The sequence below is a fragment of the Microbacterium amylolyticum genome, assembly GCF_011046975.1.
GTDB lineage: Bacteria > Actinomycetota > Actinomycetes > Actinomycetales > Microbacteriaceae > Microbacterium > Microbacterium amylolyticum.
This window is the reverse complement of sequence record NZ_CP049253.1, coordinates 1,311,952-1,424,149: the sequence shown is the minus strand read 5'-3', so window position 1 is coordinate 1,424,149 and position 112,198 is coordinate 1,311,952. Positions and strand designations below refer to the sequence as shown.

At 63.9% G+C, this 112,198-nt stretch carries 109 protein-coding genes, 4 tRNA genes, 9 pseudogenes and 1 riboswitch (2 of these 123 running past the window's edge); of the genes and pseudogenes, 82 read left to right on the top strand and 40 right to left on the bottom strand.

Features of this window, described 5'->3' with window-relative positions; genetic code table 11:
* Positions 1-142: the 5' end (the start) of a hypothetical protein gene (locus G6N81_RS07010; protein ID WP_165134885.1), read on the bottom strand. It extends 236 nt beyond the left edge of the window; the window shows 142 of its 378 coding nt (coding positions 1-142); its start codon is at positions 140-142; its stop codon lies beyond the left edge, outside the window.
* 278 nt (positions 143-420) lie between these two features.
* Between G6N81_RS07010 and G6N81_RS12960 the strand changes: the two are divergent.
* Both G6N81_RS12960 and G6N81_RS07005 read left to right on the top strand, forming a co-directional pair.
* Positions 421-601: pseudogene (locus G6N81_RS12960) on the top strand (helix-turn-helix domain-containing protein); the annotation flags it as partial.
* 304 nt (positions 602-905) lie between these two features.
* A pseudogene (locus G6N81_RS07005) lies at positions 906-1,650 on the top strand (IS5 family transposase); the annotation flags it as partial.
* 13 nt (positions 1,651-1,663) lie between these two features.
* On the opposite strand, the pseudogene G6N81_RS07000 reads toward G6N81_RS07005, so the two are convergent.
* Positions 1,664-2,824 (bottom strand): annotated as a pseudogene (locus G6N81_RS07000) (IS3 family transposase).
* Positions 2,825-3,012: 188 nt separating this feature from the next.
* Entirely contained in the window at positions 3,013-4,827 is a 1,815-nt protein-coding gene (locus G6N81_RS06995) for a DUF4012 domain-containing protein (protein ID WP_165134882.1), read from the bottom strand.
* A 165-nt stretch (positions 4,828-4,992) separates the two neighbouring features.
* On the opposite strand from G6N81_RS06995, the gene G6N81_RS06990 reads away from it, so the two are divergent.
* The 3 genes from G6N81_RS06990 to G6N81_RS06980 are packed head-to-tail and all read left to right on the top strand — an operon-like array spanning position 4,993 to position 8,271.
* On the top strand, positions 4,993-6,000 hold the full coding sequence (locus G6N81_RS06990; RefSeq protein ID WP_165134879.1) for a glycosyltransferase: 1,008 nt from the start codon (positions 4,993-4,995) through the stop codon (positions 5,998-6,000).
* Positions 5,990-6,964: a glycosyltransferase family protein gene (locus G6N81_RS06985; RefSeq protein WP_165134876.1), complete on the top strand. Its 975-nt coding sequence runs from the start codon at positions 5,990-5,992 to the stop codon at positions 6,962-6,964. The genes G6N81_RS06990 and G6N81_RS06985 overlap by 11 nt, the downstream gene beginning before the upstream one ends.
* Before the next feature lie 2 nt (positions 6,965-6,966).
* Positions 6,967-8,271: an O-antigen ligase family protein gene (locus G6N81_RS06980; protein ID WP_165134873.1), complete on the top strand. Its 1,305-nt coding sequence runs from the start codon at positions 6,967-6,969 to the stop codon at positions 8,269-8,271.
* Positions 8,272-8,674: 403 nt separating this feature from the next.
* Here the strand turns inward: G6N81_RS06980 and G6N81_RS06975 are convergent, their stop codons facing one another.
* The 4 genes and pseudogenes from G6N81_RS06975 to G6N81_RS06955 all read right to left on the bottom strand — a co-directional run.
* The gene (locus G6N81_RS06975; RefSeq protein WP_165134858.1) at positions 8,675-10,069 is read right to left on the bottom strand and encodes an IS1380 family transposase; all 1,395 of its coding nucleotides are present in this window, start codon (positions 10,067-10,069) and stop codon (positions 8,675-8,677) included.
* A gap of 175 nt (positions 10,070-10,244) precedes the next feature.
* Positions 10,245-11,267: an acyltransferase family protein gene (locus G6N81_RS06970; RefSeq protein ID WP_165134870.1), complete on the bottom strand. Its 1,023-nt coding sequence runs from the start codon at positions 11,265-11,267 to the stop codon at positions 10,245-10,247.
* Positions 11,268-11,480: 213 nt separating this feature from the next.
* Positions 11,481-12,551 (bottom strand): IS110 family RNA-guided transposase, encoded by a 1,071-nt coding sequence (locus tag G6N81_RS06960; protein WP_165134867.1) that lies wholly within the window; start codon positions 12,549-12,551, stop codon positions 11,481-11,483.
* Between the two features lie 301 nt (positions 12,552-12,852).
* Positions 12,853-12,972: pseudogene (locus G6N81_RS06955) on the bottom strand (transposase); the annotation flags it as partial.
* A 159-nt stretch (positions 12,973-13,131) separates the two neighbouring features.
* Here G6N81_RS06955 and G6N81_RS06950 point away from each other — a divergent pair.
* Positions 13,132-14,442 carry an ISL3 family transposase gene (locus tag G6N81_RS06950; RefSeq protein ID WP_165134864.1) on the top strand — a complete coding sequence of 437 codons (1,311 nt, stop codon included), beginning with the start codon at positions 13,132-13,134 and terminating at the stop codon, positions 14,440-14,442.
* 126 nt (positions 14,443-14,568) lie between these two features.
* On the opposite strand, the gene G6N81_RS06945 is transcribed toward G6N81_RS06950, so the two are convergent.
* The 3 genes from G6N81_RS06945 to G6N81_RS06935 form a co-directional block, all read right to left on the bottom strand.
* Positions 14,569-15,456 (bottom strand): glycosyltransferase family 2 protein, encoded by an 888-nt coding sequence (locus G6N81_RS06945; protein ID WP_165134861.1) that lies wholly within the window; start codon positions 15,454-15,456, stop codon positions 14,569-14,571.
* Positions 15,457-15,679: 223 nt separating this feature from the next.
* Complete coding sequence (locus tag G6N81_RS06940; RefSeq protein ID WP_165134858.1) at positions 15,680-17,074, bottom strand: IS1380 family transposase; 1,395 nt, start codon at positions 17,072-17,074, stop codon at positions 15,680-15,682.
* A 153-nt stretch (positions 17,075-17,227) separates the two neighbouring features.
* Positions 17,228-18,160 carry an acyltransferase family protein gene (locus G6N81_RS06935; protein WP_241245130.1) on the bottom strand — a complete coding sequence of 311 codons (933 nt, stop codon included), beginning with the start codon at positions 18,158-18,160 and terminating at the stop codon, positions 17,228-17,230.
* A gap of 115 nt (positions 18,161-18,275) precedes the next feature.
* On the opposite strand from G6N81_RS06935, the gene G6N81_RS06930 reads away from it, so the two are divergent.
* Both G6N81_RS06930 and G6N81_RS06925 read left to right on the top strand, forming a co-directional pair.
* Positions 18,276-19,424, top strand: a complete 1,149-nt coding sequence (locus G6N81_RS06930) for a polysaccharide pyruvyl transferase family protein (protein WP_165134852.1) — start codon at positions 18,276-18,278, stop codon at positions 19,422-19,424.
* Entirely contained in the window at positions 19,421-20,707 is a 1,287-nt protein-coding gene (locus tag G6N81_RS06925) for an oligosaccharide flippase family protein (RefSeq protein WP_165134849.1), read from the top strand. Before G6N81_RS06930 ends, G6N81_RS06925 begins: the two co-directional genes overlap by 4 nt.
* Positions 20,708-20,718: 11 nt before the next feature.
* Here the strand turns inward: G6N81_RS06925 and G6N81_RS12955 are convergent, their stop codons facing one another.
* Positions 20,719-21,852 carry a Coenzyme F420 hydrogenase/dehydrogenase, beta subunit C-terminal domain gene (locus tag G6N81_RS12955; protein WP_378732054.1) on the bottom strand — a complete coding sequence of 378 codons (1,134 nt, stop codon included), beginning with the start codon at positions 21,850-21,852 and terminating at the stop codon, positions 20,719-20,721.
* Between the two features lie 223 nt (positions 21,853-22,075).
* Positions 22,076-23,253 (bottom strand): IS3 family transposase gene (locus tag G6N81_RS06915; protein WP_378731765.1). Its coding sequence is split into 2 segments (ribosomal slippage): positions 22,076-22,984 and positions 22,987-23,253, totalling 1,176 coding nucleotides; the frame shifts between segments, so codons are not numbered across the junction.
* Between the two features lie 370 nt (positions 23,254-23,623).
* Here G6N81_RS06915 and G6N81_RS06910 point away from each other — a divergent pair.
* The 3 genes from G6N81_RS06910 (at position 23,624) to G6N81_RS06900 (ending at position 27,341) form a co-directional block, all read left to right on the top strand.
* The gene (locus G6N81_RS06910) at positions 23,624-24,412 is read left to right on the top strand and encodes an acyltransferase family protein (protein ID WP_165134844.1); all 789 of its coding nucleotides are present in this window, start codon (positions 23,624-23,626) and stop codon (positions 24,410-24,412) included.
* A 49-nt stretch (positions 24,413-24,461) separates the two neighbouring features.
* Positions 24,462-25,625, top strand: coding sequence for an acyltransferase family protein (locus G6N81_RS06905; RefSeq protein ID WP_165134842.1), 1,164 nt, complete (start codon positions 24,462-24,464; stop codon positions 25,623-25,625).
* A 120-nt stretch (positions 25,626-25,745) separates the two neighbouring features.
* Positions 25,746-27,341 (top strand): sugar transferase, encoded by a 1,596-nt coding sequence (locus G6N81_RS06900; protein ID WP_241244902.1) that lies wholly within the window; start codon positions 25,746-25,748, stop codon positions 27,339-27,341.
* A 24-nt stretch (positions 27,342-27,365) separates the two neighbouring features.
* Here G6N81_RS06900 and G6N81_RS06895 read toward each other — a convergent pair whose 3' ends face one another.
* The 4 genes from G6N81_RS06895 to rfbA are packed head-to-tail and all read right to left on the bottom strand — an operon-like array spanning position 27,366 to position 31,337.
* Positions 27,366-28,025 carry a hypothetical protein gene (locus tag G6N81_RS06895; RefSeq protein ID WP_165134840.1) on the bottom strand — a complete coding sequence of 220 codons (660 nt, stop codon included), beginning with the start codon at positions 28,023-28,025 and terminating at the stop codon, positions 27,366-27,368.
* Positions 28,026-28,076: 51 nt separating this feature from the next.
* Positions 28,077-29,420: a dTDP-4-dehydrorhamnose reductase gene (gene rfbD, locus G6N81_RS06890; protein WP_241245129.1), complete on the bottom strand. Its 1,344-nt coding sequence runs from the start codon at positions 29,418-29,420 to the stop codon at positions 28,077-28,079.
* A gap of 50 nt (positions 29,421-29,470) precedes the next feature.
* Positions 29,471-30,466 carry a dTDP-glucose 4,6-dehydratase gene (gene rfbB / locus G6N81_RS06885; protein WP_165134836.1) on the bottom strand — a complete coding sequence of 332 codons (996 nt, stop codon included), beginning with the start codon at positions 30,464-30,466 and terminating at the stop codon, positions 29,471-29,473.
* 1 nt (position 30,467) lies between these two features.
* Entirely contained in the window at positions 30,468-31,337 is an 870-nt protein-coding gene (gene rfbA / locus G6N81_RS06880; protein ID WP_165134834.1) for a glucose-1-phosphate thymidylyltransferase RfbA, read from the bottom strand.
* Positions 31,338-31,413: 76 nt separating this feature from the next.
* Here rfbA and G6N81_RS06875 point away from each other — a divergent pair, with 76 nt between their 5' ends.
* Positions 31,414-33,579, top strand: a complete 2,166-nt coding sequence (locus tag G6N81_RS06875) for a YfhO family protein (RefSeq protein WP_165134832.1) — start codon at positions 31,414-31,416, stop codon at positions 33,577-33,579.
* Positions 33,580-33,641: 62 nt separating this feature from the next.
* Here the strand turns inward: G6N81_RS06875 and G6N81_RS06870 are convergent, their stop codons facing one another.
* Positions 33,642-33,842 carry a hypothetical protein gene (locus G6N81_RS06870; protein WP_165134830.1) on the bottom strand — a complete coding sequence of 67 codons (201 nt, stop codon included), beginning with the start codon at positions 33,840-33,842 and terminating at the stop codon, positions 33,642-33,644.
* Between the two features lie 90 nt (positions 33,843-33,932).
* On the opposite strand from G6N81_RS06870, the gene G6N81_RS06865 reads away from it, so the two are divergent.
* The 33 genes from G6N81_RS06865 (at position 33,933) to rplQ (ending at position 52,866) form a co-directional block, all read left to right on the top strand.
* Positions 33,933-34,412, top strand: a complete 480-nt coding sequence (locus tag G6N81_RS06865) for a GtrA family protein (protein WP_165134827.1) — start codon at positions 33,933-33,935, stop codon at positions 34,410-34,412.
* Positions 34,409-35,245, top strand: coding sequence for a glycosyltransferase family 2 protein (locus G6N81_RS06860; protein ID WP_165134824.1), 837 nt, complete (start codon positions 34,409-34,411; stop codon positions 35,243-35,245). Before G6N81_RS06865 ends, G6N81_RS06860 begins: the two co-directional genes overlap by 4 nt.
* Positions 35,242-36,198 (top strand): glycosyltransferase family 2 protein, encoded by a 957-nt coding sequence (locus G6N81_RS06855; RefSeq protein ID WP_165134821.1) that lies wholly within the window; start codon positions 35,242-35,244, stop codon positions 36,196-36,198. The genes G6N81_RS06860 and G6N81_RS06855 overlap by 4 nt, the downstream gene beginning before the upstream one ends.
* 418 nt (positions 36,199-36,616) lie before the next feature.
* On the top strand, positions 36,617-36,925 hold the full coding sequence (rpsJ, locus tag G6N81_RS06850) for a 30S ribosomal protein S10 (RefSeq protein ID WP_165134818.1): 309 nt from the start codon (positions 36,617-36,619) through the stop codon (positions 36,923-36,925).
* 8 nt (positions 36,926-36,933) lie between these two features.
* A complete protein-coding gene (rplC, locus tag G6N81_RS06845; protein ID WP_165134815.1) occupies positions 36,934-37,593 on the top strand; it encodes a 50S ribosomal protein L3 in 660 nt (219 codons plus the stop codon).
* Between the two features lie 5 nt (positions 37,594-37,598).
* Positions 37,599-38,255 (top strand): 50S ribosomal protein L4, encoded by a 657-nt coding sequence (rplD, locus tag G6N81_RS06840; protein ID WP_165134812.1) that lies wholly within the window; start codon positions 37,599-37,601, stop codon positions 38,253-38,255.
* On the top strand, positions 38,252-38,551 hold the full coding sequence (gene rplW / locus G6N81_RS06835; RefSeq protein WP_165134809.1) for a 50S ribosomal protein L23: 300 nt from the start codon (positions 38,252-38,254) through the stop codon (positions 38,549-38,551). Before rplD ends, rplW begins: the two co-directional genes overlap by 4 nt.
* A gap of 27 nt (positions 38,552-38,578) precedes the next feature.
* Positions 38,579-39,418 carry a 50S ribosomal protein L2 gene (gene rplB, locus G6N81_RS06830; protein ID WP_165134806.1) on the top strand — a complete coding sequence of 280 codons (840 nt, stop codon included), beginning with the start codon at positions 38,579-38,581 and terminating at the stop codon, positions 39,416-39,418.
* Between the two features lie 12 nt (positions 39,419-39,430).
* Entirely contained in the window at positions 39,431-39,712 is a 282-nt protein-coding gene (rpsS, locus tag G6N81_RS06825) for a 30S ribosomal protein S19 (protein ID WP_165134803.1), read from the top strand.
* 24 nt (positions 39,713-39,736) lie between these two features.
* A complete protein-coding gene (gene rplV, locus G6N81_RS06820) occupies positions 39,737-40,135 on the top strand; it encodes a 50S ribosomal protein L22 (RefSeq protein WP_165134800.1) in 399 nt (132 codons plus the stop codon).
* Complete coding sequence (gene rpsC, locus G6N81_RS06815) at positions 40,135-40,893, top strand: 30S ribosomal protein S3 (RefSeq protein WP_165134797.1); 759 nt, start codon at positions 40,135-40,137, stop codon at positions 40,891-40,893. The genes rplV and rpsC overlap by 1 nt, the downstream gene beginning before the upstream one ends.
* The gene (rplP, locus tag G6N81_RS06810; protein WP_165134794.1) at positions 40,893-41,312 is read left to right on the top strand and encodes a 50S ribosomal protein L16; all 420 of its coding nucleotides are present in this window, start codon (positions 40,893-40,895) and stop codon (positions 41,310-41,312) included. Before rpsC ends, rplP begins: the two co-directional genes overlap by 1 nt.
* Positions 41,312-41,614: a 50S ribosomal protein L29 gene (gene rpmC, locus G6N81_RS06805; protein ID WP_165134791.1), complete on the top strand. Its 303-nt coding sequence runs from the start codon at positions 41,312-41,314 to the stop codon at positions 41,612-41,614. Before rplP ends, rpmC begins: the two co-directional genes overlap by 1 nt.
* The gene (gene rpsQ / locus G6N81_RS06800; RefSeq protein ID WP_165134788.1) at positions 41,614-41,898 is read left to right on the top strand and encodes a 30S ribosomal protein S17; all 285 of its coding nucleotides are present in this window, start codon (positions 41,614-41,616) and stop codon (positions 41,896-41,898) included. Before rpmC ends, rpsQ begins: the two co-directional genes overlap by 1 nt.
* A gap of 3 nt (positions 41,899-41,901) precedes the next feature.
* A complete protein-coding gene (rplN, locus tag G6N81_RS06795) occupies positions 41,902-42,270 on the top strand; it encodes a 50S ribosomal protein L14 (protein ID WP_165134785.1) in 369 nt (122 codons plus the stop codon).
* Between the two features lie 3 nt (positions 42,271-42,273).
* A complete protein-coding gene (rplX, locus tag G6N81_RS06790; RefSeq protein ID WP_165134782.1) occupies positions 42,274-42,645 on the top strand; it encodes a 50S ribosomal protein L24 in 372 nt (123 codons plus the stop codon).
* An 11-nt stretch (positions 42,646-42,656) separates the two neighbouring features.
* On the top strand, positions 42,657-43,238 hold the full coding sequence (gene rplE, locus G6N81_RS06785; protein WP_165134779.1) for a 50S ribosomal protein L5: 582 nt from the start codon (positions 42,657-42,659) through the stop codon (positions 43,236-43,238).
* 152 nt (positions 43,239-43,390) lie between these two features.
* Complete coding sequence (gene rpsH / locus G6N81_RS06780) at positions 43,391-43,789, top strand: 30S ribosomal protein S8 (RefSeq protein WP_165134776.1); 399 nt, start codon at positions 43,391-43,393, stop codon at positions 43,787-43,789.
* Positions 43,790-43,795: 6 nt separating this feature from the next.
* The gene (gene rplF, locus G6N81_RS06775; RefSeq protein WP_165134773.1) at positions 43,796-44,332 is read left to right on the top strand and encodes a 50S ribosomal protein L6; all 537 of its coding nucleotides are present in this window, start codon (positions 43,796-43,798) and stop codon (positions 44,330-44,332) included.
* A gap of 1 nt (position 44,333) precedes the next feature.
* Positions 44,334-44,693 (top strand): 50S ribosomal protein L18, encoded by a 360-nt coding sequence (gene rplR, locus G6N81_RS06770; RefSeq protein ID WP_165134770.1) that lies wholly within the window; start codon positions 44,334-44,336, stop codon positions 44,691-44,693.
* Complete coding sequence (gene rpsE / locus G6N81_RS06765) at positions 44,690-45,385, top strand: 30S ribosomal protein S5 (protein WP_206527850.1); 696 nt, start codon at positions 44,690-44,692, stop codon at positions 45,383-45,385. Before rplR ends, rpsE begins: the two co-directional genes overlap by 4 nt.
* A complete protein-coding gene (rpmD, locus tag G6N81_RS06760) occupies positions 45,385-45,570 on the top strand; it encodes a 50S ribosomal protein L30 (protein WP_029151044.1) in 186 nt (61 codons plus the stop codon). The genes rpsE and rpmD overlap by 1 nt, the downstream gene beginning before the upstream one ends.
* Positions 45,570-46,031 (top strand): 50S ribosomal protein L15, encoded by a 462-nt coding sequence (gene rplO / locus G6N81_RS06755; protein ID WP_165134767.1) that lies wholly within the window; start codon positions 45,570-45,572, stop codon positions 46,029-46,031. The genes rpmD and rplO overlap by 1 nt, the downstream gene beginning before the upstream one ends.
* Positions 46,032-46,150: 119 nt before the next feature.
* Positions 46,151-47,473: a preprotein translocase subunit SecY gene (gene secY, locus G6N81_RS06750; RefSeq protein WP_165134764.1), complete on the top strand. Its 1,323-nt coding sequence runs from the start codon at positions 46,151-46,153 to the stop codon at positions 47,471-47,473.
* Complete coding sequence (locus tag G6N81_RS06745) at positions 47,470-48,054, top strand: adenylate kinase (RefSeq protein ID WP_241244899.1); 585 nt, start codon at positions 47,470-47,472, stop codon at positions 48,052-48,054. The genes secY and G6N81_RS06745 overlap by 4 nt, the downstream gene beginning before the upstream one ends.
* A gap of 50 nt (positions 48,055-48,104) precedes the next feature.
* Positions 48,105-48,908: a type I methionyl aminopeptidase gene (gene map, locus G6N81_RS06740; RefSeq protein ID WP_241245127.1), complete on the top strand. Its 804-nt coding sequence runs from the start codon at positions 48,105-48,107 to the stop codon at positions 48,906-48,908.
* 25 nt (positions 48,909-48,933) lie between these two features.
* On the top strand, positions 48,934-49,593 hold the full coding sequence (locus G6N81_RS06735; protein WP_165134760.1) for a DsbA family protein: 660 nt from the start codon (positions 48,934-48,936) through the stop codon (positions 49,591-49,593).
* 234 nt (positions 49,594-49,827) lie between these two features.
* Positions 49,828-50,046 (top strand): translation initiation factor IF-1, encoded by a 219-nt coding sequence (gene infA, locus G6N81_RS06730; protein WP_165134758.1) that lies wholly within the window; start codon positions 49,828-49,830, stop codon positions 50,044-50,046.
* 68 nt (positions 50,047-50,114) lie between these two features.
* Positions 50,115-50,231 (top strand): 50S ribosomal protein L36, encoded by a 117-nt coding sequence (gene rpmJ, locus G6N81_RS06725; protein ID WP_105566322.1) that lies wholly within the window; start codon positions 50,115-50,117, stop codon positions 50,229-50,231.
* A 148-nt stretch (positions 50,232-50,379) separates the two neighbouring features.
* Positions 50,380-50,754, top strand: a complete 375-nt coding sequence (gene rpsM, locus G6N81_RS06720) for a 30S ribosomal protein S13 (protein WP_165134756.1) — start codon at positions 50,380-50,382, stop codon at positions 50,752-50,754.
* 19 nt (positions 50,755-50,773) lie between these two features.
* Positions 50,774-51,172, top strand: a complete 399-nt coding sequence (gene rpsK / locus G6N81_RS06715) for a 30S ribosomal protein S11 (RefSeq protein WP_165134753.1) — start codon at positions 50,774-50,776, stop codon at positions 51,170-51,172.
* 168 nt (positions 51,173-51,340) lie between these two features.
* Positions 51,341-52,330 carry a DNA-directed RNA polymerase subunit alpha gene (locus G6N81_RS06710; protein WP_165134751.1) on the top strand — a complete coding sequence of 330 codons (990 nt, stop codon included), beginning with the start codon at positions 51,341-51,343 and terminating at the stop codon, positions 52,328-52,330.
* A 35-nt stretch (positions 52,331-52,365) separates the two neighbouring features.
* Positions 52,366-52,866: a 50S ribosomal protein L17 gene (gene rplQ / locus G6N81_RS06705; RefSeq protein ID WP_165134749.1), complete on the top strand. Its 501-nt coding sequence runs from the start codon at positions 52,366-52,368 to the stop codon at positions 52,864-52,866.
* 313 nt (positions 52,867-53,179) lie between these two features.
* Here the strand turns inward: rplQ and G6N81_RS06700 are convergent.
* A tRNA-Tyr gene (locus G6N81_RS06700) sits at positions 53,180-53,261 on the bottom strand.
* A gap of 229 nt (positions 53,262-53,490) precedes the next feature.
* Between G6N81_RS06700 and G6N81_RS06695 the strand changes: the two genes are divergently transcribed.
* The 6 genes from G6N81_RS06695 to G6N81_RS06670 all read left to right on the top strand — a co-directional run bounded on the left by G6N81_RS06695 (position 53,491) and on the right by G6N81_RS06670 (position 58,448).
* Complete coding sequence (locus G6N81_RS06695) at positions 53,491-54,453, top strand: hypothetical protein (RefSeq protein ID WP_165134746.1); 963 nt, start codon at positions 53,491-53,493, stop codon at positions 54,451-54,453.
* A 131-nt stretch (positions 54,454-54,584) separates the two neighbouring features.
* Positions 54,585-55,403, top strand: a complete 819-nt coding sequence (locus G6N81_RS06690) for an inositol monophosphatase family protein (RefSeq protein ID WP_165134743.1) — start codon at positions 54,585-54,587, stop codon at positions 55,401-55,403.
* Between the two features lie 223 nt (positions 55,404-55,626).
* Positions 55,627-56,841, top strand: coding sequence for a M23 family metallopeptidase (locus G6N81_RS06685; RefSeq protein ID WP_165134740.1), 1,215 nt, complete (start codon positions 55,627-55,629; stop codon positions 56,839-56,841).
* Between the two features lie 90 nt (positions 56,842-56,931).
* Positions 56,932-57,003 (top strand) — tRNA-Thr (locus G6N81_RS06680).
* Positions 57,004-57,021: 18 nt separating this feature from the next.
* Positions 57,022-57,095, top strand: a tRNA-Met gene (locus tag G6N81_RS06675).
* A gap of 531 nt (positions 57,096-57,626) precedes the next feature.
* Positions 57,627-58,448, top strand: a complete 822-nt coding sequence (locus G6N81_RS06670) for an ornithine carbamoyltransferase (protein WP_241244891.1) — start codon at positions 57,627-57,629, stop codon at positions 58,446-58,448.
* 24 nt (positions 58,449-58,472) lie between these two features.
* Here G6N81_RS06670 and G6N81_RS06665 read toward each other — a convergent pair whose 3' ends face one another.
* The 3 genes from G6N81_RS06665 to G6N81_RS06655 form a co-directional block, all read right to left on the bottom strand.
* Entirely contained in the window at positions 58,473-59,093 is a 621-nt protein-coding gene (locus tag G6N81_RS06665; RefSeq protein WP_165134737.1) for a YdeI/OmpD-associated family protein, read from the bottom strand.
* Complete coding sequence (locus G6N81_RS12950) at positions 59,090-59,665, bottom strand: HTH domain-containing protein (RefSeq protein ID WP_165134734.1); 576 nt, start codon at positions 59,663-59,665, stop codon at positions 59,090-59,092. Before G6N81_RS12950 ends, G6N81_RS06665 begins: the two co-directional genes overlap by 4 nt.
* Positions 59,666-59,824: 159 nt before the next feature.
* Entirely contained in the window at positions 59,825-60,127 is a 303-nt protein-coding gene (locus G6N81_RS06655; RefSeq protein ID WP_165134732.1) for a hypothetical protein, read from the bottom strand.
* A gap of 124 nt (positions 60,128-60,251) precedes the next feature.
* Between G6N81_RS06655 and G6N81_RS06650 the strand changes: the two genes are divergently transcribed.
* The 3 genes from G6N81_RS06650 (at position 60,252) to G6N81_RS06640 (ending at position 62,267) form a co-directional block, all read left to right on the top strand.
* Positions 60,252-61,031 (top strand): siderophore-interacting protein, encoded by a 780-nt coding sequence (locus G6N81_RS06650; RefSeq protein ID WP_165134730.1) that lies wholly within the window; start codon positions 60,252-60,254, stop codon positions 61,029-61,031.
* Between the two features lie 96 nt (positions 61,032-61,127).
* Positions 61,128-61,820, top strand: coding sequence for an acyltransferase (locus G6N81_RS06645; RefSeq protein ID WP_165134728.1), 693 nt, complete (start codon positions 61,128-61,130; stop codon positions 61,818-61,820).
* A gap of 153 nt (positions 61,821-61,973) precedes the next feature.
* Entirely contained in the window at positions 61,974-62,267 is a 294-nt protein-coding gene (locus G6N81_RS06640) for a hypothetical protein (RefSeq protein WP_165131314.1), read from the top strand.
* Here G6N81_RS06640 and G6N81_RS06635 read toward each other — a convergent pair whose 3' ends face one another.
* The 7 genes from G6N81_RS06635 to G6N81_RS06605 all read right to left on the bottom strand — a co-directional run bounded on the left by G6N81_RS06635 (position 62,268) and on the right by G6N81_RS06605 (position 68,243).
* A complete protein-coding gene (locus G6N81_RS06635) occupies positions 62,268-62,585 on the bottom strand; it encodes a thioredoxin family protein (protein WP_165134726.1) in 318 nt (105 codons plus the stop codon).
* A gap of 12 nt (positions 62,586-62,597) precedes the next feature.
* Positions 62,598-64,595, bottom strand: a complete 1,998-nt coding sequence (locus tag G6N81_RS06630) for a heavy metal translocating P-type ATPase (RefSeq protein WP_241244889.1) — start codon at positions 64,593-64,595, stop codon at positions 62,598-62,600.
* Positions 64,553-64,912, bottom strand: a complete 360-nt coding sequence (gene cmtR, locus G6N81_RS06625) for a Cd(II)/Pb(II)-sensing metalloregulatory transcriptional regulator CmtR (protein ID WP_017884926.1) — start codon at positions 64,910-64,912, stop codon at positions 64,553-64,555. Before cmtR ends, G6N81_RS06630 begins: the two co-directional genes overlap by 43 nt.
* 83 nt (positions 64,913-64,995) lie before the next feature.
* Entirely contained in the window at positions 64,996-65,154 is a 159-nt protein-coding gene (locus tag G6N81_RS06620) for a hypothetical protein (RefSeq protein WP_165134724.1), read from the bottom strand.
* A 188-nt stretch (positions 65,155-65,342) separates the two neighbouring features.
* Positions 65,343-65,663, bottom strand: coding sequence for a metal-sensitive transcriptional regulator (locus G6N81_RS06615; protein ID WP_087055979.1), 321 nt, complete (start codon positions 65,661-65,663; stop codon positions 65,343-65,345).
* Positions 65,664-65,686: 23 nt separating this feature from the next.
* Positions 65,687-67,909 carry a heavy metal translocating P-type ATPase gene (locus tag G6N81_RS06610; protein ID WP_165134722.1) on the bottom strand — a complete coding sequence of 741 codons (2,223 nt, stop codon included), beginning with the start codon at positions 67,907-67,909 and terminating at the stop codon, positions 65,687-65,689.
* Positions 67,910-67,982: 73 nt separating this feature from the next.
* Positions 67,983-68,243, bottom strand: a complete 261-nt coding sequence (locus tag G6N81_RS06605) for a YHS domain-containing protein (RefSeq protein ID WP_165134720.1) — start codon at positions 68,241-68,243, stop codon at positions 67,983-67,985.
* A 182-nt stretch (positions 68,244-68,425) separates the two neighbouring features.
* On the opposite strand from G6N81_RS06605, the gene G6N81_RS06600 reads away from it, so the two are divergent.
* From G6N81_RS06600 to G6N81_RS06580, 5 genes are all read left to right on the top strand, one after another.
* Positions 68,426-68,920, top strand: a complete 495-nt coding sequence (locus G6N81_RS06600; RefSeq protein ID WP_165134718.1) for a DUF6153 family protein — start codon at positions 68,426-68,428, stop codon at positions 68,918-68,920.
* A gap of 97 nt (positions 68,921-69,017) precedes the next feature.
* A complete protein-coding gene (locus tag G6N81_RS06595; protein ID WP_165134716.1) occupies positions 69,018-69,863 on the top strand; it encodes a F510_1955 family glycosylhydrolase in 846 nt (281 codons plus the stop codon).
* Between the two features lie 431 nt (positions 69,864-70,294).
* Complete coding sequence (locus tag G6N81_RS06590) at positions 70,295-71,557, top strand: sensor histidine kinase (RefSeq protein WP_165134713.1); 1,263 nt, start codon at positions 70,295-70,297, stop codon at positions 71,555-71,557.
* The gene (locus G6N81_RS06585) at positions 71,545-72,240 is read left to right on the top strand and encodes a response regulator (protein ID WP_165134710.1); all 696 of its coding nucleotides are present in this window, start codon (positions 71,545-71,547) and stop codon (positions 72,238-72,240) included. Before G6N81_RS06590 ends, G6N81_RS06585 begins: the two co-directional genes overlap by 13 nt.
* On the top strand, positions 72,237-73,115 hold the full coding sequence (locus tag G6N81_RS06580; RefSeq protein WP_165134707.1) for a DUF4097 family beta strand repeat-containing protein: 879 nt from the start codon (positions 72,237-72,239) through the stop codon (positions 73,113-73,115). The genes G6N81_RS06585 and G6N81_RS06580 overlap by 4 nt, the downstream gene beginning before the upstream one ends.
* A 142-nt stretch (positions 73,116-73,257) precedes the next feature.
* Here G6N81_RS06580 and G6N81_RS06575 read toward each other — a convergent pair whose 3' ends face one another.
* The 6 genes from G6N81_RS06575 to G6N81_RS06550 form a co-directional block, all read right to left on the bottom strand.
* Positions 73,258-74,376: a UDP-N-acetylmuramate dehydrogenase gene (locus G6N81_RS06575; RefSeq protein WP_165137829.1), complete on the bottom strand. Its 1,119-nt coding sequence runs from the start codon at positions 74,374-74,376 to the stop codon at positions 73,258-73,260.
* Positions 74,377-74,402: 26 nt separating this feature from the next.
* Positions 74,403-74,822: a MaoC/PaaZ C-terminal domain-containing protein gene (locus G6N81_RS06570; protein ID WP_165134704.1), complete on the bottom strand. Its 420-nt coding sequence runs from the start codon at positions 74,820-74,822 to the stop codon at positions 74,403-74,405.
* Positions 74,822-75,271, bottom strand: a complete 450-nt coding sequence (locus G6N81_RS06565) for an FAS1-like dehydratase domain-containing protein (protein ID WP_165134701.1) — start codon at positions 75,269-75,271, stop codon at positions 74,822-74,824. Before G6N81_RS06565 ends, G6N81_RS06570 begins: the two co-directional genes overlap by 1 nt.
* Before the next feature lie 3 nt (positions 75,272-75,274).
* Positions 75,275-76,075 carry a sulfite exporter TauE/SafE family protein gene (locus G6N81_RS06560; RefSeq protein ID WP_165134698.1) on the bottom strand — a complete coding sequence of 267 codons (801 nt, stop codon included), beginning with the start codon at positions 76,073-76,075 and terminating at the stop codon, positions 75,275-75,277.
* A gap of 130 nt (positions 76,076-76,205) precedes the next feature.
* Positions 76,206-77,405, bottom strand: coding sequence for a pyridoxal phosphate-dependent aminotransferase (locus G6N81_RS06555; protein WP_165134695.1), 1,200 nt, complete (start codon positions 77,403-77,405; stop codon positions 76,206-76,208).
* Positions 77,402-77,632: a helix-turn-helix domain-containing protein gene (locus G6N81_RS06550; protein ID WP_165137828.1), complete on the bottom strand. Its 231-nt coding sequence runs from the start codon at positions 77,630-77,632 to the stop codon at positions 77,402-77,404. The genes G6N81_RS06555 and G6N81_RS06550 overlap by 4 nt, the downstream gene beginning before the upstream one ends.
* 27 nt (positions 77,633-77,659) lie before the next feature.
* Between G6N81_RS06550 and G6N81_RS06545 the strand changes: the two are divergent.
* A pseudogene (locus tag G6N81_RS06545) lies at positions 77,660-78,127 on the top strand (aminotransferase class III-fold pyridoxal phosphate-dependent enzyme); the annotation flags it as partial.
* 16 nt (positions 78,128-78,143) lie between these two features.
* Positions 78,144-79,607 (top strand): NAD-dependent succinate-semialdehyde dehydrogenase, encoded by a 1,464-nt coding sequence (locus G6N81_RS06540; protein ID WP_165137827.1) that lies wholly within the window; start codon positions 78,144-78,146, stop codon positions 79,605-79,607.
* 210 nt (positions 79,608-79,817) lie between these two features.
* On the opposite strand, the gene G6N81_RS06535 is transcribed toward G6N81_RS06540, so the two are convergent.
* Positions 79,818-80,594 (bottom strand): FadR/GntR family transcriptional regulator, encoded by a 777-nt coding sequence (locus G6N81_RS06535; RefSeq protein ID WP_165134689.1) that lies wholly within the window; start codon positions 80,592-80,594, stop codon positions 79,818-79,820.
* Between the two features lie 250 nt (positions 80,595-80,844).
* On the opposite strand from G6N81_RS06535, the gene G6N81_RS06530 reads away from it, so the two are divergent.
* From G6N81_RS06530 to G6N81_RS06490, 9 genes and pseudogenes are all read left to right on the top strand, one after another.
* Positions 80,845-80,917: transfer RNA gene (locus tag G6N81_RS06530), tRNA-Trp, on the top strand.
* A 37-nt stretch (positions 80,918-80,954) separates the two neighbouring features.
* Positions 80,955-81,215: a preprotein translocase subunit SecE gene (gene secE / locus G6N81_RS06525; RefSeq protein ID WP_165134686.1), complete on the top strand. Its 261-nt coding sequence runs from the start codon at positions 80,955-80,957 to the stop codon at positions 81,213-81,215.
* 11 nt (positions 81,216-81,226) lie between these two features.
* Entirely contained in the window at positions 81,227-82,183 is a 957-nt protein-coding gene (gene nusG, locus G6N81_RS06520) for a transcription termination/antitermination protein NusG (RefSeq protein WP_165134683.1), read from the top strand.
* Positions 82,184-82,329: 146 nt separating this feature from the next.
* Positions 82,330-82,761, top strand: a complete 432-nt coding sequence (gene rplK, locus G6N81_RS06515; protein WP_165134680.1) for a 50S ribosomal protein L11 — start codon at positions 82,330-82,332, stop codon at positions 82,759-82,761.
* Between the two features lie 13 nt (positions 82,762-82,774).
* Positions 82,775-83,473, top strand: a complete 699-nt coding sequence (gene rplA, locus G6N81_RS06510; protein WP_165134677.1) for a 50S ribosomal protein L1 — start codon at positions 82,775-82,777, stop codon at positions 83,471-83,473.
* 56 nt (positions 83,474-83,529) lie between these two features.
* Positions 83,530-83,919 (top strand): annotated as a pseudogene (locus G6N81_RS06505) (agmatine deiminase family protein); the annotation flags it as partial.
* Between the two features lie 52 nt (positions 83,920-83,971).
* Positions 83,972-84,725: pseudogene (locus tag G6N81_RS06500) on the top strand (amidase family protein); the annotation flags it as partial.
* A gap of 222 nt (positions 84,726-84,947) precedes the next feature.
* On the top strand, positions 84,948-91,292 hold the full coding sequence (locus tag G6N81_RS06495; protein ID WP_165134674.1) for a LamG-like jellyroll fold domain-containing protein: 6,345 nt from the start codon (positions 84,948-84,950) through the stop codon (positions 91,290-91,292).
* Between the two features lie 327 nt (positions 91,293-91,619).
* A pseudogene (locus tag G6N81_RS06490) lies at positions 91,620-91,826 on the top strand (SLC13 family permease); the annotation flags it as partial.
* Positions 91,827-91,856: 30 nt separating this feature from the next.
* Here the strand turns inward: G6N81_RS06490 and G6N81_RS06485 are convergent.
* Together G6N81_RS06485 and G6N81_RS06480 are read right to left on the bottom strand one after the other, a co-directional pair.
* Positions 91,857-92,292, bottom strand: a pseudogene (locus G6N81_RS06485) (M20/M25/M40 family metallo-hydrolase); the annotation flags it as partial.
* Positions 92,293-92,373: 81 nt separating this feature from the next.
* Positions 92,374-93,054, bottom strand: coding sequence for a YqaJ viral recombinase family protein (locus tag G6N81_RS06480; protein WP_165134671.1), 681 nt, complete (start codon positions 93,052-93,054; stop codon positions 92,374-92,376).
* 166 nt (positions 93,055-93,220) lie between these two features.
* Here G6N81_RS06480 and G6N81_RS06475 point away from each other — a divergent pair, with 166 nt between their 5' ends.
* The 9 genes from G6N81_RS06475 to G6N81_RS06435 all read left to right on the top strand — a co-directional run bounded on the left by G6N81_RS06475 (position 93,221) and on the right by G6N81_RS06435 (position 103,296).
* The gene (locus G6N81_RS06475) at positions 93,221-94,921 is read left to right on the top strand and encodes a DHA2 family efflux MFS transporter permease subunit (RefSeq protein WP_241244885.1); all 1,701 of its coding nucleotides are present in this window, start codon (positions 93,221-93,223) and stop codon (positions 94,919-94,921) included.
* Complete coding sequence (locus G6N81_RS06470) at positions 94,918-95,400, top strand: MarR family winged helix-turn-helix transcriptional regulator (RefSeq protein WP_165134668.1); 483 nt, start codon at positions 94,918-94,920, stop codon at positions 95,398-95,400. Before G6N81_RS06475 ends, G6N81_RS06470 begins: the two co-directional genes overlap by 4 nt.
* Before the next feature lie 86 nt (positions 95,401-95,486).
* Entirely contained in the window at positions 95,487-96,509 is a 1,023-nt protein-coding gene (locus tag G6N81_RS06465; RefSeq protein ID WP_241244884.1) for an NADP-dependent oxidoreductase, read from the top strand.
* A 467-nt stretch (positions 96,510-96,976) separates the two neighbouring features.
* Positions 96,977-97,492 (top strand): 50S ribosomal protein L10, encoded by a 516-nt coding sequence (gene rplJ, locus G6N81_RS06460; RefSeq protein ID WP_165134665.1) that lies wholly within the window; start codon positions 96,977-96,979, stop codon positions 97,490-97,492.
* Between the two features lie 60 nt (positions 97,493-97,552).
* Entirely contained in the window at positions 97,553-97,936 is a 384-nt protein-coding gene (gene rplL, locus G6N81_RS06455) for a 50S ribosomal protein L7/L12 (RefSeq protein WP_165134662.1), read from the top strand.
* Positions 97,937-98,133: 197 nt separating this feature from the next.
* Entirely contained in the window at positions 98,134-99,471 is a 1,338-nt protein-coding gene (locus G6N81_RS06450) for an ABC transporter substrate-binding protein (RefSeq protein ID WP_165134659.1), read from the top strand.
* Positions 99,472-99,476: 5 nt separating this feature from the next.
* Positions 99,477-100,610, top strand: coding sequence for a carbohydrate ABC transporter permease (locus G6N81_RS06445; RefSeq protein WP_165134656.1), 1,134 nt, complete (start codon positions 99,477-99,479; stop codon positions 100,608-100,610).
* Complete coding sequence (locus G6N81_RS06440) at positions 100,610-101,545, top strand: carbohydrate ABC transporter permease (RefSeq protein WP_165134653.1); 936 nt, start codon at positions 100,610-100,612, stop codon at positions 101,543-101,545. Before G6N81_RS06445 ends, G6N81_RS06440 begins: the two co-directional genes overlap by 1 nt.
* A gap of 107 nt (positions 101,546-101,652) precedes the next feature.
* The gene (locus tag G6N81_RS06435; protein ID WP_241244882.1) at positions 101,653-103,296 is read left to right on the top strand and encodes a glycoside hydrolase family 13 protein; all 1,644 of its coding nucleotides are present in this window, start codon (positions 101,653-101,655) and stop codon (positions 103,294-103,296) included.
* Here G6N81_RS06435 and G6N81_RS06430 read toward each other — a convergent pair.
* Together G6N81_RS06430 and G6N81_RS06425 are read right to left on the bottom strand one after the other, a co-directional pair.
* Positions 103,293-105,893 carry a sigma-70 family RNA polymerase sigma factor gene (locus G6N81_RS06430; protein WP_165134647.1) on the bottom strand — a complete coding sequence of 867 codons (2,601 nt, stop codon included), beginning with the start codon at positions 105,891-105,893 and terminating at the stop codon, positions 103,293-103,295. The two genes, G6N81_RS06435 and G6N81_RS06430, sit on opposite strands and share 4 nt — an antisense overlap.
* A 339-nt stretch (positions 105,894-106,232) precedes the next feature.
* Positions 106,233-106,622, bottom strand: a complete 390-nt coding sequence (locus G6N81_RS06425; RefSeq protein WP_165134644.1) for an META domain-containing protein — start codon at positions 106,620-106,622, stop codon at positions 106,233-106,235.
* Positions 106,623-106,923: 301 nt separating this feature from the next.
* On the opposite strand from G6N81_RS06425, the gene G6N81_RS06420 reads away from it, so the two are divergent.
* The 3 genes from G6N81_RS06420 (at position 106,924) to G6N81_RS06410 (ending at position 111,555) form a co-directional block, all read left to right on the top strand.
* Positions 106,924-109,086, top strand: a complete 2,163-nt coding sequence (locus G6N81_RS06420) for a hypothetical protein (protein ID WP_165134641.1) — start codon at positions 106,924-106,926, stop codon at positions 109,084-109,086.
* Positions 109,087-109,173: 87 nt separating this feature from the next.
* Positions 109,174-109,260, top strand: a riboswitch (ZMP/ZTP riboswitch).
* A gap of 35 nt (positions 109,261-109,295) precedes the next feature.
* Positions 109,296-110,594 carry a serine hydroxymethyltransferase gene (gene glyA, locus G6N81_RS06415; protein WP_165134638.1) on the top strand — a complete coding sequence of 433 codons (1,299 nt, stop codon included), beginning with the start codon at positions 109,296-109,298 and terminating at the stop codon, positions 110,592-110,594.
* A 79-nt stretch (positions 110,595-110,673) separates the two neighbouring features.
* Positions 110,674-111,555: a bifunctional methylenetetrahydrofolate dehydrogenase/methenyltetrahydrofolate cyclohydrolase gene (locus G6N81_RS06410; protein ID WP_165134635.1), complete on the top strand. Its 882-nt coding sequence runs from the start codon at positions 110,674-110,676 to the stop codon at positions 111,553-111,555.
* Positions 111,556-111,634: 79 nt separating this feature from the next.
* On the opposite strand, the gene G6N81_RS06405 is transcribed toward G6N81_RS06410, so the two are convergent.
* Positions 111,635-112,198, bottom strand: the end of a protein-coding gene (locus tag G6N81_RS06405; protein WP_165134632.1) for a helix-turn-helix domain-containing protein. Its footprint extends 903 nt past the window's final position; the window shows 564 of its 1,467 coding nt (coding positions 904-1,467); its start codon lies beyond the right edge, outside the window — the gene reads right to left on this strand; it ends in the stop codon at positions 111,635-111,637.

Sequence of the window (112,198 nt, the reverse complement as noted above, 5' to 3'; positions counted from 1 at the left end):
GATCATACGCGTACAACTCGGAGAACGACGACTCAATACCCAAGGCGCCCTTGATTGCCTCTTCCAAGTCCGCTGCGCGAGCGTCCTCGTCGACTTCGACAGGGGGCTCTTCGTCGATCGGTTCATCACCTGTCTCGTTCATCGGATCCTGTGTCGGAGCCGGCATCTCTGACGGGGCGACAGTGCCTGCGGATACCGAGGGTACTGGGTCTGCGGACGGGGTGGGCGTACCGCAGGCGGCCAGTGCTAGGGCTAGGAATCCGACAAGCGCGGCCGGGATGATGCGGGTCATGACAAGGGCCTCCAAAGGGCAGGTATACGCATAATCTACGCGGTGTCGGCGGCGCTCAATTTCTGAACACTTCCGGCGTGGTGGGTTCCAGTCATCGTCGCAACACCTCCTCGATCCTGGGAATTGTGTTGTCGTCGTCTCGTCGTGTGAAGAAGGGCCCCGGGGCGTCGCCCGCAGTCGGTCAAGCGTAGAAGGTTCATGGAGCTCCGCGAGAGGGGGTGGAGCATCGCTGCTGCGGCCCGGGAAGTGGGTGTCTCTCGCACCGCCGGCCATAACTGGTCACGCGGTTACAAGACCTACCGCGATGGCACCGTCGCCCGATCCCATGCCGCATGCAGACCAGTGCGGCACTTGTCTGACCCAACCTGCCGTTCGGCAGGGAAACGCGGTCGGGCGATTACGTTGTCGCAGTGCTAGCACGCCACCAAGTGACCGCCCAAGATTTTCCTGGTGGATCTGTCGTGCAGTGACAGCAAGGCGCAAGCCGGGCACGTCTGAAGAGGGCTCTCGGGTCATCTGATGCTGGCGCGAGCATGTGATTGCGGGTCGCATGCAACCAAGCAACTAGGGCATGTCTCATAAAGGTTGAGGTGTACGGGTGAGAGGCTGGGGGGTGTCTCGTTTCCAGCTTCTCTCTGATGATCAGTGGGCGTTGATCGCGCCGTTTCTTCCGTCTCGGACCGGCCGGCAGGGTCGCCCGTTCTCTGACGCACGGAGGATCGTGGAGGGCATCATCTACCGGTACCGGTGCGGGATCGCGTGGCGTGACCTGCCGCGGGAGTTCGGCCCCTGGCAAACGGTGTGGCGATGGCATCGTAATCTCGCGGCCGACGGCACCTGGGACCGGGTTCACCAGACCCTGCTCGCTGCGGCAGACAGGGACGGGAAGATCGGCTGGACGGTGTCGGTGGACTCCTCGATCGCTCGCGCGCATCAGCACGCGACCAACCTCACGCGCCTCACAGGGGGCTGGATCGAATTACAAGAATCCGGCCGTCGAGCCGGCTGATCACGCGATCGGCCGCTCCCGCGGCGGGCTGTCGACGAAGATCCACCAGCTTGTCGATGACCACGGTTTGCCGCTGGTGATCGCGGTCGCATCTGGCCAGTCTGGCGACGCGCCCGCGTTGTTGCCGCTGCTGTCCGGGCTTCGCGTCACGCGCCCGGTCGGGCGCCCCCGCACCCGTCCTGACGCGGTCCGTGGTGACAAGGCGTATTCCTCACGAGCGATCCGCAGTCACCTGCGTGACCGCGGCATCCGCGCCGTGATCCCGCAACCGCGCGACCAGCAGGCGCACCGGAAACGACGCGGGTCGCGCGGAGGGCGACCGCCCGGGTTCGACGCCATCGACTACAAGTGGGCCGCCCCCTTCATTCGGTCCGGACGCTCTGTGAGTCGTCGGTTTCCATTTGATGGGTGCACTGCCGAGCGTACTCGACTGGGGTAGGTAGCCGAGCGAGGAGTGCCGGCGGTGATGGTTGTACTCGTCCTTCCAGCCGCCGATCACGACCTGCGCGTGCAGCAGCGAGTAGTAGCTGTTGATGCCCAGGCACTCGTCGCGGAGCCGGCTGTTGAACGACTCGACGTATCCGTTGCGCCACGGCGATCCTGGTGGGATGTAGGACAGGCCGGTGCGGGTGCCTGCCCAGTCGGCCATCGCTTCGCTGATGAACTCCGGCCCGTTGTCCGACCTGAGCACCGCCGGGGCGCCGAGGGAGCGCCGCGGGCGGCGACGAGATCCTCGAGATGCGCGGTGAGCCGGGCGGCGGTGATCGACCGCTCGACAAGCCCGCCGATGCATTCCCGGGTGTGTTCGTCGACGATCGAGCAGATCTTGATCGGTCGGCCGTGCTCGTCGGCGTCGAACTGGAAGCCCACCGCCCACACCACGTTCGGCGCGTCCGCTGTCGGCGGGTCGACGGTCGAGGACCCGACGCGTTTGCGTCGACGCCGCTGCGGGACCCGGAGCCCTTCGTCACGCCAGAGGCGTTGGATCTTCTTGTGGTTCACCACCCACCCCTCGGCGCGCGCGTCGTGATACGCCCGCCGGTACCCGTAGCGGGGATGGCTCTTCGCCCAGACGCGCAGCCAGTCCCGCAACGCCCGGTCCGGGTCTGCGGTCGTGTCGCCCTTGAGCGGCCGCCGGTACGCGGAGCGACTCAGCCCGACCAGACGGCACGCCATCCGTTCACTCACCTGCAGTGTCCTGATCAGGTGAGCGACGGCGGCGCGGCGCCTGCCCGGGCCTAGAAGTTTCCCTCAGCCAGCTCCTTGAGCGCGGCCTTCTCCAGTTCCGCCTCGGCGAGCAGCCGCTTGAGCGTCGCGTTCTGCTTCTCGAGCTCCTTCAGGCGCTTCGCGTCGTCGGCTTTAAGGCCGCCGGACTGGTTCCGCCACCGGTAGTACGTCTGCTCGGAGACCCCGAGCTCCCGGCACACCGCCGCGACATCCGCGCCATCGGCGAGCATCCGGTCGGCCTGCCCGAGCTTGCGGATGACCTGTTCCGGGGTGTGACGCTTCCTGCTGTTCGACATGATCTGACCAGTCTCCCTGCCCGAACCCTCGGGCAACAGGACGACTCTCAGAACCACCGGACCTACGAAACGGGGTCAGCCCACCCCGTTCTGACGGAACGCCCCTGAAGAACGCGAGCTTGCAGGGTCCGTCCGGTCGCCACGCGCCCGCCGCATCTCCTGGTATAGGAACGAGCCTGCACTCGCGCTCAGTGACACCCTGCCGCATCCAGGTCTAGCGGGACGTCGTCTTCCAGCATTGGCGTGTGGGCGAGATTGATCGGACCATACTCTTGGCCTTCCCCGCCTGCGAAAATGACTTCGACATCGGTTGACGTCGACGGCTGTTGTTCGATGCGAATGCGCACAGCAGCACGCCCTAGGTCGTTTGTTCCGGCATGCGGGACATACTCTTGACCGTCAACTTTGGCCGAAACGAAGGTGCTACCGACAGGACCATAGAAGACGAGGTCAGTCGCCTTGACGCCCTTTGGATAGTAGCGCTCGGTTGAAATGTAGTGGGGCAAGCCAGAAACGTCGTTCGGATCGAGGTTGTAGTTGTACGTGGCTGTTGTTGTGAAGGTCGGAACGTCGTCCTCAGACACCGTGCACACGTCGCTCGCTATCGCTACTGACATGTCGGTGTAGTAGTCGAGCTTTCCCTCGGTCGTGTCGTTGATGAATACGCCAAGCAGGGTTTCAGCGCGGTTGGTTGATCGGTACAGCGGGCCCTGGAGCTTCGAACCCTTGATGGCCTTGTTTTCGCTCGCGTCAGTCGAGGCGTAGTACAGGCGACCCTCGCTGTAGGCCTTGACGATCGGCGACGCAAGGTCTGAGAACACTCCGTCAATTGAAGTCAGTTTCGCGAAGATCGAACCAGCGGCGAGGCCAAAGAACTCGTCCTGCAACTGCATCGACTCCATCGTGTCTCCGGGAAAACGGAAGTACACATCGTTCATGAGGATGCGTGCTGCGTTTTCCTCGGTCAGCACGACGTCTCCGCCGAGATCGATGGGGCCTGTAGCCTCGATGAAGTATCCCAGTGCGACAGGGTCGATCGAAAGTACCGCGTGTCCCGGATCGCCTAAGGTTTCCTCCCAAAACGCCCGAGCGAGATGCGCTGTTTGCGCGAAGTCGGGCGTCATGGTGATGTCTTGAAGCCACTTTCCGACGCGGTCGGTGTAAAGCTCTTCGGTCCAAGGGTTCAGCGGGACGATGCTCTCATCGCGGCCGGTGTTGACGTCGAACCGACCGGCTTCCTCTGTGACGTCCATTCGACCTTCGTCGAACGTAAGCCGGAGCATCACCGCCGGGTTCCCGCCGAGCGAACGAGCTTCGGCTGTGTTCTGTACAAGCACGAGATAATTGCGCGGCTCGTCCGCACCAATCATTGTCGGAAGATGTGGCCCGAGGACCGCGAACCGCGCGAGCAGATCGGAGACCAAGCTAATGGCATCGACAGCTTGTCCCGCCGGCCCCTGAAGCGGTTCCAAAAGTTTGTCGGTGTCGAGGCCTGCCGCAATCAGTCGGAGGTGAACTTGCTGCGCGGCCGGCCCTACCTCGGCGAGGACGTTTCCGACATCGCGCACGGCGTCGACGTTGAGCACGCCGTCGACAGGCCCGATGCTGGTGAGATCTGCTTGGAGAAGCGGGGCAGCGACATCGCCGACAAGATCGTCGGCAGAAGCGGAAAGGAGGCGTATCGCACGTGTGTTTTCACCAACTACGGGAATGACTTCGGTCGCTCTCCAGAGGGGGTGAGCCGTGGCGAAACGTGCTGCCCGCGTCGAACTTTTCATGCTGTCGACGTGTTCGTCCACAGCATCCGAGTCGCCGATGTCGCTGACGAGTTCTTTCGCTTCGTCGACCACTGACATCAGCGATGTGTAGGCCACGGCAGCGCTAGCTCCAAGGATCGTGGCAAACAAGCCCAGCGCGCCGACGATCGACCAGATGATGGTCTTCATCCGCCGACGTGGCTTGCGACCCGCCGGCGTGGACGGTGTGTCATGAGGTGTGGACATGTGCACTGCTCGCGCTTCTTCCAGTGGTGCTCGCCAGCCAGTCGGCTCGCAGCGGTGGGGCCCGACCAGTTTACGATCCGAGACTGCCGAATCGCGGTTGCGCGAACTCCAAGCTTCCATTGATCGCGTTTTCCGCAGGCTAGCGGGGTAACATGGCATGCGACTATGTCTGACAAACAGCTTCTGGTGGGCGATCCACGCTTCGCCGACGTTTTCGGAACCAGGCCGAAAATTCTCTGGGTCGCCTCATCTGGTGGGCACGTAGCGCAGGCGCATCGTATCGAGCGCCTACTTGGCGTGAACGAGCAATCGATGTGGATTACCTTCGACGTACCGCAGACGCGTTCGTTGCTCGCGGGCCGTCGTGTTGTGCACGTTGACTACGTTGCGCCCCGCGACATGCGCGCTGCCGTCCGTGCGGCCAAGCAGATCCGGCGCACGGCTAAGGCCGAACATTTCGACTTCGTGGTGTCGACGGGGGCCGCTATTGGCTTCTTCGGGCTGCCAATGGTCGCCTTGACTGGAAAAGTCCCGGTGGTTTATATCGAGAGTCTCGCACGCTCACAGGGGCCGAGTCTGACCGGGAAGATTATGCGTGCGGCTCCACGCATCCGCACTTATACGCAGTACCCCTCATGGGAAGGTGGGAGCTGGAGCTACACGGGCACGATCCTTGACAGTTTTGACTCCCGTGCCGCGGAATCCAAGCACGACGTTCGGAAGATCTTCGTCACACTGGGGACCATTCGCCCATACCGTTTCGACCGTCTTGTTGATGCCGTGTTGAAGGTGCTGGAGCCGACCGACGAAGTGACCTGGCAACTGGGTGTGACGGAGCGTTCGGACCTTCCGGGCGCGGTGCACGCGGAACTTCCGGGCGAAGAGATGAACCGGTTGATGGCAGAGTCGGACGTAATCGTCACTCACGCGGGAGTCGGGTCGATTCTTGCGTCGCTCGAGCTCGGGAAATCACCGATCGTCGCCGTGCGTCGGGGAGCGCATAGTGAGCATGTTGACGATCATCAGCAGTTCATCGCGGAGGTCGTTGCCGCTCGCGGTTTGGCGTTGAGCCTGGATCTTGATAACCCGTCGCGCCGGACGTTCGAGACGGCGGCATCAGTCGTTGTGTCGAGCACAGACGCCACCGATCAGGAGGATGATCGTGACCAGTGACGCGATTTTCATTAGTTGGATTCGGCACCACGGACGTAGTGCGGGCCTCGCTGATGCATTGGGGATTGATTCGTTCTATGTGACGGGTGGGAGCGGCCCGGCACCTCTCCGCTATTTGCGAGCCTGGCGCGAGACAGCTCGGATTCTCCGGGATTGCAAGCCGAACAGCGTCGTTGTTATGCAACCGCCCGTGGTTGCGTTGCTGAGCGTCGCAATGTCAGCTCCGCGTTCGACGCAGATTATTGGCGACCTGCACACCGGCGTCTTCACAGACCCGAAATGGAAATGGGCGCTGGGGCTCACGATGCGCATCCTGCGGAAGCGCGGTGCCGCAGTGGTGACGGGCGCGGATCTTGCGCAACGCACTCGTGAATATGGCGTTGAAGCCCTCGAGATGCATGACATGATCACGTCCGTTGCGGTCTCGGACGAGTCGCCCGATGATCCAGGGCTAGTTGACGTGATTAAAAACGATTTCGCGCTCGTACCCTTGGCCTACGCGTTCGATGAACCGGTCGATGAGATTCTTCAGGCTGCACGCGACTATCCAGACGTGACATGGGTTCTCACTGGGCGACCTCCGCATGCGGTGCGTGACGCCGCGCCAGACAACGTTGTGTTCCCGGGCTTCGTGACGAACGAGGACTATGGGCGACTCGTCGCCAATGCCACGGTCATGGTCGCCGTGACGACGCAGGAGAACACGATGCAGCGCGTCGGCTATGAAGCCATAGGCAGCGGAGTTGCCCTGGTGACATCAGGAACGAAGGTCCTCCGGGACTTCTTCGGAGATGCGGCGCTTTATATTGAACCAACTTCCGCTTCCATCGGCGCACAGGTGAACGAAGCGATTGCGGATGCGAAGGCGTTAGCTGCCAGGATTGTGACGAGGAGAGCAAGTATCGTTGCTCAGCAAGCCGCGCAACTGGAGCACCTAGGTGGAGTGATTAGAAAGGACACGTAAAAATGACCGCAGCACTGCAAAGGATTGCGTACCAGCACAGGCGTCTGCGGACAGTTTTCGCGGGTCCACTCGGAGCCTTACTTCCATTGCTGGTGTTGTTGCCTGCCCTCACCGGCTACGGCGCCATCCAGTCTTTGTTCGGCATCGACAACGGTGCGATGCTACAGAAGATATTTGTATTTATATGTGTCGCTGTGGCGGGAATTCTGGTCGGTTTTCGAATCCCACCCTGGCCAGTGCTTGTTCTTTTCGGTGTTTTTGCAACCGCTTTCTTCATAGCATCGTTGTTGGACCTGCGCGATGCAGGGCCAGGTGATCTAGTTCTCATTCGTGGAACTGCGGGTTACGTGTACGCCTGGTGTGTTTTCTTTGTGGATTGGCGTCAAGTGAATGTTCGATCGCGAGCTGTCTCGCTTGCATTTGCGCCAATTATTGCTGTGTTGATCAGTGTACCATTAAGCATTTCTGGTCACACGATCTTCATCATGCATGAATACACTGGAGCACTTCGACTTGCCGCTGGAATGCCGCCGGCGTATCTCGCGTCCCTGGCTCTATTCGGTGTCATCGGCGCAGCCTGGCTGTGGAGCTTGGGTAGTCCTTGGGGGCTTTGGGTTTCGGTAGCGAATGCGGGAATTTGTGCGCTTACCGGAACGCGTGGAGCGACGCTCGCTGCAGGTCTGGTATTCGTCGCAATGTTGATAGTCGCTGTCCTCTATCGCCTACGGCAGTGGCGAGTTGGAATCGGAGTTGGCGTTGTTGGTCTCGTTGCTGGTGCGATGCTTTTTATTCCTCTGTTCATGCAGAGGTCGACTGCTTCCGCACATGGCATTCTGGGCTTCTCCGGCCGAACTGAAGCCTGGTCTTACTTTATGCGTAGATTTCAGGAGCATCCCTGGACTGGGTTTGGACCCGGGGGTGCGACTGTCCTCGCTGAAGAGTCGGGAAATGCAACGATTATGCGATCGTTTGTTTCGCCTCATAGCGCATATGTAAGTTTGCTCGTAGATATTGGTGCGCCGCTATTTATCGTCTTTTTGGCGATGTTTGCATTTCTATTTTGGTTTGCGTTCCGGGGTGTGGCGCACGAATTCCGGGGTATGGTTTGCGTGATAGCCGTTGCGTGTGCATTTTACGGTGCGTTCGACAATCTCCTCAATGCTCCACAGTCTGCGGTGCCACTCGCGCTCGTGCTCGCGATGGCAACGGCGGGTGTGAATCAGGCCAACAGTTCTCACGGTGCCGACGACGGGTCGCGGGTATCCCCTCGCCGGGCTTGGCGTGAGGCGCAGGCCAGAAAGCAGTAGAGACCTTTTCTCTCTTTACCCGAGCGCCACTAGAATGATAGGGCCGTGCATAGTCCATTCGCATTCACCTGTCCGAGATGCGTTTCGCCAGGATAGAGATCCTGGCCGGAGTTTATGGCAGATGATTGCAGTCACGCCGGATTTTTCTCGGACGCGCGGTCGAAGCTCATGGGCGATCAGGCGTTGCCTGGGATCTGCCTTGCCGGACGGGGGTCGCCACCGGATAATCCAGCCGCCCTCCTTTTAGCCTCGATCTTTCGTCGGTCTCTTGAGTGTGGCCGGTTGGGCGTCGGTGCGCCCGCTTGGGCCTGATTCTGGCATGAGGGTGCGACAGAGCGCCGCGTGGCGCTGCGGGGCGGTTCTCCGGGCCCTCGGGTCGTGATGGTCAGCAAGGTCGGCGGTGTCAGCCGCTGGGTGCGGGGAGTGCGCGGATCCGGCGGATCGCTGTGAGGGCGATCTTTGCCCAGCGTGACCGGTTCGAGAGGTGCAGGATCGTGCGCCTCCCGTGGTGGGCGAGGGTCGCGGGGATTGTGAAGAGGCGGTGCCGGAGTCGTTTGGGTTCCCAGCGTCGGGCTTCGTGTCCGGGGTGAGCGAGGAGGCCTGTCCAGGCGGTGATCTCGCTGGCGAGGGCGACGACCTGGGTCCAGATCCGGTTCTGAGCGAATCCGTGGAGGGGGAGGTTGCGGAGGCCTTGGTCTTTCGTGTTGCGGATGCGGTCCTCGCAGCGTGCGCGGCGCCGGTGGCGGAGCTCAAGCTGTTGCAGCTGGCCCCGCTTGCTGTTGGTCGCGAATGCGGTGAGCCGGTAACCGTCGACGTCGTCGAAGCGGAGTTGCGCACCGGGGTGCGGACGTTCCCGCCGGACGATGACCCGCATCCCGGCGGGCCAGCCGGTCATGTCGAGTAGCCCGGTCAGCTCCGCGACGGCGGCCCCGTCACGGACGTCGCCGTCGGCGTCGAGCGCGGCCTCCCAGGCTTTGTGGTCGGTGATGAGTTTGTAGAGCTCGGGGGTATGGAACGGGAGGGTGTAACCGACCGAGTACGACAGGCGCTGTTTCGTCAGCCAGGACAGGAAGTCCTTTGTCCCGCCGGCACCATCGGCGCGGATCAGGACGCTCTTCCCGGGACGCGGGCTCCCGTCCGGGAGCTGCGCGAGCGCCGCCTTCGTGACGGCGATGTGGTCGGCCGCGGTGTTCGAGCCCGCATTCCCCGGGCGGAGCTTCACGGCCAGCATTTCCCCGGAACCTGCGGGGCCGTGGTCGGCGAACGCGATCAGCGGGTGGAACCCGAACCCGCGTTTGAAGGTCGCCGCGGCCTGCTCCTTCTCCGAGTGCGCGGTCAGCAGCGTAGCGTCCAGATCGATCACCAACGGCGCATCCGCGCTGATGCCGGCCTGGGGTGCGTGTCCGCCGGCCAGGGCCCACGCCTGCTCGCGCGCCGCTTGCCGGGCGGTGTCAATCGCGGCGAGCACCCGGTCAGCATCCGCGGCCAACGCGGTGACAGTGCGGGACACCGTCGGATCCGACGCGACCAGCCCGTAAACACCCGGCTCGGCACGAACGGTCGCGATATCAGAGAGCGCGTCACCGCCGAGAGCGAGCGTGACCGCGAGATCAAGCAGTACTTTCGCCGGGTCATGCGTCGACAGCGGCTTCCGCCACGGCCCAAGGCTCTCCGACAGGATCCGGTCCAGGCCCGTCGCGCGGATCGTTTCGGTCAGCAACACCCCGCCCGCATGACCGGCCGCGGACACCGCCGCAGTATCAACATGGGCGCGGGGATAGGCTCCGGTATTCTTCACCTTGAAGGTGCTTCTCGAACTGGACGAACAAGTGCTCTAGACAAGTCTTATTCTTCCAGATCAGGGGCACTTTTCACGTCCAGGACACGAGCTCAGAGCGCTTCAACGATGAAAGCCCGAGGGTAGGCCGAAACGGTCACCGGTTCGTTCCGGATGCCCGCTTATACGCAGCAAGTCAGCTACGACCGATGCTACCGAAAGGGAGCCGACCAAGCACGGGTGGCATCTCAAAAATGTACTTGAACGGACTATTGCGTACGACGCGCTCCAACCCCAGACTTCCTGCAATCGCAATGATCGCAACTCCGAACGGGAAAATTACCGGCATCCAGTCAATCACTTCGAAATTCAACTTCCAAAGCGCCCAAACGACCAGGATAATGATGGGAGTATGTGCAAGATAGATCGGCAGAGTGCTCTGCCCGACTTGGTGAATCATAGGAACTCGTGCAAGTTGCCCGGCGATGGCGATGCCCGCTACGACCCCAAGCACGCTCAGCAGACCAACCCATGGCGAATTGTTCGCAACGCGCCAGACTACGACAGCGAGTACAGCCCAGCTTCCAAACGCAACTGCGCCCCACGGGCCTGCCAGCTGTCCTTGCAAACGGAAGATCTTCTCGCGCAGATATATTCCTACCAGGAAGAAGAAGAAATACTTCGGCGCCCCGGACCAGCCAACGTTTATCACAGGCAAGACCCAGCCAACCACCCCAATCACGGACGCGAGGACTAGCTGAACGGCGATCGGAACTCGGCACATAAGTCTAACTGCGATGAAATACAATACGAGCGCCCAAATGAACCAAAGCTCTCCCGTAGGTCGCACCGGGGCAAGCACAAAAACTCCGATTCGTGATATCAGCGTCCGATCATTTCCTTGCACAGCTTCACCTAATGGAAGAACAAGAGCACCGATAGCAGCCCAGATTAAAAATATCCAGATAAAGAATTGCACTTTCTTGGTGAGTAATGAATGCCACGGCGCGGCCACCCACTTGATTGCAAAAATCCCTGATACTGTGAAGAGAAGCGGCATGCGCATCGAGGTAAATAGGTGCTTCATGTCGTGCCACCAGGGCGCTGTAAGGCCGACTGGCGTGAGCCAGTTAAGCGAATGATCGAGAACGACGAGAACTATCGCAAATGCTCGTGCAGCATCAACCCACGCATACCTAGACGTCGTGATTCTTGTCATAAATTCTCCAGAATCCTAAATATCGCAGTGTCGTTCGCGTGGCGTGCATCGATTATAGGCGATGCATATGTGGCTCTTGGGACATTCGGTAGGGGTCAGGTTGTGAGGCCGCCTGCGGCGAGGAGCATGCGGAGTCGATAGTTGTCTCGGTTGCGGAACCCGCGGGCCAGGCGTCGGTGGAGCTCGATGATGCCGTTGAATCTCCTATGTTTGTCAAGCGGCGAGTTGGGCGCGGGCTGCGGTGGTGAGGTGGCGGTAGATCTCGCGGGCGAGGTATCGCTTCAGGCAGCGACGAATTTCGCGGAGGGTGCGTCCTTCAGCGGTGCGGCGCTCGACGTAGGCGCGAGTTCTTGGGTCCATGCGCATGCGAGTGACGATGGCCATGTGGAGGGCGCGGTTCAGACGGCGGTCACCGCCGCGGTTGATGCGGTGCCGCACGGTGTTGCCCGAGGACGCGGGGATTGGGCTGGCGCCGGCGAGGCTGGCGAACGCAGCCTCGGATCTGATCCGACCCAGATGCGACCAGGACGTCAACGCGACGGCGGCGGTGACCGGGCCGATGCCGGGCTGGTCGAGCAGGCCACCAGCGGGGCTCTGGCGAACAAGGTCTGTGATGCGCTTGGTGATGTCCTTGAGCTCCTTGTCGAGCGCAGCGAACCGTTTGCCGAGCCTGGTGGCCTCGCCACGTGCGGTCGCTGTGGCGAGGGCTTCATGGCGGGCCCGCCATGCGGCAGTTGCGTCGATTTGGGCCTGGGTGAGCGGGCGGCGAGCGTCGATGCCGAGGTCGACGACGCGCAGCAGCGCGGTAAGCGCGTTGATCGTCGCGGTGCGCTCGGTGCTCATGTGGTCGCGAGAGGCGAGCAGCACCTTGACTGCCGCGCGGACCCCATCGTCGGCGCGCGGTTCGCGCAGCTGCGTCTCGTGCAGCGGGAGGGCTGCAGCAGCGATACGGCGTGCATCGAGCGGGTCAGACTTGCCGATCGTGCGGTTCGCGCGGGCGTTCATCCGCGGAGCCTCGACGACCGTGTATCCGTTGTCCGCGGCTACTGCGCGCAGACGAGCACCGTAGGTACCGGTGCCCTCGATCACCCAGAGCACAGTGACGTCACCGCCAGTGCGGCGCCCGGCCCACGACACGGCCCGAGACAGGCCAGCGGCGGTAGCTGGAAACTGGGCCTCATCAACGATCTCGCCGGTCGGGCAAGCGAGAATTGAGACGGCGTGGTTGCGGGCGTGGGTGTCCACGCCGATGACGAACGGACGAGCATGCGCGACGATAGCCATGGCGATCGACGCTCCTCTCCTCGAGACGGACATGGTCACGGTCGCTGAACGGCCGGCGCCGGTCCGGGAAGAGGTCACTTCGGGGCGAATCTGTGATGGGCCACGACCGGAGGGTCGGGCAGTCTCCTGATGAGGTCACCGAGGTGGGCCGGACGGCGCCGGCCGCGCCGCACCGAGCGGACAATTCAACGGGAAGACACCGCAAGCTGCGGGCCAATTGCTTCGAGAGTCACACCCGGTTCGACACGACCGGTATCCATCCTGACCAGCCGATCCCAGATCAGCCAGAGCCAGACTCACAGATCGCCTCGGTGCCGCCGTTGTTCGCGCGCCCGGTCGTGAAGTACGCGAGGAACGCGTCCTTCCAGCGCTTCAACGTCCGTCCCAGCCTCGCGATCTCCGGGATCGGACACGACGAGAATGACGCGACGACCTTCTCGGCGATCCCGAGCCCCGCCGCGAGGTTGTCCGGCTCTTCGCAGTTGAGAGTGTAGGTCGGGGCCGCGCGGCGATCGCCGGATAGGTGTCGAGGTCTTCCAGGATGGAAGTTCCTAAGCTGTCCATCTGAAAGACCTCGACGTTGTTCAACGCTACCTTCGCCGCACCGTGCCTGACCACTTTCTGCCGCCTCGACGAACTCGGCCTTCAAGCCGTCGGCCAACGACTCGAGCCTGAGCGCGCGGTGATCGAGTGCCGCGTCGCCGAGCCGGACCCGTGGTGCCGGAAATGCGGTGCCGAAGGGGTGGTCCGGGACACGGTCGTCCGGCGGCTCGCGCACGCGCCGTTCGGCCACCGGCCCACGACGCTCCTGCTCCGGGTGCGCCGGTTCCGGTGTGATCACTGCCGGCGGACTTGGCGGGAAGACACCACGAGGGCTGCGCCGTCTCGGGCGAAGATCTCCCGCGGTGGACTGGGATGGGCTCTCGCCGGGATCGTCGTCGACCATCTCACCGTGACCCGCGTCGCAGCAGGGCTGGGGGTGTCTTGGCACACCGCGAACAGCGCGGTCCTCGCCGAGGGCCGCCGACGCCTGATCAACAACTCCCACCGGTTCGACGGGGTCCGGGTGATCGGTGCCGACGAGCATGTCTGGCGGCACACAAGGTTCGGCGACAAATACGTCACCGTGATCATCGACCTCACCCCGAACCGCGACAAGATCGGCCCCGCACGCTTGTTGGACATGGTTGAGGGGCGATCGAAGGCCGTGTTCAAGGACTGGCTCGCGGGACGCCCGAAGTCGTGGCGGGACGGGATCGAGGTCGTCGCGATGGACGGGTTCACCGGATTCAAGACCGCCGCCGCCGAAGAGCTCCCGAAAGCGGTCGCGGTGATGGACCCGTTCCATGTCGTCCGCCTCGCCGACGACGCGCTCGACGTCTGCCGGCGGCGCGTCCAGCAGGACCTCCACGGCAGGCGCGGGATGAAGAACGACCCGCTCTACAAAGCCCGCCGCACCCTGCACACCGGTGATGCCCTCCTCACCGAGAAGCAGGTCACGCGAATCCAGGTGCTGTTCGCCGACGAGCAGCATGTCGAGGTCGAAGCGACCTGGGGCATCTACCAGCGCATGATCGCCGCTTACCGGGAACCCGACAAGAAGCTCGGGAAGCAGGCCATGCAGGCGGTCATCGACGCCGTCGCCACCGGCGTCCCGGCCCGCTTGGTCGAACTCCGCAAGCTCGGCCGGACACTGAAGAAGCGGGCCGCCGACATCCTCGCGTTCTTCGACCGCCCCGGGACCAGCAACGGACCGACCGAGGCCATCAACGGCCGCCTCGAGCATCTCCGCGGATCCGCCCTCGGCTTCCGCAACCTCACGAACTACATCGCCAGATCGCTGCTCGAGTCCGGAGGATTCAGACCCCACCTACACTCTGGAATGCGATGAGCCGATAACCCACATAGTCAAAATCACGATCCATCTTTCTCACTTAATGCAATAGCGCAACCTTCGTCATATCAGTACATAAGATAATGGTGTGGTGATACGATCGCAGGAGAAAGTCCGTTTTTGCTACCGTGAGCGGCGGAAACCATCGCGGAGGCCCCGGAACCCTGACTTCAATTTTACGAGGCGTGCTTGCGGTTCCTTGAGTGGGCGGAGGGAGAGCTTCAGGGTTTCTTTTAGGCCCCGCCCTAGAAGCAGGTTCCAGCGAGATGTCCATGGTGCAGCCACCAACATTCGGTTGCGTTGCATGTGATAATAGTACACGGCACTTTTCCCAGAACGATCACCAGAACCTCCGACGGCATGCCAAATATGCGCATCAAGATCTACAGCGAGCCGCAACCCTGCAGCGGCTGCACGTCGAGAGAAATCTGCGTCTTCCCAGTACAGAAAAAGATCTTCACGAAATCCTCCCATTTGGTCAAAGACGCGGGATCGCATCATCGGCGCGGCTCCCGTGAGGAAATCGGCGGGCGTTAGGCCCGTCAAGCCATCCAGTCGTTCTCCAAAATGAACGTGCTTTGTGCGGCCCTCTGACTCGATAATCGAACCGCCGCCAAACCATACGACCGGTTGAGCCCGCGAACCAGTGAGGATCAATGGGGATACGATATCCGCATCACCGTCAACGATGCGACCGGCAAGAGACGAAAGTGCGTCCGAATTGACTTCGGCGTCAGGATTCACGATCCAGACGAGATCTTCTGGGGTGCTTCCTAGCGCCGCGAATCCGCGGTTCACTCCTGCTCCGAAGCCAATATTCTCTTCGAGTGGCGTAAATGCTGCCTCGATCGGGGATTGGCGTATCACCTCTTCGATAGCTAGTCTTTCATGTGCGGTCGAATAATTATCGACCACGCTCACTCTGTCGATACCGGCAAGCGCCAGTGAATTAAGGCAAGCGCGAACATAGTCTGAGCTTTGGTAGTTTACGACGACTGCCTGAACTTTCATAGTTCTCCTGCGTTCCTTCGGCTTGAGCGGCGTGACGCCGACGAGAGAATCTAACTCACAATTCTAACCTCGATCTTTCGTCGGTCTCTTGAGTGTGGCCGGTTGGGCGTCGGTGCGCCCGCTTGGGCCTGATTCTGGCATGAGGGTGCGACAGAGCGCCGCGTGGCGCTGCGGGGCGGTTCTCCGGGCCCTCGGGTCGTGATGGTCAGCAAGGTCGGCGGTGTCAGCCGCTGGGTGCGGGGAGTGCGCGGATCCGGCGGATCGCTGTGAGGGCGATCTTTGCCCAGCGTGACCGGTTCGAGAGGTGCAGGATCGTGCGCCTCCCGTGGTGGGCGAGGGTCGCGGGGATTGTGAAGAGGCGGTGCCGGAGTCGTTTGGGTTCCCAGCGTCGGGCTTCGTGTCCGGGGTGAGCGAGGAGGCCTGTCCAGGCGGTGATCTCGCTGGCGAGGGCGACGACCTGGGTCCAGATCCGGTTCTGAGCGAATCCGTGGAGGGGGAGGTTGCGGAGGCCTTGGTCTTTCGTGTTGCGGATGCGGTCCTCGCAGCGTGCGCGGCGCCGGTGGCGGAGCTCAAGCTGTTGCAGCTGGCCCCGCTTGCTGTTGGTCGCGAATGCGGTGAGCCGGTAACCGTCGACGTCGTCGAAGCGGAGTTGCGCACCGGGGTGCGGACGTTCCCGCCGGACGATGACCCGCATCCCGGCGGGCCAGCCGGTCATGTCGAGTAGCCCGGTCAGCTCCGCGACGGCGGCCCCGTCACGGACGTCGCCGTCGGCGTCGAGCGCGGCCTCCCAGGCTTTGTGGTCGGTGATGAGTTTGTAGAGCTCGGGGGTATGGAACGGGAGGGTGTAACCGACCGAGTACGACAGGCGCTGTTTCGTCAGCCAGGACAGGAAGTCCTTTGTCCCGCCGGCACCATCGGCGCGGATCAGGACGCTCTTCCCGGGACGCGGGCTCCCGTCCGGGAGCTGCGCGAGCGCCGCCTTCGTGACGGCGATGTGGTCGGCCGCGGTGTTCGAGCCCGCATTCCCCGGGCGGAGCTTCACGGCCAGCATTTCCCCGGAACCTGCGGGGCCGTGGTCGGCGAACGCGATCAGCGGGTGGAACCCGAACCCGCGTTTGAAGGTCGCCGCGGCCTGCTCCTTCTCCGAGTGCGCGGTCAGCAGCGTAGCGTCCAGATCGATCACCAACGGCGCATCCGCGCTGATGCCGGCCTGGGGTGCGTGTCCGCCGGCCAGGGCCCACGCCTGCTCGCGCGCCGCTTGCCGGGCGGTGTCAATCGCGGCGAGCACCCGGTCAGCATCCGCGGCCAACGCGGTGACAGTGCGGGACACCGTCGGATCCGACGCGACCAGCCCGTAAACACCCGGCTCGGCACGAACGGTCGCGATATCAGAGAGCGCGTCACCGCCGAGAGCGAGCGTGACCGCGAGATCAAGCAGTACTTTCGCCGGGTCATGCGTCGACAGCGGCTTCCGCCACGGCCCAAGGCTCTCCGACAGGATCCGGTCCAGGCCCGTCGCGCGGATCGTTTCGGTCAGCAACACCCCGCCCGCATGACCGGCCGCGGACACCGCCGCAGTATCAACATGGGCGCGGGGATAGGCTCCGGTATTCTTCACCTTGAAGGTGCTTCTCGAACTGGACGAACAAGTGCTCTAGACAAGTCTTATTCTTCCAGATCAGGGGCACTTTTCACGTCCAGGACACGAGCTCAGAGCGCTTCAACGATGAAAGCCCGAGGGTAGGGAGATCGCAAATAGAGATATCTCGTATTACTTCCACTTCTTTGTGCTAATGCTGGGAAAGCTGGGCGCGCGGAAGAGCCATTTTATTGGCGGTATATTCTGGAAGTATGCAAGCCCGGTGCAGGCGCTCAAAGCAAGGAAAAATAGCGCGATGGAGATGGTGTCAGGGCGAGCGTCGCTCCAGAGCGTGAATAGTGTCCAAGCTCCGTAAATGATTGGAAAATGAGCGACGTAGAACACAAGGGACGAACGCCCGATAAAACGAAACGGGATTGTCCAGCTACGGCCATTCACTCGTGATGCAAGATATATCGCGACGGCGATTCCGCAAATACTAAATGGTGCGCCCCATGTCTCATACTGCGTATCGACTCGTGTCGCGAGTGTTCCAAATGCAACTGCAACCAGACCCGCCCCGCCTATCACCCATCCGCCGCGCAAAATTGCGTCCAATAGCTTGGCATGAGTCGCAACGAGTGCCCCGCTAAAAAAGAATATGGCGAAGTATGCGAAGCGTTCTGGGTGCCCTTCGGGTAGTGCGAGAGCCATGATCGCAAAGAATGTGGGCGGGCACCAGGCAGGAAAATACCTCATGAAAGGGGCTATGGAGTAGTAAACTCCGATGAAGAAGAGAAACCACAAGTATCCAGTTGCGATCCAATTTTGAGGATTCGTAATCGGACCGGCCGGGATATGTTGAACCATGTGGATTCCTGACCAAATAAGGTAAGGCCACAAGACTAACTGGTATTTTCCCCAATAGTATCGTGTCAGCGGCTTTTCCAATGAGCGTGGCACGAGAAGCCCCGACAGAAACATGAGGGTAGGCATGCGGTATGGCAGGAGGAAGTCGTTCACCGTCCGCAACCAGTCAGGCATCGGGCTCCCGAGCATAGAAGGGATTCCCGGGGCGTGCCAAGCGATGACCAACACAATCGCGACCCCACGGAGGAAGTCCATCCACTGCATGCGTTCAGTTGAGGTAGGCACGACCACGGATCTTACCTTGGCATCGGATCGGCTCGTCACAGCTCTCGCTCTGTCGGGAGTAGCTTCGCAGGTGGATGGCCGTAGGATGGGTCATCAGTGGCGCGGTTTCTCACGTCACTTTTCCGGGAGGGGAGAGGCGACGTTGCGAGTTCTTGTTCTTTGGGCGGATAGCCGTTCGGCGAATCTTGGTGTGCAGGTGCTGGCGTATGGCATGAAGGAGCTAGCGCGTCGGGCGTGGGGTAGCGACGTCCAAGTGGATTTTCAGGACTATGGCCGTGGTGACTCGGATGTCGCCTTTGGGAATCGAGCGATTGTAGCCGACTTGGGGAAGCGGCGGGGGGATCTGAAAGTGAAGCTTTCATCGTATGATCTCATTATTGACTCAGGGGCAGGCGATAGTTTCGCAGATATTTATGGTGCCCAGCGTCTTTTGTGGATGGCGAACGCCAACAGATTAGCCGCGTCCTTGAACGTTCCAGTAGTGCTTGGGCCGCAAACAATCGGTCCGTTCAATACCTGGTGGGGCAAGGCGATCGGTCGCTATGTAATGCAGCGCGCGAACCAGGTGCACTCGCGAGACCGCGCAAGTAGTGACTACGTTTCAGAATTGCTTGGTCGCCGTCCTGATGTGTCATCCACTGATGTTGTTTTTGCGCTCCCAGTTCCAAATGTCTCCGAGAAGCGGGATGTCTTGCTCAACGTCTCTGGGCTGCTCTGGCAAGAGAACCATCACGTTGACTACGAGAAGTACCGGCGCGTGATACGCGAGATAATCGCTGAAATGACGCGAAACGGTCGGACGGTGTCTCTACTCTCCCATGTGATTGAGAGCGAGAGCCCTGACAATGACGTTCCAGTTTGTCGCGCGTTGGCGGATGAGCTCAATCTGGAGGCACTCGTTCCCGTTGATGTAACTGAAGCAAGGCGGATGGTTGCGTCGGCCGAGTTGGTTATCGGATCGCGAATGCACGCATGTTTGAATGCCCTGTCCGTGGGGACAAGGTCGCTTCCTCTGGCCTATTCGCGCAAGTTCGCGCCATTAATGAATGATATTGGATGGTCGCACGTCCATGACCTACGCGACGAGGATTTGACCGTCGAACGAATCGTTGCAGAGGCGGAAGAGCTGCTGCGCGGTGAATATGACGATGAACTCGATGCGCTGAGAGCGAATGCTGAGTCGAGGCTGTCCGATTCCATTGAAGCTTTGAAGAAGATCTCGCTTACCGCATGAGTTGGTTTCGCCGCGCGCTTGGAAGTATCGCCGAAGATAGCCCCTCCTTGCTTGCCTTCGCCCGGATCTTCTCAGCAGGATTGGCGCTAGTCTCTGCGCCGATCGTTGCGCGCGCAATTGGCCCTGCGGGACGGGGGGAGACGGCCGCTGTCATCGCGATCTTTCACATTGTTCCCGTCGTTTTGGCTTTCGGTGTTCCGCTAGCCGTTCGTCGCCGGGCGGCTATGCCAGCTGGCGCCCGCATCGTGGCATCCGCGCGAATCATCGCATTGCTCGGATTTGTCGGAGCCATTCCGATATCCGTCACGCTGCATCTTACGATGTTTTCAACTTTTCAGCCGCTGGCCGCGCTCGTGGCAACGATGAGTGTACTTTTGGCGCCCGTCGTCGTGAGTTGGACCTGCGACGTCAGTGTACTCGTAGCGCAGTCGAGATACCGCGCCATCGCGTTGATTCAGCTCACGCCCCCAGTCTCTTACCTTGTGGTGGTGCTCGCGTTATGGTTATCGGATAGCGCTTCCACAGGGACGGTTCTGATTGCCTACGTGTGTGGGCATGTGCTGGCATGCATTGTAGGCCTGTGTCTTGTGCGCGCTTCTTGGCAGGGTGCTTGGCGGGAGATTCCGAGCCTTGCGCGTGAGGGATTGCGTTTCTCTGGTTCTTCTCTCGCAGAGACAGCGACTAACCGGATGGATCAGGCCATTGCTTTGCCACTGATCGGAGCGACGCAGGCTGGCTACTATGCTGTAGCCACGACGATTGTGACAATTCCGCTTGCTTTCGGACAGGCACTTGGTGCGGCCTACTTCACGCCGATCGTCCGAGCGGAAGCTGGGGAGCCGCGCCGTAAACTCCAGCAACAAGCGACGCGTTCAGCAATCGCGCTTGCGCTTGTTTGCTTCCCGTTGCTTTGCCTTGCGACACCTGTTGTGGTGCCGCTGCTGTTTGGCCCGAGCTTTGCGAATGCCGTACCGGTAGTGTGGGTAGCCTCAATAGGAGGATTCGCAATGACGAGCGGGTACGTGATCTCGATGGCACTCGCAGCTGAAGGACGTGGCGGGCGCATGTCCATATCGCAAACGGTCGCGCTTGTCGTTTCAGTCGGATCGTTGATTGTTCTGGGACCGATTCTCGGTGCGGTTGGCGCGGCGCTTGCTTCAACAATGGGCTATTTTGTCATGATGTTGATGCTCAGCGGAGGGCTCAAAGCCCCATTTCGTGCGTTTGTGCCAATGCCGAACGATCTCCAAGAAGCTATCAAGCGCTTAGTAAAGCGAGGCTGATCTGCCCAACGCTAGCGGTCTGCGCTTCGGCCCCGAACACGTGACTTGACTGAACGTAGAAACGTGCCGGCAGCCGTTCTGAGATTTAGGACTGCTCGCTTGGTGAAGTGAGGGGCGAGACTGTAGCCAGGGTAGTGCGGTACACGATAGCCAGCGAGGCGGCGGCCGAGGAGGCGTCCTGCTAGCGTCCGTCGTCGTTTTACCTGGAGCGGCTGCACAGCGATGAGGTCATCGAGGGTGACCTCTTCCACGATAATCACCCCAGCTTCGGCAGCCCGGCGGATAACGTCATCACCCCGGTGAGTCCTCGCGATTGCCACGGACTCACCGTCCCCTTCCGAAAATAGTGGATAACCAGCGCTATCAGTCTCCCAGAAATCTCCGACGGCGATGTCTGATGCTTCGCCAGTGCCGTCGACGCACAATTTGCATCGCATTTGAAGGTCGCGCCCGAGATGCGCCCCCCAGGACTCGGCGTACGAAAGGGACTCTTCGCGGCCGTCAGGATCTATTGCCGTGAAGTAACCTGGCCATCCGCCGCCCCTATAACGCATTGACATGAGATTGTTCGTCTCAAGTCCAAGCTTGCGCACAAGCGAGTCTGTTGCGTGTTGGCTAGGGGTCCCAGCGCAAAAGAACGAGAGCATCAGAGGGGCGGAGCCCTGGCTTTCGGATGTAATCGCGCGTGCGGCAGCGATTTCACATGGCTTTCCGACCAGTGCGTTCTCGGAACTGAGGGACGTTCCCTCAAGAGCGGCGACAGGAGCATATCTTGAACCTGCCGCGGACAGCGCTTCTTGACGAGTCGTAATTCTCACCGAAACTGACCGATTCGGTGCGCAGGTGCTCGCGGCAACGGCTTGCGTGGATGTTACCTGGCCGGTATCAGCGAGCCATGCCGTCAACGCAGTGAGGACACCTCCACTGCTTCCTTGCTCGCGGACCTCAGGATCACTTGCCCAAGCGCGCCACACTGAGATATAGCGTCCGAAAATTTCATGATGGCTCCCGCCTTCCTCGACTACTGGCGCGCTTACGCGTCTTCCTGGACATACACGATTGAACTGCTTGATCGTGTCGCGGCTACTCTTCGTGTGGCCATTTTCGGCGACTGGTCGGAGAAAACCATCAGCACTTTCTCTCATCGATATTCCATCGGCTAGCAAGGTGCAGGCGCCGCATCCGGTGCAGGACCCAGATGTGACAACTCGATCAATAGACCGTGCGAGGGAAGACTTGTGTGGCATCGTGGTGAGGCTCCGGTCGACGGGGGCTTTTGCCTTTTGGTTGGCATCGGCAGTGGTCGGTCCGACTGTAGCCGTAAGAGGCTCCGACGGGCGTGAGGAACGAACTGGTGACAGGTTCGGCTTAGGCCGCGAGTGTGAGCGGCTCGGCTAGCTTGGCTTCGAACTCGATGGGAGTCAACCCGCCGAGGGTGTCCTGGGCGCGCTGGCGGTGGTACTTCCGCTCGATCCAGACGACGATCGCGAGACGCAGCTCCTGCCGTGTTGTCCAGCGCTGCTGGTTGAGCACGTTGGTCTGCAGGAGCGACCAGAACGACTCCATGGCCGCGTTGTCCCCGGCGGCGCCGACACGGCCCATCGATCCGACCATGTCGTGGCGGCGTAGCTCGCGGGCCATGGCACGACTGCGGAACGGGCTACCCCTGTCGGCGTGCAGGATGCACCCGGCGATCTCACCGCGGCGGGCGACGGCGTTGCGGACGGCATCGACGGCGAGCTTCGCGGTCATCCGGTCGCTGATCGAGTACCCCACGATCCGGTTGGAGCGGACATCCTTGATCGCGCAACAGTAGAGCTTGCCTTCGCTCGTCCAATGCTCCGTGATATCCGTGAGCCAGAGCCGATTCGGCGCGTCTGCGCGGAACACTCGTTGCACGTGATCGTCGAACACGGGCGGGCCGGCGTTCTTACCCTTCCCGCGCCGTCGGCGCTGCGCGGACGAGAGAATCCCGGCCTGCGAGCACAGCTTCCACGCCGTCCACCGACTCATCCGCCACCCCGCCCGCCGCGCTTCGTCGGCGAGGTATCGATAGCCGAACGTCGGGTCGTCGTGGTGCGCGTCGTGCAGCGCGTTGATCCGATACGCGCGGAGCACATCGGCATCCCGCACCGGGTCGTTTCGCCAGCGATAGTAGGGCTGGCGGGCGAGCTTGAGGACCCGGCACGACACCGTCACGGGGATCCCCGCGTCGGCGAGCTCAGCAACGAGCGGGTACGTCATTTTGGGGAGCCACCGAGTTTCAGGTTCGCCTGCGACAGATACGCCGCCGCGCGCCGGAGCACCTCGTTCTCCTGCTCGAGCAGCCGGATTCGCTTCTTCAGCTCACGGGTCTCAGCCGCGTCCGCGGCGGTCTGGCCAGGACGGTTGCCTTCCTCGACGTCAGCTTGGCGGAGCCAGTTCTGCAACGTTGCTTCGCTGATACCGAAGTCAGTGGCGATCTGCTTGATGGTGACGCCGCTCTCACGGCTACGAGCGACCGCGACAACGTCCTCGCGGAACTCTCTGGGATAGGGACCGGGCATGATGACATCCTCCCCGCCAGCGCCTCCCGGCACTAACGATCAGTTGTCACCGATTCGTTCCTCACGCCCCAAGATCGCTGCTCGAGGCCGGAGGCTTCAGGCCCGCGCTACACCCTCGTTCGTGAAGAGCCAGTATGGTGAGACGCGGCGAATTGCGTGTGCTTGATCAGCGTGCTTGATCGTTCGTGATCTTCGCAGGCGTTGACCACGCCAGATGCCCGAAGCGCCGCATGACCAGTGTTCCCGTGAGCACCCCGACGCCGAAGAGACTATGAACGAGACCCGCATAACGAAGACGGCGTACTCATCCCGTGAGGTCGTACGCTCGACCTATCGTCCTGAGATCGAAGGCCTCCGCACCGTGGCGTTCATGCTCGTCGCGGTCTTCCACATCTGGTTCAACCGCGTATCCGGTGGCGTGGACGTATTCTTTACGATCGCCGGCTTCCTCGTCACGGCGACGCTCCTCAGCCAGACGCGGCGATTCGGACATGTGCGAGCGAGAACGTTCTTCGGCCGCCTCGCCATGCGCTTGCTTCCGCAGGCAGCAGTCGTTCTTGGCGCTGTACTCGTTCTGACCATCGTCGTCCGGCCGTACGCATCGTGGCGTGACGGGTTTCTTCAGATCCTCGCGTCGGCTTCGTACTGGGAGAACTGGTTCCTCGCTTTCAACTCCGTGGACTATCTCGCTGTTGACACGACGAGATCGCCCGTCCAGCATTTCTGGGCGATGTCGATCCAAGGTCAGTTCTACGTGATCTGGTTTGTCCTGTTCCTCCTCGTCGCGTTCATCGTGCGTCGGTCCGGAACGAGCACGAAACGCGCAGCGGTTGTCGCTGTCGCCGCCCTTATTGTGGTGTCGTTCGTCTGGTCCGTGCTGCAGACCGGATCCGACCAACAGTTCGCGTATTTCAGTACCTTGACGCGGGTATGGGAGTTCGGGCTAGGCTCTTTGCTCGCCTTAACCATCGATAAAGTCAAGCTCCCCGCGCAGGTCGCGGCAGTACTTTCATGGATCGCGCTCATCGCAGTGGTAACTGTCGGAGCGGTGCTTCCTGTCGCTGATCTTTTCCCGGGGTACGTCGCTCTGATTCCCGTGGTCGCGGCCTGCCTGATAATTGTGACGGGGCAGCAGGAGGCCAAGTGGGGGGGCAAGTAGCCTTCTATCCTCAAAGCCCCTGGTATGGCTTGGTGGCCTGGGCTACGGCGTGTACCTATGGCATTGGCCGATCCTAATCTTCGCGCTGGAAGTTCGCGATATGTCAGAAGCGGGTTGGAAGACTGGTCTTGCAGTGATCGGCGGAGCGCTTTCTCTGGCTTTCCTGACAAAAAAGCTCGTTGAAGACCCTATATTGCGCGCGCGAGCTTCATCGCGACCGCGGAACCGCCGGCTCGCCCTGGCACTCTCCGTCACTGCGGCAATTGGAGTCAGCTGCGTCAGCGCGGCTGGGGTCATTGCCGTTGAACATCGCGCCGAAGTTGACCGTGTTGCCATCCTTGCAGCGATGTCGAGTGATTGTTTCGGAGCCCGTTCGCTCGCTGTTGACGCAGAGTGCGACGGCGAGCTTGAGGAAACAGCGGTTTTTCCTTCTTCGCCGTACGACGACGTGTCTCCGCTGTTCGATGCAGAATGCTCGACCGGAATGACGGGCACTGAGATCAAGCAGTGCGTATGGGGAGACCCAAGCTCCGAGACACGTATCGCACTGATCGGTAATTCGCACGCCGCAGTATGGATGCCTGCGTACGCAGAAATTGCTGACCGATACGGTTGGCGGCTCGATACCTATTTCAAGCACTCGTGCACGTTCAACAACGCGTCTCGTACGCAGTCTGATGACACCTGGCGTACGACCTGCGATGAGTGGGTCTCGGACCTGACTGCTTTCCTCGCCGAAGAGGAAGCGTACGAGTACGTCCTCACGTCTGCGATCGCCCAGAACCGAGCGTTTCGCGATCCTGACACTGGTGCGGAGAGCTTCAACGCGGGCGTTCAGGGATATGAGTCAGCGTGGCAACCACTCATCGACCGAGGCGCAACGATTCTTGCGATTCGCGACTACCCCCGCACCACGCTAGAGCTCATCGGTTGCGGCGTGAAGACGCCGCATACCCCGTGCAGTCGTTCAGTCGAGGAAGCAACCGTTGATTTCGAGAATGAGGTGCTGGCAGTCGCTGCCGATCGAGTGCAGGGGGCGGAGGTCGTAGACATGTCGAACTGGTTCTGTGCCGACGGTGCTTGCCCCGTGGTGATCGGAAATGTCCATGTCTATAGGGACGCCGGGCACTTCACGGAGACATTTGGCCGTTCGCTGTCGGAGCCACTGCTTCATGAACTGAAGGAACAAGCCGGATTCCCAGACCCGCAATGATTGTGCCGAACCGGCGGGACGCGCTGAGCCGTTGCGCGCGGCCCGGGCTATGAACGGGAAGGTGCCACTGGGGTAGACTTCACTGTGCCGAGAGGCTGTGGGGATGCGGAGAGGCGACGGGTGACAACCGAGATCACGAGGCCAGCCGAGCAGTCAGGCTCGGAGGTGGCAGCAACAGTGACGGCTGCGCGCGCGCGGGCAGCGTCGGGTGAGTTGCCGTCAATTGTCCGAACCGCCAGTGGCAAGGTTCCCGTGGTCGCCGCGGGGAAGCCTGCATCATTCGACTGGCGAGCGCGATACGCCGGATACCTGCGCATCACCGATTCCCTGATCGTTCTCGCGGCCGTTTTCGGCTCGCAGATCGGCTGGCTCGGTTTCCACACCGACCTCGCCATGCCCGCTGCGTTTCGGGCCTGGCCCATTCTGACGTCCTACACCCTGCTGTCAGTTCTGCTGGTGGGGGCGTGGCTGATCGGCCTCGCGCTGAACGACACCCGCTCCGATCGCGTGATCGGCGTCGGATCCGACGAGTATCGCCGCATTTTCGATACCAGCGTGATGCTGTTTGGCATCATCGCGATCTTCGGCTTCGCCTTCCGAGTCGAAATTGCGCGCGGATATCTGTTGATCGCGCTCCCCGCCGGGCTTGGGGGCCTGGTGCTCGCTAGATACTTCTGGCGAATCTGGTTGCGTAAACAGCGCCGTAAGGGTCAGTACTCTGCTCGCGTTCTGCTGGTGGGCTCGGAAGCCTCGGTCAAGCACATCTCTAACGAACTCAAACGCACCAAGGCATCCGGCTATGTCGTGGCGGGTGCCTGCATCCCCAGCGGACGCGTTGCCGGCGAACTCAGCGGTTCTGACATCCCCGTGATGGGCAGCGTGAATTCGGTGGAACGCGCCATCGAGGTCACCGGCGCCGACACGGTGGTCATCACCAGCACCGATGAGCTCGGGCCGCAGCGCGTGAAGCAGATTTCGTGGTCGCTGGAGGCCGGCAAACAGCACCTGGTGCTCGCCCCCAACCTGACTGACATCGCCGGCCCGCGCATTCACACCCGCCCCGTTTCGGGCTTGCCGCTGATGCACGTGGAAACCCCGCGGTTCTCGGCCGGTCAGCGCTTCGTCAAGCGGATGATGGACCTCTTCGGCTCCTTCTTCATCATCGCCGTGCTCAGCCCCGTCCTGATCGTGATCGCGGCGCTCGTGAAGTTCACGTCGAGGGGCCCGGTGATCTACAAGCAGACCCGCATCGGCCGTCATGGGCGCGAGTTCCAGATGCTGAAGTTCCGCTCGATGAAGGTGGGCGCAGACGCCGAACTGGCCTCGCTGCTGGACGCCCAGGACTACGGCAACAAGGTGCAGTTCAAGATGAAGGACGACCCGCGCGTGACGGGCATTGGCCGGATCCTGCGCAAATACAGCCTGGACGAGCTGCCCCAGCTGTTCAACGTGCTCGGCGGCTCGATGTCGCTCGTGGGCCCCCGCCCGCCGATCCTGCGCGAGGTCGAGCTGTACGACGACCACGTACACCGCCGCTTCCTGGTGAAGCCCGGCATGACGGGGCTGTGGCAGGTATCCGGGCGCAACACCCTCTCGTGGGACGACAGCGTGCGCCTGGACCTCTCGTACGTCGAGAACTGGTCCGTGATGGGCGACATCGTCATCCTCTTCAAGACCTTCAAGGCAGCGCTGATGCCCGGAGACACAACGGCATAGTCCGCACTGGTCAGTGGTGGCGGATCAGCCCGCCGACCCGCCAAACACGCGCCGCCACGGCACCGTTAGCGCGATCGCTGTGGCACCAACGCCGACAATGCCGACCGAACCGATCACGGCCACGATCAGCAGCCACTCGCCCCCGCGCGAATCCGACTCGACAAGCGGCGTGCCCGTGATCGTGGGCGTGGGGGTGGGCGATGCCGTCGGTGTTGGTGTCGGAGTGAGCGTTGGCGTCTGAGCGGGCTCCGGGGCCTCGGTTGGTTCCGGCGTTTCCGTGGGCTCTGGTTCCTGATCGGGTGCGGGAGCGGGTGCCGGGGCAGGCGCGGGTGCCGGAGCCGGCGGGTAATAGGGTGCCGGGGCGGGCTCCGGGTGCGGCTCAGGCTCCGGCTCAGGTTCGGGCTGCGGCGCGGGATCCGGCGATGGCTGCGGAGGTTCCGGCTCGGGATCGGGATCGGGATCGGGCTCCGGATCCGTCGATGGCTGCGGCTGCGGCTCTGGATCCGTGCTCGGCTGCGCCGAGGGGGAGGGATTCTGAGCGCCTTCGTCCGGAGCAGGCGTCGCGGCCACCGCCACAGCGGTGTCGAACGAGGCCGTCAGCGGCGTCAGAGCCAGTCCTAGGCTCAGCGCACACGCCACAAGAACGCCCGCAGGCCGCACTGAACCGTTAACGCTCCCCGTCACGTCTTTGAGCGTATTTCGGGGTAGCCCTGCCGTCACGTGGGCGCGCCGACCCTACGCCAGGTAGGAACGCAGCGAATCGTCCGCGTTCTGCGGCCGGAAGCCGCTGCGTTCGATCTTCGTCAGATCCAGCACACTGTTCGCCGGACGCGGGGCGATCGGCCCCGCCGCGTTCGCAAAGTATTCCGCCGTCGATACCGGGGTCACCCGCTGCGGGTCGTGCCCGGTCAGCTCGAACACCCGGCGGGCGATATCCGCCCACGAACGGGGCTCGCCGCCGCCGGTCAGGTTGTAAATGCCGAAGGGGGCATCCGTCTCGATCAGATGACGGATACCGCGCGCCAGCTCGCTGGTAAACGTCAGCCGCCCCACCTGGTCATCCACAACCGTCGGGTTGATGCCGCGCTCGGCCAGGGACGCCATGGTGCGCACGAAGTTGCCCCCGTCACCCACCACCCACGAGGTGCGCACAACATAGTGCCGCGGGGCCACCATCACGGCGGCATCACCCGCCGCCTTCGTCTGCCCGTACACACCGGCCGGGGCCGTCGGATCGTCCTCACGGTAGGGGCGATCGATCGCTCCGTCGAAGACATAGTCGCTCGAGACGTGAACGAGCGTGATGCCGTTGTCGGCCGCAACGCGGGCCAGGGCCGAGACCCCCGTCGCATTCGCCGCCCACGCGGCAGCACGGTCGCTTTCCGCACCGTCCACGGCGGTGTAGGCGGCGGCGTTGATGATCACCCCGTAGTCGCGCCAGCGCCGAGCGGAGGCGAGATCACCCGTCAGATCCAGGTCGTCCCGTCCGGCATATTCCACATGGGGCATGCCGTCGAACTCGGCGCGCAGCGCGCGGCCCAGCTGGCCGTTCGCGCCGGTCACCAGGATCTTCCGAGGCCCGACGGGCGTCACGTCCGCCAGTCGCGGATGCGCGCGATCCTTGTCACTCAGCTGCGCGTCCGAAAGCGGAATCGGCCAGTCGATCGCCACCGTCTCGTCCGCCAGGTTCACAAAGGAGTACTCAGCGTCCGGCGACCAGTGGTCATTGACCAGGTACGTATACGCCGTGTTCGGCTCCAGCGTCTGAAACGCATTGCCCACACCGCGCGGAACGAAGATCGCGCGAGACGGATCGATCTCGGCGGTGAACACCGCGCCGAAGCCGGGCCCCTCGCGCAGATCCACCCACGCACCGAAGATGCGGCCCGTTGCCACCGACACCCACTTGTCCCACGGCTCCGCATGAATGCCGCGAGTGGTGCCGGGCGCATCGTTGAACGACACGTTGTTCTGCACGGGCCCGAAGTCCGGCAGCCCCGCGGCCATCATCTTCTCGCGCTGCCAATTCTCCTTGAACCACCCGCGCTGATCGCCGTGAACCGGCAGATCGAACAGCATCAGACCCGGGATCGTCGTCTCGGTCACGCCCAGCTGCTTGCCGAACACCGTCACTGGCCCTTCGACGCGTAAAACGCCTCGACGCGATCCTTATCGGCGGCCCACCACGCCTCGTTCTCGCGATACCAGGCGATCGTCGCCTCCAGGCCCGAACGGAAATCGCGATACTGCGGCTGCCAGCCCAGCTCGGTGCGCAGGCGCGTGGAGTCAATCGCATAGCGCAGATCGTGCCCGGCGCGATCAGCCACGTGATCATACGCATCGCGCGGCTGGCCCATCAGCTCCAGAATCGTCTCAACAACGTTCTTGTTGTTTTCTTCGCCGTCGGCGCCGATCAGGTACGTCTCGCCGATCACGCCCTTCTCAAGAATCGTCAGAACGGCCGACGAGTGATCATCCGCGTGGATCCAATCGCGCACGTTCTCGCCCGTGCCGTACAGCTTGGGGCGAATGCCGCGCAGAACGTTGGTGATCTGGCGCGGAATGAACTTCTCGATGTGCTGGAACGGACCGTAGTTGTTCGAACAGTTCGAGATCGTCGCCTTCACACCGAACGAACGCACCCACGCCCGCACGAGCAGATCGCTCGCGGCCTTCGTCGAGGAATACGGCGACGACGGGTTGTAGGGGGTGAGCTCCGTAAAACGCTGCGGGTCGTCCAGCTCCAGATCCCCGTAGACCTCATCGGTGGACACGTGGTGGAAGCGCACATTGTGCCGCCGCGCCGCCTCGAGCAGCGTGAACGTGCCGACCACATTCGTATCCAGGAACGGACGCGGATCGTCCAGTGAGTTGTCGTTGTGGCTCTCGGCGGCATAGTGAACAACCGCGTCGGCCTCGGCGATCAGACTGTCCACCAGGGCGGGGTTGGCGATATCACCCACCACCAGCTCAACGCGATCCTCCGGCAAGCCCTTCAGCGAATCGGCGTTGCCGGCATAGGTCAGCTTGTCGAGAACCGTCACATGGTGATCCGTGTGCGCCACAACGTAGTGAACGAAGTTCGATCCGATAAAACCGGCCCCGCCGGTTACGAGAAGGCGCATCTCAGCGGCCCCTTTCCATCATGTCCAGCAGATACCGTCCGTAGCCCGACTTCACGAGCTTCTCCGCCCGCACCCGCAACTCCTCATCATCGAGGAAACCCAGTCGCCACGCGATCTCCTCGGGGCTGCCGATCTTCTGCCCCGTTCGCAGCTCCATCGTGCGCACAAAATCGCCGGCGTTCAGCAGGTCATCCACCGTTCCGGTGTCCAGCCACGCGGTGCCGCGGGGGAGTACCTCCACCTGCAGCTTCTTCCGCTCCAGATACGCGCGGTTGATATCGGTGATCTCGTACTCACCGCGCGCCGAGGGCGCCAGGTTCCGGGCAATGTCGATCACGTCGTTGTCGTAGAAGTACAGCCCCGGAACGGCGTAGTTGCTCTTCGGCTGCGCGGGCTTTTCCTCCAGCGACAGCGCGTGACCCGATGCGTCGAACTCCACAACGCCATACGAGGAGGGCTCGGCCACCCAGTACGCGAAGATCGCCCCGCCGTCCACATCGCGGTAGCGCTTGAGCTGTGTGCCCAGCCCCGGCCCGTACAGCAGGTTGTCGCCCAGCACCAGCGCCACCGAATCATCACCGATGAAGTCGGCGCCGATCGTGAACGCCTGCGCGAGGCCGTCCGGAGATGGCTGCTGTGCGTAGCGGATCGACACCCCGAACTGCGATCCATCACCCAGCAGGCGCTCAAAAGCGACGGCATCGTGCGGGGTGGTGATCACGAGAATGTCGTCAATACCCGCCAACATCAGCGTCGACAACGGGTAATAGATCATCGGCTTGTCGTACACCGGCACGAGCTGTTTCGACGTGCCGATCGTAATCGGATGCAGACGCGTGCCGGATCCCCCGGCCAGAATGATGCCCTTCACGAGAACATCGTGTCATGCATACGTGTGTGAACCCCGCAAGATAACATCGCTGGGGTTCACGACCGGGAGGAACTCCATGACCGACGCCCCCAGCACCACCACCGGGGCACCGGCCACCGAGATGCTCATCCAGCGCCTGCGCTGGCCGCTGATCGCCGTTTCGGTCACGATCCTCATCGCCCTGTCGCGGCTGATCATCAACCCGCGCTTCTACTTCACCGACGACACCGAGCGCGGATCGTTCGGCCAGTGGTACGCCCTGGGCGAGCACCTGTCGCAGGGACGCCTGCCCATCCTCAACCCCTCCGCCTGGCAGGGCGGCAACTACTTCGCCGAGGGGCAGTGGGGCATCCTCAGCCCCGTCACCTGGCTGATCGGGCTCACCGCCTACATCTCGCCCGACGCCGCGCTGCACGTGACCGTGTGGAAGATCGCCTTCCTCGCCCTGTTCTCCGCCGGCATGTTCCTGCTGGCACGCGACATGGGGGCCTCCCGCCCCTGGGCGGCGCTCGCCGGCGTGCTCGCCCCCGCAGCCGGGTTCACCGTCTACATAGACGCAGCATCGTGGTCAACGGGCCTGTTCGACGCGTGCCTCTTCCCCCTGCTGTGGTGGGCGCTGCGCCGCACCGTCGAACACGGCAAATCGCCCGTGCCGTACGTGATCCTCAGCTTCACGCTCGTGACCATCGGCTACGTGTTCGGCGTGATGGTGCTCGTGATCATCCTCGTCGAATCGCTCGTGCGCCACATCGTCCACCGCGACGGTACCCGCATCATCCGCACGCTCTTGGCCTCCGCCTGGGGAGCGGCGTGGACGATCGTCATATACCTGCCCGCCATCGCCACCGCCCCCGTCACCGAGCGCTCATCCGACCCCTTCGCCAACGAGCACTTCCTCAACGCCGACATCACCGATCTACTCTCGGCCGGATCGCCCCTGACAACCGCCACGATCAAATCGTTCTGGGGCGACACCACGCAGGGGCCGCTGGTGTACATCGCCTGGCTACTGCCGCTGATCCCGCTGTTCCTCCCCATCGCGCGCGACGCCGTGATCCGGCTGCTGCCGGTGTGGATCTTCGGCGCCGTGATGCTGGCCTTCATCCTCGCCCCCAGCGAAATGGGGGCGCTGCGCTGGCCGCTGCGCATGATGCCCTACGTGGCGATCGCCGTGATCATCGTGCTCGTCGTCGCCGCCACCCGCGCCTACCCGTATCGCGTCACGCGGGCGCGCGCCTGGGCGGCCGTTGCCGTGATCGCCGCCACCACCTACATCGGGTGGGTGGAAGAGATGTGGTCGTGGAAATCGATCCTCGTCACGTTCATCGCCCAGCTGGTGCTCGTGGCGATCTTCTACCTGCACGCCACTCGCGCGCGCACCCGCCAGGTCACGGTGGCCGTGCTGCTCAGCATCGCCATCACCGTGGGCGTCGCCGGTGCGCAGATGCTGCAGTTCCGTGAATCACCGATGCCAACGGTCAACGCGCCCACCTCCACCGATGAGCTGCGATCCGTTCTCGACGAACCGCGGGGCGATGCGATCGTCGTCGGCAACTACTACACAGGGCAGAACACCCCCGCCAGCTGGGACGAGCGCCTGATGGGCAACCTCTGGTACCTCAGTGAAACGCCCGTCGCCAGCGTGTACACGGTGCTGCCCTTTGAATCCTTCGCCGACGACCTCTGCAGCGATCTGCGCGGACTCACCTGCGAAGACGCGCTCGACACGCTCTGGAGCATCGACCCCGACACCGGCGAGCGCGTCAGCGACCTGATGAGCATCTCCACGATCATCGCCGCCAAGGCCACCTACCCGGACCAGCCCGTGGTTCCGGACGGATGGCACGTCGCCGACGACCTCGACTGGAACTGGTACCTGCAGCGCGACGAGGAACTGCCGAGCGCCGGAGGCGTCACCTGGACGGGCGAGGGTACCGCAGTCACCGTCACGGCGCAGTCGGACACCTCCGTCACCTTCTCCGTCGACGCCGTCGGCTCCGACCCCCGGGTTGTGCTCAGCCGGTTGCCGTTCCCCGGCTATGAGGTGTCGGCCGGCTCCTTTGCTGACCCGGTTCGCGACTATCTGCTCACCGTCGACGTCACCGCCGCCGCGGGCGAGGAAGTCACGGTGCGGTTCCTGCCGCCGCCGTTCCCCGTGCTCGCCGGATCCTTCGTACTGGCCTGGCTGGTGCTGGCTGGCTGGCTGATCGTGTGGCGACGGGACGCACGCCGCGCGCGCTGAGGAGAGGCGGGGCGGAGGTTCGGGACGGAGCGCGTGCCGCCCGCCCCGAACCTCGCGATCACCTAGCCGCCGAGTGTCTTGTCGATATTGCGGCGAACATCGTCGATCTTGCTGTCCGCGGCATCCGGCGTCGCCTTCTTCGCGGCATCGGTTGCCTTGTCGAGGGCGTCGCGTCCCTGATCGCTCTTCGCTGCCTCGGCCAGCTTGTCCTTGTTTTGTTCAAAGGCGTCCTTGCCCTTGTTCACCAGATCCCCCAGTCCCATCAGAAACCCCCAATATGTGTGACCTCAGAGCGGCCGTTCACCGCTCACCGCATACTCTTGCACGCGTGACTCGTGTTCGGAAGGGGAATTGTGGCTGAGACCGACAAGGAGGCCGTCGGCGGCATGAAGGGGCCAGACGGCCCGCTGCTGAAGCTCTTCAAAGATCGCCGCATCGCCTTCCTCGTCGTCGGCGGGATCAACACCGCGATCGGCTTCGCCTGGTTCGTCGTGTTCTCGCTGCTGTTCCGGAACCTCTTGCCCGACACCGCCTGGACCGTTTTCGTCGTCATCGCGTGCGCTCAGGTCACCTCGACGATCAGCGCGTTCTTCCTCTACCGGCGCCTGGTCTTCCGCGTCACCGGACAGATTTGGCTGGACTTCTTCCGTTTCCAGTTGGTCTATCTCGGCGTTTTTCTGTTGAATTATCTAGTTGTTCCGCCGCTCACGCTCTGGCTCGGGATGGACGAGATCATCGCCCAATTCCTCTTCACCTTCGTGATCGCCATTGCCAGCTGGTTCGGACACGCGAATTTCTCGTTCCGCCGCAGCAACAAGGAGCAGAAGTCATGACCGGCACGCCGAAGCTCTCGGTTGTCATCCCCGCCTATCAGCAGGGACGATTCCTGGGCGAGACGATCCGATCCGTTCTGCAGCAAAAAGACGCCGCACTCGAGCTGATCGTCTCGGACCACTCCTCAACAGACGACACCCTCGACATCGCCGAGCGCTTCCGCAGCGACCCGCGCGTGCGGATCATGACAACGCCAGCGGGCGGGGGAGCGGCGGCCAACTGGGCGGCCGTCACACGGGCCGCACGCGGCGAGTACATCAAGCTCCTCCCGGGTGACGACACCGTGACGGACGGCAGCCTGGCCCGCCAGGTCGCCCTGCTGGACGACAACCCCGACGCCGTTCTCGTCGGCGGCGCTCGCCGCATCGTCGGAGCAACGGGCAAGACCATCGCTCCGCGCCGCGGCCTGCAGGGCCTGAGCGCGCACATGAGCGGCGAAGCAGCCGTGCGCCAGTCGGTGCTCAGCGGCACGAACCCCTTCGGAGAACCGGGCGCCGTGATGATGCGCCGCGCCGCCCTCGAAGCAGCGGGCGGCTGGCAGGGGGAGTGGTCGTACGCGATCGACCTGGCCACGTACTACGCCGTTCTGCGCCACGGCGACTTCGTGCGCGACGACGCCGTTGCCGCCACCTTTCGCGTCAGCGCCGGCCAGTGGTCCGTGGCCCTCGTCGAAAAGCAGGCGCGAGAGATCCGCGCACTGTTCGACCTGGCCGCCGTCACCTTCGACGGGATCACCCCGGCAGACGCGAGCCGCGGTGCGAAGAAGGCGCAGCGCATGGCACGCTTGCGTCGACTGATCTACACCCTGATGCCGGGAGGACGCACGCGATGACCGATCGCCGCAACATCGCCTTCGTCCTGCCGATCTACAACGAAGAGGGCAACATCCCCCTCCTGTACGAGCGGCTGACACAGGTGGCCGAGCGCGCCGCCGAGCGATACGTCGTCGAGTTCATCTTCATCGACGACGGCTCGCGCGATCGCTCACTCGAGCTGCTGCGTGCGCTACGCGAACGCGACGAGCGGGTCTCGGTGTACTCCCTCGCCCGCAACCGCGGCCACCAGATCGCTGTGACCGCGGGCATCGACGTTGCCGACGCCGACGCCGTCATCGTGATGGACAGCGATCTGCAGGATCCGCCTGAGGTCGCCCTCGACCTCATCGCCGCGTGGGAGCAGGGGGCCGATGTGGCCTACGCCAAGCGCCGCACACGCGATGACGGCTTCCTCAAGCGACTGACGGCCGGCGGCTACTACTGGACCCTCAGCAAGCTCGCCCGCATCGACATCCCGCGCGACACGGGCGACTTCCGGCTGATGGATCGCCGTGTCGTCGAAGAGCTGCGGCGCTACCCCGAGCGCAACCGCTTCATCCGCGGAATGGTGGCCGAGATCGGATTCCGGCAGGAAGCGGTGCTGTTCGATCGCGACGCCCGTCACGCGGGAACAACCGGCTACCCCCTCGGCAAGATGCTCAAGCTCGCCGCCGACGGCATCCTGGGCTTCTCCTCGTTCCCACTGCGCCTCATCAGCGCACTCGGGCTGACCCTCGCCGTTGGTGCAGGCGTCTGGACGCTCTACCTGGCCATCTCCCGCATCGTCGCGCCCGAGAACCAGGTGGAGGGCTGGACGTTCCTCGCCGCCGGAATGTTCCTGCTCGGCGGAATCCAGCTGCTCATGCTCGGGGTGCTCGGGCAGTACATCGGCCGCATCTACGAAGAGGTGCAGCACCGCCCGCTGTACGCCTTCGCCGTGCGCGAAACGGGCCCGCACGACCCCGCCTGATCCGGGGTTTCCGGGAGGGCGCTGAGAGAGTGCGGGGTGCCCCCTGAAATCCGCGGAATGACGCGGCCCTCAGCGCGACACGCCCGGGTTGCGTTATGGGGTGCGCGCCTGGCAGAATAGACCAGTTCCACATTCCGGCCGTCGCCTCGTGCGCGGTGCGGATCACTGTTACGGCAGTGCACAGGCGACGCGATACGCGTACAGACCTGGGCCGCGGGCAGAGGATCAACTCACACACCCACATGCAACGGGCATTGTCCCGTGCGCTCGTGGGGGCTGACATGTGAACATGGCGCGGCGTCTCCGCGCACCAGGCTCCGGCCTGTGCGTGAGGCGAGCGGTGCCGCCCGAAGGGTTTCCGGAGGGCACGTGCGTCCAATGCCCAAGAGGTAAGACGCGAGAAGAGAGTGAGCAGACAATGGCGGGACAGAAGATCCGCATTCGCCTGAAGTCGTATGACCACGAGGTCATCGACACGTCGGCGCGGAAGATCGTCGACACCGTGACCCGCGCTGGTGCGCAGGTCGTGGGCCCGGTGCCCCTCCCGACGGAGAAGAACGTCGTGGCGGTTATCCGTTCGCCCCACAAGTACAAGGACAGCCGCGAGCACTTCGAGAAGCGCACGCACAAGCGCCTCATCGACATCATCGACCCGACGCCCAAGGCCGTCGACTCGCTGATGCGGCTGGACCTGCCGGCTGATGTCAACATCGAGATCAAGCTCTGAGGTGCGACGTGGCTGACATCAACAACAAGGTTTCCAAGGGCATGCTCGGCAAGAAGGTCGGCATGACCCAGGTCTGGAACGAAAGCGGCAAGCTGATCCCCGTCACGGTGATCGAGCTCGCTCCCAACGTCGTGACTCAGGTCCGTACGCCCGAGAAGGATGGCTACAACGCCGTTCAGATCGCAGGTGGCGAAGTTGACCCCCGCCGGGTCTCCCAGCCCCTCACCGGTCACTTCAAGGCCGCAGGCGTGACCCCCCGTCGTCAGGTCACCGAGATCCGCACGGCCGACGCTTCGTCTTACGAAGCCGGCCAGGAGATCACGGTTGACGGCACCTTCGAAGCAGGCCAGCTCGTCGACGTCGTCGGCACGAGCAAGGGTAAGGGCTTCGCCGGTGTGATGAAGCGTCACAACTTCGCCGGTGTCGGTGCCTCGCACGGTGCCCACCGCAACCACCGCAAGCCCGGCTCGATCGGTGCTTCGGCAACGCCGAGCCGCGTCTTCAAGGGCACGCGCATGGCTGGCCGCATGGGTGGCGAGCGCGTGACCGTCCTCAACCTCACGGTGCACGCCGTCGACGCCGAGAAGGGTCTGATGCTCGTTAAGGGCGCCGTCCCCGGTGCTCGTGGCCGCGTCGTATACGTCCGCAACGCAGTGAAGGGGGCTTGAGTTAGATGGCTGACTCGACTCTCGCTCTCGACGTTCTGAACACGGACGGCAAAAAGGCAGGCTCTGTTGAGCTGCCCGCCCAGGTGTTCGACGTCAAGACGAACGTTCCGCTGATCCACCAGGTCGTCGTCGCGCAGCTCGCGGCGGCACGCCAGGGCACTCACTCGACCAAGCGTCGTGGTGAGGTTTCGGGTACCGGCGCCAAGCCGTTCAAGCAGAAGGGCACTGGCCGCGCACGTCAGGGCTCGATCCGCCAGCCCGAGCACCGCGGCGGTGGCATTGTCCACGGCCCGAAGCCGCGCGACTACTCGCAGCGCACCCCCAAGAAGATGATCGCTGCCGCCCTCGCTGGCGTGCTGAGCGACCGTGTTCGCGGGGAGCGCATCCACGTCGTCGAGTCGTTCGGCGTCGATGCACCGTCCACGAAGGCAGCATCGGGCTTCCTCGCCACGTTCACCGCACAGAAGAACACGCTCGTCGTGCTCGACCGCGCGGATGAGAACGGCTGGCTGTCGGTCCGTAACCTCGCCAACGTGCACGTCATCGCGCCCGACCAGCTCAACGCCTACGACGTTGTCACCAGTGACGACATCGTCTTCACCAAGGCTGCCTTCGACGCGTTCGTCGCGATGAAGGTCGGCGCGAAGGAGGTCTCGGCATGACCGCTCTCAACAAGGACCCGCGCGACATCATCCTCGCGCCCGTCGTCTCCGAGAAGAGCTACGGCCTGATCGACGAGGGCAAGTACACGTTCATCGTGGACCCCCGCGCGAACAAGACCGAGATCAAGCTCGCGATCGAGAAGATCTTCGGAGTGAAGGTCGCCTCGGTGAACACCCTGAACCGTCAGGGCAAGTCACGCCGCACCCGCTTTGGCACTGGTAAGCGCAAGGACACCAAGCGCGCCATTGTGACCATCAAGTCGGGCACCATCGACATCTTCACGGCTGTCGCCTGATAGCTGGGAAGGACTGAAGGAACGAATATGGCTATTCGCAACTACAAGCCCACGACCCCTGGTCGCCGCGGCTCGTCGGTGGCCGACTTTGCCGAGATCACGCGTTCGACGCCTGAAAAGTCGCTGCTCCGCCCTCTCACAAAGACGGGTGGCCGCAACAACCAGGGCCGCATCACGACGCGTCACATCGGCGGTGGCCACAAGCGCCAGTACCGTGTCATCGACTTCCGTCGTAATGACAAGGACGGCATCAACGCCAAGGTCGCTCACATTGAGTACGACCCCAACCGCACCGCACGCATCGCGCTGCTCCACTTCGCCGACGGCACGAAGCGCTACATCGTCGCGCCGAACAAGCTGAAGCAGGGCGACATCGTCGAGTCGGGTCCCCAGGCTGACATCAAGCCCGGTAACAACCTGCCGATGCGCAACATCCCCACAGGTACGGTCATCCACAACGTGGAGCTCCGTCCCGGTGGCGGTGCAAAGATGGCTCGTTCGGCGGGCGCCTCCGTGCGTCTCGTCGCCAAGGACGGCCCTTACGCTCAGCTGCGTCTCCCCTCGGGCGAGGTCCGCAACGTTGACGCGCGTTGCCGCGCGACGATCGGCGAGGTCGGCAATGCCGAGCAGTCGAACATCAACTGGGGTAAGGCCGGCCGTAACCGCTGGAAGGGCAAGCGCCCCACGGTTCGTGGTGTCGTGATGAACCCTGTCGACCACCCCCATGGTGGTGGAGAGGGACGCACCTCCGGTGGTCGTCACCCCGTGTCGCCTTGGGGCCAGGCTGAGGGTCGCACCCGCCACGCCAACAAGGAAAGCGACAAGTACATCGTGCGTCGTCGCACCTCGGGCAAGAAGCGCAAGTAGGAGTTCAAGAAGATGCCACGCAGTCTGAAGAAGGGCCCCTTCGTCGACGAGCACCTGCTTCGCAAGGTTGTCTCGCAGAACGAAGCCGGCACGAAGAACGTCATCAAGACCTGGTCGCGTCGCTCGATGATCGTCCCCGCCATGCTGGGACACACGATCGCCGTGCACGACGGACGCAAGCACATTCCTGTGTTCGTGTCTGAGGCCATGGTCGGCCACAAGCTGGGCGAGTTCGCGCCCACCCGCACCTTCCGCGGCCACGTGAAGGACGACAAGAAGGGCCGTCGCCGCTAACGCGGGGACGCAGAGGAGAGAGAAATGGTGGAGTCCATCGCACGCGTGCGACACATCCGCGTGACCCCTCAGAAGGCTCGTCGTGTCGTTGCGCTCATCAAGGGGAAGCAGGCCGAAGAGGCCCTCGCCATCCTGAAGTTCGCACCGCAGGGTGCATCTGAGCCCATCTACAAGCTCGTTGCGTCGGCTATGGCTAACGCACAGGTGAAGGCCGACGCCGCTGGCGAGTCCTTCGACGAGCAGGAGCTGTTCGTCAAGAACGCCTTCGTGGATGAGGGAACAACGCTGAAGCGTTTCCGTCCCCGCGCTCAGGGTCGCGCCGACCAGATCAAGAAGCGCACGAGCCACATCACGGTCGTGCTCTCAACGCCCGCGACTGCTGCTGACGCGGCAGACGCCAGCGAGCAGAAGGCGAGCAAGTAATGGGACAGAAGATCAACCCTTACGGCTTCCGCCTCGGAATCACCACGGACCACACCTCGCGTTGGTTCGCTGATTCGACGAAGCCGGGTCAGCGTTACGCTGACTACGTTGCCGAGGACATCCGTATCCGCGAGCTTCTGCAGAAGAACCTCGACCGTGCCGGTGTGAGCCGTATCGACCTGGAGCGCACGAAGGACCGCGTTCGCGTCGACATTCACACCGCCCGTCCCGGCATCGTTATCGGTCGCCGTGGCGCGGAGGCCGAGCGCATCCGCAGCGAGCTCGAGAAGCTCACGAGCAAGCAGATCCAGCTGAACATCCTCGAGGTGAAGAACCCCGAGGCTGACGCTCAGCTCGTCGCACAGGGTGTCGCAGAGCAGCTCGCTGCTCGCGTGGCATTCCGTCGTGCGATGCGCAAGGGTCTGCAGGGCGCCATGCGCGCCGGCGCCAAGGGCGTTCGGATCCAGGTTTCGGGCCGTCTTGGCGGCGCCGAGATGAGCCGTACGGAGTTCTACCGCGAGGGTCGTGTGCCGCTGCACACACTGCGCGCGAACATCGACTACGGCTTCTACGAGGCAAAGACCACCTTCGGTCGCATTGGTGTGAAGGTCTGGGTCTACAAGGGTGACCTCACGAACAAGGAACTCGCTCGCGAGGAGGCTTCGAAGAAGCCTGCACGCGACCGTGGTGGCCGTCGCGGACCGCGTCGTAACGACGCCGGCGCCGAGAAGAAGGCCCCGGAAGGAGCATCGGCGTAATGCTTATCCCCCGCAAGGTCAAGTTCCGCAAGCAGCACCACCCGAAGCGTTCGGGCCAGGCCACCGGCGGCACCCAGGTGTCGTTCGGTGAGTACGGCATCCAGGCGCTGACTCCCGCTTATGTGACCAACCGTCAGATCGAGGCAGCTCGTATCGCCATGACGCGTCACATCAAGCGTGGTGGAAAGGTGTGGATCAACATCTACCCCGACCGCCCGCTCACCAAGAAGCCTGCGGAAGTTCGCATGGGTTCCGGTAAGGGTTCGCCCGAGTGGTGGGTCGCCAACGTCAAGCCGGGTCGCGTCCTCTTCGAGGTCGCCGGCGTGAGCGAAGAGCTCGCACGTGGCGCACTGACACGAGCAATGCACAAGCTGCCGCTCAAGGCACGCATCATCAAGCGCGAGGAGGGCGACGCGTAATGGCGATCGGCACCAAGGAGCTCGCCACGTCCGAGCTCGACACGTTCGAAGACCAGCGCCTCGTCGAGGAGCTGCGTAAGGCCAAGGAAGAGCTGTTCAACCTGCGCTTCCAGTCGGCCACCGGCCAGCTTGAGAGCCACGGACGTATCCGTGCTGTCAAGCGCGACATCGCCCGTCTGTACACGGTCATCCGCGAGCGCGAGCTCGGGATCCGTGCGACGCCGGCGCCTGTCGAGAAGAAGGCCAAGAAGAGCAAGGCAAAGAAGGCCGACGAGGCTGCTGCCAAGGAAGAGGCTGAGTGATGGCCAGCGAGAACAAGGCTGAGGAGACCGTCGAGCGCGGTTACCGCAAGTCGGTCCGCGGTTACGTCGTGAGCGACAAGATGGACAAGACCATCGTCGTCGAGGTCGAAGACCGCGTTAAGCACCCGCTTTACGGTAAGGTCCTTCGCCGCACGAAGAAGCTGAAGGCGCACGACGAGCAGAACACCGCTGGTGTTGGCGACCTCGTCGTCATCAACGAGACCCGCCCGACCAGCGCCACCAAGCGCTGGCGCCTGGTCGAGATCGTCGAGAAGGCGAAGTAACCCATGATCCAGAACGAATCCCGCCTCAAGGTCGCCGATAACACCGGCGCGAAGGAGCTGCTGACGATTCGCGTTCTCGGTGGATCCAACCGCCGCTACGCCGGTCTCGGTGACACCATCGTCGCGACGGTTAAGGACGCGATTCCTGGCGGCAACGTCAAGAAGGGCGACGTGGTCAAGGCCGTCGTCGTCCGCACCCGTAAGCAGGTTCGCCGCGCTGACGGTTCGTACATCAAGTTCGACGAGAACGCCGCCGTGATTCTGAAGAACGAAGGGGAGCCTCGCGGCACCCGCATCTTCGGTCCGGTCGGTCGTGAACTGCGTGACCGCAAGTTCATGAAGATCGTCTCGCTCGCCCCGGAGGTGCTGTAACTCATGGCGAAGATCAAAAAGGGCGACCTCGTCCAGGTGATCACGGGAGCCACCCAGGAGCGCGGTGGAGACCGTGGCAAGCAGGGCAAGGTTCTCGAGGTCATCGGCAGCCGCGTGGTTGTCGAGGGCGTTAACTACATCACCAAGCACACCCGCGTCGGTCAGACGCAGCGTGGCACCAAGACCGGTGGAATCGAGACTTTCGAGGCTCCGATCCACGTGTCGAACGTCGCCATCGTCGACCCCGAGACCAAGAAGCCCACTCGCGTTGGCTTCCGCGTCGAGGAGCAGGTCAAGGACGGCGTCAAGAAGACCGTGCGCGTTCGCGTCGCCAAGGGTTCGGGAACTGACATTCCCGACCCCAAGGGAAAGTAAGGACCAGGTAAATGAGCACGGACACCGCCGCGCAGACTGGCAAAATCCAGCCGCGCCTGAAGCAGGTTTACCGCAACGAGATCCGTCAGAAGCTGACGGAAGAGTTCGGTTATGCGAACGTCATGCAGGTTCCCGGCCTCGTCAAGGTTGTTGTGAACACGGGTGTCGGCGAGGCAGCTCGCGACAGCAAGGTGATCGAGGGTGCGGTCGCAGACCTCACGGCGATCACTGGTCAGAAGCCCGTCGTCACAAAGGCGAAGAAGTCCATCGCGCAGTTCAAGCTGCGTGAAGGCCAGGCCATCGGCGCGCACGTCACTCTTCGTGGTGACCGCGCGTGGGAGTTCCTGGACCGCCTCGTCTCGCTGGCGCTTCCCCGTATCCGCGACTTCCGCGGCCTCTCGGCGAAGCAGTTCGACGGCAACGGTAACTACACCTTCGGTGTGACCGAGCAGTCGATCTTCCACGAGATCGACCAGGACCGCATTGACCGCGTTCGCGGTTTCGACATCACGGTCGTCACGACCGCGAAGTCGGACGACGAGGGCCGTGCGCTGCTGACGCACCTCGGCTTCCCGTTCGTCAAGGCCAACTGATCGCCGCAATACCGGCAATCAGCTGAGGGTGCCGGGCTCGACTTGGTCGGGCCCGGCACCCGCATGCACAATTGAATATTGGCTATCCACGTCGTGGAAGGTCGTCTGTCGTGTAACGGCAGCCGAAACCTCATGAACAAAGGAACACTCATATGACCATGACAGACCCGGTCGCAGACATGCTGACCCGTCTGCGCAACGCGAACTCGGCGCACCACGACCAGGTGTCGATGCCGTCGAGCAAGCTCAAGACGCACATTGCTGAGATCCTCAAGAATGAGGGTTACATCTCGGCATGGGAGGAGACCGACGCACGCGTCGGCAAGACTCTCACCGTGACCCTCAAGTACGGCGCAACCCGTGAGCGTTCGATCGCTGGCATCAAGCGCGTTTCGAAGCCCGGCCTCCGCGTGTACGCGAAGTCGAACGAGCTCCCCAAGGTGCTCGGCGGCCTCGGTGTCGCCATCCTGTCCACCTCTAACGGTCTCCTGACGGACCGTCAGGCCGAGCAGAAGGGCGTGGGCGGAGAAGTTCTCGCCTACGTGTGGTGACCTGATATGTCGCGAATCGGACGACTTCCCATTGACATTCCCTCGGGCGTTGAGGTGAAGATCGACGGCCAGAACGTGACGGTCAAGGGGCCCAAGGGCGAGCTCGCCCTCGAGGTCGCTGCCCCGATCGAGGCCAAGGTCGAAGAGAACCAGGTTCTCGTCACCCGTCCCGACGACGAGCGTGAGTCGCGTGCCCTGCACGGCCTGACCCGCACGCTCATCAACAACAACATCATCGGCGTGACCCAGGGCTACAAGAAGGACCTGGAAATCGTCGGCACGGGTTACCGCGTGCAGAAGAAGGGCTCGAACCTGGAGCTCGCACTCGGTTTCTCGCACCCCGTTCTGGTTGAGGCACCTGCCGGGATCGAGCTTTCGGTCGACGGCAACACCAAGATCACCGTGAGCGGTATCTCGAAGCAGGCCGTCGGCGAGATGGCTGCCAACATTCGCAAGATCCGCAAGCCTGAGCCGTACAAGGGCAAGGGCGTGCGCTACGCCGGCGAGCAGGTCCGCCGCAAGGCCGGAAAGGCTGGTAAGTAACATGGCTGTGAAGTCGAAGTCCGCAGCGCGTTCGCGCCGCCACGCTCGCCTTCGCAAGAAGGTCGTCGGTACCGCAGAGCGTCCCCGTCTCGTCGTGACACGCTCCGCTCGCCACGTCTTCGTGCAGGTCGTCGATGACGCCCAGGGCCACACTCTTGCCTCGGCGTCGACGCTCGAGACCGAGCTCCGTTCGCTTGAGGGCGACAAGACCGCCAAGGCCCGTAAGGTCGGCGAGCTTCTCGCCGAGCGCGCGAAGGTCGCTGGCATTGAGACCGTCGTGTTCGACCGCGGTGGCAACCGGTACGCCGGTCGCGTTGCAGCGATCGCCGACGGCGCCCGCGAAGGAGGGCTGAGCCTGTGAGTGACATCAAGGAGACAACCGAAGTGACCACGGAAGCAGCTCAGACCGCGCCCGAGACGGCACCGGCCGAGCAGCGCAACGACCGTCGTGGGGGTGGCGACCGAGGTGGCCGCGGCCGTGGCGACCGTCGTGGCAACGACCGCAACAGCCGTGGCAACGACAGCCAGTTCCTGGAGCGCGTCGTCACGATCAACCGCGTCTCGAAGGTCGTGAAGGGTGGTCGTCGCTTCAGCTTCACCGCTCTCGTGGTCGTCGGTGACGGCAACGGTCTCGTGGGTGTCGGCTACGGCAAGGCCCGCGAAGTTCCCCTCGCAATCTCGAAGGGTGTCGAGGAAGCTAAGCGCAACTTCTTCCGCGTCCCCCGCATCGAGTCGACGATTCCCCACCCCGTCCAGGGTGAGGAAGCCGCCGGTGTTGTGCTTCTGCGTCCGGCCGTTGCGGGTACCGGTGTTATCGCCGGTGGTCCCGTCCGCGCCGTTCTCGAGTGCGCCGGTATCCACGACATCCTTTCGAAGTCGCTGGGTTCGTCGAACACGATCAACATCGTGCACGCGACGGTTGCGGCCCTGAAGGCACTCGAGGAGCCTCGTGCGGTTGCCGCACGTCGTGGCCTCGACTTCGACCAGGTCGCTCCCGCCCGTATCGTCCGTGCGGAGGCTAAGGCCGCCGCTGCAGCGAAGGCAGGTGCCTGATGGCCGCGCGTCTGAAGGTTACGCAGATCAAGTCCAAGGTGAGCGAGAAGCAGAACCAGCGTCACACGCTTCGCAGCCTCGGTCTCAAGCGCATCGGTGACGCGGTTGTCCGCCCCGATGACGCTCAGACCCGCGGCTACGTTCGTGCCGTTGCTCACCTCGTCAAGGTTGAGGAGATCGACTGATGGCTGATAACACCGAGACACGCCCCGGCGTGCTCAAGGCTCACCACCTCCGTCCCGTCCCCGGCGCCAACACCGCAAAGACCCGCAAGGGTCGCGGTGAGGGCTCGAAGGGTAAGACGGCCGGCCGAGGCACCAAGGGAACCCGCGCTCGCAACACCGTGCGCGTTGGTTTCGAGGGTGGCCAGATGCCGCTTCACATGCGCACCCCCAAGCTGCGCGGCTTCAAGAACCCGTTCCGCACCGAGTACCAGGTCGTGAACGTGGACAAGATCGCTGCTGCCTTCCCTGAGGGTGGCGACGTGACGGTTGAGGCTCTCGTTGCCAAGGGTCTCGTTCGCAAGAACGAGCTCGTCAAGGTCCTGGGCGGCGGCGACCTCGATGTCGCGCTGAACGTCAAGGTCGACAAGGTTTCGACCTCGGCGCAGGCCAAGATCGAGGCCGCTGGCGGTTCGATTAAGTAAGCACGGACCTCGTGCGTTACACGGAAAGGGTCGGGAGCTCACAGCTCCCGGCCCTTTCCGCTAGTCTGGTGGACGGTGCGCGCTGACGCGCGCATCTTCCATTCCTGGGAGGCAGTTACTTGTTTAGCGCAATCGCGCGGATCTTCCGCACGCCCGACCTGCGTCGGAAGATCGGCTTCACGCTTGGCATCATCGCTATCTATCGATTCGGCGCGCACGTTCCGTCGCCGTTTATCGACTACCCCAACGTTCAGCAGTGTCTTGCTGAGACGTCGGGGCAGGATGGCCTGCTGTCTCTCGTCAACCTGTTCTCCGGCGGCGCCCTGTTGCAGCTGTCGATCTTCGCGCTCGGCGTTATGCCGTACATCACCGCGACGATCATCACGCAGCTCCTGCGCGTCGTCATTCCGCACTTCGAGACGCTCCACAAGGAGGGGCAGGCGGGACAGGGCAAGCTGACGCAGTACACGCGCTATCTGACGATCGCGCTGGCGCTGCTGCAGTCGACCACCCTCGTCACCGTTGCCCGCTCCGGTCAGCTCTTCGGTGCCACCAGCGTGCCTGAGTGCATGCAGTTGCTCACGAGCGACAGCTGGATGGCCCAGGGCATGATCATCCTCACCATGACCGCCGGAACCGGCCTCGTGATGTGGATGGCGGAGCTCGTCACCGAGCGCGGTATCGGCAACGGTATGTCCCTGCTGATCTTCACGTCGATCGCCGCAACGTTCCCCGGTGCCCTCGGCGCCATCTGGGCGGCACGTGGCTTCGAGATCTTCCTTCTCGTCATCGCGATTGGCATCGTCATCATCGCGGCCGTCGTCTTCGTTGAGCAGTCCCAGCGGCGGGTTCCTGTTCAGTACGCGAAGCGCATGGTCGGACGCCGCACCTACGGTGGCTCGAACACGTACATCCCGATCAAGGTCAACATGGCGGGCGTTGTGCCGGTCATCTTCGCTTCGTCGCTGCTGTACATCCCTGCCCTCATCGCGCAGTTCAACACGCCGACAGACGGCCAGCTTCCCCCGGCCTGGGTGCAGTGGATCAACCAGTACTTCACAACGGGCGATCACCCGCTGTACATGGCGGTCTACTTCCTGCTCATCATCGGATTCACGTTCTTCTACGTCGCGATCACGTTCAACCCGGTCGACGTCGCAGACAACATGAAGAAGTACGGCGGGTTCATCCCCGGCATCCGTGCGGGTCGCCCCACGGCCGAGTACCTCGACTACGTGCTCACGCGTATCACGACGCCGGGTTCGATCTACCTCGGTCTCATCGCGCTCATCCCGCTGATCGCTCTGGCAACGGTTCAGGCCAACCAGAACTTCCCGTTCGGCGGCGCCTCGATCCTCATCATCGTCGGCGTGGGTCTGGAGACGGTTAAGCAGATCGACGCGCAGCTTCAGCAGCGCCACTACGAAGGACTTCTCAAGTGACGGCACGTCTGCTCATCGTCGGCCCCCAGGGGTCGGGCAAGGGAACGCAGGGCGTTCGCATCGCCGAGGCCTACGGCATCCCCACGGTCTCGACGGGCGACATCTTCCGCGCGAACATCAAAAACGAAACCGAGCTGGGCAAGAAGGTCAAGGCCATCACCGACGCCGGAGATCTCGTTCCGGACGAGGTCACCAGCGAGATCGTTCGCGATCGCCTGGACGAGCCCGACGCCACCGAGGGTTTTCTGCTCGATGGCTACCCGCGCAACGCGGTTCAGGTGGGTCACCTGGACGAGTTCCTCGCCGGCCGCGAAGAGGCGCTGGAAGCCGTGATCCTGCTGGACGTTCCTCGCGAGGAATCGATCGCTCGGATCACGCAGCGCGCCGCTGAGCAGGGCCGTAGCGACGACACCGAAGAGGCCATCGCCAAGCGCCTCGAGATCTACGAGCGCGAAACGGCGCCGATTGTCGACACCTACGCCGAGCGTGGCATCGTCGACCGCATCAACGGCGTCGGAACGCTCGACGAGATCACCGCGCGCATCTTCGCTGCTCTCGACGCGCGCGGCTTCACCCGGTAACGCTCGTGTTCCGCAGGTCGATCTACAAAAAGCCCGATCAGCTTCGCGGCATGGTCGAGCCCGGTCGCATCACTGCGGCCGCGCTCGACGCCGTGAGCGAGGCGATTCGTCCCGGTATTACCACCGGCGAGCTCGACCGCATCGCGAACGACGTGATCGTCGCAGCCGGGGCCCACAGCAATTTCCAGCTGGTGCCCGGATACAGCCACACCGTGTGCGTTTCGGTCAACGAGCAGGTGGTGCACGGCATGCCGGGCGACCGCGTGCTGGAAGCCGGTGACATCGTCTCCGTCGACTGCGGCGCCGAAACCCCTGAAGGCTGGAACGGCGACTCCGCGCGCACGTTCATCGTCCCGGGCGGAGAAGACACCGAACTGGTCCAACAGCGCCAGGAGCTCAGCGATGTCACCCGCGGATCAATGTGGGCCGGTATCGCGGCGCTGGCATCCGCCTCGCACCTGGGGCAGGTGGGCGCGGCCATCGAGGATTACATCGAGGCCAACCCGCTTCCGTCGACGGGTCAGCCCGCCGGAATCCTGCGCGACTATGTGGGGCACGGCATCGGGCGCAAGATGCACGAAGCGCCAACGCTGTTCCACTACGCAACGTCCGAACGCGGCGCCGAGATCAAGCCCGGACTGTGCATCTGCGTTGAGCCGATGATGACCGCCGGCGACGAAGACGTGTTCGTGGAAGACGACGAGTGGACCGTGACAACGGTCGACGGATCCAGCGGCGCACACTGGGAACATAGCGTTGCGGTGCATCATAAGGGAATCTGGGTTCTCACCGCTCCTGATGGGGGAGCGGCGGGGCTCGCGCCGTTTGGTGTGACACCCACCCCGATTCCCTGACCCCCCTCTACAGGAGTATTCAGACATGGCAGGCAAGAACCGCAATGTGTTTGCGATCATCATCTCGGCGGTTGTCGTTGTGGCAGTTGTTGCCGTTGGCGCACTCGTCGTTGTGATGAACAACCGCGCAAGTGCCCCCGCGCAGGCGCCCGCGGCCGGTCTCGTCAACCAGGACAACGGTGGTGTCGCCCTGGGCGACGGGCCGGACCTCGTGCAGGAGTACGTGGACTTCATGTGCCCCGCCTGCAAGCGTTCCTTCGACGCCTACGGTGACGACCTGACCGAGCGGATCGAGAGCGGCGACATCACGCTCGAGATCCACCCGATCTCAATCCTCGATCACCAGTCGCAGGGCACCGAGTACTCCACGCGCGCGGCCGCAGCAACGTACTGCGTCGCCGAAGATAACGGCGATGCGTTCTACCCCTTCGTCGACCTGCTGTTCAAGAACCAGCCGCGTCAGAGCTCCACCGGCCTGGACAATGACCAGCTCACCAGGTACGCCGAGCAGGCCGGCGCAGCTGGGGCCGCATCGTGCATCGCCGACGGCACCTACATGGACTTCGTCGCCGAGAAGACCTCTGAGGCCAACATCACGGCAACGCCCACGATTCGCGTCAACGGCGAAGAGATCGCCCCGACAATGAACTTCGAGAACGACATTCTCCCCTTGCTGGCAGGCTAAGTCGTTTTGTGCTCGTCGCCGCGCCTTCTTCGGAGGGCGCGGCGACGAGTATTTTCCGTTGGCGCCGGGCAAACCTGAGCGCTAGCACGAAGCCGACACGCCCGGGTTGATCCACACAGGCGTGTCGTCTACTATAGATCTTTGGCGTGTTGCGCCTGCGTTCGCGCGCATCAGCACCGCCGAATCACCCCATTCACCGCAGACCGGCCGGTCTGCTCAAGCGATAGCGAGTTTATGGCTAAAGACGGTGTCATCGAGATCGAAGGCACGGTGTCCGAGGCGCTTCCCAACGCGATGTTCCGCGTTGAGTTGTCGAACGGTCACAAGGTGCTCGCCACGATCTCGGGCAAGATGCGGCAGAACTACATCCGCATCATTCCCGAGGACCGTGTCGTCGTGGAGCTCAGCCCCTACGACCTCACGCGTGGACGCATCGTCTACCGCTACCGCTGATCGGCCTGGCCGAGAAGTAACGTCGCCGGTTTCCCAGCCGGTGCACGAAGACAGCGATAGGAACACCCATGAAGGTTCAGCCCAGCGTTAAGCCCATTTGCGACAGCTGCAAGATCATCCGCCGCAACGGCCGCGTGATGGTTATCTGCAAGTCGAACCCGCGTCACAAGCAGCGCCAGGGCTAATCTCCTGACGCGGCCGCCGCGGCCGCTAGGCATACAACTCAACATGATTTCGGCAGAGTCAGAACCCGCATAACGCGGGGGACACCTCGGGGCGGAGGCCCGGGCACCGATTCTGCTCCACACCTCCACTATCAACAGGAGAAACCGCATGGCACGTCTTGCCGGCGTTGACATCCCGCGTGACAAGCGCGTGGTGATCGCACTCACATACATCTACGGCATTGGCCGTACTCGTTCGATCGAGGTCCTTGCGGCCACGGGTATCGACGAGAGCATCCGCGTCAAGGACCTCAGCGATGAGCAGCTCATCGCACTCCGTGACGCGATCGAAGGTACATACAAGGTTGAGGGTGACCTCCGCCGTGAAGTTGCCGCCGACATTCGCCGCAAGGTCGAAATCGGTTCCTACGAGGGTATCCGCCACCGGCGCGGCCTTCCCGTGCGCGGTCAGCGCACCAAGACCAACGCGCGTACCCGCAAGGGTCGGAAGCGCACGGTCGCAGGTAAGAAGAAGGCTCGCTAAGGGTTTATAGGAGATCACAATGGCAACGCCGAAGACCGCCGCGCGCAAGCCGCGCCGCAAGGAAAAGAAGAACGTCGCACTGGGCCAGGCCCACATCAAGTCGACGTTCAACAACACGATCGTTTCGATCACCGACCCCTCGGGCGCCGTCCTGAGCTGGGCCTCGTCGGGTGGCGTGGGCTTCAAGGGCTCACGCAAGTCGACGCCGTACGCCGCCGGCATGGCTGCCGAGGCTGCTGCACGTCAGGCACAGGACCACGGCGTCAAGAAGGTCGACGTCTTCGTCAAGGGACCGGGATCGGGTCGCGAGACCGCGATTCGTTCGCTGCAGTCGGCTGGCCTCGAGGTCGGCTCGATTTCGGATGTGACGCCCCAGGCGCACAACGGCTGCCGTCCGCCGAAGCGCCGCCGCGTCTGAGCACGCTCTTTGCCGGGGCGCCGACACTGTCGGCGCCCCGGCAAGACGCCGTTCCACCCGTGCGCTGGAAGCGCGCATGAGGAACAGCAGCTCGCACGCTGCTGTCACAACTCACGACCTCATTCACCAAGTGTCATATAGCGGGCACTTGATCGAAAGGAACACATAGTGCTCATCGCACAGCGTCCCACCCTGACCGAGGAGAAGATCTCGGAGTTCCGCAGCCGGTTCATCATTGAGCCGCTGGAGCCCGGGTTCGGCTACACGATTGGCAACTCGCTGCGTCGCAGCCTGCTGTCGTCGATTCCCGGCGCTGCCGTCACGAGCATCCGCATCGACGGCGTGCTGCACGAGTTCAGCACCATCCCCGGTGTTGTTGAAGATGTCACGCAGATCATCCTCAACATCAAGAAGCTTGTTGTTTCGAGCGAGCGCGACGAGCCGATCACGGCTTACCTGCGCAAGACCGGCGCGGGCCAGGTTACGGCTGCCGACATTTCGGCTCCGGCCGGCGTCGAGGTGCACAACCCCGAGCTGGTTATCGCCACGCTGAACGACAACGCCAAGTTCGAGCTTGAGCTCACCATCGAGCGTGGCCGCGGCTACGTCTCGGCTGGTCAGAACCGCAACGAGTACGCCGAGGCCGGGCAGGTTCCCGTCGACTCGATCTACTCGCCCGTGGTCAAGGTCGCCTACCGTGTCGAGGCAACTCGTGCCGGTGAGCGCACCGACTTCGACAAGCTCATTCTTGACGTTGAGACCAAGGCGTCCATCCAGCCGCGCGACGCCGTCGCATCGGCAGGTCGTACGCTGGTCGAGCTGTTCGGCCTCGCTCGCGAGCTGAACGAAGAGGCTGAGGGCATCGAGATTGGTCCTGCACCGGTTGAGCAGGTTCTCACGAACGAGCTGTCGATGCCGATCGAAGACCTCGATCTGTCGGTTCGCTCGTACAACTGCCTCAAGCGCGAGGGAATCAACACGGTCAGCGAGCTCGTCGCCCTTTCGGAGACGCAGCTTATGAACATCCGCAATTTCGGACAGAAGTCGGTGGACGAGGTGCGCGACAAGCTCACCTCGCTCGGACTGTCGCTGAAGGATTCGGTGCCCGGCTTTGACGGCGCCAACTTCTACAGCGGCTACGACGACGAGACGATCTGATCCACCTGACTCTCTGACACTGGAGCAACGAGAACATGCCTAAGCCCACGAAGGGTGCCCGCCTCGGTGGCGGCGCAGCCCACGAGCGTCTGATCCTCGCGAACCTCGCGTCGGCGCTGTTCACCCACAAGTCGATCAAGACGACGGAGACCAAGGCCAAGCGCCTGCGTCCCATCGCTGAGCGACTCGTCACGTTCGGCAAGCGCGGCGACCTCGCCTCGCGTCGTCGCGCGCTGGCGATCCTCCGCGACAAGAACGCCGTCTACGAGCTGTTCGACGTCATCGCACCGCAGGTTGCGGACCGCGAGGGCGGCTACACCCGCATCACGAAGATCGGCCCCCGCAAGGGTGACAACGCCCCTATGGCCGTGATTGAGCTCGTTCTCGAGCCCGTCACGCCCAAGGTCAAGGCAACCGCGACCTCGGAGGCTCCCGTCGAGGAGCCCGTCGAGGAGACCCCGGTTGTTGCCGAGGACGCTCCCGCCGCTGCCGAGGAGGCTCCCGCTGAGGAGACCACCGAGGACGAGGCGAAGTAACACCTCTTCACCACCGCGGGCCCCCTGGATTCGTCCAGGGGGCCCGCGGTGTTTTGCGCGCTTTTCTGGCGGTGTGGGTGGGCCGCGCGTCGCACCCTCCGACCGAACGAAGGAATTCCGTGCGCCCGGGGCCTGTTTCGGGCGGGTTCGGGCCGTTTCGGCGCAGTTTTTCCTTCGTTCGGCATCGCGGGGGCTGCGGGTCGCATGGAAAACACCCGACCGCCCAGCGATTTTGGCCGGTAGCTTCCGGTGCTAGCGGATACGCCCGTCAACGCGAAAAGGCCTCACGCGATGCGTGAGGCCTTTTCTAACGTGGCGAGTGAGGGATTCGAACCCCCGAAGCATTCCGCGGCTGATTTACAGTCAGCTCCCTTTGGCCGCTCGGGCAACTCGCCAGGTGCGCACCCGCCCAACTTTCCCAGCCAACCGGAGACGCAAGAGTTAATCATACGCACGCCCTCGCCACAGGAAAAATCGAGACAGCCGGGCGCGCCTGAGAATTTCTCGGACGACGGGTGTCGCCCCGGATGATCCCGGGGCGACACCCGGGTGAACCCGCACGGTTTCGTACCCGAACGGCGTCGCCGGATGCGATCATGGGGCTCTGAAGACAAGGGAGACGCTATGTCCGAGTCAAACGTTCCCATTCCGCCGCGACCCGCCCCTGCGCCAGAAGCGCGGGAATCGGACGGTATGCCCCTGCTGATGAAGGGGGCCATCTGGGTCGCGATCGGTTCGCTGATCGCCGCGGCGATTGTCACGGTCGTCTGGGTGCTCTTGACACCAGAGGGCGACATTATCGGGAAGGCCTTCCTGACGATTCTGCTCCTGGCAGGCTTCGCGGGCGTCACGCTCCTCGACGCGAACCTTGCGTCGAAGCGGCCCCAGTGGTTCGTCCTCGCGAGCACCGTCGGATGGGTGATCGTGCTGTTGTCCAGCCTCACGATCCTCTGGTCCGATTGGGGGCCCTGGGGTGAGATCGGGAAGGCTTTCAGCTTCATTTCCGTGATCGTTCTCGTTGTCCTGGCGCTGGTCCATCAGCGACTGTTTTGGAAGTCGCATCTGCGCTACGTCACCACGTTCACGCGCACGATCGCGCTGGTGACGACCGCGCTGGTCGTTTTGCTGCTGGGCATGGCGCTTCTGCGGCTCGTTTTGCCGTACGTCATCGACTTCCCCGATATCTACGGGCGGCTGATGGTGTCGGTCGCGATCCTGGGGGCCGTGGGAACGGCCATGATCCCGTTGCTGAACGCGCTGTTCGGCCCGAAGAAGTCGCGGCCGCAGCCTCCGGCGTACGCGAAGCAGGTGCCGGTCCCGCAGCCGGCGGGGGTCGAGCAGGCTCCGGTCGAGCAGCTTCCGTGGCCCATGTACGCCGACGGTGTCACGCCGTTCCCCATGCTGCCCAACGGCCAGCCCGACTTCGAAGGCGCCCACTCCGGTGTGCTCTCGCCGGGCGCACGCCACCTGACGCCAGCGACAGAGCCAGCGGCCCCCGAAGCCCTCGAAGCCCCGGCTGAACGGGTCGCCCCGGCTCCTGCTCCGCCGCAAAGCCCATTCCCCCCAACGCCCCCGCGTCCCGAGTAGAACGCACATGTGGCCCGCGCACCGAATTGGTGCGCGGGCCACATTCGTGTTTGGCGCATGGACTTGAGGTCCGTCTCGGGCAGGAGAGGGGCCCGGGCCGCCATTACCGACGCGCGCGATAGCGTGGACGCATGAGCCTCGAGATTCAGTTGCGCGATCTTGCCCGCGACGTTGCGATCGAAGCGGGGGAGCTCGCCGTTCGGAGACGCTCGGAGGGCGTCAGTATCGCCGAGAGTAAGTCGTCGGTCGCCGATATTGTCACCGAGGCTGACCGCGAGGTGGAGACCCTCATCCGCGGGCTTCTCCTGGCGGCGCGCCCCGGCGACGGTTTCCTCGGCGAGGAATCGGGGCATGAAGAGGGAACCACGGATGTGGCGTGGGTAGTTGATCCGATCGATGGCACCGTGAACTACGCATACGGCATCCCGCAGTACGCGGTGAGTATCGCCGCAGCGCGTGGGGGAACGGACCCGCTGGCGTGGACGGCGATCGCCGGAGCCGTTCGTCACCCCGCTTTTGATGAGACCTTCTCGGCCGCGCGCGGCGAAGGAGCCGTGCTCGACAGTCTCGACGGAAGCACCCGCCTGGCCGTGAATACAGAGTTTCCGGCCGGAGCTCTGCTCGCCACCGGTTTCGGCTACGACAAGGCGACGCACGACGCTGATATCGACACCGTTCGCCGGGTGATGCCGATCGCACGCGATGTTCGTCGTGCGGGAGCCGCGGCGCTCGACTTCGCGCATGTGGCGGCCGGGCGCCTGGACGGCTACTTTGAGCGCGGGTTGAAGCCGTGGGACCGCGCGGCCGGCGCGCTCATCGTGCAGGAGGCGGGCGGGCGGATTCTCGATCTGCCAGCAGACCGGCACGGACGCATTATGACGATCGCCGGCGATGCGGAACTCGTGAGCCGTATCGGTGATCGCGTGTCTGGAATCACCGCCGACGAGTAGACAGGCGAGGCTCGGAATCTGACGCGGATCGTCGCCGATTCCTGGCGAAAACCTGGTGTTCTCCTCCATGACACCGTCGCAACAACGGAAAAAGGTTGACTCGATTGGCGTTTTCAGGGGGATACCCGTACCGTAGTTACCTGTTCGTTACTTTGCTCCCCCGCAAGGGCACGCACCACCCGCTCACAGCCCCGCCCAGGGCGTCCCCCGAAAGTGCGCATTCGTGAAATCTGATTCCTCTGCCGCGGCGACCGCGACTACGCGACGCTCACGGCGTGCCGCTCGCGCGGCCGACGCACAGGTCGCAGAGGACGTTATCGCAGAGGTCACGATCTCCGAGCAGCCTCCGCTGTCGCGCCGCGCACGCCGGCGTGTTGGGACGGGCGCTACGCCCGTTGTTGAGGACCCGGCCCCGATCGCTCCCGAGTTCGATGCGCCGCTCGCTCCCGCAGCAGATGTTCCGACGCCGTCGGAAGAGCAGCAGAAGCAGCAGGATGCTTTCGCCGCAGCTGCGGAAGCATTCAGCTTTACGGGTGAGCAGATTCGCGTTGTCGACGAAGAGTCGGCGGCAGAGCGCGAGCAGCCCACACGACGTGAGCGTTCCGCAGCGAGCAAGGCGCTGAATACTCCGTTCCGTCGCTTTGCGGCAGCTACGGCATCGGCAGGCGCACTCGTGGCTGTCGGCCTCATCGCCGCTGGCGCAACGTTGCCGTTCGCCACAGGAACCGGTGCTCTCACCGATGTTGCCGCGGCGAGCGGGTCTGAGACCGAGACCGTCGAGGTCGCGGCTCTTCCTGAAACTCAGCTGCAGGCGTACGTTGCAGGCGAGAATGTCGAAACGAACGCCCTGACGCGCGTCGAGGGCTACGAGGCATCCACGCAGCAGAACGTGGCCTTCGCGGCCGCCGCGGCCAGCGGCATCAATACCGCCAACGCGGTGTTCGAGAACGACATTCGTGCGGATATCCAGTGGCCGTTCATCGTCGGAACCGGCATGAGCTCGCCTTACGGCATGCGCTGGGGACGTTTGCACGAGGGAATCGACTTCGTTCCTGGCGAGGGTGCTCCGATTCAGTCGATCGCTGACGGTGTTGTCCGTATCGCTACCGAGGCGGGCGGCGCCTACGGTGTGAACGTGTACGTCGACCACATCATCGACGGACAGCTTGTGTCGTCCCACTACGCGCACATGCAGTACGGCTCGTTGCAGGTGCAGGCTGGTGACACGGTCAAGGTCGGCGATGTGCTCGGAAACGTTGGCAACACGGGCCGTTCGTATGGTGCACACCTGCACTTCGAGGTCATCGTCAACGGAACCGCGATCGACCCGATGCCCTGGATGCAGGAGCACGGTAACCGTCACTTCAGTGACGAGGAGCGCGAAGCGGCACGGGCGGCGATCGTTGATCAGCTCGGCGGCGCGTTCCTTACTGATTAATCGCCGAGGATCGCAACGCCCGGGGTGCCGGGATTAGCGCATCGGAAATCGGCTTGGTATGATTTTCTGGTTGCCCAGATAAGGGCACACGCCCCGATAGCTCAGTGGTAGAGCACTTCCATGGTAAGGAAGGGGTCGTCAGTTCAATCCTGACTCGGGGCTCGCATGGCAACTAAATACGGCGGAGTAGCTCAGATGGTGAGAGCGCACGACTCATAATCGTGAGGTCGCGGGTTCGAGTCCCGCCTCCGCTACAGATAGCCCCTCGAATTTCCCGGAATCACGCGGAAATCGAGGGGCTTTTTCATTTTCATCGGCGTCTCGTATCGCCTGCGTCTGACATTGCTTCGCGGATGCCGAGTTCGACTGGTCGGCCGCGTCGGGGGGTGGATACAGGCAGTCCGACAACGGGCGGGAACTCGGAGGCGATGGCATGGACGAATGCCTGGAAACCACAGTCCTGCGCGAAGCCGAACCTCGCCCAGGCTCTGTCGAGTTTTAACGCCCGCCGTCGTGAGTGCATCTCGGTGTGCCATGGAGTTCTCCTGTTCCTAGGCATATCTTTCCCTGGTTGATTTCCCTGCTCCCGTCAAACATGAAGGGGACATCACCTGTTCGGCGACCTCGATCGCGACGTTCTGCTCACCCTCCGAGGCCACCACTCAACGGGCAACGACGGGCTCGTGCGCGTGACCTACGACGTCGCGCGCCGCTGAAACAGTGGCTATCGGCGTTCTTTCGAAGAACGGCCCACGGATACGCCGTTCGTCTTCTACCGTGGCGGAGTGCGTTCTCTCATCAGACTCGACGACTGGACTCCTGCCGACATCGAGCAGGTTTTCGCCCTCGCTGACGACTACGACGCTGGTCGTGGGGCGGTGACGTCAGGGTGCGCCGTCATGTTCTTTCCCTCGACGAGCCTGCGAACCCGGGTCACCTTCGAACGCGGGGCCTCGCTCATGGGGCTCCAGCCGATCGTGCTTCCCGACTCGACGCTCGATAAGACCGAGGCTCTCGGCGATGTTACGGGCTACCTTCACGCGTGGGCGGACGTCGTTGTCGCCCGACACCGCGACCTCGCCGTTGTGGACGGCTTGGACGCAGCAGGTGTCCTTCCGATTGTGAACGCCATGACCGACGAGAACCACCCCTGCGAAGTGCTCTCCGATCTCTGGTCGCTCCGGCTCCACGCCGACCTAGCGTCGATGCGATTTCTGTTCGTCGGAGCCGACGGCAACATCGCGCGGGCGTGGCACGAAGCCGTTCGCGTGCTCCAGCTCGATATGGTTCAGTGCTGTCCGGGCGAGGTCCGAACGCCGGGCGCCCGGTGGACTGATGACCTCGAGACGGCGATCCGGTCCGCCGATGTGATCCTCGCCGACGGACCGGGCCCGCACAGCGATGTTCTCGCGTCGTACCGGATTACCGCGGCTCTTCTCGATACGGCCCCAGCGGGCGCGCGCCTCAATCCTTGCCCGCCCTTCATTCGCGGCCGAGAGGTGAGCGCAGATGCGCTGGAGCACCCCGCCTTCGTCGGCCACGCTTTCAAGAGGTCTCTTCTGCCTGTGCAACAGGCGGTCATGGCCTTCTGCCTCGGACTTGCGTGATGACGGAGCACCTGTCGGCCGCGCTCAGCCCTGGGCCCGTCGGCCGGCGGCGGCTTCGGCGACGACGTGGGCAATTCGACGCGACCGCGTCACATCTCGAGCTGCCGTGACGATCCACCACAGCATCTGTTTGCGCGCGCTGGGAGGAAAACCATCCCAGTTGCTTCGTGCCAGCGGATTCCGATCGAGTGCCGCTTTCAGTTGTGGTGGCTCCTCGAGATCTTCGACCTGATCCAAGATCGTCCACCATCCGGTGGACTTTGCTGCGGCGATGGCGTTACGGCCCGCGTCGACCATGAGCCCACGCTCTTCCATGGCCGCCGCTCGGGTGCGGTTGAGTCGGGTCCAGGAACTCTTCGGTCTGCGCGGCGTGAACAACTGAAGGTTACGTTCCTCGTCGAGGACGGCGATCGTGGAATCGATCCATCCGAAGCATATGGCTTCCTCGACGGCCTCGGGGTACGGACAGCGCGCGCGGCCCGTGGCGGTGCGCCAGGAACACAACCACACGCCGCGAAAAGTCGTGTGGTTGTCTAACAGCCATGTCCGCCACTCGGCCCGGGTCTCGGCATGGAAGATCGGGTAGTCGAATTTCCACGTCGGGGGATGATCCGAGGCTGCGGGGGTCGCATCCGAAGCGGTCACGAGAGTCGCTCCCGATCTACGAGGTGAGCGGTGAGTCGCCCAACGGCGCTCGCGAGCTCGTCCGGCTCGAGGACAGACACAGGGGCGGTGAGCGCTATCTCGGCCACGGTCATCGCGAGCCGTCCGAGGTCTTCGCTGCGGATCTGGACGACGCAGTGTTCTGTGTGTTCCTCCCTCAGAGCGTGGTCAGCCCACCGGAGGACGCCCTCAACCTCGGCGAAAGGTTTGTGAATGATGAGCGTCGCGTTGTGGTCACGGGCAGTGAGGCCGACCGAGCTCGCGACGAAACCGGCCGCGTCTCCACCGGGAATCGTGCGGGGCGCAAAATGGCTGCCGAGCTGATGCGGCTCGACATGCCGTCTGCTGCTCTCGCCCTGATGTCGCCGGTAACCGCCGTACCTTCCCGAGATCGAATCGATCGGGTAGCCGAGCTCGCGAAGGCGGTCGAGGTCTCGGCGCACCGTTCGTTCGGTCACTCCGAGCCGCGCTGCAAGTTCTGCGCAGGGCCAGATGCGGTGGGTCTGCAGAAGCGACAACAACTGCAGCGCCTGGCCCGTGGAATCAGTTCGCATGACCTCAGCTTGCCGAAGATCGAGGACACCCGGTGTCCAGAATGCTTCGTCGGTCACGATTGGGGCGCGAACGTCGTCTGAGGATTGGCCCTGCTGCACCCGGTCCGTGTCGACAAGGTGATCAACCTGAGCCTGCCGTGTGGATATTGCGTACGTCGGTCATGCCTCATGCTCTCGCGGTCTCGGACGTGACCGCCCGGCCGTGTGCTCATCCGCGCTCAGCCAGGGCACCATCAACGTCGTGGACGGGTTTTCTGAATAGCCCTTCCACCGCAGCGCACTGAGCTCAACGTCATCCATGACGTCTCGGAGGGCCTCTGCCGTTACTGCGTCCAGCTCGCCCATGCAGGGAGTGATGTCGCGAATCTCCGGGTGATCAGGTGCCGCGCGGTCAACGACGTCCCACCACCAGTCGAGCGTTGCCAACTCCTCGTCGAGCGAAACGTACTCGGACCACCGCACGGCGTGCCCTTCAGTTTCATGCGACGAGGGTAGGGGGGAACGGCAAAGGTGCACGAGCCCTGCGCCCGACGGCCATTGTCGTTGTCCGGCCCCGGGTTGCGCCAGTGACGGTAGCGTGGAGGCGATGGCACTTTCTTCTCAGACCACACCTCGCCCTCCGCGGCCCACGATCGACCTGACCGTCGTTCAGACCGTGCGGCTCACGCCGCACCTGGTGCGTGTGCGCCTGGGCGGGCCGGAGTTCGCGAAGTTCTCCGATCGCCTCGAGACGGATAAGTACATCAAGCTGAAGTTCACCACTCCGGCTCCCGAGTCGCACCCCGTCACACGCACCTACACGGTGCGTGCCGTCGACCACATCGCGCAGACTCTCGACGTTGATTTCGTCGTGCATGGCGATGAGGGCATCGCGGGCCCGTGGGCGGCGTCCGTGCGCCCGGGTGCCGTGGTGACGTTTATGGGTCCGGGTGGCGGGTTCCGTCCCGATCCCGAGGCCGACTGGTATCTCTACGCCGGCGATCTCTCGGCCGTTCCGGCCATTGCCGCGAGCCTCGAAGCGCTGCCCTCCGACGCCACGGGCGTCGTGCTGATCGAGGCCGAGGCAGACGACGCTTTTCTCGAGCTTGATGCGCCCGCCGGTGTCGAGGTGCGATGGCTGATCGATGTCGCACACGAACCCGAGTTCCTGGCCGATGCCGTGCGTGACCTGGAGTGGCGCGATGGCTGCGTTGAGGTTTTCGCCCACGGCGAGCGTGAATCCATGAAGGCGCTGCGCCGCGTGCTCCTCGACGAGCGAGCTCTTGAGCGTTCACAGGTATCGCTGTCCGGCTACTGGGCCCGGGGGCGCAACGAAGACCGGTTCCAGGCGGAGAAGCGTGAACCGATCGGGCAGATCCTTCCGTAAGGGACGGACATGCTGGTCTCCCGGGCAAAGATGCTTACGGAAGGATGCGTATGCATGGTTTGACGGGGGTGTGTCCGTCACGCACAGAATGAGGCCATGAATCTCTCGGCGTCAACGACGACCCCACCGGACGATGCGAAGCTGCTGGACTATAACGCGTGGCTTTTTAGGTCTGAGGCAACCCCGGAGCAGCGTGAGCGCCAGATCGCCCGCCAGGCCGAAATCCTGCAGCGTGCCGAGGGTGCGATAGGGGACCAGTGTTTTCTCTCCGATCTGGCGATGGTGCAACCGACCCGCCTGGTGCTCGGAGACGGGAGCTACGTTGGCGCCCACGCCTATCTGACGGGCACGATCGAGACAGGGCCCGACTGCACAATCAACGTCTTCACGGTTGTGCGCGGAACGGTGAGGCTCGGAGAGGGCGTGCGCATCGGCGCGCACACCTCGATCCTCGGCTTCAACCACTCGATGGCGCCCGATCGCCCCGTGTACAAGCAGGCGGGGACAGAGGTCGGGATCACGGTGGGGGACGACGTCTGGATCGGATCCAACGTCACCATCGTCGACGGGATCACAATCGGCAGCCATGCGGTCATCGGTGCGGGGGCCGTTGTCACAAAGGACGTCCCCGAGTGGGGGATCGTTGCCGGGAATCCCGCGCGGTTCGTTCGCGATCGCCGGCACGCGAAAACGAGACGAAAAACGGCTCATGCGGAGCTCGCCTCCCGCCTCGCCGAGTTCTCGGCTCGTGCGAAGAGGCAGCGGGAACAGCTGATCGATGCGTGCTAGCAGCCCGGCGCCCGCGCCGCGGATGGAACCGACAGTGGACGGTACGTCGATTCACCGGCCGGCGAGCCGAGTCTTCGCGCCCACGCCGATGCGGTTGAGATGTCCTTTCTGCTCGGCGGTGAGGCTCCGGCTTAGCTCAGCGTCGACGAGCACGTGCGACGGTTGCGTCAGAACCAGGACCCGCGCACGGGACTGACGCCACTTCTGACATCGGAGGGGCTGCATGGCGTTGCGCCCGAGGGCTGGGCGAACGGCGAGGTGCACTATCACGTGCTCAGCCTCGGCTATGCCTCCGACCACCGATGGCAGATGGCCCGCAGGTTCCTGTCCGATGCCGACATCGTCTCGGACCTCCTCGGCATCACGACGGCGTCCGCTGCCTCATGGTCACGTCTCGCCGGCGGTGAGTGGTCCGATTACCCGGCTCTTCGTTCCACCCGCGCCTGATCAAGCATCACCCGTCAGCGCTCGCCCGGAAATCGCCTCGCGCAACTGCTCGACGGTCGGAGACCCTCCCAGCCCGGCAGGGGTACTAAACACCCGGCAGGCGAGCCCGACCGGCGCGTGCTCGTCTGCGAAGGGATCGACCCCGTCGACGAGAACGGTCGGTGACCCGTGGAACCCGAGTCGCACAGCGTCCTCCGGGGTCTCGACCAACTGACGTGTGACGCGGACATCTGATCGGCCGTCGAGCAGCCCAGCAAGCCGACTATCGAGTATCTCCCAGTTCGGGCACCCGTCGAAGTATTGCAACGTAATCTCCATGACCAACTCCTCTCAGTTCCGACCCGCGTGGACCGCGACAGGTGAAGAAGGCGTTACCGACGACAGCGCGGGCGACTTGGCGCGCGCGGCGCGCAGGCCGTTAAGGATCACGATGACCTCAGCGATCTCGTGGACCAGGACGACGGCGGCCAGCCCCAGGACTCCGAACAGCGCGAGTGGGAGCAACGCGGTGATGATCAGCAACGACAGGAAGATGTTCTGGTTGATGATCCGCCGACACCGGCGGGCGTGGTCGAACGCCCGCGGAATGAGGCGCAGGTCGTGGCCCGTGAACGCGACATCGGCGGACTCGATCGCTGCGTCGGAACCGGTCGCTCCCATCGCGATGCCGATGTCCGCGGAGGCGAGGGCCGGGGCGTCGTTGATGCCGTCGCCAATCATCGCGACCGATCCCGCCTTCGACAGCTCACCGATTGCCGCTGCCTTGTCCTCGGGACGCAGCTCCGCACGCACATCCTTGATGCCAGCCTGTGCGGCGAGGGCGCGTGCGGTGCGGGCGTTGTCCCCGGTGAGCATGGTCATGTCGATGCCCTGATCCGCGAGCGTGCGGACGGCTTCGGGAACTTCGGGGCGCAGTTCGTCGCGGACACCGATCGCCGCGACCGGGAATCCGTCCCGGTGGACGATCACGACGGTCATGCCCTGTTCCTCGAGACCCGCGACCCGGTCTCCGAGCTCCCCGGCGTCGAGCCAGCGGGGGCTGCCGACGGTGATTCTCGACCCGTCGACGGTGCCTTCGATGCCGTGCCCGGCCTTCTCGGTCACGTCTACAGCTGCCGCAATGCCCGGAGTCGCAGCGGTGATAGCGGAGGCGAGGGGATGCGTGCTGTGCTGTTCCAGCGCCGCCGCCCAGGCCAGCGCCTGTGTTTCGGTCACGCTGTTCGCGGTGAGGACGGCGGTGACCGCGGGCTCGTTGCAGGTGAGGGTGCCGGTCTTGTCGACGGCTACATGCCGGACCGTGCCGAAGCGCTCGAAGACGGCTCCGGATTTGATGATCACGCCGAACTTGCTCGCCGCGCCGATCGCGGCGACGACCGTCAGCGGAACAGAGATCGCCAGCGCACAGGGTGAGGCTGCGACTAGCACGACGAGTGCGCGGGTGATCCACATCTCCGGGTCGCCCAGCAGCGATCCGAGGATCGCGACGAGGGCGGCGAGGATCAGCACACCGGGCACCAGCGGGCGAGCGATCCGGTCCGCGAGACGAGCACGCTCGCCCTTCTCCGTCTGCGCCTGCTCCACCAGTTCGACGATCGTGGTTAGCGAGTTGTCGGTACCCGCCGCGGTCGTTTCGACCTCCAGTGCGCCGGCGCTGTTGATCGCGCCGGCCGACACCGCATCGCCGGGCTCGACCTCGACCGGGATCGATTCCCCGGTGATCGCCGAGGTGTCCAAGCTGGAGCGCCCCGCACGGACGATCCCGTCGGTCGCGATCCGCTCGCCCGGTCGGACCACCATGACCTGGCCGACCGTCAGCTCCTTCGCCTGAACCTGCACGGACACCCCGTCGCGCAGCACTGTCGCCGTCTCCGGCACCAGCTTCAGCAGCGCCCGCAGCCCTCCCCGGGCGCGGTCCATCGCCTTGTCCTCGAGGGCCTCTGCGATTGAGTATAGGAAGGCCAACGCTGCGGCCTCCTCGACGTAACCGAGAATGACCGCGCCGATCGCGCTGATCGTCATCAGCAGCCCGATCCCGAGCTTGCCCTTTAACAGCTTCCGGATCGCGCCAGGAGTGAACGTCGACGCGCCCAGCAACAGGCCGGCCCAGAACAGCACGAGCGCCGGGATCTCGAGGCCGGACCATTCAAGGATTAGACCGGTGAGGAATGCGACACCTGAAAAGACCGGCACCATGATGCCGCGGTCCTTCCACCAGGGTCGCCCCACCTCTTCATTCTCATCATCCGCCGCAGTAGCAGGCTCGTGTTCGCAGCCACACGCCGCGCTCACGCGTCCGCCCCCGTCCCGCAGCAGCAAGGTACCGTGCATGCTGAGTCCACGCAAGGTGCGTGCTCATCGACAGCCAGCGTCACGTCCACGAGGGAAACGAGCGCAGCAGCAAGGTGCGGATCTGCGATCTCGTAGCGAGTCTGGCGACCCTCAGGCTCAGCGACCACGACCCCGCAGTCGCGCAGGCAGGTGAGATGGTTAGACACGTTCGAGCGCGTCAGCTCCAACTCGCGCGAGAGCACGGCCGGGTAGCTCGGACCATCGAGCAACGTCATCAGGATCCGGGAACGTGTCGGATCCGCCATGGCACGGCCGAGCCGGTTCATGACGTCGAGGCGTGAAGCAATAGTCAGCACACGCTGAACTATACAGCACTGACTGATCAATCAGTGCTCCACCGCCAAGCGACACAGCACCCGATATCTGCTGAACACGCGATTCAACGATGCGGCTCGGCAGCGAGATCGCGACCCACAGTTGCGCCTCGATGCGTCAGCGTCTGGCATCCCGGCGGGTTCGAGCGGAAGAACTCGTCTTCGAGCATTTTCGCCTGCTCTTCGGTAAGCGTCGTGCCTTGTGCGCGGAGAGGAAGATGCATGACAGTCAGCCTGCGCCAATCACGATGTTTCCCGACTCGGGGCGGCTGTGAATAGGTCGCAGCTCAACGAGGCGGCGTTTGGCACTGCGGACGCGCGCATGTATGAACGCCGCAGACGTTGTGACCTTTCGTGAAACAGGCAGTCAGAGCGTCGATCACAACCTCCGCGTGATTCCGCGGCTCTCACCTCACCGGACGAGGCGGCCGATGGCTTGAGATGCCTCTCGTATTTTCTCTTCGGCAGTGTCCCCGCCTGCGCGGACGGCGTCTGCGACGCAGTGGCGGAGGTGGTCTTCGAGGAGTCCGATGGCGACGCCTTGCAGGGCGCTGGTGAGTGCGGAGATCTGGGTGAGGATATCGATGCAGTATTGCTCGTCTTCGACCATGCGGTGCACGCCACGTGCTTGGCCTTCGATGCGTTTGAGTCGGGCGAGGTAGCGGGCTTTGTCGGTGATGTAGCCGTGCTCGCCGTGGTCACACGAAGCTGCAGGTTTAATGACGTCGGTCATCGTCTTCTCCTGATTCGTCATGGTCATCGGTCGAGGATGGCGCGAGTCGTGGTCTCAGGACGAAGGTCCAGGCGCCGCAACAGCTGCGCGTTGAGCGCGACGACGATCGTGGACAGCGACATGAGGACGGCGCCGACCGACATCGGCAGCACGAACCCGATAGGGGCGAGGGCACCGGCTGCGAGGGGGACGGAGATGAGGTTATAGCCCGCAGCCCACCAGAGGTTCTGTTTCATCTTTCGGTACGCGGCGCGGGACAGTTTGATTACCGAGAGCACGGAGCGGGGGTCGTCGCTGGCGAGGATGACGCCGGCCGAGGCGATCGCGACATCCGTGCCCGCGCCGATTGCGAGCCCGACGTCGGCTTGGGCGAGTGCGGGCGCGTCATTAACACCGTCGCCGACCATCGCGACTTTCCGACCTTCTCGCTGAAGCTCCTGGACCTTCGCGGCCTTGTCTTCTGGACGGACCCCGGCGAAGACCCGGTCGATGCCGAGATCTTGAGCGACGGCATGTGCGACGGCCTCTGCGTCTCCGGTGATCATGACCACTTGCACGCCGAGGACGTGGAGCGCATCGACCGCTTCGCGCGACTCCGAACGCACCTCATCGGCGAGCTTCAACGCACCAATCACACGCCCGTCTTGAATGACGTGGAGGATGATGGCGCCGTCCGTGCGCCAGGCGTCGGCAATGGGGAGTTCGTCTGCGCCTTCCTCCGTGAGAAGGTGCGGTCCACCGACGCGGATGGTCGACCCGTCGACGGTTGCAGTGACGCCAACCGCGGGAGATGAGGTGAAGTCGCGACTTCCGGGCACCGTGAGCTTCTTCTCGGCAGCGGCACGGACAATCGCCTTCGCCAGGGGATGCTCACTGTCGACTTCCGCGGCGGCCGCCAGCGCAAGCACCTGATCCGCGTCGCCCCCGTCGGTGATCGATACTTCGGAGACGACAGGCTCGCCTTTCGTGAGAGTTCCGGTCTTGTCGAACAACACAGTGTCGACAGTGCGCATGCTCTCCAACGCCAGCCGGTCCTTGACGAGGACGCCACCGCGCGCGGCCCGCTCGGTCGCGATCGACACGACTAGCGGGATGGCCAGACCGAGCGCGTGGGGGCAAGCGATCACCAAGACGGTGATCGTGCGGATGACGGCGGCATCCGGGAATCCCACCAGGGTCCATACGAGCGCGGTGATGGCCGCAGATCCGAGTGCGAACCAGAACAGCCATCCGGCGGCGGTGTCGGCGAGTCGCTGGGCGCGGGACGAGGAGCTCTGCGCTTCGGTCACCAGGCGTTGGATGCCGGCGAGGGTGGTGTCATCACCGATCGCAGTGATCTCAACACGCAATCCCGAATCGGTGGCGACAGTGCCCGCTGTGACCGGATCACCGCTGCCGCGGGTGACCGTGCGAGATTCACCGGTGACCATGGACTCGTCCATCGACGCGCGTCCATCGACAATGCGCCCATCCGCGGGGACGCTGCCTCCAGGCCGAACGACGACAACATCGCCGACGACAAGGTCGGCGGGTGAGACGACAACGACCTCGCCATTCTCGACCCGTTCCGCCTCATCCGGGAGGAGAGCGGCCAGAGAGTCGAGGGCGGAGGTGGTCTGGGCGAGGGAGCGCATCTCGATCCAGTGACCGAGCAGCATGATGACGATGAGGAGCGCCAGCTCCCACCAGAAGTCGAGCTCGTGATGCAACATCCCTAGGGTCGCACCCCACGATGCGAGGAATGCGACCGTGATTGCGAGGCTGATGAGGAGCATCATCCCGGGCTTTCGGGAGCGGATCTCGCTGACGGCGCCGACGAGGAACGGTTTCCCGCCCCAGACATACATCACCGTTCCCAGCACCGGAGACACCCACATGATCCCGGAGATGTCCGGGAGAGAATAGCCGAGGATCATCGAGAACATGCCCGACAGCGCAACGGTCGGGACCGCCAGGACGAGCATGATCCAGAACAACCGGCGGAACTGCCCGACATGGTCGCCGTGCCCCGCATGACCACCGTGCCCCTCGTGGGCCCCGTGAGTGTCGTGCCCTCCATCGGTGCCGTGCGCACCGTGAGACATCGTGTCGGGATGTGTATGGTGCGAGGAGCCCGATGTCGCGGCATCGGCCACATCCGTATGGGCATGATGCGCCATCTCATGATGGGACTCGTGCTCCGCGGGTGTGTAGGACTTGTGATGTCCGTCGGTGTGTTCAACGCCGTCGTGGTGCGAGTTACTCATGGATCGATCCTCCTCGAAATAGTGACGCTAAACAGGGGTGTTTGGTAGCGAGTACCGCGGGGGTGGTGCGTGTTCAGGTGGCGGCAACGTACTTGGCGGGGTCCGCGTCGAAGCGGGGGCCGCATGCTGCGCAGCAGAAGTAGTAGCGGGCGCCCTCGTAGTCACGGAACAGGCCCGCGGCTTCTGCGTCTGCTTTGACGACGGTGCTGCCGACCATCACCGGGCATTCAGCGAGCTCGTCCGCGGATGGGGCGAGCAGATCCTTGCGCCCATCGGCCGCGACCGCCACGTGGCTGTTGTGGCTGCAGCAGGATCCAGCGGGGGAATCGGACATATTGTTTTCCTCTTTCAGGCTTGCGGCTCGACTCTGACACGCACAACCATATACCCCCTGAGGGTATTCCTGTAGAGTGAGCGGAACAGGCTTCACCATCATCGCGTGACGGTTTGGTGAGTGAGATCCGCTCATTGTGTTAGACCCATCACTCAACCGTCGGCGGTGGGCATCTCCCCAGGGTGTTCGTGAAGTTGGTGGTGTTAGCGCGGGAGAAGGAACGGAGGGCCGAGCATATGCAGATCACGCTACGCATCGCGCGTCAGCAGCTATCGTTGCGTGCCCTGTTGCTGATCGCCGGTGCCGCACTCATGATCATCGTGGGGCTGCTTGGCATGCACACCTTCAGCGCCGACGTGGCAGGCCACGACGCCCACCATTCCGCGACAGCGTCAACAGCCCCCGAGCACTCCACCCCGATAGCGGCCACCTCTGACATCAGCGGCGCTATCGCGTGTGATGACACCTGTCTGATGGGAACCGGGCAAAGCCATTCGGACATGGTCACCGCGTGCGTCCTCGCATTGCTTGCAGCACTTCTTCTGCTGGTTCGCCCGATGCTTCTGGAGCATCTCGGCCCGCCCCTGCGGGCGCTGGCGTCGTCTTTGCGGTTGCGGGCTGTGAGCATCCTGCCGCGCACACCCTCACTCATATTCCTTTCGATTAGTCGAACCTGATCGGTCATCGTCGGCATCTTGCCGACACCCCGGCGTCGCCCTCTGCGCGGCGCTGTGTCCACGACCCCTCATATCTACTCATTCGAAGGATTTACTCATGAAGAAGCTTCCCCTTGCCCTCGGTGCTGGCGTGTTCAGCCTCGCTCTCGTTCTCACCGGCTGCTCCAACACCCCAACCACCGAACCCGACGCTGCCACACCCCGTATCGAACATGTCCACGGCATCGCCGAAGACCCCCGCGGCACTGACCTGCTCGTCGCCACCCACAACGGCATCTACGCCGTCACCCCGGACGGGGAGGTCTCCGGCCCCATTGGCGGCCACGACTTCGACGCGATGGGATTCACCATCGCCGAAGACACCTTGTTCGCTTCCGGGCACCCCGGCCCCAAAACCGCCGCAGAACTCGGCGCCCCCAACCTCGGCATCATCCAAAGTGACGACTACGGCCAGACCTGGTCACCCGTCGCGCTCAACGGCAGCACCGATTTCCACGTCCTCACCGCCGGCCCCGACGGCACCCTCTACGGAATCGCGTCCAGCGACATCGAGCTCCTCATCAGCACCGACGGCGGCCACGAATGGACAGCAGGAGCATCGATCGGAGCGGCAGATCTCGTCGCCACGGACAACGGCATCTACGCCGCAGCCGAAGAAGGACTCCTGCGCAGCGACGACCACGGTATGACATTCGTCCCCGTCGAGGGCGCGCCACTGTTATACATGCTCGACGCCCGCCCGGACGGCGTCCTCGTCGGCGTCGGCACGGACGGCGCTCTGTGGGAACAAGACGCCGACCAGACCTGGCAACGCCTCGAGGCCGTCGACGGTGCTGTTCAGGCCTTCGCCGCGATCGGCGATGAACGAATCGTTCTCGTCGACGATCGAGGCATCGTCGACATCATCGCAGATGACACCACCGTCCTCAGCCCCGCACGGTAGGCAACGCTTTACTCTTCGGAGCGAGGCATCATGAAACAGCGAAAGAATCCTCTTAGCACCCCGGTGATCTTCATCACCGCCGCGACGATCGCCCTCATAGTCGTGGCGATCGCGAGTTACCTCGCTATCGGGGCGATGTTCCAATGACCCCCCACCTACACCCAGACGGGAGACCCACGGATTCATTGCGGCACCTCCGGCCTCTTGCTGACATCTCGCTGTCCCCGTCTGTAACGACATCGACGGTTCCACATAACGAACGGACGCTTCCCCCACCACGTCGACGTTGGCGCCCTCATTCCCGTGCCAGCGATATCGGTGATCGGCTTAACCGGCAGGTCCTGGGCTTCGAAAGGGGTGGGGAAACCCCGACGACTTCCGGGTGGTGGTCCCCGCTGTGCTCACGAGTGTGAGTTCATAGCGTTGTGGACATGACCTCACACGACCTCGGCGCAGCACCTCGTATGCACACGCCACTCAAACTCCTCGGGGCCGTTGCGCACCTTGTCGTCCTCGGCTTCTGGGGTGTCTTCGTCTTTTCTGTTGCCGCGACGCTCCTCGGCCTCGGCCTTGGCGGGCTCCTTCTCGCCGGCCTCGGCGCGATCGTTCTGTTCGGCCTCGTCTACTTCCTCTACGCCGCGGCGTTCCTCGAAACGGCCCGTGTGGAAGGGCTGTATGGCTTCGGGTTGACGATGCTCCGTCCACGACGCTCACCCAAGCGCGGCTTCGTCGGTTTCCTCCACACCGTCTGGTTGCAGTTCATCGATGGCGGAATGTGGCGTGCTCTTGCACACCTCGCCATCGCGACGCTTCTCGGCTGGGTGGCATTCGCGCTGGCCGGACTGGCTGTTGCCGGTCTGACCGGTGCGTTCGCGCCGCTCTATATGCCCGACGGGAACGTGTCGATCGGCTGGTTCCAGTTCAATGCCCTGTGGGCGGCGATCGGCGGGCCCCTCATCGCCCTCGTCGCACTTGGCCTCCTTCTCGGCATCGCGATGCTGCATGGCGTGCTCGCCCGCGTCATCATCGCCCCGATGCGCGAAACCCAGCTTGCAGCGCAGGCGCGTGACGCCAGCGAGCAGCGCCAGGGAGCCATCCGCGCCAGCGAAGTTGAGCGCACGCGTATCGAGCGCGATCTGCACGACGGCGTTCAGCCGCGGCTTGTCTCTGTCGGTATGACACTCGGTCTCGCGCAGCAGAAGATCGACAGCGACCCGGCCGCTGCGAAGGAACTGATCGGCGAGGCTCATACCTCCACCAAGGCCGCGATCACCGAGCTACGTCAGCTGGCGCGCGGGATCCACGCCTCCGTGCTGGATGACCGTGGACTCGACGCCGCCCTCAGCGCGGTCGCGAGCCGGTCCCATATCCCCGTCAGCCTCGATGTGCGGATGTCTGGCGCATGCGGCCGAGACGCCGAAGCAGCCGTCTATTTTGCCATCGCCGAAACGTTGACGAACGCCGCCAAGCATTCTCGGGCAACCGATGTGCGCGTCACCGTTCGTGCCCGTCCCGACGGCGGCCTGCTCTGGGCCCGCGTCGAGGATAACGGTATGGGCGGAGCCCACGTCGTTCCCGGCGGCGGACTGGACGGGATCCAGAACAGGATCGCCGCGATCGGCGGCACATCCCGGATCGACAGCCCCGTCGGCGGACCGACATCACTGGAAGTGAGTGTGCCATGCGCATCCTGATCGTTGAAGACTCCGTGCTGCTCCGGGAGGGGCTCGTCCGGCTCCTCGAAGACGCCGAACACGAGGTCGTTGCGGCTCTGCCTGATGCCTTCGATGTGATGCGCCAGGTGGACGACACCGATCCCGATCTGGCGATTGTGGACGTGCGCTTGCCTCCGACGTTCACCGATGAGGGCATCCGTGCCGCGCTGGCTCTTCGTCAGCAGAACCCCACGCTGGCAGTTCTCGTGTTCTCGCAGTACGTCGAGGAGCGCTACGCGTCCGAGCTCATCGCCCAGCCAGGCGGTGCCGTCGGATACCTCCTGAAGGATCGCGTGACAGATGTGTCCGATTTCCTCGAATCCATCGAACGCATCCGCGAGGGTGCCACTGTTCTCGATCCGGAGGTCGTCGCGCAGTTGCTCACGCGGCGATCACGCGATGAGAAGATGCAGCGTCTCACCGAGCGCGAGCGCACCGTTCTCTCCCTCATCGCTGAGGGTAAGTCCAATGCCGCGATCTCCAAGTTGCTGTTCGTGAGCGAGGGCGCGGTCGAGAAGCACATCACGTCGATCTTCCAGAAGCTCGACCTCGAACAGGACCAGCGAGGCAACCGGCGCGTCCTCGCGGCCCTCGCCCACATTGATCACACCGCGGAGCCCGGACCTGTCGGCCCCGCATCGCAGAACGGGACGAACCGATGACCGACACCACAACACCCATGCCGCCCGCGGCACCGCAACCGCAACCGCCGCAGCAGGACGCCCCGCAGAGTGACACAGCGCGCGTCGGCTCGCGGGCCCTGGCGATCGCCGTTGCCGTCATCGGCGCGATTGTGCTCGTGTTCGCGGGTGTCGGCGTTGCGTTCACCACGGTGGCAACATCGGGCCCCTGGACGCAGTCCGTGTCCGAAACGGGCAGCGTGACGGCCGCCGGATCCGTGCGCAGCGTCGACATCGAGATGAGCGCGGGATCTCTCGTGGTCGAATACGGCGATGTCGATGCGGCAACGCTCGACTATGCGTCTGATCGCGGTGCCTGGAGACTCGAACGCACGGGAAACGGCGTCCTGGAGGTGCGGTCTCCGAACGGTCGCTGGAACTGGTGGGACTGGGAACGGGCGGAGGCGTGGGCAACGCTGACGCTACCGGCCGCGAACGAGCGAGTTGACCTCTCCGCCGATCTCGGCGCAGGCATGCTCACGCTCGTGGGCGGAACCTATGGTGACGTGACCGTCGAAATGGCAGCGGGCTGGATCGGAATCGATGCCGCCGCCGCCTCTCTCAATGTCGATATGGCTGCGGGTGGCGGAGAGATTGACCTGGAGGATGTGCGGTCGGCGACGTTCGAGATGGCTGCCGGCTCGCTCGAGGTGGCGCTCACGGGAACGGCGCCGCGCGACGTCGATATTGACGTCGTCGCCGGTTCCTTCGACCTGACGCTGCCCGATGTTCCGTACAACGTGCGCCACGAGAGCGTTGCCGGGACGTTTGACAACGGCCTCACCTCCTCGCGCGGCGCGTCGAACAGCATCGACGTCACTGTGACGGCGGGAAGCGTGAGCCTTTCCGCCGAATAACCACACGTACCCTTCTCGCGAGCGGTGCCCGGTTTGCTCGGGCCCCGTTCGCGAGAAGGCGCCGGGCTGCGCGGGCGCCGTTCGCGAGCGGCGCCCGGTTTGCCGGTGCCCCGCGAGCGAAAGGCGATCGGCGCGTGAAGCGCTACAGCTCGACGCCGACGAAGACCGGTTCGGGGTTTAGCTCGATGCCGTATTCCGACGCCACACGAGACCGCACGAAACGCGCGAGCGCCGCAACCTCATCCGCCGTTGCGCCGCCACGGTTCGTGATCGCGAGAGTGTGTTTCGTCGACAGCGTGGCGCGGGACCCCGGCAGACCGAAGCCCTTCGTAAGCCCCGCCTGCTCGATGAGCCATGCCGCGCTCACCTTCACCATGCGCGGGGCGCTCGAGACCGGCTGGATCTGACCATCCCAGCTGTCGAGCGGAATAATCTGCTCCTGATCGATCACCGGCTCCATCGGCCACCGCGGGCAGCCGGAGGGAAGAGCGCGCGCGGCGTGTTCGGGGATGATCGGGTTGTTGAAGAACGAACCCGCGCTCGTCGAATCCGGGTCGGAGGGATCCAGAACCATCCCCTTGGAGCCGCGGATCTCGAGAACCGTACGGCGAATCCACGAGAGCGAAGCGCGGCCGGTTCCATCTTCTCCGGCGGAACGTGCGCCGTCCAGGCCCAGCGCCTGCCGCAACCGGGCGTCGGAGATTTCGCGCGGCGCGGTTCCCACGCGTGCGAGGTCGAGGGTGATGCCGAGGATGACCGCGCTGCGCGCGGGCGCCTCACCGTAGTGATGCTTCAGATCGGACGTTCGCGGCCCGAGACCGAGATCGGCGGCCGCCACCTCGGACACCTCGTGGGTGTCCTCGTCGATCAGGTCGACGGAGATGAGGGTCTGGACGATCTCCTGGCCGTACGCGCCGACGTTCTGGATGGGAGCGGCGCCGGCTGTTCCGGGAATTCCGCTCATCGCCTCGACGCCGGCGAGCCCGCTCTCAACGGACCACGCGACGAAGGCGTCCCAGTTCTGCCCCGCTTCGATGCGCACGCGCTGGAAGCCCTCGGGCGCGCCCGAGACGGGTTCGAAGCCGGTCGTGAGCAGGCGGATGACGGTTCCGTCGAACGGCTCATCGCCGGCCAGCAGGTTCGATCCGCCGCCGAGCACAAACCAGGCGTCACCGGACGACCACACATCTCGCAGCGCCGAGACGATCTCGTCGCGCGTTGCGGCGTCGACCATGCGCTCCGGTGCAGCGCCCACCCGCATCGTCGTGAGTTCGCCGAGGGGGATCGTCACGCCTTCTCCGCTCCGATCATGAGCTGCGCTTTGCCCAGAACCTTCGTCTCGCCGTGGAGCACGGCGATGTCGATGCGCGCTGAGCCGTCGTCCTTCACCAGACCGACGGTGGCCGTCACATCAACATCGGCTCCGGCCTCGCCGTCGACAACGACCGGTTTTGTGAAGCGCACCGTGAACGTTTCGATGCGACCGGTGTCGCCGAGCCATTCGCCGACAAGCGACGAGGCGAGGCCCATCGTGAGCATGCCGTGTGCGAGAACGCCGGGAAGCCCCACGCGTTCGGCGACGTCATCGCGGTAGTGGATGGGGTTGAAATCACCGGAGGCACCCGCGTACTTCACGAGCGATTCGCGCGTGAGGTGCACGGACGTCTGCGCGACGACCTGGCCCTTTTCGAGGCTGGAAAGATCCATCACTCGTCCCCCGATCCGATCAGAAGCGTTGACGACGCCGTGACCACATGGGCGCCGGATGCGTCGGTGATGTCTGTTTCACTGGCGACCATTGCGCCGGATCCCATCTGGCGCACGCGTGTGACGCGCAGCTGACCGGTGAGCTCATCGCCGGCCACGATGGGACGCGAGTACCGGAACGACTGGTCGGTGTGGAGGGCACGTTCGAGGACGATGCCCGTCGACTCGTCGTGCAGCAGCTGCTGCAGCGTCTGGTCGGCGATGACCATCGCGAAGGTGGGCGGCGCGACGACGTCGTTATAACCCTGTGCGCGGGCGGCGTCGACGTCGGTGTGCTGCGGGGCTGTTGCGAAAACGGCGCGGGCGAACTCGCGCACCTTCTCGCGACCAACGAGGTACGCGGGGGTCGGAGGGAACTCGCGGTTCGCGAGATCAGGGTCCACTGCCATGGGTCAGTTCTCCTTGTTCTTTCTCTGGGCCTTGATGGCCTTCTGGCCCATTTGCACGGCGATGATGACGAGGAATGCAGCAAAGAGGATGTTCGCCACGAAGGGGGACGTGACACCAGCGACGATCGTGCCGAGAGGCGTGGTAATCACCGTGGCGACGGCAACAATTCCCGCCGCGACGAAGTCGATGTTTTTGTTCTTCGCATTGCGGATCGCGCCGGAGATCGTCGTGGGGATCATCATCAGCAGCGACGTTCCCTTTGCGACGAGGTCGCTGGTGCCGAAGAGCAGGATGAGAACGGGGACGACGATAATCCCGCCGCCGACGCCGATGAGACCGGACAGGATACCTGTGAGCACACCAACGCCGACGAGCGCGGCGCCGAGCCAGATGTTCATCGGAACGGCCGACACATCACGGTCGGGAACGATGAAGAAGAGGCTGACGATGACGACGGCAAGGAAGCCGACGAAGAACCAGCGCAGGAATGCTTCGCTGAGTTTGTGCAGCAGCTGCGCGCCGATGGGAGCGCCGACGATACCGCCCGCCGCGAGGAGCCCGGCCGCGAGCCAGTCGACGTTTCCACCCGTGGCGTAGGAGATCACACCGACGGCGGCCGTGAAGATGATCGATGCTCCGGAGGTGCCGGAGGCGAGCTTTTGGCCGAACAGCGCAAACGTCACCAGAAGCGGCACGATCACGGTGCCGCCACCCACTCCGAACAGCCCTGACATGAACCCCGAAACGAGGCCAATGGCGAGGAAAGTGAGCAGGGTCTTCGCGCCGCGGTTGCCCGACATCATGCGTTGATCACGCGCCCCACTTTACTCTCGGCCTGCTGGCGGGACGTGCATCGTTCACAGGCGAGACACCGTGGCAGGGAATGCGAAAGCGGCACAGGAATCGGAAGATCCCTGTGCCGCTTGTCGTCTCTTAGGCGAACAGCTCCTGCAGGCGACGGATGCCCTCGAGGAGCTGGTCGTCGCCGAGTGCGTAGGACAGGCGCAGATAGCCGCTGGGCCCAAAGGCCTCGCCGGGAACCACAGCAACTTCGGCTTCGTCGAGGATGAGGTCGGCCAGTTCGAGTGTCGACGTGGGGGTGCGGCCCTTCCACTCACGGTTCAGCAGCCCGCGTACGTCGGGGTACACATAGAACGCGCCCTGCGGAACGGGAACCTCGACGCCATCGATCTTGGACAGCTCATCAACGATTAGGCGGCGGCGGCGATCGAACGCCGTGCGGAAGTCGCGGGCGTCGTTCTGCGGGCCGGTGAGCGCGGCGGCGGCGGCCACCTGCGCGACGTTGTTGACGTTGCTGGTCAGGTGCGACTGCAGGTTGGCGGCGAGCTTCATGGCGTCTGCCGGGCCCACCATCCAGCCCACGCGCCATCCCGTCATCGCGTAGGTCTTGGCGACACCGTTGAGGAGGATCGTCTGGTTCGCCACTTCGGGCAGGGCCTCGACCACCGAAACGGCCCGCACACCGCCATAGGTGAGGTTCTGGTAGATCTCGTCGGTCAGGATCCAGATGCCGTGTTCGAGCGCCCAGCGCGCGATGCGTTCGGTTTCTTCCGGCGTGTAGACGGCACCGGTGGGGTTCGACGGCGAGACGAAGACGAGTGCCTTGGTCTTCTGTGTGCGCGCGGCCTCGAGCTGCGCAACGGTCACCTTGTACTCCTGGTCGGCGCCCGCGAAGACGGCGACGGGGGTGCCATCGGCCAGCTGGATGGCCTCGGGGTAGGTGGTCCAGTACGGCGAGGGCAGCAGGACCTCGTCACCCGGGTTCACGATCGCCTGGAACGCCTGGTAGACGGCCTGTTTGCCGCCGTTGGTGACGACGATCTGGTTCGGTGCGACCTTCAGACCGGAATCCCGCTTGGTCTTTTCGATGATCGCCTCTTTGAGGGCGGGAAGCCCTCCGGCCGGCGAGTAGCGGAAGTTGGCCGGATTCTCCAGCGCCTTCTGCGCGGCCTCGACGACCGCGTGCGGAGTGGCGAAGTCGGGCTCGCCCGCTGCGTACGAAATGATGGGGCGTCCCTCGGCCTTGAGCGCCTTGGCCTTCGCATCAACTTTCAGCGTGGCGGACTCGGCGATGGCGGAGATTTTGCGGGAGAGCGAGGCGCGTTCAGTCACGCGTCAAGCGTACCCAGACGCGGCGAAATCAGTGGCGGAGTCTCGGCCTTCTCACGGGACGTCGCGCGAAGTGCCGCCCAGGCGCGGGCCCTGCCGTCGAAAGTGGATAGGTCGAGCTGCAGAATCTGAGCGATCTGCGTCAGGCGCGTGCGCATCGTGTGCCGATGCACGCCGAGGGTGGTCGCGGCGCGATCAAGGACGGCGTCGTTGTTGAGCCAGACCCCCAGATCGTGGACGAGTGTCGATCCTGACTGGGCATCGCGGGCGGGATGCCGCTATCGGCCGTTACCGGGCGCGCGGAGATCATGGACGCGGCCCACGCCGGTGGGCTGGGCGGCACCTACGGCGGCAATCCCGTCGCGTGTGCCGCGGCACTGGCAACAATCCGCGTTATCGAGGAGGAAGATCTCCTCGTACGCGCGCGCCAGATCGGCGACATTCTGGTCGAACGGCTCACGGCGATGCAGCAGAGCGATGCCCGCATCGGCGACATTCGTGGACACGGCGCGATGATCGCCGCCGAAATCGTCGACCCCGCGACGGGCGAGCCCGACCCCGCAACGACGTCCGCACTCGCGGCCGCCTGCGCGGCCCAGGGTGTCGTCATGCTCACGTGCGGGACCTTTGGAAACGTGATCCGTTTCCTCCCACCCCTCGCGATCTGCGACGAACTGCTCAACGATGGACTCGACGTCATCGCGCACGAACTTCAGAAGATCTGACATGAAGGCAGCTGAGATGAACAAAGCAGAAAAGGCAGTCCTCGAGCGCATCCCCACGGGACTCTTCATCGCCGGCCGGTGGCAAGACGCCACGGGAGCGGCAACGTTCGATGTTCGCGACCCCGCAACGGGGGAAACCATCGCGCGCGTGGCAGACGGCACCGCCGCTGACGCCACCAGCGCCCTCGATGCCGCCGTCGCCGCGCAGGAGGGCTGGGCAGCAACCCCGGCTCGCACACGCAGCGAGATCCTGCGCCGAGCATGGGAGCTTGTGCAGCAGCGCGCCGAGGATCTCGCGCTCGTCATGACGTTGGAGATGGGTAAGCCGATCGCCGAGTCCCGCGGCGAGGTCGCCTACGGCGGCGAGTTCCTCCGCTGGTTCAGCGAGGAGGCGGTTCGCATCCAGGGTCGTTACGGACAAAACCCGGAGGGAACAGGGAACATGATCGTCTCCCAGCATCCCGTCGGGCCCTGTTTCTTCATCACCCCGTGGAACTTCCCGCTGGCGATGGCCACGCGCAAGATCGCTCCCGCGCTTGCCGCGGGGTGCACGAGCGTGATCAAGCCGCCGCAGCTGACACCGCTCACAACCCTGCTGTTCGTCAGCATTCTCGAAGAGGCGGGGCTCCCGAAGGGCGTGGTCAACGTCGTCACCTCGTCGAGCTCGCGCAGCGTCTCGGAGCCGATCATCGCCGATCCGCGACTGCGAAAGCTGTCGTTCACAGGGTCAACCGGCGTTGGAAAGCAGCTCATCGCGCAGGCCTCGGAGAACGTCTTGCGCGTGTCGATGGAACTCGGCGGAAACGCCCCGCTCGTCGTGTTCGAGGACGCTGATCTGGACCGGGCTGTTGACGGCGCCATCGCGGCGAAGTTCCGAAACATCGGTCAGGCGTGTACAGCAGCCAACCGCATCATCGTCCACGAGGACATCGCCGAGGAGTTCACTGCACGGGTTGCCGAGCGTGTGCGGGCCATGACGGTCGGTCGCGGAACGGACGCCGGTGTGAATATCGGTCCGCTCATCGATGAGGACGCCGTCGCCAAGGCAGAACGACTCGTGGATGACGCCGTCGCCAAGGGCGCGACTCTCGTCTGCGGCGGGCACCGCGCCCAGGGCGATGGCACGTTCTTCGCCCCGACGGTGATTGCTGATCTGTCGCGCGATGCCGAGATCATGTCCGAGGAGATCTTCGGACCCATCTTCGCGGTGACGACTTTCCGTACGGAGGACGAGGCCGTTGAGGTGGCTAACGACACGGAGTACGGGCTCATCTCCTACGTCTTCACGGAAAATCTCGCACGCGGCAACCGGATGATCGACCGGCTCGAGACCGGAATGATGGGTCTGAATGTCGGCGTGATCTCCAACGCCGCTGCGCCTTTCGGCGGTGTGAAGCAGTCGGGCGTCGGCCGGGAGGGCGGCGCCGAGGGCATCGGGGAATACCTCTCCACGAAGTACACCCTGGTGCCGACGAGCTGACGGGGGCGGGGGAATGCCTCAGCGGGTGAAGAGGAGTATCGGCAGATCGGAGGCCGCGCTCTGAGATGTCATGCCCTCGAGATCCTGCGCTGAGGCAATATCCCCCGCCACGAAGTTCCCGGCTGATGCCGCGATCACGCGGTGGTCATGATTGACCAGCAAAGCGTCATCGCCGATCCGCTAGTTGATATGCCCGCTTCGTGACGCGTGTCACCCCGTCGCAGCCAGCGTCTCCATGTTCGCTGCCGGCGCGACGTCTTGGCGCTTCGCGAGGAGCTCGTTGAGCAGCGCGGTTCCCGCCTCGTCATACAGGCGTGTGACAAGGTCGAGATCGCGCGCGACGATGGCTTCGGCGATGGCGATGAGCTCACGCGTTCGGCGAATTCGCGATGCCTCGTCGAGCTGCAAGACGTACGCATACGCCGCGAACTCGACCTGCAAGCGCAGGCTCTCGCGCGTGAGGCGCTCCGAGTGGCTGAGCGCCGCGAGATCAACCGTGACGTTCTCGACCGTGAGTTGCCACTCTTCGGGGTCGGACGGGTTAATCGCGCGCGCATGCTCAAGCACGCCGCGCGCTTCCTCGTCGGAAGCGCGACGCACAGCGAGCCGGGCGCACGCATAGTTGATCGTTCCGCAGTGCATCATCAGATCGCGAAGCGCCAAGCGCGATGTTGCGGCCAGTTGTGCTCGTGCGGTCGCCAGCGGGTCGGCGTCGCTTGCGACGAAGCTGCCTCCGTTGCGGCCGCGCAGGGTTGTGATCAGACCGCGCTCTCGGAGTGTGCTCAGCGCGTCGCGCACGGTCAGCGTTGATACGCCAAAAGATCGCGCCAAATCACTCTCTGTCGGCAGGCGTCCGCCTGCCGGCAGGTAGCCAGCACGAATCGCGTCCAGCAGTCGTTGCTCGACGATCGCCGTTCTACCGGTATCGCCAAGGGGTTGGAAAAGGGTATTGCGCAGTCGGGAATCTGCGTGGCTCGGGTATCCCATAAACCATAGTGTTGCACTCTAAGTCAAGTCGGCACTTAGGAAACAAGCAATCTACCCCCGATCGCGGGCAAAAATCACCCTTTTCACCCGCGCGCGTCACATTCGAGACTCGCCGGTGACGCTCCGCCCTGGTTCGCCTTCGAGTTCCTCATGCCCTATGATCGATAGAGCAGTCGTTCGCTGCATCCTTTCGCTGTGCCCCGCGCAGCTCGAGGGTGTTGTGAACTAACCCCAGGCCCTTCCGGGCCAGAGGGCGGTAGCTCAATTGGCAGAGCAGCGGTCTCCAAAACCGCAGGTTGCAGGTTCGATTCCTGTCCGCCCTGCGCGTCAGCGCATCAGCTGACTCACGAAAGGTGACGAATGTCTCAGGAAGCCATCGGCGGCGCAGCAGCGAGTGCGAGCGTCGCGAAGAAGCCCAACTTCTTCGCCCGCATCCTGATCTTCTTCCGTGAGGTCATCGCTGAACTGCGCAAGGTCGTTACACCGACCCGCAAAGAACTTCTGAAGTTCACCAGTGTTGTGCTGGGGTTCGTCGTCGTGATGATGGCGATCATCTTCGGTATGGACTGGATCTTCGCCGAGGTCAACAAGTTCGTCTTCGGCAACCCGAACATTTCTTAAGGGAGCACCACGTGTCCGACAAGCATGCAGACGACGCAGACTGGGCGCCGGCCGCAGAGCAGTCCAGCGAGTCGGACGAGGCGCAGACGGGCGACACGCTCGCGAGCGAGGAGAAGTCGACTTCTGCTGCCGAGATCGTCGCGATGCATATCGACGACGGCGGCGCGATCGTTGACAACGAAGACTTCTCTATTGCAGACCCGGAGGCAGACGCCATCGTGAACGACGCACTGAACATCGACGAGACCGCAGAGGTCGAGGCGGCAGCGGAGGTCCTCAACGAGGACGCGCAGGAAGACTCCGCGGCAGAGGTCGCCGACGCGGCTGCCGAGCCCGTCGATGAAGACCCGTACGCCGAGTTCCGCGCCGAGCTTCGCACGCTCGAAGGAAAGTGGTATGTGATCCACTCGTACGCCGGTTTCGAGCGCAAGGTCAAGGCCAACATCGAGCAGCGCAAGTCGACGCTCGAGGTGGAAGACGACATCTACCAGGTCGAAGTACCGATGGAAGATGTCGTTGAGATCAAGAACGGCCAGCGCAAGATGGTCACCCGCGTTCGTATCCCCGGATATGTGCTCGTGCGCATGGAGCTTAACGAGGACACCTGGTCCGTTGTTCGCCACACACCCGGCGTGACCGGATTCGTTGGCAACGCGCACCAGCCCGTTGCTCTGCGTTTCGAAGAGGCCTTCAGCATGCTGAAGCCGCTTGCCGAGATCAAGGAGGCCGAGAAGGCCGCCGCTGGCGATGCGCGCGCCAAGCAGATCAACGCCGACCGTTCGATTCCCGCCGAAATCGACTTCGAAATCGGCGAGACGATCACCATCAAGGACGGCTCGTTCGCTGGCCTTCCCGGTTCGATCAGCGAGATCAACCCGACCAGTGGCAAGCTCACGGTGCTCGTTTCGCTCTTTGAGCGCGAGACTCCGGTTGAACTCTCGTTCGACCAGGTCTCCAAGATGCAGTGACCCTTCGGGGCTCACGCACTCTGGTTTTCTCCAGTCTTCCCGGTTAACATCCGGGTTTGCGCGCTTCCGCGCGTATACCGCCACCACGCCGCTCCCGGTGTGGGAGGGCGCGTGCACACGGCACGTGCTCGACGAAAGGAAGAAACATGGCACCTAAGAAAAAGGTGACGGGGCTCATCAAGCTCCAGATCCAGGCCGGCCAGGCCAACCCGGCGCCGCCCATCGGACCCGCTCTGGGTCAGCACGGCGTCAACATCATGGAGTTCTGCAAGGCGTACAACGCTGCTACTGAGCAGCAGCGTGGCAACGTCGTCCCCGTTGAGATCACCGTCTACGAGGACCGCAGCTTCACCTTCACGCTCAAGACTCCTCCGGCAGCAGAGCTGATCAAGAAGGCTGCTGGCGTGAAGTCCGGTTCGGCAACGCCGCACACGGTCAAGGTCGCGAAGATCACGAAGGCCCAGGTCGAGGAAATCGCCAAGACCAAGGAGCCCGACCTGAACGCGAACGACCTCGAAGCCGCGTCGAAGATCATCGCCGGAACTGCCCGCTCCATGGGCATCACGGTTGAGGGCTGAGGGAGTACAGAAAATGGCTAAGTCCAAGGTTTACAACTCCGCAGCTGCCAAGGTCGAGGAGGGCAAGTTCTACACGCCCACCGAGGCCGTCGCGCTGGCCAAGGAGACAGGTTCCAAGAAGTTCAACTCGACGGTTGAGGTTGCCCTCAAGCTCGCTGTTGACCCGCGCAAGGCGGACCAGATGGTCCGCGGCACGGTCATGCTTCCCCACGGCACGGGTAAGACCGCCAAGGTCATCGTGTTCGCTAACGGTGCAGCGGCTGAGGCCGCCATCGCAGCGGGCGCTGACGAGGTCGGCGGCGCCGAGCTCATCCAGCGCGTTGCTGATGGCTGGACCGACTTCGACGCGGCTGTTGCCGTTCCGGAACTCATGGGCCAGGTTGGTCGCCTCGGTAAGGTCCTCGGCCCCCGTGGTCTGATGCCGAACCCGAAGACGGGCACCGTTACTCCGAACCCCGCGAAGGCGGTTGAGGAGATCAAGGGCGGCAAGATCGACTTCCGTGTCGACAAGCACGCCAACCTGCACTTCATCGTTGGCAAGGCATCGTTCGACGTTGCGCAGCTGGATGAGAACATCCAGGCCGCCCTCGAAGAGGTCGTCCGCCTGAAGCCGGCTTCGGCAAAGGGTCGTTACATTCAGAAGGGCTCGGTGTCGACCACGTTCGGCCCCGGTATCCCGCTCGACGTCAGCTCGATCTCCGCATCGGCCTGATCTCGTTCGTCGAAAACCCCGTCGCGTTTCGCGGCGGGGTTTTCGACGTTTTAGGGGCGACCATTCCGTCTCCGGGCGTCGTCCTGCTCCACGATCAGCGCGACTCCTCGCACCCCGACTACGCCGTTACCCGGGAGCTGCGCAGCGTAATCGCCGAACAGACGGACGCATCCGGGCGTGCGTTCGAGATCGTCGATCTGCCCGCTCCGAAGACTCGCCGCGACGCGGAGGGCTGGACCGACTGGAGCTACGTCAACCATTTGGTCGTTAACGGTGGTGTTGTGGCCTGTGTCTTCGGAGAACCCGAAGCCGATGCGGTCGCTCGTGAGGTCCTTGAGGGCGTCTATCCGGGCCGAACGGTCACCACCGTTGACGCGCGGGAGATTTTCGCGCGTGGGGGCGGGATCCACTGCATCACCCAGCAGCAGCCGGCGGTGGCATTGTGATCCAGGTGTGGGAGGCGTCAATCGCTGAACTCCAGGATGCGCTCGCGGATGGTCGAACAACGGGTCTGGAACAGCCACCGCTGCCAGTCTCGCGGCCTTCGGGCTCGGGGAGGAGACATGGTCGAGTGGCCGTGCCCCTGCCGCCTGTAACGCCCTGTGCGCGTACACACCCTCGCGCGGCGTGATCTCCGTGGGCGGGAACTGGCCGCTTGTTCCCACCATGGACGTCGGTGTTTCGCGGATGTATATCAACGCCGATCTCGAGGCCGCGGGTGCCACCGTGATCGAGGTGGACTTCCCGCTGGTGTCCAACGCCGAGGGGGATCGGCCGGGCGCTTCCCGATTGCTACACCGGCTTCGACGACGACATCGCGGAGTACCCGGAGCTGATTCGGTCACGCGCGATCGCCGAGATAACAGACATTCCGGAGCTGGAGGACGGGGTGCGGGGCCTCGAAGAGACGCGGAGCGTCGATCTTGAGGCGTGGATGGACCGGCTCGGATTGGACGCCGTTGTGTTCCCGACGATGGCGGATGTGGGACGCGCGGATATGGACGTCAACCCCTCGTCAGCGGACGCGGTGTGGCGCAACGGTGTGTGGGTGGCGAACGGAAATCTGGCGATCCGTCATTTCGGCGTACCGACCGTGACGGTTCCGATGGGTCTGATGGCGGACACCCGCATGCCGTCCGGTCTGACATTCGCTGGGCGCGCATACGACGACACGGCTTTGCTCGAACTGAGCGTGGCGTTTGAGGCCACATCGCGGCGGCGTTCTGCGCCGCCGGCGACCCCGCCGCCGTAGGGGCTCGCCTGCCGACTCGTTTCCCGGGCCTGAGCCGGCAGGCGTCACATAACGGGTATCTGGGCTCCGAGGGTTGACCGTCCTCCTCAGCATTCGCTAAGGTTCACCAGGATGTTCCCGGTAACACGCTTGCGATTCCGCGGCGCGTGCTCGTGGAAGTCCTCGCCGCGCAGAGAAGCGCGGAGGCGTGGAAACGCCTGAAACAGACTCGAAGGAGAGTCCATGCGAGAGCGACGAAAAGTCATGAGATCGGCTGTTGCCTTCACGGCAGCGCTCGGTCTCGGCGCCGCCACGCTCGCGGCAGCGCCAGCGATTGCGCAGGAGGGGGAGGGCCCACTGGCTCACTACCTCTTCGATCAGCACGATGGCCAGGAGGTGGCGAACGCGGCAGGTGACGCATTCGGTCCCGCCGCTGTTGTGCGCGGCCAAGAGGGGGACTGGACCGATACGTCTCTCACCCTTCGCGGTGGCCCCAAGGACGGCAGCGGAAACTTCGTTCGCCTCCCGGACGAGATGCTCATCGGAGCCGAGTCGGCCACCATCTCCATCGAGGTCAAGCCGTCACAGGCCGCCCTCGACGGGTGGCACTTCCTCTGGAACTTCGGAGGTCAGACCAATCAGGACGAGTACTTCTTTTCGAGCCTGAATCAGGCACAGGGCAGCCGCACGCCGCTCGTCGGTATCAAGGACGCCGGCGACGAGCGCCTGCTGCAGTCGAGCCGCACTCTGGCTGCTGACGAGTGGGTCAACGTGACCTCTGTGATCGATGGTGAGGCCAATCAGGCACACTTCTACATCGATGGAAACCTGGTAATGTCTGGCGCCATGCCTCACTCTCCCGGCGCCGTCGAGGACCAGACTTTTAACACGATCGGCTATGCACCATGGCCCGATCCGCTTTTCGCGGGCGAGGTCGCATCCTTCCGGGTGTACGACCGCGCTCTCGGTGCCGATGAGGTGGCGAGCGTCGAACGACTCGACGCCGAGATCCATGCTGAGGCGTTCGCCGCTGAAGCACAGGGTCTCGTCGACGCCCTCGACATCGAAAGCGAGATCACGACGAACACCGATATCGACCTTCCCACCGGCGGTGGCAAGGTCACATGGACATCGAGCGACGAGAGCGTCGTCGCCGCCGACGGCACCGTCTTCGCTCCCGTCGAGGGCGGCGATGCCGCCAGCGCAACGCTCACGGCCACTGCGGATGTGCGCGGCTACAGCGCCGAGCGCGTCGTTGACGTGACGGTCACGCCGAGCGACGAATCTGCGCAGGAGCGCATCGACCGGCTCGCACAGCGGTTCGTGCTTCCGCACGTTCTCGCATCGGGCGTCGCCATTCCTGCCGCACCGCACGGCACGGTCATCGACGCGGTTGACACCAGCGCGAACTATGCCGATGGCGTTCTCACCGGATCCGGCGAGACCACTGTCGACGTGACGTTCCGTGACGAGGCAACCGGCGCAACCACCGTTCGTTCTTTCGAGGTGGACCTGCTGGACGACGCCCGCGAACTGCTGGCGTACGACCGCAACCCCACAAACGCCGGCGAGGCGAACAACGCTGACATCGCGCGGAGCATGCACCTTGCTCTGGACGGCGAGCCGCTGTTCCACGGATACGGCATTTTCTTCGCACACATCGTGGAGCCCCCCGGGCCGCGCGGAACGCGCAGCGACCAGTTGCGCAGCCTGATCGACCCTCACGTTGCCTATCTCGATGACCGCACCTTCGGTGTGATGTCGACACGGCAGACGCGTGGCGGCGGAAACGATGGCACGCAGGCATCAAGCGTGCTCTTGGCGCAAACGGACAACCTGCTCGACTACACGGAACTGGGTCTGCTGAATCTGGGTGTGACCTCCGGCGTCAACGAGCCGGCCTTCGCATACGACCAGACATCGGGCCACTACGTGGTCACGTGGAAGAACGACGTCGGCGCTCCCTACTGGGCCACGTTCGATTCCTTCTCGGTTGATGCCGAGGTTTCGGCTCCTGTTCGCGGTCACATTGACCTCATCGGGGCCGATGCAGAGGGCGACATCTCGGCCTTCCGGTCGGGCAATGTGCTTCCCGTCACCCACGAGGTTGCTCGCGGTCTCGAGATCCGTTTCAACCCGATCCGCAACACCGACGCGTCGTGGAACGATCACATCGCTCTGCAGACGGGCGATGCTTTTGACGCCTCTGCGCTCTCGGAGAAGATCGACCTCGTCTACGACGACGGTTCGACGAACGACCTGGCGATCGAGTGGGATGCCGAGGCGATTGCCGCCATCGACACCTCACAGCCGGGCACCTACGAGGTGCCGGGAACGGTTCGCCAGGCCGAGTACCACCGGCCGCTTGCCGACGAGCGTGCCGACCCGATGATCGTCCCGTTCGACTTCAACGGCGAACAGAAGTTCCTGATGATCGCGACGAAGGATCTTCACCTCGACCCCACGAACAACTCGGGTCAGCCTACGGGAATGCCGCTGCGCATGGCCGACACGATCGAGGAACTCGCCGATGAGGAGAAGGGCCTCGAGATCGAGGTCGATCTTCTCAAGCGCGGTGACCGCGATGTGCACCACGGCACGCAGTATGAGGGCGGAATCCACGATGGTGTGATGACCGGATGCTTCTGGGCACCGGAGATCCACACGATCGACGGCAAGCTGTCGATTCTGTTCATGCCTTGCTACGGCAACAACCCGCACTACATGTCCGGACGCGCCAGCATCATCCAGCTCATGCAGGACGATGAGGGCAACCACCTCGACCCGAGCGACCCGGCGAGCTGGACGCAGACAGAGCATGTTCTGCGCGCCGACGGCTCACCGCTGAACGACCTCGAGGGCATTTCCCTCGACATGTCGTTCATCGTTGACGAGGGCCAGGGGTACTACACCTGGCAGATGCTCGGCTCCGTTTTCATCGCGAAGATGGACCCGTCGAACCCCACGCGACTGACCAGCGACCCTGTTCGCATCATCGCGCCCGAGTACGCATGGGACAACATGATCGCGGAGGGACAGAACCTGTTCATCCGTGACGGCAAGGTGTTCATGCCGTACGCCGCCTCGCTCGTCGGCGACACCTACACAACGGGTCTTGCGTGGGCAGAATCCGGCGCCGACCTCACCGACCCCTCGGTGTGGGAGCGTCACGTCTATCCGCTGCACAAGTCCGAGCCCTTCGAGGGTGAGTGGCTGCTCGGCCCCGGTCACGGCGCCTGGTCCTACGACGCAGATGGCAACCAGATCTGGGTGTTCCACGTTCGCACGCACAACAAGGGCCTCGGCGGTCGCGACGCGTTCGTGCACCGCGTGCACTGGACCAGCCAGGGTCTCCCGCGATTCAACATGGAGCGCGAGCACGAGCTGGCACCGCAGTTCCGCGAGGTCACGACCACTGTCGAAGTTTCCGGCTCTGCCGGCGGCAGCGACGCCGTGGCGGAGTTCCTCTTCGTGGAGGAGCCAGCGGACGGCGTCACGGTTCCCAACACGGGAACGGGTGATGGCGAGGCAATCGTCAACGGCGAAGCGGAGTGGGACAACTCCTCGCTCGTCTTCAACGGAGACGGAACCTCGCAGGAGCCCGGTGACGGGACCTGGGTCGCGCTTCCTGACGACATCCTGGTGGACGTCGAGCAGGCGACGATCGTCACGGAGTTCCGCGCCGACGAGGAGATTCTCAACAGTTGGAACTTCCTATGGCAAATCGGCGGCGACAACACGAGCGAGCACTGGTTCGCCTCCGCTCGCAACAGTCCCCGCACGGTGATCAAGGCAAACGGGATGAACGAGGCCCAGGCGTCCGCGCCGGCGATCGAGTCTGACCGTTGGTACTCACTGGCCTCCGTTATTGACGGCGAGACGATCTCGACGTACCTGGACGGCAAGCTGGTCGGACAGGCGACAACCGCGCTCACACCCGCTGATATCGCTGAGCAGACAATGAACACGATCGGGCGTGCTCCGTACCCCGATCCGCTGTTCGCCGGCGCTGTTTCGACGTTCCGTGCTTTCGACCGCGCGCTCAGCGCGGAGGAAATCGATCAGATCAACGTCGACGACGCTCAGATCCACGCAGACGAAATTAGCGGGTATTCGGCAACACTGCTCGAGAGCATTGCTCCCATTGAGCTGTCTGACACCCACACCCAGCTGCCCACGTATGGCGGCGCGGTGACCTGGGCGTCACAGACCGATCTCGTTGACATCAACGGCGCGGCCGCTGTCGCACAGCTTCCCGCCGCTGGTGAGGATGCTGCTCATGGCACGCTCGTCGCCTCGGCCACCGTTCGCGGTGTGACGGTATCGATCGAGGTTGATGTCACGCTCGTTCCGCAGGCTCTGCCCACGGACGACTACGGCTACCTCATGGTCCACTTCATCGAGGACTCCGCCGGTTACGCCGAGAAGATCCACCTCTCGGTTTCGCGCGGAAACAACCCCGAGCAGTGGGACCGTCTCAATGGCGGGGAGCCGATTCTCGGTTCTCACCTGTCGACAACCGGTGTGCGCGACCCGTACATCACGTACAGTCCCGAGACCGAGAAGTACTACATTCTCGGAACCGACCTGCGCGTGTTCGGCGGGGACGACGCCGGATGGGGCGGTTGGACTGACAACTACTCGACCAAAATCAACATCTGGGAGTCGGACGACCTCATCACCTGGTCGGAGCAGCGCCAGTTCGACGTTGCGCTCGACAGCTCGGGTGAACCCGACACGGACGCCCCCTACATGGGCATGATGTGGGCCCCCGAGGCCACATGGGTGGACGATTTCTACGGCGAGGGTGACGGCGCGTTCGTCATGTACTGGTCGTCGATGGGCGAGGGCGACAAGAACTACCACCGTGTGATGTGGGGCGCAACGCGCGACTTCACGCAGGACACGTGGGAGTTCGGCGGAGCGTTCGTTGATGACGGTCACTTCACGATCGACACGACAATGACGCAGAACGATGGCAAGACGTACCGCGTTACGAAGGACAACACGACGGGCCGCGGCCTGTTCATGGAGGTCACGGATGCCGAGCGCTGGTGGGAGGACGGAACCGAATGGACCGTCACCCAGGAGCAGATCGGTGCTGAGTACGCCGGCGGCAACCCCGGTGGCGTCGAAGGTCCCGCGATCTTCCAGAAGCACGGCGAAGATGTCTGGTACCTCTACGCGGATGTGATTCCGGACATCGGCTACCAGCCGCTGATCTCGACGGATCTCGACGCTGACGAGCCCTGGCAGCTGCTGGACAGCCCGGACTTTGATCTGGCTCCGTCTACAAAGCACGGTGGCGTCATCGGACTTACCAAGGCGCAGTACGACGAGATCCGTCAGGCGGACGCCGCGTCGGTCAGCGCTGAGGTATCTGCCGAGGTGGCAACGGGCTCCGACGAGGACGCGATTGCCGCGGCTCTTCCTGCCGAGGTGGCAGCGAACCTGCACTTCGATCGCGGAACGGCATCGTTCCCTGTTGTGTGGGACATCGCCGACGTCGACACAAGCACGGAAGGAACGTTCACCGTCTCCGGCGTGCTCGCGGGAACGCTCGGTGCGAACCTCAACGCATGGGTGGGCGACGACGGCTCCACGGAGTGGGATGCCGAAGGCAAGACACCGTTCAGCTCGACAGAACTGACGGTCGAGGCCGAGGTGTCGGTTGTCGAAGGTGAGATTTCGCGGGGTGTTCCCACGGAAGCTGACCTGACGGACGAGAACCGCGACCCGTCGTTGCTCGAGGACGGGCTGGAGGTGCGCGGCGGTGATGCGCTTCCCGCAACGATCGTCAACCGTGAGGGTCAGGAAGTGGACGCATACGCGTTCTCCGAGCCGACTGCGCTGGGAACGTTCATCGTCGAGGACGGCGGCATTGCGCCGGTCGCCCCCGAGGAGCTGGAAGTTGGCGACCACCGCTTCGTCGTTGTTTACGAAGACGGATCGATCGCCTGGGATACCTTCGCTGTTGTGACGGCTGATGCCGGAACCGACGCGGACGCCGACGCTCAGGCCGGTAGTGATGCTGGTGCCTCGGGTGATAGCGATGCGGGTGCTGATGCTGAGGCTGGTAGTGATGCTGGTGCCTCGGGTGATAGCGATGCGGGTGCTGATGCTGAGACTGGTAGTGATGCTGGTGCCTCGGGTGATAGCGATGCGGGTGCTGATGCTGTGGCCGGTAGTGATGCTGGTGCCTCGGGTGATAGCGATGCGGGTGCTGATGCTGTGGCCGGTAGTGATGCTGGTGCCTCGGGTGATAGCGATGCGGGTGCTGATGCTGAGGCTGGTAGTGATGCTGGTGCCTCGGGTGATAGCGATGCGGGTGCTGATGCTGAGGCTGGTAGTGATGCTGGTGCCTCGGGTGATAGCGATGCGGGTGCTGATGCTGAGGCTGGTAGTGATGCTGGTGCCTCGGCACAGGCCGGTAGTGACGGTACTCCCGGCCCGGGAGGAGCCGACGCGGACGGCGATGACCTCGCCCCCACAGGAGGATCGATCGCGGCCATGGTGATCGCCGCTGGTCTGCTGTTCGCAGCGGCCGGAACAGCGATCGTCATTCGTCGACGTCGTGTCCTGAGCTAAGGCTCACTCACAGCGGTGCCCCGCCCTTCCGGAGAAGGGCGGGGCACCGCTGTGTTGTGCCGGTGGTTTCCCGGCCTGCGACCGTTAGTTACATAACCGAGGCCACGGGCGCCGATCGTGTCATGCTCGCACAGCGATTCCGCACCAACTCTTACGAGAGGTCAATGATGACATCCTCGCTGAGCACGACAGCGCTCGCCGCCCGCGGCAATGCCGGTCCGCGTCCGGGCGCTCCCGAAAAACATCTCCCACAACTGCGCCTGTGGGCCGGCCGGGCGCTGAGGCCCGTGCTCGCCATCATGGTCTATCTGTTGATCCCCGCCGACGGTCTTCCTGTTCCTCGGCGGCTTTATGATCGCCATCGCGATGCAGAAGTGGAACCTGCACGAGCGCATCGCCCTCATCGTCATGCGGTCCATTGGCACCAAGCCACGGCAGCTGATCCTCGGCGTCATGATCGCAACGGCGTTTCTGTCGATGTGGGTCAGCAACACGGCCACCACCCTCATGATGCTGCCGATCCGCGTGAACGTCCGCTGAGGGGAAGGGCGTCAGCTCGACGCTTTCCGGAATGACGTTGACCGCGCCGTGTCCCTCTTCACCCGGCTGGAACATGAAGATCACCGATCCGTGAAGGTCTTCGCGTCGTGCGCTGAGCAGCTTCGCCGCGCCAACGAGGCCGGCCGTGTGCAGATCGTGGCCGCACGCGTGCATATTGCCGTTCGTCGAGATCCGTCTCTTCGACGAGGGGCAGGCCATCCATGTCCCCGCGCAGCAGGACGACCGGGCCGGGGAGCGTTCCGCGCAGAACGGCGACGACCGACGTGGTGCGCGTGCCGGTGGTGATCTCGAGCGGGAGCCCCTCGAGAGCCGCGGGGACCCGCCGTTGTGTGCGCGGCAGAACGAGCCCGATCTCGGGGCCCGCGTGAAGTGCGCGACGGAGCGCGATGAGTTCGGGGAGGAGCGAACGCGCATCGGCGGTGAAATCCGGAATGATCATCGGCCTGCCTTTCGTCATGGCGGGAGAGAATCGATCCAGCGGGGGATGTCTGCTCCGGCGTCCATGACGTCAGCCCGGAGGTTAGTCGGTGAGGGCGAGTGCGCGGTAGGCGTCGTTCGTTGCGGCCCTGAGCATCGCTTGTTCGCGGGGCGTCAGATCGCCCTGCGGAACCTTTTGCCCGGTCGTCAGCTGGTAGAGCTCGTCGATCAGATTTGTCGCCATCGTGACGAGCTTGTGGATTTCGGCGTCGTCGCGGTCGATCCACCGAATCATCGGTTCGTCGCTGAGCGGCCGGAAGTTCCGGTGCTCTTCCCAGACGAACAGGGTGCGTTCGGCGCCGAGCACGTGCTGCTGCCACCACACTTGGCGCAGATAACTGCGCGGGATCGTTCGCCACGACTTGTTGGTGGTCTTGATCTCGGCCAGAACCACCCGACCGTTGGCGTCCTGTGCAATGCCGTCGGGGGTGGCGAGGTGGCGCCGCTCGATTTCGGAGCGGAACAGCGCCGTTGAGGGCAGAATGCCGTGCTCACGCTCGACCCATGCGGCGATTTCCGGCTCACGGCGCCGTCCGTGGTCGGTGTAGGCATTGCCCGAGAAGCTCGACGGGCGGAGCTTTTGCTGTGCCGCGCGAAGGATCGATGCGGGGGTTGAGAGATTGGCAACGTCGGTTGCCGTGATGCCCTGCGACCGGGCTTTGAGCCACGCCACTCGGTCGCGCGAATCAGCAACGATTCGGGATTCGAGTTCTGGCGTGAGCATCTCTCAGACGATAGCCGGATCTTGCCTGTGATGACGGTGACGGCGCGCGAACGGAGGGATAACGGGCAGCGCACAGGGAAAAGTAGTTGCGAAAAATCAACTACTCGCATATGGTTGACAAACGTCAACTGTCAGCGCCTGTCGCGGACTCGCAGAAAGGACACCCGTGGCATCACCCACCACAACCGTCTCGTCCAGCATGTCGAGGCGCCAGGTTCTCACCGCCCTGTCCGGCCTTCTTCTGGCGATGTTTTGCTCGATGATGTCGATGACCGTCGTCGGCACATCGCTTCCGATCATCGTTCCCGAGCTCGGCGGCACCCAGGCCTCCTACACCTGGGTCGTCACCATGACCCTCCTCACAACGGCTATTTCCACGCCGATCTGGGGCAAGCTCGCTGACCTCGTGAGCCGCAAGACCCTCATGCTCACGGCCCTGGTGCTGTTCGTTCTCGCCTCCGCCGGTGCGGGAATGTCGCAGAGCGCCGAAATGCTCATCTTCTTCCGCGCCCTTCAGGGCATCGGCGGCGGTGGCCTCCAGGCGCTCAGCCAGATCCTCATGGCCGACATCATCAGCCCTCGCGAGCGCGGGCGGTACATGGGCCTGTTCGCCGGGGTGATGGCTCTCGGAACCGTCGGCGGACCGATCCTTGGCGGGGTCATCACCGACACAATCGGGTGGCGCTGGAACTTCTACGTTGGCGTTCCGCTGGGGATCATCGCGTTCATCGTTATCGTCCGCACGCTGCGTATCTCCCAGATCCCGCGAGAACGCGTCACGATCGACTATCTCGGGATCGTTCTGCTGTCAGCCGGGGCCGGAACGCTCCTCGTGTGGATCTCGAATGTGTCCACGTACGGCTGGATCAGCTGGGAGACGTTGGTCATGGTGGGTGGGGCGGCAATCGCGACGGTAGCCTTCATCCTTGTCGAAAGCCGAGTGCGCGAGCCGCTAATCCCGCTGTCGCTCTTCCGGGACCGCACGTTCTCCCTCGCGGTTCTTGCATCGATTTCGATCGGCGTCTCGATGTTCGGCACGGCCGTGTACCTCGGCCAGTACATGCAGGTCTCCCGCGGCTACGGGCCAACGGAAGCGGGGCTGCTGACGATTCCCATGGCGGCCGGCATGCTCGGCGCCTCGGCGATCATCGGCCAGCTCGTCACACGTTCCGGCAAGTGGAAGAGCTTCCTCGTTGTCGGCGCGGCCCTGATGATCGCCGGAACCACCCTGCTGTCCACGCTGGAATACGACACCTCCCTTGTCCTTGTCGGCGTGTACATGTTCCTCCTGGGCTCCGGAACAGGCATGACGATGCAGAACCTCGTCCTCGTCGTGCAGAACTCGGCCAACCCCGCGCAGATCGGCGTCGCCAGCTCGGGCGTGAACTTCTTCCGATCCGTTGGAGGCACCGCCGGGGTGGCGATCATGGGTTCCGTTCTGGCCGCAAGCATGACCCAGCAGATCACCGACCGAATGGCCGAGATCGCTCGGGCCGTTTCCACGCTCGGTGCGGAGGGGGCGGTCATCGCCGAACAACTCCAGTCCGGCGCGCTGCCCACCACGCGGGACATGCCGCAGACCATCGCCGTCATCATCGAGCAGGTCTCCGCGCAGGCGATCTCTCACGCCTTCCTCGTCGGGGTTCCGCTTGCCGTGCTCAGCCTCGTCGCCATCTGCTTCCTGCCGAATGCTCCGCTGGCAACGCGCACAACGATCGAGCGGCTGCAGCACCAGCGTGAACAGGCAGAAGCGGCCGCAATGGCTGAAGAATCTGCCAACACCGCGCTCATGTCGTCCGGATCCATCACAACGATCCGCGAGGATGGAGTGATCAGTCACGAACCGGGACGAAAAGGCGAGAGATGACCTCCGACACCAGCGACGCCGACGCCGCGTTCCTCACTGCTGTGAAGTCCGTCGAAGCCGGACTCGGTGACGTTTTCGCGCAGTTCCGTCGCGTTCTGGCGGAAAACGCTGATCGCCTGCACGCGGGCATGCTGCCGGGAACATACAAGCTGTTCAGCGTGATCGCCCGCCGCGCTCCCATCACGGCAAAAGAGCTCGCCGCGTCCCTCTCCATCGACAAGGGGCAGGTCAGCCGGATGGTGCGCGAGCTGGAAGACCTCGCGCTTGTCGCCCGATCTCCCGACCCGAACGACGGCAGGTCTTCCGTGATCGAACCCACCGAGAACGGGCGGCAGCGCCTTGAAGCGGCGCGGGGAGCCCAGGAACACACGCTCACCACGATCATGCGTGAGTGGTCGATCGACGACATCGAGCGCCTCGGAGATCTTCTCCACCGGCTCACGGCGCGCATTCCTCCTGCTGAGAAATCTGACGCCTGACCGACTCATCGCCGATTCGCGGGCGTAACCAGCGCCCGATTGGATGAGACGTGATCACCGCCAGCGCGTCGCACCGGAGGGACACGATGAGAGTTCGACCACACCGCCTCGATGAGAGTCGCGACGAGGGTCAGTCCATTCCCCCCACGATGCGGGCCGTCGTCTTCGACGAACCCGGCGCGGCGTCCGTGATGCGCATCGCCACCGTCCCTGTTCCGGTTCCCGTCATGGACGAGGTGCTCATTCGCGTCACGGCAGCCGGTATCAACCCCATCGATGCCAAAACCCGAGCTGGCCGCGGGGTCTCTGCCCACCTGTCCGCGTTGCCGGGAACGCTGGGCTTCGATGTTGCCGGCGTTGTGGTGAAGACCCCGTACGAACTGCACCCGCTTCCCGTCGGAACGCGGGTGTTCGGCATGGTGGCGTACCCGCGAACTCCCGGTTCCTACGCGGAATACGCGATCGCATCGACGTCGTCGTTGGCCGTGATTCCCGACAGCATGAGCGACACGGATGCCGCGGCGGTTCCGCTTGCCGCCCTGACCGCGTGGCAGGCCGTTGTCGACATCGCCCTGGCGCACCAGGGATCACGCATTCTCGTTCACGCCGGCGCTGGTGGCGTCGGCCACCTTGCCGTGCAGTTTGCGCGTCACATGGGCGCGCATGTGACGGCAACCGCTTCCGGAGCCAATGTCTCCTGGCTGCGGGAACTCGGCGCCGATGTCGTTATCGACTACTCCACCACGCGCTTTGAAGAGGTCATTGGCACCGTCGACATCGTGATCGACCTCGTCGGAAACGTCACGGAGCGCACCGGCTCACGGTCGCTGCAGGTGTTGCGTCAGGGCGGTCTTCTCGTTCAGGTGCCGACGGGATCCTGGCCCGAGTATGCGGCCGAAGCGGCCGAGGCGCGCGTCCGGGCCACCAGCATGAAGGTCATCCCCGACGGGCAGACGCTCGCGACCATCGGACGTCTGCTCGCGGAGGGGAACGTGCGAATCAACGTCTCTCAGGTGTTCCCTCTCGCCGACGCGCGGCGGGCCCACGCGGTTCTCGAGGAGGGACACACACGTGGAAAGCTCGTGCTCAGCATGGCGGAGCCGGCCTAAACACCAGCCACCGCGCTGGTCTTTCGTGTGTTCGGCCCCGGACCGCTGATCCGCGTTCGACGCCGCGGGCCCGCCTGAGCAGGGTGGCCGCCGATGCCGAACGAAGGAAGAAACGCGCTGACTGGCCTTCTGCGTGGCGAATTCGGCGCGCACGGCACGGTTTTTCCTTCGTTAGGGAATCGGGAGGCCGCCCACGCGTGCTTCCCTGGGGATTTGCCGGGCCGATTAGTTGTCCGAGCGGAAGTGTCCTATATTGGACGAAGCCGAAGACCGCCGGTCGTCGTGATGTGCCCAGCACAGATCGATCGAAGCACTGCTCATGCAGGGGCCCGCGCAGGTGTACTGAATCTTTCCCGTTTCGGGAATCGAGCTCCGTGCGCCTCGCGCCGGAGCTTTTTTGTGTGTAGGGCGGGATCCGGCTGGCACCTCACCACCGTGGGGCGCCTCGTACGTTACAAGGAGTGGCCATGGCGCTGAAGGAAGCATCGGTCGCCGAGCTCGAAGGCAAGTTCGAGAGCTCGACCGCCGTTCTGCTCACCGAGTACCGCGGTCTGACGGTTGCTGAGCTCAAGGAGCTCCGCGACAGCATTCGTCAGGACGCGGAATACGCCGTGGTGAAGAACACGCTGACCAAGATTGCCGCGAACAACGCGGGAATCGCAGCATTCGACGAGGACCTCAAGGGTCCCTCGGCGGTTGCTTTTGTGCACGGCGACCCCGTCGCTGTTGCCAAGGGTCTGCGTACCTTCGCCAAGGCACACCCTCTTCTCGTGATCAAGGGCGGGTACTTCGATGGTGCCCCGCTCTCGGCTGAGGAAGTCAACAAGCTTGCCGACCTCGAGAGCCGTGAGGTTCTCCTCTCCAAGGTCGCCGGCATGATGAAGGCCTCGATGTCGAAGGCCGCAGCCGTCTTCCAGGCGCTGCCCTCGAAGACCGTTCGCACGGTCGAGGCACTGCGCGAGAAGCAGGAGAACGCGGCCTAACGGCCGACGTTCACACACCCCACTTACCTACATACCTCTCACACAAACAGGAGATACATCATGGCGAAGCTCAGCACCGAAGAGCTGCTCAGCGCGTTCGAGGAGCTCACGCTCATCGAGCTCAGCGAGTTCGTGAAGGCATTCGAGGAGAAGTTCGACGTTACGGCTGCTGCCCCCGCCGCTGTCGCAGTTGCTGGCGCACCCGCCGCTGCAGCTGAGGCTGCCGAGGAGCAGAGCGAGTTCGACGTCATCCTCGAGGGTGCCGGCGACAAGAAGATCCAGGTCATCAAGGCTGTCCGCGAGCTCACCTCGCTCGGTCTCGGCGAAGCAAAGGGCCTCGTTGACGGCGCCCCCAAGGCTGTCCTCGAGGGCGTTGCTAAGGACGCTGCGAACGACGCCAAGGAGAAGCTCGAGGCCGCTGGCGCCTCGGTCACGGTCAAGTAATTCGACCACTTCTTTCGCAGGGCCCCGGAAGCTTCACGCTTCCGGGGCCCTGCGGCGTTTCCGGCACCGATCGTGACAGACGGGTAACGGTCGGCGAGTGCCATTGCGTGCCGTCCCCGCCGCGCCATAGGTTTGCTAGCACGACGGCCACCGACGGCCGTCTGCAACACTGATGTCAATGTCGACCGGAGCGAAAAATGAAGACGGTACGCACACGCACCCTCATCTCAGCAGCAGCGCTCTCCGCAACAGCCCTCGTACTCGCGAGCTGCGGAAGCGGACCCGGAACCGGGGGTGGCCCCGGAGGAACCGGTGGCGACGATGCCGGAGATGGCCCCCAAACGGTACGCATTTACGGCACGATTGTCGATACCGAAGCTGCTCTTCTCGAACAGTCCTGGGCGGACTGGGAAGAACAGAGCGGCATCGACATCGTCTACGAGGGCTCCCAGGAGTTCGAGGCGCAGATCGGCATTCGCGCTCAGGGCGGAAACCCGCCCGACCTCGCCTTCTTCCCGCAGCCCGGTCTGTTCTCGGACCTCGCCGCACGCGGACACCTGGTACCGGCATCCGACACCGTCGCGACGAACGTTGCGGAGTACTGGAACGAATCGTGGGCGACGTACCTCACCGTCGGCGATGAGCTCTACGGCGCCCCCCTCATGGCCAACGTGAAGGGATGGATCTGGTACAACAACGACGCCTTCCAAGAGCACGGTTGGGAGATTCCGGACGACTGGGATGGGCTGTTGGACCTCAGCGATGAGATCGCCGCCGACACGGGCGGTCCCGCCTGGTGCGTGGGCTTCGGCTCTGACGCCGCGACCGGCTGGCCCGGAACGGACTGGATCGAGGACATCGTCCTTCGCGAGTCCGGAACGGATGTCTACGACCAGTGGGTTGTCGGCGAGATCCCCTTCACGGACGACAGCATCAAGAGCGCGTTCGAGCACGTCGGCGAGATTCTCCTCAACCCCGAACGCGTCAACGCGGGCTTCGGCGGTGTCGAGTCGATCGATTCCACGGCGTTCGGCGACGTTGCCAACCCCCTCGTCTCCGGTGACTGCGTTCTCACGCACCAGGCATCGTTCCTCGAGGGCTTCATCATTGACGCCGGCGGCGAGGTTTCCGAGGACGGCGATGTGTGGGCGTTCATGCAGCCCCCGATGAGCGCGGGCGACGACCCGGCGATTACCGGTGGCGGTGAGCTGGTGGGTGCGTTCAACGACAACCCGGCAACGATCGCTGTTCAGGAATACCTCTCGAGCCCCGAATGGGCCAACTCCCGCGTCGGCCTCGGCGGCGTGGTCAGCGCGAACTCGGGCCTCGACCCGTCGCTCGCATCGAGCCCGATCCTTGAGCAGTCCGTTGAACTGCTGCAGGATCCCGACACGGTGTTCCGTTTCGATGGCTCCGACCTGATGCCCGGCACCGTTGGCGCCGGAACGTTCTGGGAGGGCATGCGGTCGTGGGTAGGCGGCACCGACCTCGATTCCGTCCTCCGACAGATCGACTCGGGCTGGCCTGACGAGTAAACCTCATGGCCGACTTCCTCACGTGGCTCAGCTGGCTGTCGCCCTGGGCCCAGATTCCGATCGTCGTCGCGACCTTCGCGGCGGCGGTCGGGATCCTCCTCTTCTTCATCGAAATTGCCCCGCGTAAGGGACGCATCTATACCCTGATCCGGCTCGCGGTCTGCGTTCTCGCGCCGCTGGGTGTGCTCTGGCTGCTGCAGTCGTGGTGGTGGGCCATTCTCGGCGCGGGAATTCTGGGCCTGCTCTTCTTCTGGTTCGACCTGCGGGCGAAGGAAGGGGCGGGCTACAAGTTCCAGCTGTTCGCGTTCCTGGCCCCGGCGCTGTCGCTGCTGTTCGTCGGCTTGATCCTCCCTGTTGTCGAGACGATCATCCAGTCGTTCTTCAACTCGACGGGAACGGCGTTCGTCGGTCTCGCGAACTACGAGTGGATCTTCACCCAACCTCAGGGCATCCGAACCGTGGCGAACACCATCGTGTGGGTGCTCATCGCCCCTGTCGCCTCGACAGCGATCGGTCTGGTGTATGCGTACTTCATCGATAAGACGCGCGGCGAGAAGATCTACAAGACACTGATCTTCTTGCCGATGGCGATCTCGTTCGTCGGCGCCAGCATCATTTGGCGCTTCATGTACACGCATCGCCCGTCCGGACGAGACCAGATTGGTTTCCTGAACCAGATCATCGTCTGGTTGGGCGGAGAGCCGATCTTCTTCCTCCAGCTCGAGCCGTGGAACACTCTCTTCCTCATCCTCGTGTTCGTCTGGATCTACACCGGTTTCGCGATGGTCGTGCTGTCTGCGGCGATCAAGGGTGTTCCGGCCGAGCAGATCGAGGCCTCACAGCTCGATGGCGCGAATGCGATCCAGCGCTTCCTGCAGATCGTTGTTCCGAGCATTAAGACGTCGATCGTTGTCGTTCTGACGACGATCGCCCTCACGTCGATGAAGATCTTCGACATCGTTCGCACCATGACCGCCGGTGGCAACAACACCTCGGTGATCGCGAACGAAATGTACTCGCAGTTCAGCAACCTGCAGACGGGTCGCGCTGCGGCGTACGCCGTTGTGCTGTTCGTCCTCGTGCTGCCGCTCATTATTTACAACGCGCGGCAGATGAACAAGCAGAAGGAGATTGCGTGATGAGCGAAACACGGACACTCGTCACGACGGGGCCGGGCACAAAACCCGGGGCATTCTCAAACGCGAAGAAGACGCTGACGTCGCCGATCGCGACGATCGCGGCAATCGTCATCGCGGTGATCTGGACGATCCCCACCTTCGGTCTGCTGGTGTCGTCGTTCCGTCCTCAGACAGAGATTCAGACCACCGGTTGGTGGACGGCGTTCCGTAACTGGGGCTGGACGACGGACAACTACACGGAGGCGCTGTCGACGACCGTCGGCGGTATCACGATGGTGCAGGCGTTCGTGAACTCGTTCGCCATCACCATCCCCGCGGCGCTCATCCCGCTGATCATCGCGACCCTTGCCGCGTACGGATTCGCGTGGATGGATTTCAAGGGAAAGAACGTTCTGTTCGTTCTCGTGTTTGCGCTGCAGATCGTGCCCATCCAGATGGCGTTCATCCCGCTGTTGCGGTTGTTCTCGCGGGGCGAGCTGTTCGGATTCCCTGTCATTCAGGCCTTCGGGGCAGCAGGCTATGCGCAGGTGTGGATCGCACACACGATCTTCGCCCTGCCCCTGGCGATCTTCCTCCTGCACAACTTCGTGTCGCAGATTCCGAAGGATGTCATCGAGGCAGCCCGCGTTGACGGTGCCAGCCACGGCCAGATTTTCTATCGGATCGTGTTGCCGCTGAGCATGCCCGCGATCGCATCGTTCGCCATCTTCCAGTTCCTGTGGGTGTGGAACGATCTGCTCGTGTCGTTGATCTTTGCGGACGGTAACGTCTCGCCGGTCACGAAACTCTTGGCACAGATGACGGGGCAGCGCGGAGAGGCGTGGCACCTGCTCACGGCCGGTGCGTTCATCGCGATCATCGTGCCTCTGGTGGTGTTCCTCGTGCTGCAGCGGTACTTCGTCCGCGGCCTGCTTGCGGGGGCGTCGAAGGGCTAAACAGCAACTCAGAATTGGCGTTATCGATGAACCCGCGCGATCCGATCGCGCGGGTTCATCGTATTGTGGCTTGCATGCGGCACCCGGCCGCCGGAAGGATCGATGTTATGACTGAGACTGGCTCCGAGTGGTGGCGTACCGCCGTCATCTATCAGATCTACCCGCGTTCCTTCGTCGACTCAGACGGCGACGGAGTGGGCGATCTGCGTGGTGCGCTCTCACGCATCGACCACCTCGCCGATCTCGGTATTGATGCGGTGTGGTTCTCGCCGTTCATGCCATCACCGCAGAAAGACGCGGGCTACGACGTTTCGGACTACCGCGACATCGACCCAATCTTCGGTACGTTGGATGACTTCGACGCGTTCCTCGCGGCGGCGCACGAGCGCGGTATCCGGGTGATCGTCGATCTCGTTCCCAACCACACGTCGGATCAGCATGCCTGGTTCCAGGAGGCGCTCGCCGCCGAACCGGGTTCGCCCGAGCGCGAGCGTTACATCTTTGCCGACGGGAAGGGCAAGAAGGGGAACCGTCCGCCCAACAACTGGCCATCGTTCTTCGGCGGCTCCGCGTGGACGCGGGTGACGAACGAAGACGGAACGCCCGGTCAGTGGTACCTGCACCTGTTCGACAGCTCGCAGCCCGACCTCAACTGGCAGAACCCGGTGGTGAAGGAAGAATTCCGCTCCATTTTGCGGTTCTGGCTGGATCGCGGCGTCGACGGTTTCCGCATTGACGTGGCACACGGCCTCGTGAAGGACCCGGAGCTTCCCGATCACATCATCGCGAAGAAGGGGGCGATGGGAGGGCTCGGCAACGAAGCCCCCTATCTGGCACAGCCCGGTGTCCACGAGATTTATCGCGACTGGCGCAAGCTCCTCGAGGAGTACGACGGCGACCGTGCGCTGTGTGCCGAAGCGTGGCTGCCGACCCTCGAACAGGTGGCTCTATGGGTGCGGCCCGATGAAATGCACCAGGCGTTCAACATGTCCTACCTGGGCACACCGTGGAAGGCGCCGCGCATCCGCGAGGTCATCGATCACTCCCTTGAGGTGTTCGGATCGGTGGGAGCGCCGTCCACGTGGGTGCTCTCGAACCACGATGTCATCCGCCATCCCTCACGCTTGACGCTGCCGCCCAGCAAGCAGCACTCGGGCGTCGGCCCCGAATCGCGCTATCAGCCCAAGCCCGAGCGCGAGGGCCCCGTGGGACGCGCTGCCACCACCGTCATGCTCGGATTGCCCGGCTCCGCCTACCTTTTCCAGGGGGAGGAGCTCGGCCTGCCCGAGGTCATCAACATCAGCCGCGAGCAGCGCCGCGATCCCCGGTTCCTGCGCACCGACGGTAAGGATGTCGGACGCGATGGCTGCCGCGTGCCGTTGCCGTGGTCGGCTGATGGGGCCACGTTCGGGTTTAACGACACCGATCAGTCGTGGCTTCCGATTCCCGAAGAGTGGGGTTCCTACGCCCGCGATGAGCAGGCGGACGATCCGTCCTCAACGCTGTCGCTGTACCGGGAGCTGCTTCGTCTGCGCCGCGAATACAACCTCGGGCAGGGCAGCCTCGAATGGATCAAGGGCGTTGAGAACAACGTCGTCGCGTATCGCAACGGCGATGTGATCGTTGTCGCGAACCTCGGCGCTCGACCCGTTGTGCCCCCCGCGGGCAAGGTGATCGCCCGCTCTGGCGAACTCGGAATCGACGGCTCTCTCCCGAAGGACCACGCCATCTGGATCGAGGCTACGGACTAGGGGAGGCCGGCTGCTAGCAGATCGAACCAACTGATCTCGAGGGCATCGGCATCCCCGTTGACGTAGTTCACACGAATCGGATGGTTCGGGTGGTACGGCCCGATAATGACGACAGTTGCCGTGCCATCGGGGTTGATTAATGCTTCTTTGGAGAACTGATCCGGTCCCTGTGATATCGCGACGGTAATGTCTTCGCCGGGCGTCCCGGAGATGGTGAGCTCGATGGTGAGCTCGACGGTGAGCTCAGCGGTGAGATGAGCGTTCCAGCAGACCTCGGTGAGCGTGAGCGCCATGAGGGGCGCTTCGTCGGCAGGGTCGTCTGGTTCCCCTGGTGTGTCATCTTCAGCAGGTTCGCTTGGTTCCTCGGGCTCGACGCTTGCGCATGAGTCCTCGGACCCCTCGTTCGAGGGTGGTGGCGTAGGAGCAGGAGTCGGCTGCGGCTCCGGTGTGGGATCCGGCGTCGGAGAAGGAACGGGCGTGGGTGATGGCTCTGGCTCCGGTTTTACTTCGGGCGATGGAGCGGGCTCCGGCGTCGGAGTTGGTGCGGGTGCAGGCTCCGGGGTGGGCGTGGGCGTCGGCTCCGGAACGGGAGCAGGTTCCGGAGTAGGCGTCGGTTCTGGCTCCGGCGCGGGGGCAGGTGTGGGCTCCGGCGCAGGCGCAGGAGCAGGAGCAGGAGTGGGCTCCGGCGTCGGCACGGGCGCAGGCTCCGGCTCAGGAGCGGGTGCTGGCTCCGGCGTCGGGGTCGCTTCGGGCGTCGGCTCTGGCGCAGGCGCAGGCTCCGGCTCAGGAACGGGGGAGGGGTCCGGCGTGGGCTCCGGCTCAGGAGCGGGTGCCGGCTCCGGCGTCGGGGTCGCTTCGGGCGTCGGTGTCGGCACAGGCGCGGGAACCGGCGTGGGATCCGGAACCGGCACGGGAGTGGGATCCGGAACCGGCACGGGAGTGGGATCCGGAACCGGCACGGGAGTGGGATCCGGAACGGGCACGGGAGCGGGCTCGGGCGTCGGTTCCGGCTCGGCCTCTTCTGAGGGGGTGGCCTCGGGCTCGACTTCCACCGGCTGCATGGCGGCGAGAAGTTCGGCTCGGACGCCCAGCGCAGACAGGCTTGTCGCGACGGGCGCATCTGCCTCGCCGTCATACACAAACGTCAGCGGAACGTCAGATTCCACCTGCGCGCGGGTAACCGCGAAGGTCAGCGACGTCGAACCGCTGTCGCCGATGCCGGAATCAGTGAGGCCGGGCCCCACCACGCCACGAACGACAGAGAGCGACGGTGCTGTGTTGCCGCCTCTGGCCGTTGCCGGCTGGGCGCTTCCCTCGGCGTGAACGCGCACGGTATAACCGGGCTGGCCCGTGACGACGACCGTGATGACACCGGCCGCCGCATCCACAACGCGCGCTCCCGCAACGGTGATCGCCGATCGCGTTTCTTCTTCCGGAAAGGGAGCATCCTCAGCGGGGAGAACTTCCTCATCACCCTGGGCGATTGAGGCATCAGCCTCGATCTTGGCGTCGCCGGGCAGCGAACCGCCGCCGAATGCATCGCTCGCGGCTGTTGAGCCCACGGTCCCGCCCGTCAGCGTCGCCGCTGCAACCGCAACGACCACCGCGAGAGCTGCGGCTCCTGCCGTGACGAGCCCGCCAAGTGTCCAGGCTGAGGCGTTTCCTGCGCTGCTGATTGCGGAGCTACCTGCGGCTGCTGCTGTTCCTCCGGCGACGACGGCTCCGCCGATGGCGACGCCGCCTTCGACAACAGCCGGCGGCATCGCGGCCAGCGCGACGACGGCCGCGTCTCCGCGCTGAAGCGCCGCGAGATACCCGCCGGCAGCAGGGATGCCAACGGCGAGCGGAAGCAGAATCATCGCCAGACGACTTCCGACGTCCTTCGCCTCGGCGGCGACGATCGCACATCGCGTGCAGTCGGCGAGGTGGGCGTCGAGCTTCTTACGCTCGCGAGAGCTGAGGTTGCCGCGCGTATGCGCACCCAACCGCTCGATCGCCCAGCGGTGCTCGGAACCGGCTTCGACTGACGTGATGTGGGCCTGAATCCACGCTTCGCGGAGGCCTTCTCGGGCGCGGAAGGCGAGTTGCGAGACGGCCGCAGTCTTCATCCCCAGAATCGGCGCGATCTCACGCGGCTTCATCTGCTCGATCTCGGCGTACCAGAGCACTTCCTGCCAGCGGGTGGGCAAGGAACGGAATGCCGTGTGCGTCAGACCGCGGTCGAGCGCAGCCTCGGTAGCCTCCGCCGCTGTCTCGGGGTCTTCGAATGCATCGAGTTCCTCAAACGGAACGTCGTCGCGCGCACGACCCCAGCTTGCCGCCGTGTTGCGGATCGTTGTGAATAGATAGGCGCGGAACGATCCGGTGGGACCACCGCCGCGTCGGACCGTCTGGAAGATCTTCGCGTAAGCCTCTTGGACCAGATCGTCCGAGTCGATGCTCGCCGTGATGCTTCGTGCCGCCGTGATCCCCGAGCGGTAGTGCCGCGACCAGAGCTCCCCAAAGGCGTCGGAATCTCCGGAGCGGGATCGGAGCAGGAGATCGGCGTCAGAGGCATCGGCGGCGTCGATTGCGCGCGCGTCGCTCTCTTCTCGCACGGGTCTCCTCGTCGGGTTTCGGGAGTGGCACCGACTGTGAGGCGGTCGGCGCCGTCGGACGATTCTCTCTCGTTGGAGAGCCTCGTGCCAACCCCAATCGATCATTCTCAGGTTTCTGGCCTGTGACCGAGGTTTTTCTCCCGATTCGAGTGTTTTTTTCTGAACTCGCGTAATGAAACGGACGGTTGCCTGTCTTGTGGGGTGAGAGAGACGTTGCTCGGCATCCGGGGGAAGAAGTCCGAGCGGCGGGCCCAGGAACGTGGAGCCAATACCCGAGAGGCGGCTCACAGATATCCGAGTGGATACCTGTGAGCCGCCTCTACTTTGTGCGGAACGGTGTCAGCGTGAGAGCGTGCCGAGCTCGTCGCCCGCGGCGTCATACACGCGCAGGGTGTCGCCGTCGAGAGCCACCGTCTTTGCGTGCTGCAACCAGCCGTCGACACCCTCGCAGGCCTTGAGCGTCGTGAAGCCGGGGTTGAGGACGAGAACATCCCCATCGACCTCGTACTCCCCGCCGAATCCGTTACACCCGTCGCTGCCCGTGAACCGGCCGTTCTCGCCGAACTCGACGTACGGCTCGCCGGCTTCCGTGCTCGAGAAGGTGGTGTCAAGGTAGGGGCTGAGGTCCATGTCGTTCGCTCCTGGTGCGTTGGTCGCGCATCCCGCGAGAATCAGCGTTGCGGATGCGGCCAGACTCATCACTGCTGCCATGCGTCTGCGATTCATCATCGGCCTCCCTGTCTGAGTGTTGAGGAATCATCCACCCACTTTTCAGTTTAGGACACCTGAATCCTGGCTGGGTAGCGCCTGTGCGTCGTGGCGATCAGCGCATCGAGGAGACGGTCGCTCCCGACCATTTCGCAGGTTTCGCGATTTCCTGTACTGTGGACACGCTGTGTCGACTCTAGGGATGCGCTGAACTTCCTGAATCGACGCCGTTGAGAGTTCTGATGACGGCGAATTCGTCGCCAAGATCCCAGGGGAGAATCGTTTGCAGTTCTTGAACAAGAAGCGCGTCGCGCTCGGTGCCATGAGCACCGCAGTTGCGCTCGCCGCCAGTGGCCTGATGGTCGCTCCCGCTGTCGCGCAGGATGCCGCACTGACAGCGGATTTTGATGAGATCGCCGCACAGGCGAAGGCCATCCCCGGCGTTGTGAGCGTGACGACAGACGCAGACGGCGTCATCACGATCGGCGTCGAGGGCGAGCTTTCCGAAGGTCGCTCCGCTGAGACGGCCTTCTCGGCCGACGACGCGGCTGTTTTGTCCGACTTCGAAGACTCCTACGAGAACGTTCGTATCGAGGGCGACAGGGACCGCGAAGTTGCGTTTGACCTTGCTTGGCAGGAAGAGGACGAAGTCGAGTCGCTTCCCGCTTCCCTCGCGACGATCGTCGGCGGCGCAGGTTACGGTGTGGCCGACCTGAACGAAGACGGCAGCATCCAGGGCTACGGCCTGTGCTCGGTCGGCTTCACGGCATGGTCACCCGAGGGCGAGCCCGCTCTGTTGAGCGCCGGTCACTGCATGCCTGAGGACTTCGGCCCCGGCTCGATCTTCGCAACGCTTCCCAGCACCGAGGATGCTGTCGGTTCCGACGAGGGCGTTGTCATCTACGACTACATCGGCGAGTGGGTTTTCGCACAGTTCGGTGGCCCGGGCAACGAGGCCGTCAACTGGGACGACCTCGACGCCGGTATCCTCCCCGACTTCGACACCCTCGAGGGCACCGATGTTTCGGTGATCTCGGTCGAGAACCCCGAGCTTGAGCTCAAGCCCGAGGTTACCGACTGGACGCTGGGCGCCGAGGACAACCTCCCCGGTTCCACGCACCTCGTCCGCAGCGTCGGCACGCCGGAAATCGGCGAGGTCGTCACACGAAGCGGCCGCACAACGGGTGAGCGCGATGCGCTCGTCGTTGAGCACGGCTGGCAGATCATCGAAGACCGCTGGGTCTCCGGTTTCCGCGCCGAGTCCATGGACGGCGAGCCCGTCGGTGCACCCGGTGACTCTGGTGGCCCCGCCCTCGCAGGCGACATGGCCGCTGGTTTCGTCAGCGGTGGTCCCGCCGACGGTATGAGCGTGTGGTTCTCGAACATCGAGAACGCACTCGACATCGTCGAGCGCGAGGCCGGTGCGTACACCGTCATGCTTCACGTTGACGCTCCTGTCGTCCAGGACGCAACGGTCGAGGCCGGTAGCAGTGTGTCCGGAACGGCTCCTGCTGGCGCAGACGTCGAGATCACCGGTGACATCACCGCGTCGACCACGGCTGATGAAGACGGCACGTTCAGCTTCTCGGCTCCCGCGGCTGTCGGCTCGTTCGACATCGAGGTTGTCGCATCGCGCGGCTTCGACTCGTCGGAGACCGCAACGGCGAAGATCGAGACGGTTCTCTCGGCTCCGGAGATCACCTCGCCCTCGAACGAGCTGCGCACGACCAGCGCGATCACGTCCATCTCGGGCGAAGGTGCCGTTCCCGGCGCCGAGATCTCGCTTCTCGCTGACGCTTCCGGAACGACGACTGTCGGCAACGACGGCACGTGGTCGGTTGACGTCGAGCTCGGCTTCGGCGCGTACACGGTGGGCGCGACGCAGTCGCTCGGCGACGACACTTCAGACGCACGCTGGATCTCGTTCGAGGTCGTTCCCGGCGCTCCCGAAATCCTGACCCCGGCTGACGGCGACGCCTACGCCGAGGACGCGATTCCTGCCTCGATCACCGGCCAGTCCGGCGTTGAGGGTGCGGTTGTCACAATCGCTCTCGACGCGCTGAACGCATCGTCGGGCCACAACACGATGGCAGCGATCATGCCCGGTCAGACGATCGAGGCTGTTGTTTCCGGCGGAATGTGGTCGGCTGACCTGCCCGCAGACCTCGCGGTTGGCGCATACACGGTTTCGGCCGTTCAGGCGATCGACGGCGCTGTCAGCGATGTGGCCACGGTAGCGTTCTCGGTCGAGGCTGAGGCCGTTGTCCCGACGCCTGCTCCCACGGAGGAGCCCGCCCCCACGGAGGAGCCCGCCCCCACGGAGGAGCCCGCTCCCACGGATGACGCAACCCCGAGCCCCGCTCCGGGTGGCGGCGACCTCGCTCCGACGGACGCCTACGTGGCGCTTCCGCTCATCGGCGGAGCAGCTGTTCTGCTGATCGGTGGCATCGTCCTCATGGTGGCCCGTCGCGCAAGCCGCGTCTAACGCCATCTGAGTTCTCGCAAGGGCGGGGTGAGCTTCGGCTCGCTCCGCCCTTGCGGCATTCACAGCGGTGATGATTTGCCGTAAGATTTATCGGGTCGCGACTGGCGCCTGAGGTGGGCCACCACCGGGAAGCGACGAAAGAACGACATTCGACCGCGCGCCTGGGCCGAAGCGATAACCCCGATGTCCGCACGTCGTTCTGGAGAAACATGACCGAGCCGCTTTTTAACGCCCCCCTCACTGAAGTCGACCCGGAGATCGCGCAGGTCCTGCAGCGCGAACTCGATCGCCAGCGTGGTTTTCTCGAGATGATCGCATCCGAGAACATCGTTCCCGTTTCGGTCCTGCAGTCGCAGGGCTCCGTTCTCACGAACAAGTACGCCGAGGGCTACCCCGGGCGCCGTTACTACGGCGGCTGCGAGGAAGTCGACGTTGCCGAGAACCTCGCGATCGAGCGGGCCAAGAGCCTGTTCGGGGCACAGTTCGCCAACGTTCAGCCCCACTCGGGTGCTTCGGCGAATGCCGCTGTTCTGCACGCAATCGCTCGTCAGGGCGACACCGTTCTTGGTCTGTCGCTCGACCACGGCGGACACCTGACGCACGGCATGAAGATCAACTTCTCCGGACGTCTCTACGACATCGTCGCGTACGGGGTCGACCCCGAGACTTCCCTCGTCGATATGGACGAGGTGCGTCGACTCGCGCACGAGCACAAGCCCAAGGTGATCATCGCCGGGTGGTCGGCATACCCCCGTCAGCTCGACTTCGCGGCCTTCCGCGAGATCGCCGACGAGGTGGGCGCCTACCTGTGGGTGGACATGGCTCACTTTGCGGGCCTTGTCGCCGGTGGTGTTCACCCGAACCCGGTTCCGCACGCACACGTGGTGTCCTCGACCGTGCACAAGACGATCGGTGGGCCCCGCTCGGGCTTCATCCTCACGAACGATGCGGACATCGCCAAGAAGATCAACTCGGCCGTTTTCCCTGGACAGCAGGGTGGCCCGCTCATGCACGTGATCGCGGCTAAGGCGACCGCGTTCAAGCTGGCTGCGTCTGAGGAGTTCGCCGACCGGCAGAAGCGCACGCTGCGCGGTGCGCAGATCCTTGCCGAGCGCCTGTCGCAGCAGGATGTCGCAGACGCCGGTATTAGCGTGCGCTCGGGGGGAACGGACGTTCACCTGGTGCTCGTTGATCTGCGTCATGCCGCGATCGATGGCAAGCAGGCAGAAGACCTGCTGCACGATATTCGCATCACGGTTAACCGCAACGCGGTGCCGAATGACCCCCGTCCGCCGATGGTCACATCGGGCCTGCGTATCGGCACGCCTGCGCTGGCGACGCGCGGATTCGGAGATGCCGAGTTTACCGAGGTGGCCGACGTGATCGCTCTTGCGCTGCAGCCGGGAGCCGACGTTCCCGCTCTGCGCGCGCGTGCGGCGAAGCTCGCCGATGCGTTTCCGCTGTATCCCGGCCTTGAGGCTGCTGGCCAGGGCTACGCCGGCATCTGATCGAATTGGCGTCGCGCATGCCCCGGTGAATCACTACCAAGATAGTGATTCACCGGGGCATGCTCACTGAGGAGGAAACATGACCGCACAGGTTCTGGACGGCAAGGCGGCCTCGGCCGCGATTAAAGACGAGCTGAAGCAGCGCATCGCTGCGTTGAAAGACAAGGGCGTTACCCCCGGAATCGCCACCGTTCTGGTTGGTGCCGACCCGGCCTCGCAGCTGTACGTGGGGATGAAGCATCGCCAGTCCGAGGCGATCGGCATGAACTCGATTCAGCGAGAACTCCCTGCCGACGCGACACAGGAGAAGGTGGAGGCTCTGATCGATGAGCTGAACGCCGATCCGTCGTGCCACGGCTACATCGTGCAGCTCCCGTTGCCGAAGCACATCGACACCGACCGTGTTCTCGAGCGCATCGACCCTGCGAAGGACGCAGATGGTCTGCACCCCACCAACCTCGGTCGCCTCGTGCTCAACGTCAACTCCGAGATCACCAGCCCTCTTCCGTGCACGCCCCGCGGGGTGATCGAGCTGCTGCAACGCAGCGGTTACGACCTGAACGGAAAGCACGTGGTCGTCGTCGGACGCGGCATCACGATCGGACGCTCGATCGGCCTCATCCTGACGCGTCGCGAAGTGAATGCCACCGTGACACAGGTGCACACCGGCACTGTCGACATGGGGCAGTACCTTCGCCAGGCCGATGTGATCGTCGCTTCAGCCGGGGTGAAGCACCTCGTCCGCCCCGAGGACGTCAAACCGGGAGCGGCTGTTCTCGACGTCGGCGTCACCCGCGAAGACAACCCCGAGACCGGCAAGCAGAAGATCTACGGCGATGTTCACCCGGGCGTCGCGGAGGTCGCTGGATACCTCTCCCCGAACCCCGGCGGCGTTGGCCCGATGACCGTTGCGCTTCTGATGACAAACGTTGTCGAGGCGGCGGAGCGCTCTCTCGCTTAGCGTGGCACCGGCCGCAGCGCCGAGGAAGAGTCCACCGTGTGGTCGGACGTTTCCTCGGCGCTGTAGCCGTATCTGAGGGTCAGCTCTCGGCGTGCTTCTCGAGGAACTCAAAGACGTCGCTTTCGCTGACGCCCGGGAAATTCCCGCGGGGGAGGGGGCTGAAGATGTGCGTGTGTACACGCGCGCTCGGCCAGGCCCTTCCGCGCCACCGCTCGGTGATATCCGCTGACGGTCGACGGCAGCAGGTTTCATCGGGGCAGGTGGATACGGCGCGGCTGGGGGTTTCCCGTCCCCGCCAGAACTTCGCGTCGTCGAAGGGCACACCAACGGTGATCGAGAAGTCGCCCCCGTCGTGTGTTCCCGTCTGTGTTGCGCACCAGAACGTGCCGCCCGGAGTGTCTGTGTACTGGTAGTGCTCGGTTGTTCGGTTCTGCTGTTCGAAGGCGTTGCGGGCCGAGAACTTCTGGCACACGATCTGACCCTCGACGGCTCCCGTGACATCCTGCGGCAGGGGGAGGGCGTCGTTTTCGTAGACGCGCTCAATCTGGCCCTGCCCGCCGACGCGGAGGAAGTGCAGCGGCATTCCGAGATGCTCGGTCATGAGGTTCGTCATCCGCATGCTCGCGGCCTCGTGCGTCACGCC

Excerpts from the sequence above, each read along its gene's own strand:
- G6N81_RS06995 (WP_165134882.1), bottom strand. The coding sequence starts at position 4,827 with ATGTCCACACCTCATGACACACCGTCCACGCCGGCGGGTCGCAAGCCA.
- G6N81_RS06990 (WP_165134879.1), top strand. The coding sequence starts at position 4,993 with ATGTCTGACAAACAGCTTCTGGTGGGCGATCCACGCTTCGCCGACGTT.
- G6N81_RS06980 (WP_165134873.1), top strand. The coding sequence starts at position 6,967 with ATGACCGCAGCACTGCAAAGGATTGCGTACCAGCACAGGCGTCTGCGG.
- G6N81_RS06970 (WP_165134870.1), bottom strand. The coding sequence starts at position 11,267 with ATGACAAGAATCACGACGTCTAGGTATGCGTGGGTTGATGCTGCACGA.
- G6N81_RS06960 (WP_165134867.1), bottom strand. The coding sequence starts at position 12,551 with ATGGCTATCGTCGCGCATGCTCGTCCGTTCGTCATCGGCGTGGACACC.
- G6N81_RS06945 (WP_165134861.1), bottom strand. The coding sequence starts at position 15,456 with ATGAAAGTTCAGGCAGTCGTCGTAAACTACCAAAGCTCAGACTATGTT.
- G6N81_RS06935 (WP_241245130.1), bottom strand. The coding sequence starts at position 18,160 with ATGGACTTCCTCCGTGGGGTCGCGATTGTGTTGGTCATCGCTTGGCAC.
- G6N81_RS06930 (WP_165134852.1), top strand. The coding sequence starts at position 18,276 with ATGGGTCATCAGTGGCGCGGTTTCTCACGTCACTTTTCCGGGAGGGGA.
- G6N81_RS06925 (WP_165134849.1), top strand. The coding sequence starts at position 19,421 with ATGAGTTGGTTTCGCCGCGCGCTTGGAAGTATCGCCGAAGATAGCCCC.
- G6N81_RS12955 (WP_378732054.1), bottom strand. The coding sequence starts at position 21,852 with ATGAGAGAAAGTGCTGATGGTTTTCTCCGACCAGTCGCCGAAAATGGC.
- G6N81_RS06910 (WP_165134844.1), top strand. The coding sequence starts at position 23,624 with ATGCTCGTCGCGGTCTTCCACATCTGGTTCAACCGCGTATCCGGTGGC.
- rfbD (WP_241245129.1), bottom strand. The coding sequence starts at position 29,420 with ATGCTGTTCGATCTGCCGGTTCACGGCGATCAGCGCGGGTGGTTCAAG.
- rfbB (WP_165134836.1), bottom strand. The coding sequence starts at position 30,466 with ATGCGCCTTCTCGTAACCGGCGGGGCCGGTTTTATCGGATCGAACTTC.
- G6N81_RS06875 (WP_165134832.1), top strand. The coding sequence starts at position 31,414 with ATGACCGACGCCCCCAGCACCACCACCGGGGCACCGGCCACCGAGATG.
- G6N81_RS06870 (WP_165134830.1), bottom strand. The coding sequence starts at position 33,842 with ATGGGACTGGGGGATCTGGTGAACAAGGGCAAGGACGCCTTTGAACAA.
- G6N81_RS06860 (WP_165134824.1), top strand. The coding sequence starts at position 34,409 with ATGACCGGCACGCCGAAGCTCTCGGTTGTCATCCCCGCCTATCAGCAG.
- G6N81_RS06855 (WP_165134821.1), top strand. The coding sequence starts at position 35,242 with ATGACCGATCGCCGCAACATCGCCTTCGTCCTGCCGATCTACAACGAA.
- rpsJ (WP_165134818.1), top strand. The coding sequence starts at position 36,617 with ATGGCGGGACAGAAGATCCGCATTCGCCTGAAGTCGTATGACCACGAG.
- rplD (WP_165134812.1), top strand. The coding sequence starts at position 37,599 with ATGGCTGACTCGACTCTCGCTCTCGACGTTCTGAACACGGACGGCAAA.
- rplW (WP_165134809.1), top strand. The coding sequence starts at position 38,252 with ATGACCGCTCTCAACAAGGACCCGCGCGACATCATCCTCGCGCCCGTC.
- rplB (WP_165134806.1), top strand. The coding sequence starts at position 38,579 with ATGGCTATTCGCAACTACAAGCCCACGACCCCTGGTCGCCGCGGCTCG.
- rpsS (WP_165134803.1), top strand. The coding sequence starts at position 39,431 with ATGCCACGCAGTCTGAAGAAGGGCCCCTTCGTCGACGAGCACCTGCTT.
- rplV (WP_165134800.1), top strand. The coding sequence starts at position 39,737 with ATGGTGGAGTCCATCGCACGCGTGCGACACATCCGCGTGACCCCTCAG.
- rpsC (WP_165134797.1), top strand. The coding sequence starts at position 40,135 with ATGGGACAGAAGATCAACCCTTACGGCTTCCGCCTCGGAATCACCACG.
- rplP (WP_165134794.1), top strand. The coding sequence starts at position 40,893 with ATGCTTATCCCCCGCAAGGTCAAGTTCCGCAAGCAGCACCACCCGAAG.
- rpmC (WP_165134791.1), top strand. The coding sequence starts at position 41,312 with ATGGCGATCGGCACCAAGGAGCTCGCCACGTCCGAGCTCGACACGTTC.
- rpsQ (WP_165134788.1), top strand. The coding sequence starts at position 41,614 with ATGGCCAGCGAGAACAAGGCTGAGGAGACCGTCGAGCGCGGTTACCGC.
- rplN (WP_165134785.1), top strand. The coding sequence starts at position 41,902 with ATGATCCAGAACGAATCCCGCCTCAAGGTCGCCGATAACACCGGCGCG.
- rplX (WP_165134782.1), top strand. The coding sequence starts at position 42,274 with ATGGCGAAGATCAAAAAGGGCGACCTCGTCCAGGTGATCACGGGAGCC.
- rplE (WP_165134779.1), top strand. The coding sequence starts at position 42,657 with ATGAGCACGGACACCGCCGCGCAGACTGGCAAAATCCAGCCGCGCCTG.
- rpsH (WP_165134776.1), top strand. The coding sequence starts at position 43,391 with ATGACCATGACAGACCCGGTCGCAGACATGCTGACCCGTCTGCGCAAC.
- rplF (WP_165134773.1), top strand. The coding sequence starts at position 43,796 with ATGTCGCGAATCGGACGACTTCCCATTGACATTCCCTCGGGCGTTGAG.
- rplR (WP_165134770.1), top strand. The coding sequence starts at position 44,334 with ATGGCTGTGAAGTCGAAGTCCGCAGCGCGTTCGCGCCGCCACGCTCGC.
- rpmD (WP_029151044.1), top strand. The coding sequence starts at position 45,385 with ATGGCCGCGCGTCTGAAGGTTACGCAGATCAAGTCCAAGGTGAGCGAG.
- rplO (WP_165134767.1), top strand. The coding sequence starts at position 45,570 with ATGGCTGATAACACCGAGACACGCCCCGGCGTGCTCAAGGCTCACCAC.
- map (WP_241245127.1), top strand. The coding sequence starts at position 48,105 with ATGGTCGAGCCCGGTCGCATCACTGCGGCCGCGCTCGACGCCGTGAGC.
- G6N81_RS06735 (WP_165134760.1), top strand. The coding sequence starts at position 48,934 with ATGGCAGGCAAGAACCGCAATGTGTTTGCGATCATCATCTCGGCGGTT.
- infA (WP_165134758.1), top strand. The coding sequence starts at position 49,828 with ATGGCTAAAGACGGTGTCATCGAGATCGAAGGCACGGTGTCCGAGGCG.
- rpmJ (WP_105566322.1), top strand. The coding sequence starts at position 50,115 with ATGAAGGTTCAGCCCAGCGTTAAGCCCATTTGCGACAGCTGCAAGATC.
- rpsM (WP_165134756.1), top strand. The coding sequence starts at position 50,380 with ATGGCACGTCTTGCCGGCGTTGACATCCCGCGTGACAAGCGCGTGGTG.
- rpsK (WP_165134753.1), top strand. The coding sequence starts at position 50,774 with ATGGCAACGCCGAAGACCGCCGCGCGCAAGCCGCGCCGCAAGGAAAAG.
- rplQ (WP_165134749.1), top strand. The coding sequence starts at position 52,366 with ATGCCTAAGCCCACGAAGGGTGCCCGCCTCGGTGGCGGCGCAGCCCAC.
- G6N81_RS06695 (WP_165134746.1), top strand. The coding sequence starts at position 53,491 with ATGTCCGAGTCAAACGTTCCCATTCCGCCGCGACCCGCCCCTGCGCCA.
- G6N81_RS06690 (WP_165134743.1), top strand. The coding sequence starts at position 54,585 with ATGAGCCTCGAGATTCAGTTGCGCGATCTTGCCCGCGACGTTGCGATC.
- G6N81_RS12950 (WP_165134734.1), bottom strand. The coding sequence starts at position 59,665 with ATGCGAACTGATTCCACGGGCCAGGCGCTGCAGTTGTTGTCGCTTCTG.
- G6N81_RS06650 (WP_165134730.1), top strand. The coding sequence starts at position 60,252 with ATGGCACTTTCTTCTCAGACCACACCTCGCCCTCCGCGGCCCACGATC.
- G6N81_RS06645 (WP_165134728.1), top strand. The coding sequence starts at position 61,128 with ATGAATCTCTCGGCGTCAACGACGACCCCACCGGACGATGCGAAGCTG.
- G6N81_RS06635 (WP_165134726.1), bottom strand. The coding sequence starts at position 62,585 with ATGGAGATTACGTTGCAATACTTCGACGGGTGCCCGAACTGGGAGATA.
- G6N81_RS06630 (WP_241244889.1), bottom strand. The coding sequence starts at position 64,595 with ATGCACGGTACCTTGCTGCTGCGGGACGGGGGCGGACGCGTGAGCGCG.
- G6N81_RS06620 (WP_165134724.1), bottom strand. The coding sequence starts at position 65,154 with ATGCATCTTCCTCTCCGCGCACAAGGCACGACGCTTACCGAAGAGCAG.
- G6N81_RS06615 (WP_087055979.1), bottom strand. The coding sequence starts at position 65,663 with ATGACCGACGTCATTAAACCTGCAGCTTCGTGTGACCACGGCGAGCAC.
- G6N81_RS06610 (WP_165134722.1), bottom strand. The coding sequence starts at position 67,909 with ATGAGTAACTCGCACCACGACGGCGTTGAACACACCGACGGACATCAC.
- G6N81_RS06605 (WP_165134720.1), bottom strand. The coding sequence starts at position 68,243 with ATGTCCGATTCCCCCGCTGGATCCTGCTGCAGCCACAACAGCCACGTG.
- G6N81_RS06595 (WP_165134716.1), top strand. The coding sequence starts at position 69,018 with ATGAAGAAGCTTCCCCTTGCCCTCGGTGCTGGCGTGTTCAGCCTCGCT.
- G6N81_RS06590 (WP_165134713.1), top strand. The coding sequence starts at position 70,295 with ATGACCTCACACGACCTCGGCGCAGCACCTCGTATGCACACGCCACTC.
- G6N81_RS06585 (WP_165134710.1), top strand. The coding sequence starts at position 71,545 with ATGCGCATCCTGATCGTTGAAGACTCCGTGCTGCTCCGGGAGGGGCTC.
- G6N81_RS06580 (WP_165134707.1), top strand. The coding sequence starts at position 72,237 with ATGACCGACACCACAACACCCATGCCGCCCGCGGCACCGCAACCGCAA.
- G6N81_RS06575 (WP_165137829.1), bottom strand. The coding sequence starts at position 74,376 with ATGCGGGTGGGCGCTGCACCGGAGCGCATGGTCGACGCCGCAACGCGC.
- G6N81_RS06570 (WP_165134704.1), bottom strand. The coding sequence starts at position 74,822 with ATGGATCTTTCCAGCCTCGAAAAGGGCCAGGTCGTCGCGCAGACGTCC.
- G6N81_RS06565 (WP_165134701.1), bottom strand. The coding sequence starts at position 75,271 with ATGGCAGTGGACCCTGATCTCGCGAACCGCGAGTTCCCTCCGACCCCC.
- G6N81_RS06560 (WP_165134698.1), bottom strand. The coding sequence starts at position 76,075 with ATGATGTCGGGCAACCGCGGCGCGAAGACCCTGCTCACTTTCCTCGCC.
- G6N81_RS06540 (WP_165137827.1), top strand. The coding sequence starts at position 78,144 with ATGAACAAAGCAGAAAAGGCAGTCCTCGAGCGCATCCCCACGGGACTC.
- G6N81_RS06535 (WP_165134689.1), bottom strand. The coding sequence starts at position 80,594 with ATGGGATACCCGAGCCACGCAGATTCCCGACTGCGCAATACCCTTTTC.
- secE (WP_165134686.1), top strand. The coding sequence starts at position 80,955 with ATGTCTCAGGAAGCCATCGGCGGCGCAGCAGCGAGTGCGAGCGTCGCG.
- rplK (WP_165134680.1), top strand. The coding sequence starts at position 82,330 with ATGGCACCTAAGAAAAAGGTGACGGGGCTCATCAAGCTCCAGATCCAG.
- rplA (WP_165134677.1), top strand. The coding sequence starts at position 82,775 with ATGGCTAAGTCCAAGGTTTACAACTCCGCAGCTGCCAAGGTCGAGGAG.
- G6N81_RS06495 (WP_165134674.1), top strand. The coding sequence starts at position 84,948 with ATGCGAGAGCGACGAAAAGTCATGAGATCGGCTGTTGCCTTCACGGCA.
- G6N81_RS06480 (WP_165134671.1), bottom strand. The coding sequence starts at position 93,054 with ATGCTCACGCCAGAACTCGAATCCCGAATCGTTGCTGATTCGCGCGAC.
- G6N81_RS06470 (WP_165134668.1), top strand. The coding sequence starts at position 94,918 with ATGACCTCCGACACCAGCGACGCCGACGCCGCGTTCCTCACTGCTGTG.
- G6N81_RS06465 (WP_241244884.1), top strand. The coding sequence starts at position 95,487 with ATGAGAGTTCGACCACACCGCCTCGATGAGAGTCGCGACGAGGGTCAG.
- rplJ (WP_165134665.1), top strand. The coding sequence starts at position 96,977 with ATGGCGCTGAAGGAAGCATCGGTCGCCGAGCTCGAAGGCAAGTTCGAG.
- rplL (WP_165134662.1), top strand. The coding sequence starts at position 97,553 with ATGGCGAAGCTCAGCACCGAAGAGCTGCTCAGCGCGTTCGAGGAGCTC.
- G6N81_RS06450 (WP_165134659.1), top strand. The coding sequence starts at position 98,134 with ATGAAGACGGTACGCACACGCACCCTCATCTCAGCAGCAGCGCTCTCC.
- G6N81_RS06445 (WP_165134656.1), top strand. The coding sequence starts at position 99,477 with ATGGCCGACTTCCTCACGTGGCTCAGCTGGCTGTCGCCCTGGGCCCAG.
- G6N81_RS06440 (WP_165134653.1), top strand. The coding sequence starts at position 100,610 with ATGAGCGAAACACGGACACTCGTCACGACGGGGCCGGGCACAAAACCC.
- G6N81_RS06435 (WP_241244882.1), top strand. The coding sequence starts at position 101,653 with ATGACTGAGACTGGCTCCGAGTGGTGGCGTACCGCCGTCATCTATCAG.
- G6N81_RS06425 (WP_165134644.1), bottom strand. The coding sequence starts at position 106,622 with ATGATGAATCGCAGACGCATGGCAGCAGTGATGAGTCTGGCCGCATCC.
- G6N81_RS06420 (WP_165134641.1), top strand. The coding sequence starts at position 106,924 with ATGAGCACCGCAGTTGCGCTCGCCGCCAGTGGCCTGATGGTCGCTCCC.
- glyA (WP_165134638.1), top strand. The coding sequence starts at position 109,296 with ATGACCGAGCCGCTTTTTAACGCCCCCCTCACTGAAGTCGACCCGGAG.
- G6N81_RS06410 (WP_165134635.1), top strand. The coding sequence starts at position 110,674 with ATGACCGCACAGGTTCTGGACGGCAAGGCGGCCTCGGCCGCGATTAAA.